Annotated in this window: 55 protein-coding genes; 21 read left to right on the top strand and 34 right to left on the bottom strand. The window is 53.5% G+C overall.

Annotation, left to right across the window (positions count from 1 at the left end):
* Window positions 1–686: 686 nt before the first annotated feature.
* From FRY97_RS22380 to FRY97_RS12780, 16 genes are all read right to left on the bottom strand, one after another.
* The gene (locus tag FRY97_RS22380) at window positions 687–839 is read right to left on the bottom strand and encodes a hypothetical protein (protein WP_170254631.1); all 153 of its coding nucleotides are present in this window, start codon (window positions 837–839) and stop codon (window positions 687–689) included.
* Window positions 840–938: 99 nt separating this feature from the next.
* Window positions 939–2,471 carry an ATP-binding protein gene (locus FRY97_RS12840; RefSeq protein WP_170254630.1) on the bottom strand — a complete coding sequence of 511 codons (1,533 nt, stop codon included), beginning with the start codon at window positions 2,469–2,471 and terminating at the stop codon, window positions 939–941.
* Window positions 2,472–2,557: 86 nt separating this feature from the next.
* A complete protein-coding gene (locus FRY97_RS23220; protein ID WP_262712241.1) occupies window positions 2,558–2,680 on the bottom strand; it encodes a hypothetical protein in 123 nt (40 codons plus the stop codon).
* A gap of 78 nt (window positions 2,681–2,758) precedes the next feature.
* Window positions 2,759–4,285: an ATP-binding protein gene (locus tag FRY97_RS12835; RefSeq protein WP_170254629.1), complete on the bottom strand. Its 1,527-nt coding sequence runs from the start codon at window positions 4,283–4,285 to the stop codon at window positions 2,759–2,761.
* Between the two features lie 86 nt (window positions 4,286–4,371).
* A complete protein-coding gene (locus FRY97_RS22375) occupies window positions 4,372–4,527 on the bottom strand; it encodes a thioredoxin domain-containing protein (RefSeq protein ID WP_170254628.1) in 156 nt (51 codons plus the stop codon).
* Window positions 4,528–4,815: 288 nt separating this feature from the next.
* Window positions 4,816–6,342, bottom strand: a complete 1,527-nt coding sequence (locus FRY97_RS12830; RefSeq protein WP_170254627.1) for an ATP-binding protein — start codon at window positions 6,340–6,342, stop codon at window positions 4,816–4,818.
* Between the two features lie 85 nt (window positions 6,343–6,427).
* Complete coding sequence (locus FRY97_RS12825) at window positions 6,428–7,891, bottom strand: peroxiredoxin family protein (protein WP_147167941.1); 1,464 nt, start codon at window positions 7,889–7,891, stop codon at window positions 6,428–6,430.
* A complete protein-coding gene (locus tag FRY97_RS12820; RefSeq protein WP_147167940.1) occupies window positions 7,860–9,602 on the bottom strand; it encodes an FISUMP domain-containing protein in 1,743 nt (580 codons plus the stop codon). Before FRY97_RS12820 ends, FRY97_RS12825 begins: the two co-directional genes overlap by 32 nt.
* Before the next feature lie 92 nt (window positions 9,603–9,694).
* Complete coding sequence (locus FRY97_RS12815; protein WP_147167939.1) at window positions 9,695–10,348, bottom strand: hypothetical protein; 654 nt, start codon at window positions 10,346–10,348, stop codon at window positions 9,695–9,697.
* A gap of 400 nt (window positions 10,349–10,748) precedes the next feature.
* Complete coding sequence (locus FRY97_RS12810) at window positions 10,749–12,197, bottom strand: T9SS type A sorting domain-containing protein (protein WP_147167938.1); 1,449 nt, start codon at window positions 12,195–12,197, stop codon at window positions 10,749–10,751.
* Between the two features lie 123 nt (window positions 12,198–12,320).
* The gene (locus FRY97_RS12805) at window positions 12,321–12,884 is read right to left on the bottom strand and encodes a fibrobacter succinogenes major paralogous domain-containing protein (RefSeq protein WP_170254626.1); all 564 of its coding nucleotides are present in this window, start codon (window positions 12,882–12,884) and stop codon (window positions 12,321–12,323) included.
* A 240-nt stretch (window positions 12,885–13,124) separates the two neighbouring features.
* Window positions 13,125–13,787, bottom strand: a complete 663-nt coding sequence (locus FRY97_RS12800) for a hypothetical protein (protein WP_147167936.1) — start codon at window positions 13,785–13,787, stop codon at window positions 13,125–13,127.
* Window positions 13,788–13,887: 100 nt separating this feature from the next.
* Window positions 13,888–14,541, bottom strand: a complete 654-nt coding sequence (locus tag FRY97_RS12795; protein WP_147167935.1) for a hypothetical protein — start codon at window positions 14,539–14,541, stop codon at window positions 13,888–13,890.
* A gap of 275 nt (window positions 14,542–14,816) precedes the next feature.
* A complete protein-coding gene (locus FRY97_RS12790; protein WP_147167934.1) occupies window positions 14,817–16,223 on the bottom strand; it encodes a TlpA family protein disulfide reductase in 1,407 nt (468 codons plus the stop codon).
* Between the two features lie 153 nt (window positions 16,224–16,376).
* Window positions 16,377–17,657 carry a fibrobacter succinogenes major paralogous domain-containing protein gene (locus tag FRY97_RS12785; RefSeq protein WP_147167933.1) on the bottom strand — a complete coding sequence of 427 codons (1,281 nt, stop codon included), beginning with the start codon at window positions 17,655–17,657 and terminating at the stop codon, window positions 16,377–16,379.
* Between the two features lie 93 nt (window positions 17,658–17,750).
* Complete coding sequence (locus tag FRY97_RS12780) at window positions 17,751–18,404, bottom strand: hypothetical protein (protein ID WP_147167932.1); 654 nt, start codon at window positions 18,402–18,404, stop codon at window positions 17,751–17,753.
* Window positions 18,405–18,940: 536 nt separating this feature from the next.
* Between FRY97_RS12780 and FRY97_RS12775 the strand changes: the two genes are divergently transcribed.
* The gene (locus FRY97_RS12775) at window positions 18,941–20,929 is read left to right on the top strand and encodes an ATP-binding protein (RefSeq protein ID WP_147167931.1); all 1,989 of its coding nucleotides are present in this window, start codon (window positions 18,941–18,943) and stop codon (window positions 20,927–20,929) included.
* An 83-nt stretch (window positions 20,930–21,012) separates the two neighbouring features.
* On the opposite strand, the gene FRY97_RS12770 is transcribed toward FRY97_RS12775, so the two are convergent.
* Window positions 21,013–22,485 (bottom strand): cytochrome c peroxidase, encoded by a 1,473-nt coding sequence (locus FRY97_RS12770; protein ID WP_147167930.1) that lies wholly within the window; start codon window positions 22,483–22,485, stop codon window positions 21,013–21,015.
* Between the two features lie 374 nt (window positions 22,486–22,859).
* Complete coding sequence (locus FRY97_RS12765) at window positions 22,860–24,347, bottom strand: cytochrome c peroxidase (protein WP_147167929.1); 1,488 nt, start codon at window positions 24,345–24,347, stop codon at window positions 22,860–22,862.
* Between the two features lie 1,316 nt (window positions 24,348–25,663).
* Between FRY97_RS12765 and FRY97_RS12760 the strand changes: the two genes are divergently transcribed.
* Complete coding sequence (locus FRY97_RS12760; protein ID WP_170254625.1) at window positions 25,664–26,440, top strand: response regulator; 777 nt, start codon at window positions 25,664–25,666, stop codon at window positions 26,438–26,440.
* Window positions 26,441–27,311: 871 nt separating this feature from the next.
* Here FRY97_RS12760 and FRY97_RS12755 read toward each other — a convergent pair.
* The 5 genes from FRY97_RS12755 to tyrS form a co-directional block, all read right to left on the bottom strand.
* Window positions 27,312–28,004 (bottom strand): SIR2 family NAD-dependent protein deacylase, encoded by a 693-nt coding sequence (locus FRY97_RS12755; RefSeq protein WP_147167927.1) that lies wholly within the window; start codon window positions 28,002–28,004, stop codon window positions 27,312–27,314.
* Between the two features lie 6 nt (window positions 28,005–28,010).
* Complete coding sequence (locus FRY97_RS12750; RefSeq protein ID WP_147167926.1) at window positions 28,011–29,177, bottom strand: trans-sulfuration enzyme family protein; 1,167 nt, start codon at window positions 29,175–29,177, stop codon at window positions 28,011–28,013.
* A gap of 27 nt (window positions 29,178–29,204) precedes the next feature.
* On the bottom strand, window positions 29,205–29,993 hold the full coding sequence (locus FRY97_RS12745; protein ID WP_147167925.1) for a PhzF family phenazine biosynthesis protein: 789 nt from the start codon (window positions 29,991–29,993) through the stop codon (window positions 29,205–29,207).
* 54 nt (window positions 29,994–30,047) lie between these two features.
* Complete coding sequence (locus FRY97_RS12740) at window positions 30,048–32,108, bottom strand: hypothetical protein (protein WP_147167924.1); 2,061 nt, start codon at window positions 32,106–32,108, stop codon at window positions 30,048–30,050.
* A gap of 90 nt (window positions 32,109–32,198) precedes the next feature.
* Complete coding sequence (gene tyrS / locus FRY97_RS12735; RefSeq protein ID WP_147167923.1) at window positions 32,199–33,473, bottom strand: tyrosine--tRNA ligase; 1,275 nt, start codon at window positions 33,471–33,473, stop codon at window positions 32,199–32,201.
* A 244-nt stretch (window positions 33,474–33,717) separates the two neighbouring features.
* Between tyrS and FRY97_RS12730 the strand changes: the two genes are divergently transcribed.
* Window positions 33,718–34,542 carry a ZIP family metal transporter gene (locus tag FRY97_RS12730; protein WP_147167922.1) on the top strand — a complete coding sequence of 275 codons (825 nt, stop codon included), beginning with the start codon at window positions 33,718–33,720 and terminating at the stop codon, window positions 34,540–34,542.
* A 390-nt stretch (window positions 34,543–34,932) separates the two neighbouring features.
* Here the strand turns inward: FRY97_RS12730 and FRY97_RS12725 are convergent, their stop codons facing one another.
* Entirely contained in the window at window positions 34,933–36,381 is a 1,449-nt protein-coding gene (locus FRY97_RS12725; protein WP_147167921.1) for a DASH family cryptochrome, read from the bottom strand.
* Window positions 36,382–36,547: 166 nt separating this feature from the next.
* Between FRY97_RS12725 and arfB the strand changes: the two genes are divergently transcribed.
* The 5 genes from arfB to FRY97_RS12700 all read left to right on the top strand — a co-directional run bounded on the left by arfB (window position 36,548) and on the right by FRY97_RS12700 (window position 43,774).
* On the top strand, window positions 36,548–36,955 hold the full coding sequence (gene arfB / locus FRY97_RS12720; RefSeq protein WP_147167920.1) for an alternative ribosome rescue aminoacyl-tRNA hydrolase ArfB: 408 nt from the start codon (window positions 36,548–36,550) through the stop codon (window positions 36,953–36,955).
* A gap of 42 nt (window positions 36,956–36,997) precedes the next feature.
* Window positions 36,998–37,864 (top strand): ChaN family lipoprotein, encoded by an 867-nt coding sequence (locus FRY97_RS12715; RefSeq protein ID WP_147167919.1) that lies wholly within the window; start codon window positions 36,998–37,000, stop codon window positions 37,862–37,864.
* Between the two features lie 10 nt (window positions 37,865–37,874).
* A complete protein-coding gene (locus tag FRY97_RS12710) occupies window positions 37,875–38,504 on the top strand; it encodes an SCO family protein (protein WP_246141716.1) in 630 nt (209 codons plus the stop codon).
* Window positions 38,473–38,880, top strand: coding sequence for a c-type cytochrome (locus FRY97_RS12705; protein ID WP_147167918.1), 408 nt, complete (start codon window positions 38,473–38,475; stop codon window positions 38,878–38,880). Before FRY97_RS12710 ends, FRY97_RS12705 begins: the two co-directional genes overlap by 32 nt.
* Window positions 38,881–39,247: 367 nt before the next feature.
* Window positions 39,248–43,774 carry a choice-of-anchor L domain-containing protein gene (locus tag FRY97_RS12700; protein WP_147167917.1) on the top strand — a complete coding sequence of 1,509 codons (4,527 nt, stop codon included), beginning with the start codon at window positions 39,248–39,250 and terminating at the stop codon, window positions 43,772–43,774.
* 478 nt (window positions 43,775–44,252) lie between these two features.
* On the opposite strand, the gene FRY97_RS12695 is transcribed toward FRY97_RS12700, so the two are convergent.
* Entirely contained in the window at window positions 44,253–45,356 is a 1,104-nt protein-coding gene (locus FRY97_RS12695) for a C1 family peptidase (protein WP_147167916.1), read from the bottom strand.
* 35 nt (window positions 45,357–45,391) lie between these two features.
* A complete protein-coding gene (locus FRY97_RS12690; protein ID WP_147167915.1) occupies window positions 45,392–49,246 on the bottom strand; it encodes a T9SS type B sorting domain-containing protein in 3,855 nt (1,284 codons plus the stop codon).
* Window positions 49,247–49,353: 107 nt separating this feature from the next.
* Between FRY97_RS12690 and FRY97_RS12685 the strand changes: the two genes are divergently transcribed.
* The 5 genes from FRY97_RS12685 (at window position 49,354) to FRY97_RS12665 (ending at window position 54,097) form a co-directional block, all read left to right on the top strand.
* Window positions 49,354–49,950: an RNA polymerase sigma factor gene (locus FRY97_RS12685; RefSeq protein WP_246141714.1), complete on the top strand. Its 597-nt coding sequence runs from the start codon at window positions 49,354–49,356 to the stop codon at window positions 49,948–49,950.
* Window positions 49,951–49,966: 16 nt separating this feature from the next.
* Entirely contained in the window at window positions 49,967–50,788 is an 822-nt protein-coding gene (locus FRY97_RS12680; RefSeq protein ID WP_147167914.1) for a hypothetical protein, read from the top strand.
* A gap of 417 nt (window positions 50,789–51,205) precedes the next feature.
* A complete protein-coding gene (locus FRY97_RS12675; RefSeq protein WP_147167913.1) occupies window positions 51,206–52,894 on the top strand; it encodes an SWIM zinc finger family protein in 1,689 nt (562 codons plus the stop codon).
* A 78-nt stretch (window positions 52,895–52,972) separates the two neighbouring features.
* Window positions 52,973–53,446, top strand: coding sequence for a 23S rRNA (pseudouridine(1915)-N(3))-methyltransferase RlmH (gene rlmH, locus FRY97_RS12670; protein ID WP_147167912.1), 474 nt, complete (start codon window positions 52,973–52,975; stop codon window positions 53,444–53,446).
* Window positions 53,447–53,449: 3 nt separating this feature from the next.
* On the top strand, window positions 53,450–54,097 hold the full coding sequence (locus FRY97_RS12665; RefSeq protein ID WP_147167911.1) for a rhomboid family intramembrane serine protease: 648 nt from the start codon (window positions 53,450–53,452) through the stop codon (window positions 54,095–54,097).
* Between the two features lie 186 nt (window positions 54,098–54,283).
* On the opposite strand, the gene FRY97_RS12660 is transcribed toward FRY97_RS12665, so the two are convergent.
* Both FRY97_RS12660 and FRY97_RS12655 read right to left on the bottom strand, forming a co-directional pair.
* Window positions 54,284–56,317, bottom strand: a complete 2,034-nt coding sequence (locus tag FRY97_RS12660; protein WP_147167910.1) for a BatA domain-containing protein — start codon at window positions 56,315–56,317, stop codon at window positions 54,284–54,286.
* Between the two features lie 92 nt (window positions 56,318–56,409).
* A complete protein-coding gene (locus tag FRY97_RS12655) occupies window positions 56,410–57,105 on the bottom strand; it encodes a heme exporter protein CcmB (protein ID WP_246141713.1) in 696 nt (231 codons plus the stop codon).
* Window positions 57,106–57,225: 120 nt separating this feature from the next.
* Here FRY97_RS12655 and FRY97_RS12650 point away from each other — a divergent pair, with 120 nt between their 5' ends.
* On the top strand, window positions 57,226–58,458 hold the full coding sequence (locus FRY97_RS12650) for an N-acetylmuramoyl-L-alanine amidase family protein (RefSeq protein WP_170254624.1): 1,233 nt from the start codon (window positions 57,226–57,228) through the stop codon (window positions 58,456–58,458).
* A 6-nt stretch (window positions 58,459–58,464) separates the two neighbouring features.
* Here FRY97_RS12650 and FRY97_RS12645 read toward each other — a convergent pair whose 3' ends face one another.
* Window positions 58,465–61,266: a serine hydrolase gene (locus FRY97_RS12645; protein WP_147167908.1), complete on the bottom strand. Its 2,802-nt coding sequence runs from the start codon at window positions 61,264–61,266 to the stop codon at window positions 58,465–58,467.
* Between the two features lie 166 nt (window positions 61,267–61,432).
* On the bottom strand, window positions 61,433–65,113 hold the full coding sequence (locus FRY97_RS12640) for an AAA family ATPase (RefSeq protein WP_147167907.1): 3,681 nt from the start codon (window positions 65,111–65,113) through the stop codon (window positions 61,433–61,435).
* Window positions 65,114–65,385: 272 nt separating this feature from the next.
* Here FRY97_RS12640 and FRY97_RS12635 point away from each other — a divergent pair, with 272 nt between their 5' ends.
* Entirely contained in the window at window positions 65,386–66,117 is a 732-nt protein-coding gene (locus FRY97_RS12635; protein WP_147167906.1) for a helix-turn-helix transcriptional regulator, read from the top strand.
* A gap of 139 nt (window positions 66,118–66,256) precedes the next feature.
* Window positions 66,257–66,457: a hypothetical protein gene (locus FRY97_RS12630; protein ID WP_147167905.1), complete on the top strand. Its 201-nt coding sequence runs from the start codon at window positions 66,257–66,259 to the stop codon at window positions 66,455–66,457.
* A 478-nt stretch (window positions 66,458–66,935) separates the two neighbouring features.
* On the opposite strand, the gene FRY97_RS12625 is transcribed toward FRY97_RS12630, so the two are convergent.
* Window positions 66,936–69,575, bottom strand: coding sequence for a carboxypeptidase-like regulatory domain-containing protein (locus tag FRY97_RS12625; protein ID WP_147167904.1), 2,640 nt, complete (start codon window positions 69,573–69,575; stop codon window positions 66,936–66,938).
* Entirely contained in the window at window positions 69,563–70,318 is a 756-nt protein-coding gene (locus tag FRY97_RS12620) for a hypothetical protein (protein ID WP_147167903.1), read from the bottom strand. Before FRY97_RS12620 ends, FRY97_RS12625 begins: the two co-directional genes overlap by 13 nt.
* A gap of 563 nt (window positions 70,319–70,881) precedes the next feature.
* Between FRY97_RS12620 and FRY97_RS12615 the strand changes: the two genes are divergently transcribed.
* From FRY97_RS12615 to wecB, 5 genes are all read left to right on the top strand, one after another.
* Window positions 70,882–76,458, top strand: a complete 5,577-nt coding sequence (locus FRY97_RS12615; protein ID WP_147167902.1) for an alpha-2-macroglobulin family protein — start codon at window positions 70,882–70,884, stop codon at window positions 76,456–76,458.
* A 227-nt stretch (window positions 76,459–76,685) separates the two neighbouring features.
* Window positions 76,686–76,982, top strand: a complete 297-nt coding sequence (locus FRY97_RS12610; protein WP_147167901.1) for a gliding motility-associated C-terminal domain-containing protein — start codon at window positions 76,686–76,688, stop codon at window positions 76,980–76,982.
* 397 nt (window positions 76,983–77,379) lie between these two features.
* Window positions 77,380–77,814: a peptidylprolyl isomerase gene (locus tag FRY97_RS12605; RefSeq protein ID WP_147167900.1), complete on the top strand. Its 435-nt coding sequence runs from the start codon at window positions 77,380–77,382 to the stop codon at window positions 77,812–77,814.
* A 78-nt stretch (window positions 77,815–77,892) separates the two neighbouring features.
* Entirely contained in the window at window positions 77,893–79,077 is a 1,185-nt protein-coding gene (locus FRY97_RS12600) for a glycosyltransferase family 4 protein (RefSeq protein ID WP_147167899.1), read from the top strand.
* Window positions 79,078–79,307: 230 nt separating this feature from the next.
* On the top strand, window positions 79,308–80,438 hold the full coding sequence (gene wecB / locus FRY97_RS12595) for a non-hydrolyzing UDP-N-acetylglucosamine 2-epimerase (RefSeq protein ID WP_147167898.1): 1,131 nt from the start codon (window positions 79,308–79,310) through the stop codon (window positions 80,436–80,438).
* A 305-nt stretch (window positions 80,439–80,743) separates the two neighbouring features.
* Here wecB and FRY97_RS12590 read toward each other — a convergent pair whose 3' ends face one another.
* Entirely contained in the window at window positions 80,744–81,445 is a 702-nt protein-coding gene (locus FRY97_RS12590) for a WbqC family protein (protein WP_147167897.1), read from the bottom strand.
* Complete coding sequence (locus FRY97_RS12585; protein ID WP_147167896.1) at window positions 81,442–82,257, bottom strand: sulfotransferase family protein; 816 nt, start codon at window positions 82,255–82,257, stop codon at window positions 81,442–81,444. The genes FRY97_RS12590 and FRY97_RS12585 overlap by 4 nt, the downstream gene beginning before the upstream one ends.
* Window positions 82,258–82,606 lie beyond the last annotated feature (349 nt).

Genomic DNA, 82,606 nt, shown 5'->3' with positions numbered 1-82,606 from the left:
GAGGATAGGATTCTCATAATGGATTTTTGAATGGAATACTAAAGCTCCATTCATCAGCGAAGAGTCGACAATGCGGAAAATAATCCTGCTTTTCAGCCTTCTGATCAGTTCTTAGTAGGCTCATCACACACCTTTACGATTACTAAAGGTTGCTTACAAGCCTAAAGAACACTTTATAAACCATCAAAAAGGAGCAGTTTTTTAAACCGCAGCAGCTCAACACATTCGAAATGACTGAGGTACTTCAATAAACCTGAATACTGTTTGACACTTGGAGCTTATTAATCTCCCAAACCATTAAGCATAGTTAAGAAGACCCGATAGCACCATTGAATACGCGGGTAAAGAACTACATCTACTTAAAAATGTGCTAGGCCATAAGCGATGAAACCCCCAAAATCGCAACTGAACGCAGCTATAGGGGCGACAAACAAAAATCATGGCCCCTCCGGTTTTCGAGCTGCTCTACCGAGATTGGCAGAATGGCCGCAGGCTACCCAACTGCACATTGCTAAAGCTTGGCTTCAAAACCCCATTCCAACCAAGCCTTTAGATGCGCTATGGATTTAAAGCTTTGCAGGATGGTGCGCTCCTTGCCGAGTATATAATAGGCAGGGGCAGCAATCACCTAATAATCAAGCGTAGCCTGCCCGTCCCACTTTGGGGCTGATGAGCCACTTGGCGGTCTAATGGTGAGAGATGATGTCATCCAAGGATATGGCCCGCAGCTCAATGCGCCCCTGAGCATCCAACAAAAACATTGTGGGAGTGCCCGTTACCCCGTACGCCGTGAAGTTGGGGCCGTTCATGCCCTGCTCATCGCATTGTTTATCAGGCATGAGGCTATGCCTGCGTTTTCCGCCTTGCGAGCAAAAAAACACCGGTGCCCACTTTGCACGACGAGCAGTAGACGCGGAACAAAACCCTGAGTTGCCGGACTATGATTTTTCTATGAAAACCTCTTCCACTTCTTTCTTCTCGCTACTAAAATTCACGCCAACTTTATATATCGACATGCCACTGTCTTTAAACTTGTCGGCATACCCCTTGTTCCCGATCTGAAAGAAAGCCTCTTCGGCTGATTTATTGAGTTTGAATTCAAAGATAAAGACCTCATTCTCGAACATCACTATTGAGTCGGTGCGCCCTTTTTGGGTTTGTACTTCACTGAAAATATAAACGCCCAAAAGCGAAAAGATCAAATGTACCAAGGCATGGTAATACTGCTCGTTTTCTTTTTGCCACAGGCTGTAGGGTATGTGCGAAAATGCCTGATTGATAGTGCCTTTGAAGAGCTCGGGGTCTTTCGCTTTGAGGAAAGCCCTGATGCCATTGAGGATCGGGCTTGAATGCAGTTGTTGAGAATCAATATATGCTTCTAGCAGATTTCTTAAATAGGATTCTTTTACTTCTTTATTCGGGAAAGACAAAATATATTCTCCAAACAACGAATCTTCTTTCACAATCGTCAAATAGCCCGTTTGAAACAAAAGGGGCTCTATCTTCAGGTTTTCAATATCAAAATTGCCCAAGTCATTTTTATTAATCGCAATTTCGTCAAATTTGTACAAATGCTGCTCCCTGCACATTTTCATCAAAAAAGTAGGGGTGCCCGTGCTGTACCAATAGTTTTCAAACTTGCCTTTGTTCTTGAAAAAAGTCAATATGGAAAAGGGGTTGTAAAGCGTGTTCCCGTTTATGTCCCATTTGTAGCCATTATACCACGCCTTGATCTTTTCTTTGTCGTACAGCTTTAATTCCTCTACAAAGTTATCTTCTAATTCTTGTTGCGATATCCCACAAATTTCATTGAAATCAGGGTCTAGCGCGATGTCCGTCAGATTGTTCAGATCCGAAAATATGCTCACCTTGCTGAACTTGCTGACGCCTGTGATCAGCAGGAATTTGATATAGGGCTCGGCATCTTTCAAGATAGAATAAAAAACCTTTAGAATGTCACGGTTTTCTTTGGCTATCCCTATTTTATCTTTTTCCAGAAAGTCGATCAGCGGCTTGTCGTATTCGTCTATCAATATGACAACGCCTTTGTTGTATTTGGTGCTTAATTTTTCTATCAAGCCTTTATGATTATTTGCTATATCTTCAGCATCATGCTCTAGTTTAATATCGTATCTCTCTGCAATACGCGACAATTCTATTGCTATAGCTTTTTGAAGGCCCAGGGTCTTATAGCCAATATTAGAAAACGACATCCTGATGATCGGATATTCCTCAAACTGCCATTTGTCATAGATGTACAAACCCTCAAACAGCTCTTTTTTGCCCAGGAAAATGCTTTCCAAAGTGCTAAGAAACAAGGATTTCCCAAATCTCCGTGGTTTGGACAGAAAATTGCTTTTGCTGGTTTCTATTAAATGAAGCGCATACATCGTTTTATCGACATATACTTTTCCTTCTTCCCGTATAGAAGGGAAGTCTTGCTCGCCTAAGGGGTATTTCCTCCTATTCATCAATACTGCCATTTACACAAAAATACTACTTTTCCAGGTAAATATCAGGCAGCGGGCTGAGACGGTCATCCCCCCTCCTTGGCGGCCTATAGATAGGAGATGATGCCTTCCAAGGATGTGGCCCGCAGCTCAATGCGCCCCTGAGCATCCAACAGGAACATCGTCGGGGTGCCCGCTACCCTGTACGCCGTGAAGTTGGGGCCGTTCATGCCCTGCTCATCCCAGTATCTATCGGGCCAGGGGTGCTGCCGCGCAGTAGACGCGGAACGAAACCCTGAGTTGCCGGACTATGATTTTTCTATGAAAACCTCTTCCACTTCTTTCTTCTCGCTACTAAAATTCACGCCAACTTTATATATCGACATGCCACTGTCTTTAAACCTGTCGGCATACCCCTTGTCCCCGATCTGAAAAAAAGCCTCTTCGGCTGATTTATTGAGTTTGAATTCAAAGATAAAGACCTCGTTCTCGAACATCACTATTGAGTCGGTGCGCCCTTTTTGGGTTTGTACTTCACTGAAAATATAAACCCCTAAAAGCGAAAAGATCAAATGTACCAAGGCATGGTAATACTGCTCGTTTTCTTTTTGCCACAGGCTGTAGGGAATGTGCGAAAATGCCTGATTGATAGTGCCTTTGAAGAGCTCGGGGTCTTTCGCTTTGAGGAAAGCCCTGATGCCATTGAGGATCGGGCTTGAATGCAGTTGTTGAGAATCAATATATGCTTCTAGCAGATTTCTTAAATAGGATTCTTTTACTTCTTTATTCGGGAAAGACAAAATATATTCTCCAAACAACGAATCTTCTTTCACAATCGTCAAGTAGCCCGTTTGAAACAAAAGGGGCTCTATCTTCAGGTTTTCAATATCAAAATTGCCCAAGTCATTTTTATTAATCGCAATTTCGTCAAATTTGTACAAATGCTGCTCCCTGCACATTTTCATCAAAAACGTAGGGGTGCCCGTACTGTACCAATAGTTTTCAAACTTGCCTTTGTTCTTGAAAAAAGTCAATATGGAAAAGGGGTTGTAAAGCGTATCCCCGTTTATGTCCCATTTGTAGCCATTATACCACGCCTTGATCTTTTCTTTGTCGTACAGCTTCAATTCCTCTACAAAGTTATCTTCTAATTCTTGTTGCGATATCCCACAAATTTCATTGAAATCAGGATCTAGCGCGATGTCCGTCAGATTGTTCAGATCCGAAAATATGCTCACCTTGCTGAACTTGCTGACGCCTGTGATCAGCAGGAATTTGATATAGGGCTCGGCATCTTTCAAGACAGAATAAAAAACCTTTAGAGTGTCACGGTTTTCTTTGGCTATCCCTATTTTATCTTTTTCCAGAAAGTCGATCAGCGGCTTGTCGTATTCGTCTATCAATATGACAACGCCTTTGCTGTAGGTTCTGAACAATTCCTTTATTAAATGTTCAAATTTTTGTGAAACCACCTTGTCATTCAGTGGCAATTGGTATAATTGATAAATCCGGTCTAATTCATTGCTGATCGCAGGCCCTAAACCCATCTCTTTATAGCCAATATTGGAAAACGAAATCCTGATAATCGGATATTCCTCAAACTGCCATTTGTCATAGATGTACAAACCCTCAAACAGCTCCTTTTTGCCCAGAAAAATGCTTTCCAAGGTGCTAAGAAACAAGGATTTCCCAAATCTCCGTGGTTTGGACAGGAAATAAGAACCCCCTATCTCTGCTAATGCCAATGCATATTTTGATTTGTCCACATAAACAAAGCCTTCGTTGCGGAGTTTTGGAAAATCCTGCTTACCTAAGGGGTATTTTCTCCTATTCATCAATACTGCCATTTACACAAAAATACTACTTTTCCAGGTAAATATCAGGCAGCGGGCTGAGACGGTCATCCCCTCTCCTTGGCGGCCTATAGATAGGAGATGATGCCTTCCAAGGATGCGGCCCGCAGCTCAATGCGCCCCTGAGCATCCAACAAAAACATTGTGGGAGTGCCCGCTGCTACCCCGTACACCGTGAAGTTGGGGCCGTTCATGCCCTGCTCATCGCATTGTTTATCAGGCATGAGGCTATGCCTGCGTTTTCCGCCTTGCGAGCAAAAAACACCGGTGCCCACTTTGCACGCCACGCAGTAGACGCGGGCGCAAACCAGATTGTCGTTTTTTTGGGGGCCTGCCCCTGCCGTGAGGGCAGGTGCCGCTATGCTCCGGGGCTCGCTATCCGCTCGGCCTTATCAGGCCTGCCGCCCCTTCGCAGCGCTAGGCCAATGCCAGGCTAGAGCCCCCAAAGCATAAACGCCTGCGACATTTTGGTTCACGCCCGTAGACGCGGAACGAAACCCTGAGTTGCCGGACTATGATTTTGTCATGAAAACCTCTTCCACTTCTTTCTTCTCGCTACTAAAATTCACGCCTATTTTATAGATGGCCATGCCACTGTCTTTAAACCTGTCGGCATAGCCTTTGTTCCCGATCTGAAAGAAAGCCTCTTCGGCTGATTTATTGAGTTTGAATTCAAAGATAAAGACCTCATTCTCGAACATCACTATTGAGTCGGTGCGCCCTTTTTGGGTTTGTACTTCACTGAAAATATAAACGCCCAAAAGCGAAAAGATCAAATGTACCAAGGCATGGTAATACTGCTCGTTTTCTTTTTGCCACAGGCTGTAGGGTATGTGCGAAAATGCCTGATTGACGGTGTCTTTGAAGAGCTCGGGGTCTTTTGATCTTAAAAACTTGAGCAATTGGCTTAACACCATACTCGACATTAAACTATTTGACTGAATATAAGCATCTGCCAGCCCTCTCAGGTAAGACTCTTTCACTTCATTGTTTGGAAATTTCAGCCGGTATGTTCTTAATATATCATCTTCTTCGGAAATGGTCAAATAGCCAGTCTGAAATAGGATCGGTATTATTTTCAAATCCTCAATATCAAAATTGCCCAAGTCATTTTTATTGATCGCAATTTCGTCAAATTTGTACAAATGCTGCTCCCTGCACATTTTCATCAAAAACGTAGGGGTGCCCGTGCTGTACCAATAGTTTTCAAACTTGCCTTTGTTCTTGAAAAAAGTCAATATGGAAAAAGGGTTGTAAAGCGTATCCCCGTTTATGTCCCATTTGTAGCCATTATACCACGCCTTGATCTTTTCTTTGTCGTACAGCTTTAATTCCTCTACAAAGTTATCTTCTAATTCTTGCTGCGATATCCCACAAATTTCATTGAAATCAGGGTCTAGCGCGATGTCCGTCAGATTATTCAGATCCGAAAATATGCTCACCTTGCTGAACTTGCTGACGCCTGTGATCAGCAGGAATTTGATATAGGGCTCGGCATCTTTCAAGACAGAATAAAAAACCTTTAGAATGTCCCGGTTTTCTTTGGCTATCCCTATTTTATCTTTTTCCAGAAAGTCGATCAGGGGCTTGTCGTATTCGTCTATCAATATGACAACGCCTTTGTTGTAGGTTCTGGACAATTCCTTTATTAAATGTTCAAATTTTTGTGAAACCACCTTGTCATTCAGTGGCAATTGGTATAATTGATAAATCCGGTCTAATTCATTGCTGATGGCAGGCCCTAAACCCATCTCTTTATAGCCAATATTGGAAAACGAAATCCTGATAATCGGATATTCCTCAAACTGCCATTTGTCATAGATGTACAAACCCTCAAACAGCTCTTTTTTGCCCAGGAAAATGCTTTCCAAAGTGCTAAGAAACAAGGATTTCCCAAATCTCCGTGGTTTGGACAGGAAATTGCTTTTGCTGGTTTCTATTAAATGATGCGCATACATCGTTTTATCGACATATACTTTTCCTTCTTCTCGTATGGAAGGGAAGTCTTGCTCGCCTAAGGGGTATTTTCTCCTATTCATACATACTGCCATTTACACAAAAATACTACTTTTCAGGTAATCAGCAGGCAGCGGGCTGAGACGGTCATCCCCTCTCCTTGGCGGCCTATAGATAGGAGATGATGTCATCCAAGGATGCAGCCCGCAGCTCAATGCGCCCCTGAGCATCCAACAAAAACATTGTGGGAGTGCCCGCTACCCCGTACGCCGTGAAGTTGGGGCCGTTCATGCCCTGCTCATCGCAGTACTTATCGGGCCAGGGGTGCTGCCGCGCTGTATTGTCGAATACTTGTATGTTTTCATCTGCTGATATGCTGATCAGGCGGATGCCTTTTTCTTTTAGCAGCTCGTAGTTGCCCGACAGTTGCGGCATGAGGTTTTCGCAGGGGCCGCAGCCGCTCTGATAGAAGATCAGCAGGGTTCCGTCGTAGCCGTCTCGGGCCAGATCGCTGCTTTGTAGTACTTTTTTCTCGTGCTCGTGGGCTGCTACATCACCAATGTGGCGGGTAAGTATCAGCGCTGGGGCTTGACTGCCCACCATGGCCGTTACATACGCCTGCATGGTTTTGCCCTCGTAGCTGGTTATTTTGCCCGAACGGATGACTTCATTGGCAATGGCTTGTACATAATCGTCTTTGCCGTATTGCGTCAGATAAAAAGTCATTTTACCTACAAAATCGGTGTATTGAGCGGGATTGGTCATCTTATCGTGCAATGCCTTAAAATCTTGAGCAAACTTGTCTTTATCATTCACCACATGGGCTTGGTACTGCACCCAACTCTGAATAATACCTTCCCAATGACCCGATACATATAAGTCTTGGATGCTCATGTGACGGGTAAAATATTCGTTGAATAGCTGTCCTTTTTCATACTCATCATCAGACAAGCGATGGGCATAACCCTGCATCAGATTGACAATAGGCAAAAAACGGGCATTGTAGTTGCTATTTTGCTTTAGGCCTTCATGAAATCGCTCATACGCTTGGGCTTGCACTGCTTTTTCTTTTTGAAAAGTAGCGTACAAAGGGTGCGTGGTATCATACAGCCGTGCTGCCCGACTCATGGTTTCATAGCGGTCTATGATTTTCTGTTGCTCGCCATTGAGCCTATTCAGCTCATTCACGGCATCAAAACCGGTGTAAACAATGTTGGTATTATCGGGCTTGTCACTCAAGCACGAAATAGCAAAATCATGTCCCGGTATGGCCATATCTATGCCGCCGCCTGTTTCGGAATTGGTGAGCAGCCACCTACACATACCCGTATAAGGGGCATATTTTTCTGGAATGGTTAAGGTAAACTTACCATTTTGGGGTATGGTATCCTGCATCACCTTCTCGGCTTTGCTGCCTTGAAAAATCACAAAATCGTAGGTCTTGCCTGCAAAGGCAGGAAACTCCATGCTGATGGACTGTGCAAAGGCACTGCTCAAGCCCAAAAAAATAAAAACAACTAGCCAATATTTCACTTTTTCTTTTGTTGGTTGATGAAAAGCAGCAGGTGTCGAGACACCTGCTGCCTTGTTTTTAATCGTTTTATTCTGCGATACAACGGATCGACATGCCATTTAAACGATTGCTGCTCATTAACGGGCTCACGTCGGTATTAGTGAAAAACAGGCGACCAGCATTAGTAAGACTCTCCGTACTCATCCAGTAAAAGCCAATAAAGCCACGGTTGGTGATCGAGCCATCAAAATTGCGGCTGCCAGCTGCAGGCAAGGTTAGGAGCTTGGGAGTACTAACTGAGCCGTAGTGTAGTGCATTACGATATTGTGTACTACTAGTACCACCCCATGGTGTTGTACGACTTACATAGTTGTTGCTGTGTACAGCAATCCACTCTGCCCTAGTAGGCACTCTCCAGCCAGCAGGGCATGGGTCGTCGGCGGTTTTAGCACCACCAGCAGTACGCCAAGCGTAGTCAGGTGCGGCTGTCGCACTCCAGCCACTTATAACCCCTGAATTAGCTGTTGCTGCTGTGCTTCCCGTAGGTGCAGCAGCAAAGTTGCTCGTGTTGCCAGCGGTTACCCAATCTGCACGGCTATCGCCTGTAATGTTTGGCCCTCTTCTACCCCATTGTACATAAGCACCGTTGAGTTTCCAAGCATCTGCTTGTGCCATGTCGTGTGGGTCTACATCGGTGTGAGCCCCTAGGTTGTGGCATAGGAATTGTTTATATTCAGTAGGTGAAACTTTTACTCCACAACCACACAAACAGTCTTTCACGTTGGCTGTTAAAGCCAATACACGGTCATCTGCAGGGTTGTTGTTGTTCGTAGCATTGATGTTATACACCGCAAAAATACGAGTGGTCATAGCGTTGCTATTGGTTAAACCTAATGCTAAAGTATTGTTGTTGGTGTTGTAATTTACCGTAGCGGTAACCGCTGTACTAATATTGTCGCCTGCATCACCACCAGAGATGGCGATCACCGCATCGCCCACATCATTGATATAATAAAAACGCACATTAGATACTGTCCCACTAGGCGTAAAGGTGTAGGTTTGTGTATGCGTAGCCGGATTGGTAAAATCAGCTTGTGTTAGTGTTCTAGATGTTAAAGGTGCACAGCCATTGGTGTTATTATTGCTCAAGGCAATATCAAAACAAGTTTTTCCACTTAAACTACCTACACCAGGCGTGATGGCAGAGGGGTCGAAGGCAGCTGCCACCGTCGCCGTCACCGTTTCGCTCGGCGTAGTATTCAGGCTATAATCATAGCTGCCCGCTGCGGTGGGCGTGCCCGTGGCCGTCAGCATGATCTCCTGACAGCCCGTAGCTGCAAAGGTGCCGCTGCCCGAGAAGGTAACCCCGTTTACCGGGCCGGCGGTGATATTATAAGAACCCACTTGTGTAACATTGGCATAAATAGTCATCGTAACGCCTGATACGGCTACGCCTTCGGTCATTGTGCCGGAGATCGAGCCCGCCGTACAGCCCGGTGTGCCGTAGCTGCTGACGATGCCCCTGCCGTTCGTAGAGGCATCTATGCCGCTGATGCAGTTCCATTCCGGAGCAGCGGGCGTGCCGTCGTTCACCTGTGGGCAGGACAAGGTAAGATTGTAAATCATAAGCCCGGTAGCCGGGCTGACGATGGCATCCCGCTGTGCCTCGGTCATGCGGGGCAGCAGGAAGCCTCCGGTGGTGGACTCCACCTCCAATACGGAAGAGGCGTCAATGGTGGTGGGGTTATCGCCCACTTTTACCTGGGCGAAGGCGGCAGTGGCGAAAAGTGCCAGGGCCAGGGTGGTGAAAAGTGATCTGAAATTTTTCATTTCCTGTATTTTGTTTTAAAGCAGGAGCCTGCTTTGGTTTTTAGAAAAAAGAAGCTGCGGCAGTAGCGGGCTGCCCTTGCCGGGCGGGCGCGCTACACCGTAGCAGGAGGACAACAGTTTATGTGCTTGGGGGGAGGCGTAGGGACGGCCCGCCCTGCTTCGCAAGGCCAGGCTATAACGAAAAACAAGGCGCTGCCCGACCGCCTTGCAGGCAGTACGGCAGGCCTTGGATAAGGGGAAATTGCTATTGTTGAAAACACCCGGCTGCCCGTAGGCGGCAGCAGCGGCAAGACCGGAAGCCAATGTGCGGCAGCCGCATCTGCTTGCAGCCACTCGCTGCCGGGCAGCACCTCTGCCCAAGCGCTGTCTGATAAGGTGAGCACCCCCGCACGGGCATCCAATACTCCTAGCGCCAAGGTCAGCCCTTTGCGGATGTGCAGCTCGCCAAAAAGGGCTACCGTGTCTGTCTGCTGTACGATCAGGCGCGGAAGGCTGCCCCCTTCGGATACGATGCGGCAGGGCACGGTATCGCTCAGCAAAATGGCGCCCTGCCCAGATACCTCCGCTTGGAACAGGTAAAGATCACCCCGCATCAGCAGCGTATCGGCTGCGTGGATGTAGAGCGCGCTGCTCCATACCGACATCCCGCTCTGCCCCTGCCCGGCCCCGTGCACACTAGGGCTGCCCCACGCTGTCATCAGACAGCTCAGCATGCACAGCAATAAAAAGTAGGGGCGCTTCTTCATGAATCGTGGTCCGCAGTGGCTATGCTTACAACGTTCCAAGGGCTCAGCCTTCAGCGGCTGAGCAGCATAGCTAAAGTATGCTGCAAAGGACCACATCTGCCTGAACACATTACAGCACTTCAGCGATGAAACCCCCTAAATCGAAACTGAACGCAGCTATAGGGGCGACCAACGAAAATTATGGCCGCCGGGCGTATGCCAAAATACCGCAGAGGTCTAAGCTTTTAAGGCTATAGCCTGGCATTGGCCTAGCGCTGCGGAGGGGTGGCAAGCCCGATAGGGCCGAGCGGATAGCGAGCCCCGTAGCATAGCGGCACCTGCCCTCAAGGCAGGGGCAGGCCCCTATCCTTGCGGAGGGGGCAAGCCCCTTCAAAATTGGTGCCCATTGAACCGGCGCCGCTTATCTCTGAATGATGATTCTCCTGATTGCCCATTGATGATCATCGGATATCACTTTTATCCAGTAAATACCCGCTGGCAGAAAAGATAGATCGTACCGTTCCTGACCTGTAGCAGGAAGAGTGGCTAATATCTGACCTGTGAGACTGATTACCTGAATTTGGTCATACTTTTGCTTATCCCCAGAGATATTAAAAACTCCATCTGTCGGGTTAGGAGAGATGGTTATATTGACCATTGGCTGTATCTCCAGGCTATTGGCCACATCAGCATCAGAATAAAACCAAACTTTGCCATTCTCATTAGGGCTATTGAAAGCGGGTGCTCCAATGATCAGCCTCTGCCCCCACACTCCTACGTCCCAGCCAAATTGAGTTTCTGAAGTGCCTGAAATCGAAGAAGTTTCGGTCATAGCCCCCCAACCTTCTTCAGGTTTATCAAAAATATAGACATCCGTTCCGCTCCAACAACCTACTGCAATCCTATTGTCGTGCAAATCGACCGACCAGCCAAAAAAGCTATCTGGTATAGGTTGTCCCGGTTGCAATTTCCCGATTTCATTAACTTCCGTCCAGTCTGCCCCTTTCTCAAATACAAATACACTGTGGTCTGCCTCGGCAGTCCCCAGGTCATCTCCAATAGCCGAGATGGCTATCGTCTCACCGTTAAATGCAAGAAACCGGCCAAACTGATTGTCGATAAAACCATTTTCAGGCTCAATAATGGTTGCTTCACTTATGAAACCGCTCCAGCCGTTGTCTGGGCGTTCAAACAGGAAGGCCTTTCCGGTTGAGCCAAAGCAAGCTGCACCTACTATGACCACTTCGCCTTTTATTGCTGCCGCCACACCAAACCAGTCCCTGTTCATTGATTCAGAGGGGATCAGCTCAGCTACTTCATTGATTTCGCCTGTCCAACCTTCCACCGGCTCTTCAAACACATAAGCTCTTCCAGGAAGGCCTTCGCTCTCAGTAGCTGCTGCCCCAACCACAATGGCCGTACCGCTGATAGCAACAGATGTGCCAAACCCACCACCTGCAACTGCTTGGGCGGGCCTCAATATGGCAGAAGGGAGCATATCTCCCCAATACGCTCCTACCCTTTCATAAACATAAACGACACCGCTTTCGTCATTGGCAGAACTCGCTCCTACCAATATTACATTCTGATCTTCATTTATGGCGATACTAGCACCAAAATTCACATATCCTGATCCTGAATGCGATAAAACTGCTTCTTCCTGCCAATTTCCCTCTACCAAACGAAAGATGACAACCTGGCCATTAAAATCACCAACCAAAGCAATGTCTTCATCAATCACTACACGCCTGCCAAATGCAGCCACCTCACTATCTCCATCTAAAAGGTGGTCTAATTGCCAATTTTGGGCATTGAGTGTACAAAAAAAACTACAGCACATTAAGAACAACCCTATCGCATGCTTTTTCATAAAATGTTTTGTGATGATGCTTCCTCAAACAGAAGCCGTTAACAATTAGCCCACAAAGACACGCAACCCTGCCATTCCGTTGGGGGGCAGGGTTGCGTGTCTATACTTCGTTTTGGCCCGGCATTAATCTTTGATGCAGCGGACGGCGGCACCTGAAGCACGAGAAATGGGGTCATTAAAAGCATCGGAATCTTGGATACCAAGCCCCCATGCTAAATTGCTTAGAACCGAACTTGACCAATAGAAACCCAATTTGCTATTGCTACCAAAGGCAAACGAACCATCTGAAGGCGAGCGGATACCCGTAGCGGTCCATCTAAGCGGGGAGGCAAAAGCACCAGCTATATTAGGAGCGCTCCAACTGTCCATTTCAGCCTGAAGCTCCACTTCTGTAGGCAGGCGGTAGCCGCTAGGGCAAGGATTGTTCACCCCGTTTACTCCTTGCCATAAATTACCGTCTTGTGGATTAAGCCAGTCCTCTTCTGGAGTAGAAGAGCCGATAATGAAGCTGCCATCCCACGGGTTACCGGCATTGGGCACTGCGGTAGTGGCATTGGCCGTAGTCGTGCCACTTGTTCTACACTGATGCCCATCGGCAAACCGGCCCCATTGGTAGAGGTCGCCGTAAGCGGCAGTATCTGTGTATGAAGTAGCGACTTGACTGCCCCCAAGTTGCGGTCCGTCCAAGTTGGGCGCAAACCAGATTGTCGTTTTTTTGCCTGCCCCTTCCGCAAGGATAGGGGGCCTGCCCCTGCCCGGTGGCAGGTGCCGCTATGCTACGGGGCTCGCTATCCGCTCGGCCTTATCAGGCCTGCCGCCCCTCCGCAGCGCTAGGCCAATGCTAGGCTATAAAGCCCCAAAAGCATAAACACCTGCGACATTTTGGTTTACGCCCTCCAAGTTTTGGCAGTGGTACCGTTGGTTACGTCATTCACCACCGTGGGCGGGGAATGAGCCAATAGGCGCAGCCACCGTCGCCGATACCGTTTCGCTCGGCGTAGTATTCAGGCTATAATCATAGTTGCCCGCTGCGGTGGGCGTGCCCGTGGCCGTGAGCGTGATCTCCTGACAGCCCGTAGCTGCAAAGGTGCCGCTGCCCGAGAAGGTAACCCCGTTTACCGGGCCGGCGGTGATATCGTAGGTGCCAGCCTGCGTCACGTTGGCGTAGATCGTCATCGTGGTGCCGCTTGCGTCCACGCCTTCGGTCAGCGTACCGGAGATCGAGCCCGCTGTACAGCCCGGTGCGCCATAGGCACTCACAATGCCTGTGCCGTTGGTGGAAGCTTCTGCCGGAGCAGCCGTGCTGCCGCTGATGCAGTTCCATTCCGGAGCAGCCGGTGTGCCGTCATTGATTTGCAGGCAATATGCAGTAAGATTGTAGATCATAAGCCCGGCTGCCGGGCTGACGATGGCATCGCGCTGTGCCTCAGTCATACGGGGCGGCAGGAAGCCCTTAGTCGTCGACTCCACCTCCAATACGGAAGAGGCGTCGATGGCAGTGGGGTTATCGCCCACTTTTACCTGGGCAAAGGCGGCAGTGGCGAAAAGCGCCAGGGCCAGGGTGGTGAAAAGTGATCTGAAATTTTTCATTTCCTGTATTTTGTTTTAAAGCAGGCGGCTGAGCCTGCTTTGGTTTTTAGAAAAAAAAGAAGCTGCGGCAGTAGCGGGCTGCCCTTGCCGGGCGGGCGCGCTACACCGTAGCAGGAGGACAACAGTTTATGTGCTTGGGGGGAGGCGTAGGGACGGCCCGGCCTACTTCGCAAGGCCAGGCTATAACGAAAAACAAGGCGCTGCCCAACCGCCTTGCAGGCAGTACGGCAGGCCTTGGATAAGGGGAAATTGCTATTGTTGAAAACGCCCGGCTGCCCGCAGGCGGCAGCAGGGGCAAGACCGGAAGCCAATGTGCGGCAGCCGCATCTGACTGCAGCCATCCGCTGCCCGGATGTGCCTCTACCCAAGCGCTGTCAGATAAGGTGAGCAGGCCCGCACGGGTATCCAATAGCCCTTCGGACAAGGTGAGCCCACAGCGGAGGTGCAGCTCGCCAAAAAGGGCGGCCGTGTCTGATTGCTGTACGATCAGGCGCGGAAGGCTGCCCCCTTCGGATACGATGCGGCAGGGCACGGTATCGCTCAGCAAAATGGCGCCCTGCCCAGATACCTCCGCTTGGAACAGGTAAAGATCCCCCCGCATCAGCAGCGTATCGGCTGCATGGATGTAGAGCGCGCTGTTCCATACCGACATCCCGCTCTGCACCTGCCCGGTCTGATGCACACTAGGGCTGCCCCACGCTGTCATCAGACAGCTCAGCATGCACAGCAATAGAAAGTAGGGGCGCTTCTTCATGAATCGTGGTCCGCAGTGGCTATACTTACAACGTTCCAAATGGCTCAGCCTTCAGCGACTGAGCAGCATAGCTAAAGTATGCTGCAAAGGACCACATCTGCCTGAACACATTACAGCACTTCAGCGATGAAACCCCCTAAATCGAAACTGAACACAGCTATAGGGGCGACCAACGAAAATTATGCCCGCTACTGATTTTGAACTGTACAGCTGAAATTGGGCTGCTGTACTGAGAAGGGCAAAATGGCTACAGGCTGCCCAATCGGGGCTGGGCCTCAACCCACCCATTCCAACCAGGCCTTCAAATGCGCTATGGATTTAAAGCTTTGCAGGATGGTGCGCTCCTTGTCCAGCATATAGTAAGTAGGGGTGGCAAACACCTGATAATCGAGCGCAGCCTGCCCGTCCCACTTTTGATAATCTGTGGTGCTGATAAAAGGGAGCGGGGCGGCAAACTGCGCAAAACCCTCCGGTGTCTCATCCAAAGAGACCATCACCACTTCAATGCCCTTGGCTTGCAGCTCGGGGTAGAGGGCAGCTACCTGAGGCAGGGCCTCCTGACAGTGGCCACACCAACCGGCCGCAAAGATGACCAGGTAGTAGTCGGCCGCCAACTCACTGAGGCGTTTTGCGGACACTCCCTCCGGGAAGTAAGTGAAGTCGGTAAACACTATATCCGGAGCCGTCGCCCCCTTGGCCATTTTCATGTACTTGTGGAGCCGTTTCTCAAAATCCGCATTGACACAACCGCAGTCATCCCCTTGCAGCAAGCGTTTGGCCAGGTACTCGCTCGAGGTGTACAGGCTGCGCTCTTCCAATACCTCAAAGAGCCGCTGCGTGATGAGGTTGAATCTTTCGTTGTCGGCTTCGAGCTGATCGATGATGAGGTCTATGAAGGTGTTCAGATGGGCATAGACGGAGTCTAAGGGCCCGCTGCTGTTCTCGATAAACCATACGTGATTTTCGACCGCCTCTTTCAACAATCCGCTTTTGTACAAGCGGTCATCTGCATAATCTATCGCCCGTAAAGCGGCTCGGGTGGCAGGGATCTCCTCCGGGCGGTATTGGGCTACCGCAGCCACGCTGCTCACCAACTGACGGATGGGCAAGAACCAGCGCATATAGCTATGGGCCGGAAGGCTGTTCAAAAAGCCGGCATCCGCTGCTTTCAGCCGCGCTATCTCATTCGCTATGCCTTGCTGTTGGCCGCTGCACTCCGCAAAAAGGGAATCTTGCGTGTAGAGCTGCTCCAAAAAACGCCAGGCGCTCAGGGCCTTTTCGTGTTGGGCATGCTGTACAGCATAGGCGGCAAAAGCCTTGTTTTCGGCACCCTCAATGATCTTTGCCGTTTCTGCAAGGCGGAATGCATCACCTGTAATCCGGGAAGCTTCGTCGGCAAGGGCTACTATCAATAGCTGCTTGCCGGCGGGCAGGATATAGCCCATGCCATAATCTTTGGCGGCAAAGCGGAGCCCAAACTCCCCGTCCGCATTGGTGGTGGTGCTGTCTATGGCATAAGCCTCAAAATCATCAAACCCATAGAGGTACACTTTCTCGTTGGGATGATTGGCGAGCCTGCCCGTGATGCTCTGACTACGGCCCTGCAACAGGGTGAAAAACAGGATCGATAGCAGCATATACCATCGGAGGGCTCTTTTTTGAGCTGTATTGGTGCATTTCATCTGTAAAAAACTTTTGTTGGCTCTAGCTATACAACAACCTACAGCCGGTACTTATCTGACGGTTGCTGATTTGCCAGCCTACAGGGGCATACAACCCTGCCCCCCCTAACGGGATGACAGGGTTGCGTGTCTATACTTCGTTTTGGCCCGGCATTAATCTTTGATGCAGCGGACGGCAGCACCTGTAGCACGAAAATCCAGATCATTAAAAGCATCGGAATCTTGGATACTAAGCCCCCATGCTAAATTGCTTAGAACCGAACTTGACCAATAGAAACCCAATTTGCTATTGCTACCAAAGGCAAACGAACCATCTGAAGGCGAGCGGATACCAGTAGCGGTCCATTTAAGCGGAGAGGCAAAAGCACCAGTGTCATTCGTCCCGGCCCAGCTTAACAGTTCAGCTTCCAATTCTGCCTCAGTAGGCAGACGGTAGCCAATAGGGCAAGGGTTGTTTACCCCGTTTACTCCTTGCCATAGGTTGTCGTTTTGTGACGTAAGCCAATCAGGGTCCGTAGCCGTTTCTAAAATAAATAGCCCATCCCATGGGTTGCCGGCATTGGGCACTGCGGTAGTGGCATTGGCCGTAGTCGTGCCACTTGTTCTACACTGATGCCCATCGGCAAACCGGCCCCATTGGTAACTGTCGCCGTAAGCGGCAGCATCTGTGTATGAAGTAGCGACTTGGCTGGCCCCCAAGTTACGGTCCATCCAGATTTCACCGGTGGCAGGGTTGGTTACGTCATTGACCACCGTAGGGTTGGCGGGGTCGCAATGAACGTATCCGGCGGGGTATGAGCCAATGGCTGCTGCCACCGTCGCCGTCACCGTTTCGCCAGGCGTGGTGTTCAGGCTGTAATCATGGTTGCCCGCTGCGGTGGGCGTGCCCGTGGCCGTCAGCGTGATCTCCTGACAGCCCGTAGCTGCGAAAGTGCCGCTGCCCGAGAAGGTAACCCCGTTTACCGGGCCGGCGGTGATATCGTAGGTGCCTACCTGCGTCACGTTGGCGTAGATCGTCATCGTGGTGCCGCTCGCGTCCTCCCCTTCGGTCATTGTGCCGGAGATCGAGCCCGCCGTACAGCCCGGTGTGCCGTAGGCACTCACAATGCCTGTGCCGTTGGTGGAAGCTTCTGCCGGAGCAGCCATGATGCCGCTGATGCAGTTCCATTCCGGAGATGCCGGTGTGCCGTCATTGACTTGCAAGCAGGGCACGGTGGTATTGTAAACCATAAGCCCGGTAGCCGGGCTGACGATGGCATCGCGCTGTGCCTCGGTCATTCGGGGCAGCAGGAAGCCTCCGGTGGTGGACTCCACCTCCAATACGGAAGAGGCGTCAATGGTGGTGGGGTTATCGCCCACTTTTACCTGGGCAGTGGCGGCAGTGGCGATGAGCGCCAGGGCCAGGGTGGTGAAAAGTGATCTGAAATTTTTCATTTCCTGTATTTTGTTTTAAAGCAGGAGCCTGCTTTGGTTTTTAGAAAAAAAGAAGCTGCGGCAGTAGCGGGCTGCTCTTGCCGGGCGGGCGCGCTACACCGTAGCAGGAGGACAACAGTTTATGTGCTTGGGGGGAGGCGTAGGGACGGCCCGCCCTGCTTCGCAAGGCCAGGCTATAACGAAAAACAAGGCGCTGCCCGACCGCCTTGCAGGCAGTACGGCAGGCCTTGGATAAGGGGAAATTGCTATTGTTGGAAACGCCCGGCTGCCCGTAGGCGGCAGCAGCGGCAAGACCGGAAGCCAATGTGCGGCAGCCGCATCTGCTTGCAGCCACTCGCTGCCGGGCAGCACCTCTGCCCAAGCGCTGTCTGATAAGGTGAGCACCCCCGCACGGGCATCCAATACCCCTAGCGCCAAGGTCAGCCCTTTGCGGATGTGCAGCTCGCCAAAAAGGGCTACCGTGTCTGTCTGCTGTACGATCAGGCGCGGAAGTCTGCCCCCTTCGGATACGATGCGGCAGGGCACGGTATCGCTCAGCAAGATAGCGCCCTGCCCTGATACCTCGGCTTGGAACAGGTAAAGATCACCCCGCATCAGCAGCGTATCGGCTGCGTGGATGTAGAGCGCGCTGTTCCATACCGACATCCCGCTCTGCACCTGCCCGGCCCCGTGCACACTAGGGCTGCCCCACGCTGTCATCAGACAGCTCAGCATGCACAGCAATAAAAAGTAGGGGCGCTTCTTCATGAATCGTGGTCCGCAGTGGCTATGCTTACAACGTTCCAAGGGCTCAGCCTTCAGCGGCTGAGCAGCATAGCTAAAGTATGCTGCAAAGGACCACATCTGCCTGAACACATTACAGCTCTTCAGCGATGAAACCCCCTAAATCGAAACTGAACGCAGCTATAGGGGCGACCAACGAAAATTATGCCCGCTCCGGATTTTGAGCTGTACAGCTGAAATTGGGCTGCCGTACTGAAAGGGGCGCACGAAGGATAAGCTTCCCTATGTGGCTCCCCTTGCCTGACGGCACGAGGGGCCCCAAATGCGGTCATTTGGCATTAAAGCCTACTTCTTCTGTAGCCTTTGATTCATTTTTCTGGCTTTCAAACGCCAAGGAAAATGAATTTGCAGTAATTTTGCCAGTGCCTACTTCATAAATGAGAAAGCTGCTTCATGCATTGCTTTTCAACATTAATTGTTGATTGTCCTCAGGTATGAGCAGCCGAGCTAAACCCGTCTGTGCAAAATCCAAAGCCTGCACAGGTCCAAAATAAAATACAATGCTCCTTATCAAACGCTTGTCCCTCATCCTTTGCGCAATTGTGTGCGCTTGGCCCAACTCCTTTGTCAACGCACAGCAGCTTGATAGCCTGTTTAACGTTTGGCAGGATAAAAACGCACCTACAGTGTCGCGCATCGATGCTCTTTATTTGTATCTAGCCAGGCGGCAAGCTAACTTACATCCTGATTCTATATTCCATTTATCAAGACAAGCGTACACCTTGAGTAAATCTTTGAACGCGGATGGAGAACAACAAAAACTGAAAGCAGCTATCGTTTTTAGCTATGCTCTGGTGTCTAAAGACTCCTCAATCCAATCTATAAGGATCATACAAGAAGCACTCTCAAACACTCGTGATTTCGAGATATTAAATATCACCTTATACAATACATTATCAGCTAATTTCCACAAATTAGGAAACTTCGAGCAAGCCATTCATTACGCTCTGAAAAGCGAGCAAAGTCTTCAAGCTTTACACCCTAGATACTTACGGACTCGGATTTTGAATAAATCTAATCTTGCCGGATTGTACTTAGAGCTTGGTGCGTTTGAAGAAGTACAATCAAAAATAGAAGAAGGGATGCAGCTGATAGAGCAGCATAATGATCACAGATCGCTATTGCTATATTTCCTGAGCAATAAAGGCGAGCTACTGAAACGTCAGGAGAAATGGCCGCAAGCCAAAGCTGTCATCATTCAGGCTCTTGAAAGCCTAATCACCGACCCTTTAAGTACTAAGCTCGAAAAAGACAGCCTTCAAATTCATGCTAGGTACCTCGAAATTATAGCGAATAACTACGCCAACCTCGTAGAGGCCCTGTTAGCGGAAGAAAAGTATGACTCAGCACAGGCTATACTGCCCAACTTAAAACTTGCGGCAGAGGTGAGTGCCTCTGCTTTCAATACCTGTAAAGCGTTGGAGTGGGAAGGGCGTCTGCTGCTACAAAAAAATGCCCCGGCAGCAGCCACCCAAGCCTGCAAAGAAGCCTTAGAGGTGTCCGAGTCGAGCGGCTTGCTCGAGCAAAAGCGCGATGCAGCAGAATGCCTTTACCTGGGGTATAAAGAGATGGGCGATTATAAACAGGCCGTAAAATACTTGGAGGTGTTCAAAACTACAGCCGACTCCCTGCTGAACAGCGAGGCCATCCGAGAAGCCGAACGGATCAAAGCCGGCTTCGAACTCCGCCTATTGGAGGCCAAACAGCAGGAACAGCAAGCATTGAGCACATTGGCGCTAAATAAAAAACAACAGCTCATCTACCTTCTAGCTGTGATACTTCTGCTCGCAATTGCGCTAGCTGTGGTATTCTACTACGAGAACAAAAAACGCAAGCGGCTCAACGAAAAGCTGTCCGTACTGAACAACCGCATTGAAAGGATGGTACGCAGTGTTTCACATGATTTAATTGGCAACCTGGACTTGGCCATAAGCAGTACGATACTCTACAGCATGGGGGATACAGGTGCAAGCCAAAAGCCCATGATGCTGATCCGTGATGCTTTGAAATCGCTCAAGGACTATGCTTTAAGGCTATTGCAGATGCCTTTCATTTCTGAGTACGTAGATCACCGTTCGACAGACCCCAACCCGGCGTTAGAAGAAACACTCCTGATGTTCAATGAAGCACTGGGGAAAAAATCATTCCGCACAAAGTCACTTCCCCTTCCCAGTCTAGACTTGCCTGATTTTATCATACGGCAGCTCTTTCACAACCTGATGACCAATACCCTGAAACATGGCGTTCCGGATTCCGAACGGCCTTCCTTATCCGTATACGCTCGAAAAAGCAGCTCAGATGCAGAAATAGTTTGGGAAAACAACGGCCCTGCGCTTACGCCGGCTCAGCATGAACAGCTCTTCAGGGAAAGAGACGACCGGCATAGTGGGCTGAACCTGCTGAAGGCCAACCTCGAACAATATGGGTACAGTATCAACGTAGACGCGCAGTATGACACGGGCGTTAGGTTTGTCATTCGCAAACTTTAGAGGGTTTATCCGCAACCCTCAACTTGCTTAAAGCGGTTTAAACAGATGGCAGGTGCTTCCTAAGCGCCTGCCATCTGTTAGAATTAGTGCTTTACAAATTGACCTGCGTAAACCTTATTTTCTGAGCGATTAAAAACCGACACACTATATACGCCCGACGGCAAATGCGCCACCCCAATTGGTGCGCGGCCCGCATCTACATCCGATTCGCACAGCATTTCCTGGCCTTGAAGATTGTGAACTTTGAGCATATAGCTACCCGTAGGCAAATCCTTTAAGCGGATATAGCCGGTTGCTGGGTTTGGGAAAATATTAAGCTCTTGGGTTGTGAGGTTTTGCGTTACGAAACTGATGCCATTGCCCACAATATTAATATTCCCATCCTCATCAAAGGGGTTTGACCACTTTTCATCCGTGTATATCGCTTGCCCGGTAAGGGTTTTCACGAATGCCGTAACCTGTGCTTTTTCTTCCTCTGTCATGTGAAATCGCGTAGGGACAATATTGCCCTGCGGATTAAAAAAGGCAAAACCCAAGCCTAGGCCATTTACGACTTCCAGGCTGTCATTGTAATGATTGAGCACATCATCAAATGTGGCCGCTTTACCATTGGCAAACATTGGCCCGTTCACCTCGCCCTGAGGGTTAAAAAGATCACGCAGTGTAGGCGATTTAGTCAACTGTAGATTAGGCGTTCCATCTATTTCTGTAATTACCCCATTGTGCAGCCCCTCTGAAGCAGAAGAGAAATTGCCAGGAACATGACAAAAAGTTGCACAGCCTAGGCCTCCCCCGATCCTGTTTGCAAAATTTTCCCCAATTTCTATCTCAGGCGCTTCAAGACAAAGAGCTTTCCCTAAGTTTTCTTCTTCTGTGAAATTAGGGAAAGGCTCCGAAATATCATCTACCAATTCCATTCCTTGATCAAACTTGGAGTCATAAGACATGATACTGCGCAAGAATTGTGCTAATGCTCTGCCTATCCTATCTCTTGTTACTTCTGAATCGCCAAAAGCAAAGGCAAATAGCTGCTGATAGTAATCCAATGCTGCCAATTCCTCCATTACATCATCAAAGTCGGGAGCTCCATTCTGCCCACTGTTACCCATTTCTATGTGATCTTCGATAGGCTTAGTAACGGCTTCCTCCAATATAGAGTCCCGCTGATCCCAAAAAAAACCGATGTCAAATGGGCCACCTGAGTTTTGGATGTTCCTGACATTTACCAGGCGCATAGCATGAAGGTTAGTGGTGCCATTCACGCCTTGGCTTGCAACCTCCGTATCCCCAAAAGCATTAGCCTGCTTATGACAACTTGCACAAGCTATCGTATTGTCCGAAGACAGTTTCTTATCGTAAAACAGCACCCTCCCTAATGTCGCTATGGTATCATTGATCCGATTGTAGTCAGGCTCGTCGTCATGAATTCCAAATGCATCGGCGTAAGCTGGTATTTCTTGGCTCGAATAATCAAAAAGGTGGTCTAGATCTATTGTGCCTGCTGTAAAGACGATAAGCATGATTAGCAGCCCTACATAGATGTGTAAATTTTTCATGGTTTTTAGTTTAATAAGATGAAGAAAAGCCTAAAAAAGACCTTCCATGGCCCGCCAATACAGCAATGCCCACTGAGCACAACTCAAAATTGTTGTTTTCTGGATCCGTCCTTGCCTTGATTAGAGTGGAATTGCGCGTAAACCAAAATGTCGCAGGCGTTTCAGTTAGCCTGGCATTGGACTAGCGCTGCGCAGGGGTATTAGAGCGCTTGTTAGGGCAGAGCGGATAGCGAGCCCCGTAGTATAGCGGCCCCTGCCGCCGGGCAGGGGCAGGCCCCTATCCTTGCGGAGGGGGCAAGCAAAAAAACGACAACCTGGTTTGCGCCCTGTAAACAGATGGCAGGCGCTTAGGAAGCGCCTGCCATCTGTTAGAATTAGTGCTTTACAAATTGACCTGCGTAAACCTTATTTTCTGAGCGATTAAAAACCGACACACTATATACGCCCGACGGCAAATGCGCCACCCCAATTGGTGCGCGGCCCGCATCTACATCCGATTCGCACAGCATTTCCTGGCCTTGAAGATTGTGAACTTTGAGCATATAGCTGCCCGTTGGCAAGTCCTTTAAGCGGATATAGCCGGTTGCTGGGTTTGGGAAAATATTAAGCTCTTGGGTTGTGAGGTTTTGCGTTACGAAGCTGATGCCATTGCCCACAATATTAATATTCCCATCCTCATCAAAGGGGTTTGACCACTTTTCATCCGTGTATACCGCTTGCCCGGTAAGGGTTTTCAAGAATGCCGTAACCTGTGCTTTTTCTTCCTCTGTCATGTGGAATCGCGTAGGGACAAGATTGCCCTGCGGATTAAAAAAGCTAAAACCCAAGCCAATGCCATTTACGACCTCCAAGCTGTCATTGTAATGATTGAGCACATCCTCGAATGTGGCCGCTTTACCATTGGCAAACATTGGCCCGTTCACCTCGCCCTGAGGGTTAAAAAGGTCGCGCAGTGTGGGCGATTTAGTGAACTGTAGATTAGGCGTTCCATCTATTTCTGTAATTACCCCATTGTGCAGCCCCTCAGACGAAGAAGAGAAATTACCGGGAAAATGACAACCATTCGTACAGCCCAATCCTCCTCCGATCCTGTTTGCAAAATTTTCCCCAATTTCTATCTCAGGCACTTCAAGACAAAGAGCTTTCCCTAAGTTTTCTTCTTCTGTGAAATTGGGGAAAGGCTCCAAAATATCATCTACCAATTCCATTCCTTGATCAAACTTGGAGTCATAAGACATGATACTGCGCAAGAATTGTGCTAATGCTCTGCCTATCCTATCTTTTGTCACTTCTGAATCGCCAAAAGCAAAGGCAAATAGCTGCTGATAGTAATCCAATGCTGCCAATTCTTCGATCACATCGTCAAAGTCGGGAGCTCCATTCTGCCCACTGTTACCCATTTCTATGTGATCTTCGATGGGCATAGTGACGGCTTCCTCCAGCATAGATACCCGCTGATCCCAAAAAAAACCGAGACCAAAGGGGTTTTCTGGGCGTAAGATATTCCTGACATTCACCAGGCGCATAGCATGACGGTTAGTCGTTCCATTCACGCCTTGGCTTGCAACCTCCGTATCCCCAAAAGCATTGGCCTGCTTATGACAACTTGCACAAGATACTGTATTGTCCGAAGACAGTTTCTTATCGTAAAAAAGTACCCTGCCTAATGTCGCTATGGCATCATTAATCCGATTGTAGTCAGGCTCGTTGTCAAAAATCTCGTCGTCAAAAATTTCAATTCCACTGGCGTAATCTGGTATTTCTTGGCTCGAATAATCAAAAAGGTGGTCTAGATCTATTGTGCCTGCTGTAAAGACGATAAGCATGATTAGCAGCCCTACATAGATGTGTAAATTTTTCATGGTTGTTTAGTTTATAAGATGAAGAAAAGCCTAAGAAAAGACCTTTCATGGCCCGGCAACACGACAATGCCCACTGAGCACAACCCAAAATTGTTGTTTTCTGGATCCCCCCTTGTCCTTAGGATTGGGGCCGCCTCTGCCTGACAGCAGTGGCCGCTATGCTGCGGGGCTCGCTCCTCGCTCGGCCCTATCGGGCTTCCCACCCCTCCGCAGCGCTCGTCCGGTCTCATCCTATGGCCAACAAAGCCCTGAATAGCCTCGGATTTTCAGCCTGCGCTCTGCCCTCTTTGCCCAATACCAAGTTTGTTATGGCCACCTAAGTCAGGATGCTGCTCCGCGCCTGCTGCATAGTATAAAGACATGGGGCCGCTATTTTCCGGCTATCGAGACAAAAGACGTAGGTACAACCTACACAAAGCGTGGGTAATAGGGCGCTAGGAGGAATTCAGCGAGGCGTTCGGCGAAGAGAGGCAAAAGAGAGCAAGTCATTACTGACTAATGTTGGATTATCAAGCTACAAATACAGAACTGCAACTTTACGAAAACGCTTGCTCTTCTAAAATTGGCTTTGCCAACAGGGAGCTACACCTGCGGCAAAGCCAAGAAATAAATAAGCATTACTACACTTAAGTAAGTTCAACACACTGAACTTGTCCTAACTACTTGTAAAGAAAAGGTTATTGAACAGGGTCAAGAAGAACCTTTCAGACAAACGCACGTATAAGCAGATGAACGGGTCAAAAAAGGGGATGAAAGCATATTAAGGGGCTGACTGAGACGTGAGGGCCGAGCCCAAAACGCCCTACAGGATTGGGGCTGAACCGCCTTTGCGCAGGCGGCAATGCAATGCCCTGTGCTCCCCATCAACAAAGCCGAGGCAATGAAAAGACTTGCAATTACCCTGTCAAATCAGGTGTCCGATTGCGCACAGTTGAGTTTCTTGCGTAAATTAGCGTACCTGATGCCCTGAAAGTTAAAGCCTGCCAAAGCCTGATAGAGCAGGGGCTGTCTTCACCACCTGCTTTATAGGGGCCTTAGCATTAAAAAGGTTACTATCCCGGCTTTGCTGCGTCACAAAGCCGCTCCCTGATTTTCATGTAAAAGCAGGGCTTCGAGCTGCGCTGAACGCCGGTTTCACACCTCAGATCGCCCAAAACCCGCTGTCCCAAGCTAAAAAACACAAACACTAATCCTATAAGGCTAATATTAGTGCACACGCTGCGTTGCTAAACCTAAGGGTTGCCCCATTTGATATGTGCCAACAGTGGGCGCTCTCAGGTATCTGGGCACGCGCAAAAACTCCTTACGTTAACAAAATGCATAATGTCATCTTTCCAAACATCAAGCTCCTGATTGTTGAAGATTCCGTTTCCTTTCGCTCATTATTGCAGCTCCTGCTCGACGAGCTCCACATCCAACAGCCTATTTTCGCAGACAATGCACGCGATGCGTTTGCCCTTTTTGAGCAGGAACAGCCTCATGTCTGCATACTCGATATTGATTTGGGCGAAGGCCAGACCAATGGCATCGAGCTTGCAGAACAGATCAGGGAGGCCGATCAGGAGGTCCCCATCATTTTCCTGACTTCCTTCTTCACCGAAGAATTCTACTTCAAAGCCAGGCATGTCAACCCCACCAACTTTATGAGCAAAGAGATCTCCCGCTTCAAGCTGATCCAAGCATTAGATATAGCCATCAATCAGCATATCGAGTTCAGGGAGAAAAATGAGGCCCGCCCACAGCCCCCGGCTGTGCCGCCCCTCATCACTGATGATAAAGCTTATTTCAGGGTTGGCGACTCCTTCAAAGGGATAGACTTGTGTGATATCTCTTATTTCTACTCTAAAGACAAACTGACCTACGCGCGGGTGGGCAGGCGCAACTTCCCGACCAATGTACAGCTCAAAATGATTGAACAAGAGCTCTACCCCTTGTTTTTGCGTGCACACAAAGCTTATGCCGTCAACCGGAAGCATATCAAAAGCCTTAACATCAAAGAGGGCAATCTAATTTTAGAGAAGGGCGATGAAACCCTCCCTATTGGATATGCCTACCGGAAGCACCTCTTGGCTGAGCTGAAAATACTGAAATGACCTGTGGGGCGCCCTTTCTGCCCCACAGCCTGCCTACCTGTACGGGGCCTAAACCAAAATATTGCAGGCGTTTATGCTTTTCAGGTTCTAGCCTGGCATTGGCCTAGTGCCTCAAGCCATAAATCCTTGACACCCCAAGTTTCGTTATTTTCCGTCTACTCTTCGTTAAAGAACCGCTCCTTTAGCTCGGGCTAAAGTCGCGAACCTTAGCCTTGATTAGCCGGAAAATAACTTCAACTTAAGTATCAGAGATTTATGACTTAAGGCACTAGCGCTGCGAAGGGGTGGCAAGCCCGACAGGGCCGAGCGGATAGCGAGCCCCGTAGCATAGCGGCACCTGCCCTCAAGGCAGGGGCAGGCCCCTATCCTTGCGGAGGGGGCAGGCAAAAAAAGGGCAATCTGATTTGCGCCCCCTGCTCTTTATCCGAGCCCTATGACGCGCGCTGATAGCAATTTTCGGTTTATCTGCCCTATACACCCGTTCAGATGCATATAGGGGCTTTTATCTGCTTTGAGCTTTAAAACGGGCTAAAATCTCGATTACTTTGTACCTAAGGTTCTCAAAAGAGTAGAAGCAATAATTACATACCTTTTATGAAATGTACTTTTTCGGTGTTAAAGAGCTAAACCGCCCTTAAGAGTATTGTGCATTTTTGTCAGGAGTTTAATTAGGGGCTCTCTCAAAGCCCCTTCTTGAAACACAAGCAGCTGTTTTCAATTACTGGTGCTAATTGGGTTGAAAATACAAGCTGAAACGATTAAGCTCCCTATGGTCCCGCTAACACTTTAGCGGGACTTTTTTATTGTGCAAAGCACCCTCGCCCCTTCCCTGCCTCCCCGCTGATATACACAATGTGCCCTCCCAAAACCGCTACCCGCCCAACAGGTCGTTGACAATCCTCGGCACTCCGCTCGTGGCGGCCTCCGGCACCACTTCGAGGAAAGGGATGCGGCTGAGCTCATAATTGATGGACGGGCGGGGGTCGATGTAAAAAATCTGATGGGCTTTGTGGGCCAGCCCGACCAAGCCTGCAGCCGGATAGACCTGCATAGAGCTCCCAATGACCAGTACCATATCTGCTTCATAAACGGCAGCGGCGGCAGGCTCTAGCATAGGCACTTCCTCTCCGAACCATACGATATGGGGCCTGAGCTGATGCCCTTTTTCGCAAAGGTCGCCCAAGCGCAGGTCGCCCTCCCACTCATATACCAGCTCCTCAAAACGGGTGCTCCTGGCTTTGCGGAGCTCTCCATGCAGGTGCAGGACGTGCCCCTGCCCGGCCCGCTCGTGCAGGTCGTCTACATTTTGGGTGATGACCGTCACTTCGTAATCCCTTTCCAATGCTTTTAGGGCCAGGTGGCCCGCATTCGGCTCCACTTCTTTCAGTTGCCGCCGCCGTTGGTTGTAAAACTCCAGGACCAGCTCGCGGTTTGCCGCCCAGCCCTCTGGAGAAGCGACTTCCATCACATCGTGCCCTTCCCAGAGCCCGTCTGCGTCCCTGAATGTCCGGATCCCGCTCTCTGCGCTTATCCCTGCGCCGGTCAGGATAACAATTTTTTCCATAACTGATCAGTGTTGAACGGCATCCAATGCCTGTTTCAAATCGGCCCAAAGCCATTCTGTATCTTCCAAGCCCAGGTACAAGCGCACAAGGGCCCAAGGCACCGGCGGATCTTCCCGGCCGGGCACTTTATAAAAAGCTGCCGAAGGCAGTACCAGGGACTCATGCCCGCCCCAGGATACCGCTAGCAGGAAATGCTCTAGCCGGTCAAAAAAAGCCTCTGCCTCAGCAAAGTCGGTCGTTTTTAAATAGAAAGACAACAGCCCGCCAGCACCGGACATCTGCCGCCGGGCCAGCTCGTGCTGCCCGAAGGAAGGCAGCCAGGGGTAATTGACGGAAGCCACAGCAGGGTGGGCCTCCAAACGCGCTGCAATATCGCAGGCCGTACGGTGGCTCCGCTCCATGCGCAGCTCCAGCGTCCTTAGCCCCCTCAGGGCAAGGGCTGCATCGTGGGGGGAAAGCACCCCGCCCAACGTCATGTACTCCCCCTTGAATATCTTGCTGATCTGCTCCCGGGTACTGCAGACTGCACCAAAGACGACGTCGCTGTGGCCGTTGAGGTATTTGGTGCCGGAGTGTACCACCAGGTCAATGCCCAAAGCTGCCGGGTTTTGGAAAACCGGGGAAGCATAGCTGTTGTCTATGCAGGTGACGATGCCCCTCCTCTTGGCCAATGCAGCACAGGCAGCTAGGTCCTGCAGCTCGAAAGTCAGAGAATTGGGGCTTTCGAGGTAGAGCAGCGTGGTCTCCTCCCGGATAGCGCCCTCCACTGCCGCAAGGTCCTGCCCGTCCACGAAGGTACAGCTCACCCCAAAACGCGGCAGATAAGTGCCCATCAGGGAACGCGCCCAGGAATAGGGCGCATTCACACAGGCCACGTGGGCACCGGCGTGCACGTTGGCCAGCACCGCTGCGGAAATGGCGGCCATCCCACTGCCAAAGACCAGAGCATCCTCCGTTTTCTCAAGCGCTGCCAATTTCTCCCTCAAAATGTGGACCGTGGGGTTGTCGCCACGGGTGTAGACGGGCCGGTCTGCCTCCGAAGCCAGAGCGTGCCTGAACGCATCCAGGGTCGGGAACGCAAAATTGCTGCTCTGTACCACAGGGGGCGTGACCGCATTGAAGTAATCTTCCCGGTTTTCACCAAGGTGCATCAGAATTTCGCTCAGGTGCATAGCCATATCAATGTGCCCTCAGGCGGGTTAGTCGATTTCGATCCATCCTTCCAAGTAAGTTACGGCTTGGCCAGAAAGCGCTACCCGGTCGCCCAGCATCGTACACCGGATGGCGCCGCCCCTTGCGGAAAGCTGACGCGCCTGCATTTCCTGCTTGCCCAGCCGCTCTGCCCAATAGGGGGTCATAGTGGTGTGGGCCGAACCCGTGACCGGGTCTTCATCCACCCCGGCGTTGGGGTAAAAACAGCGGGAGACAAAGTCTACTTCATTGCCCGGAGCCGAAACGATCACGCCACGGCTGCGCACTTCCCGCAGCTTCCGCAAATCGGGGGCAAGGGCAGCTACAGCCTCCTCCTTGTCCAGGATGACGAGGTAATCATCCCTACCCATCCAAACGCTGTCCGGTTGTAGCCCAAGAGCTGCTGACAGCACCTTCGGGGGCAGGGCCTCTTCAATATTGTCCACGGGAAAATCCATAATGTACCCCTCCCCTTCCCGGCCGACGGAGAGCAGCCCGCTCTTGGAATGGAAAGAGAGGCTGTTGCCTTTTTCGCCAAAGTGGCGGAAAAGGCAATGCGCAGCGGCAAGGGTAGCATGCCCGCACAAGTCTACCTCTACCGTAGGGGTAAACCACCGCAGCTGATACTCCTGCGGCCCCTGCTGCACGTAAAAGGCAGTCTCCGAGAGGTTGTTCTCCGCAGCGATCGCCTGCATAACGGCATCGGGCAGCCAAGCCTCCAACGGGCAGACCGCCGCCGGGTTGCCGCTGAACCGCTTGCTGGTGAAAGCATCAATTTGATAAATGGGTAATTTCATATTGGGAGTTAATTTTTATTCAATCAACAAGCCTGAGGGGCCACCTTGTCATGCCTACCGCTGCCCCTCATCGGCCAGTCCGTAGATGCGCCCTTCCCCCGGCTGCAGCCCGGGCAGGTGCCAATGGCCCTGAGTTTGCAACAGGGACTTTTTGTCGAGGTTGGCGGTATGTGTAGAAAAAGCCTGCTGCACCGCCATTGGGGCCAGCCCAAGGGCAGAGCGTGGTATTTTCAGATTTTGGGCCGGACCCTCCCCAAAATTCACTACGGCCAGCAGGCGAGCCTGCCCGCCCAGCCACCAGGCCAGGACACGGGTAGCCCCGGTTGGGTCGGGGGGCAACAGCCATAGCGGCTGCAGGTCTTCAAGCTGCCTGTTGTAGTGGTCCCTAAGCAGGCGCAAGCGGGACAGCCGGCCGAACAGGGCTTTGTTCTGCCCCCAAACATAGGGGCCGTGCGTAGCTTTGGGCCCTGAGCCTATGCGGAAAACATACAGCTTGGTATAATGCTCGTTGGGCGCGGGCGCGGGGTGGCCATCCCGGCATTCAAAACCGTTGCCCATATAGCCGGGCATATCGGGCAGGAAAGCCATGGCGAAGTAGCGGGCTTCGTTGCCGTGGAGGTAAAATTTATCGAAGCGGGGGTCATCCTTATCGCCTGTCATAATGGTAAAGGCAGGGGCAAAGGCACGAGTAGCCTTCAAATCCAGGTACCGGCGGAAATGCTGTAGGAAAACCGGGCTGCCGGGCACCATGCTCTGCAGGTCGCCCAAGGTGGCATCAGCCAGGGAAAGCTCCAGGTGGTCATTTTCATCTCCGTAGGCCATAAAGCCCGGCCCGGCCAGGAATGTCTCTGCAAAATATCCAAAGTAAGGCTTGACCTTTTGCACGGCCTCCTTCACTGCCCGGTGGAGGTCGTAATAGGCACCGCCCTCCACCGGCACCCCATCTGGCCTCATTTGCACATGCGACATATCCCCGCGCATAAAGTCAAAATTGAAAGTTTCCTGTAAGGCCAAAAAGTGCTGGCAGACATAATCCCAGGTTGCCGTTCTGGGCTTGCTGAAATCGATGGCCCAGTCCTTATTATCGTCCAGGCGGCCGTAAAGCTTGTAGCGGGTCAGCGGCCCAAACACCCTCGACATTTCGGTAGGGGCGGTGATGCGGTATTCGTACCAGGTGCGGCCTTCGCCATCGGTAGACTGGGTTTCGGGTCGGGGGTCTACCTCCAGCCCCCGATAAGGGGGGGCCATGGTAGCGGGCACCGGCTCATAACCTTGCCCATAAAGGAATTGCACAAGCTGCCCCCTCCTTTTGCCCCGCTTTTCGTACTCCTCTTTTTGCCCAAAAAGCAACTGCAGGCGGGTAGGCTCCGAACAGGATGGGCCGAACAAATCAGCGGCAGAGGCTGGCACAGGCAAGCCTTCCACTGCAGGGCCCACCTCTTGGAGGAAACGCAAGACCTGCCCTTCCACCTCCTCGTGCAGCTCTGCGCGGTGGCTTACGATCTGATCGCCTTCCCTTTTCAGCCACTCAAAGTGCTGGGGGTTGGCCAAAACCATCTCAGCGTACCGGTCGGTATGCGGGATGACGTCCATCCCCACAAGCCGCCCATCGGCATGCAGGAGGCCGACAACGGCTCGGAGCTGCTTGTCCACGGTATCCAAAGCGGGGATCGCGCTTTGGAGCTCGGCGCTGAAAAACTCGGGATTGATGTGCCAGCTGGCCATACCGTAGAGGCTGGCTACCACGCCCGGCTCCCAAATGGGCAGCAAGTGTATGGCGCGCTGATGGGCGGGGAGGGTGAGGGCATATTTGACCAAGCTCCAGAAGCTGCCCAGCGTACGGATGTTAACCCCTACCATGTCGGTGTGCTTTACCCAGCTGCTGCTGCCGCTGCCCGCGAGCGGGCTCGGGAATGCCTCTTGCCCATGTAGGCACCGCTCCAGTACGGCCTCCCCAAGGCGGCGCCGGAGGAGGGCCAGCACTTCCTCGGCTGGCAGAGCAACCGCTTCCTCAGGGAGGAGCCCCGGGAGGAAGCCCACCTCCCCAGAAACGTATGCCGGAAGGTATTCGCGCCAATTGTCAGATATTGCAATATTTGCTGTACTCCCTGCCATCGTTCCGTGCCATTTTGGTTTAGGCAAATGTAAAAACAAAAGCCGGAAGCGATATCACTTCCGGCTTTGCCTTGCTGTTATGTTTTCCGGCTACCTGGCCAGCAACATAAACTTGTTCTTCTTGCCGTTCTCCACCATGATGAACTGCCCGTGCAGCAAGGCCTCCGCCCCGATGATAGCCTCATGGCTGGACACTTTCTCCTTGTTCACGCTTACGGCGTTGCCCTGTACCGCCCGCCGGGCTTCCCCTTTGGAGCCAACTACTTTGGTATGCTCCGCTATCAGGTCTATGATATTGACCCCTGCAGCAACAGCCGCTTTAGGCAGCTCGAAGGAGGGGATCTCAGCTGCTACAGTAGACAGCTCAGCTTCTGTGAGGCCCAAAAGCTGTTCCCGGCTGGCTTTGCGGTCAAACAACAGCTCCGACACTTTGAGCACCGAATCATAAGCTTCCTGGCCGTGGATGCGGACCGTCAGCTCCTCTGCCAACAGGCGCTTCAGCTCTTGGGGGTTGCCCTGCAGCTCAGCTTCCCGGCGCTCGATCTCCTCCTTCGAATGGAAGGTGAAGTAACGGGTGAACTTGGAGATGTCCGCATCTGCAGCGTTGATCCAGAACTGGTAAAATGCGTAGGGGGAAGTCAGGTTGGGGTCGAGCCAAATATTGCCTTCAGTCGATTTGCCGAACTTGCTGCCGTCTGCCTTGGTCAGTAGCGGGGTCGTCACGGCATAGGCTTTTTCATTGAGGTTGCGGCGGATGAACTCCGTACCGCTCGTGATATTGCCCCATTGGTCAGAGCCCCCCATCTGCAGGGTGCAGCCATACTGATTGAACAGCACCTGAAAATCGTAGCCCTGCAGCAGCTGATAGCTGAACTCGGTAAAAGAAAGCCCGGTGTCCAACCGTTTTTTCACCGACTCTTTGGAAGTCATATAGTTGATGGTAAGCGTCTTGCCCACATCCCTGAGGAAATCAAGAACATTCATATCCTTGTAAAAATCCAGGTTGTTCACCATGATGGCCTTATTAGGGCCCTCTTCAAAATTGAGCAGGCGCTTCATCTGCTCCACCTGGAAAGACAGGTTGCTGTCCAGCTCCTCGTAAGTCTTCAGCTGCCGCTCCTCATCCTTAAAAGAAGGGTCGCCTATGCGGCCTGTGGCCCCGCCCATCAAGACGATAGGCTGATGCCCAGAACGCTGGAACAGGGTAAGGAGCATCAACTGCACATAATTGCCGATGGTGAGCGAGGGCGCTGTGGGGTCAAAACCGATATAGCCAGCCACTTTGCCATTTTTGAGCACTTCTTCGACACCGGGAGTAGCGTTGTGCAGCATCCCCCTCCATTCCAGTTCTTTCAGAAAATCCATGGTTGTAATTTTGGAAGCCGGGCAGCATATTTTCCTGCCCCAAATCAGTAATATGCATTGACAAAGGAGGGAACAAGGCGAGGCCTCAAAGCGTTCCCGTCTTCAAAAATAGCGCCCAAATATAGGGAATGAGGCGGAGTAATTGCGTGCAGAAACCGGAAATACAGCGACTTAGAAAAGCAAAATTAATTTTTTAGACGGCCTTAGAAATTATTGCTTAGCTTTGTGAAAACAACAACAGCTTATGGAAGCGATAACAACTTGGATCAGCGGTTTCAGCCCAGCCATACAAGCCTTAGTTGCCACCTTGTTCACTTGGGGCGTAACCGCATTGGGCGCAGGCCTGGTTTTCTTCTTCCGCAAAATCCACCAAAAAGCACTGGACAGCATGCTGGGCATGGCAGCAGGCGTCATGATCGCCGCGAGTTTCTGGTCTTTGCTGGCCCCGGCCATTGCGATGACGCCGGAGGTCACCAACCTTCCCGAATGGCTGCCTGCCCTGATAGGCTTTGTTAGCGGGGCGCTCTTTATTGCAGCCCTAGACCGTGTCCTTCCCCACCTGCACATAGGCGGGACCCTACAGGAGGCAGAAGGCATACCGACCAACTGGCGGCGCAGCATCCTGCTGGTGCTGGCCATCACCCTGCACAATATACCGGAGGGGCTGGCTGTTGGCGTGGCCTTCGGCGCAGTCGTGCACGGCCTGCCTTCGGCGACCATAGGGGCTGCAGTAGCGCTGGCCATCGGCATCGGGCTGCAGAATTTCCCGGAAGGGGCTTCGGTCTCTGTACCGCTAAGACGGGAGGGCATGTCACGCAGGAAAGCTTTCTTTTACGGCCAGGCCTCTGGGGTTGTAGAGCCCATCTTTGGCGTGCTCGGGGCGGTCGCGGTGCTGACCCTGCGCCCGGTCCTGCCCTTTGCGCTAAGCTTCGCAGCAGGCGCCATGATCTTTGTGGTCGTGGAAGAGCTTATCCCGGAAGCCCACCGGAACGGGAACCAAGACCTCGTTTCCATTTCCGTCATCGGCGGGTTCTCGATTATGATGGTCTTGGACGTAGCGCTGGGCTAAGCGCTTTACCGGAGCAGATACAGCCTTAAAAATCAAGTACTTGCCCAATCAGATTGTCGTTTTTCAGCCTGCCCCCTCCGCAAGGATAGGGGCCTGCCCCTGCCTTGAGGGCAGGTGCCGCTATGCTACGGGGCTCGCTATCCGCTCGGCCCTGTCGGGCCTGCCGCCCCTTCGCAGCGCTAGGCCAATGCCAGGCTAAACCCGAGAAGCATGCCCCCCGCGGCATTGGGGTTCACGCCCACCCTACCTACTGTAACAGCATAGCCAGTAGGATACTGGCGAAGCCACTACCTTTGCGTTCAGCGGGCTAAATGGCCATTCATTGAGGAAACCAAGCCCCTAAGGCGTTGATTTTGCGATAGGAACAAGTTACAAACCTAGGTTTAGGGCCTACCTGGCCCGCCACCGCTCGGTGCCTATCATAGATTGGGGGTAATCTGCTCCGATGTGCAGCCCAATCTGCTGCTGCTCTTCGGGGGTGAGCAGGTCAGGCTGATGGATTTTATCTGCTGGCACGCCAGCCAGCTCCGGCAGCCAAGTTTTCACGTACTCCCCGCTAGGGTCATATTTGACTGCTTGCGCGATGGTGTTGTAGGCCTTGTCTTCGCGGGAGTCGAAGGTCAGGCCAGCCGCAGCATTCCAGTTCATCCAATTGCTCGCTACATCGTAATCCACCAAGACCGACTCAAAGTACTCTGCGCCCATCTGCCAGCTGACGCCCATGTCGTTGACCAGGAAGCCTGCTACGTTTTGCCGGCAGCGGTTGGAAAGGTACCCGGTGGCAGCCAGCTCCCTCATGCCTGCATCGATAAATGGTACGCCGGTGCGCCCTGCGGTCCACTTCCTCAACAGCTCCATATCCTCTTTGAGATGAGGCTTAGGCTCTTGGGCCAGCCCCCCGCGCCCAAAAACCACGGGCCCGTGTTTTTTCACCATCAGCCGGAGGAAGTCCCTGTAAATCAGGCTGTGCTTCAGCTCCGTCACAGAACCTTCTGCCCCCCGCTCTTCCGCATAAGCGGACAATTGGTGGAACACCATTTTGGGAGAGACACAGCCCTGTGCCAGCCAAGGGGACAACAAGCTGCTGACGCACTGCCCCACCACGCCATCTTGCTCGTCTGCATAAGCATAAACATCATCAGTGCCCCAAAGGAATTGGTTGAGCCGCTGCAGCCCAGCAGCTTCACCGCCCTCAAATCGGACCCCGGGAGAATGATCCGAGTGCTCCGGCAAAGGCCTTAGCCCGAGGCCATCCAAAGTTGGGATCTCCCCTTCTTCTATGCGCACCATAATGGGCTGCATCTGTCCTGGGGCAGGCAGGGGCGCCCTCACCGGCACATAGCGTTCTACTTCCTTACGGAATTGAGAAAAAGTATCCGGTGTGTGGGTAATGGGGAAAGGCAAATCTGCTGTATAGTAAAGCATTTTCCCTCTGGCATACCGTATTTCCTGCCCAATGGTCCAAAGGCGCTGCTCCAGCTCGTCCTGTACATACACTTCGTTGGGCGTGCGCTCCCGGTTGCAGAACACCCAATTGGACTTTACCTTCCCCGCCAGTTCGAACAAAATCTCCTCTGGCCTGCCAACCCTGACGATGAGGTTGCTCCCGATGGCTTTCAAGGCTTTCCGGAGGTGCTGCACACTGTCGATGATAAACTGAGCGCGGTGTGCGCCGGTTTTCGGGAACCCGAACTGATGCGTCTGCCCAAGGAATGCCCGTTCGTCAAAAATATAGACGGGAAGGACTTCATCCGTTGAGGAAATGGCATCACAGAGCGCTTCATTGTCATGTAAACGCAGGTCTTGCCGGAACCACATAATACCGCGCTTGGTGTACATATCGAGTTGAGGCTTAAATCTTGATTGAAATGGTGTGGAAGCAAAACACAGGATACCCTATTTAGTTTGTGGCAGAAGGGAAAATCGGCCTGCTTGCGCAGCCTGAACTATAAAGTGCTCCTGGCCGTTCACAAAGCAGGACTGTAGAAAAGAAACCACTGTTTTTATGCAAAAGGAAATCGTAAACCGAGAACTCAATTACCGGACTTCGCGCAGCTCTGGCAGCGGCGGGCAGCATGTCAACAAGACAGAAACCCGCGTTGAGCTGTTGTTCGACGTTCAGGCGTCGGCGGGGCTGAGCCCGGTGGAGAAGCGTCGGGCGGCCAAAGCCCTGGCCAACCGCATCAACAGCGATGGCATTTTGCAGGTGGACAGCAGCAACAGCCGGTCTCAGCTCCTCAACCGGAAAGCCGCCACGCGCAAGTTTTTCCGGCTCTTGGAAAAGGCCTTGCAGCCGCCAAAACCAAGAAAAGGCCCTTCCCCCCTGCGGGCCGACAACCGCAAGCGGCTGCAGAACAAGAAGCGGCGTTCAGACAAGAAAGCCCTGCGCGGGAAAGTCCAATTCCCGGATTAAACCTATCTTCGGCACTCTTTTTCATCCTGTCAAACTCCCACTATGCGCACCTTACTTTTCTGTATTAGCCTATTGCTGAGCGTTCATGCCAATGCTCAAGACCTCAAAGCTTATCAGCTGCTCAATGCCGAGGGCGGAGCGGCTACTTTTGCCGACATCGTCAAGAAAAGCAAAAAATCAGATGTGGTTTTCTTTGGCGAGCTGCACAACAACCCGATCGCCCATTGGATGCAGTATGAGCTCACGAAAGCCCTGCACGAGGAGGCCAAAGGGAGCCTTGTCCTTGGTGCAGAAATGTTCGAATCGGACAATCAGCTGCTGCTCACCGAGTACCTCAATGGGACCATCCCTGCCAAAACCTTTGAAGACGAGGCAAGGGTATGGAACAACTACAAAACGGATTACAAGCCGCTGGTAGATTTTGCGCTGGAAAAACAGCTCCCTTTTATCGCGACCAACATCCCGCGCCGGTATGCCAGCCTGGTGTTCAAAGGCGGGTTTGAAGCCCTTGAGGGCTTGGCCCCGGAAGCACAGCAGTATATCGCCCCTTCCCCTGTGCCCTACGACCCCAACCTGCCCGGGTACGTCAAGATGGTGGAAATGATGGGCGGCCACGGCAGCGGATCGGCAAACTTCCCCAAAGCCCAGGCGATAAAAGATGCGACCATGGCGTATTTCATCAGTCAGCACCTGCCCGAAAAAGGCGTCTTCCTCCACTTCAACGGGAGCTACCATTCCGACCATTACGAGGGCATTGTCTGGTACCTTAAGGAAGCCTATGCCCCTAAAGCAAAGGTATTGACCATCACTACACTAGAGACGGACGACTTGTCTGCCATCCCAGAAGGAGAGCAAGGGAAAGCCGACTTCTACCTGCTTGTGCCCTCTAGCATGACCAAAACGTATTAACCATTAATCCATGATGCGCCCTTTTTCAAAACTGGGTTTAGCCCTAAGCCTGCTGCTCCTTTTTTCAACTGCCTGCCAACAACAGGCGGAGCTGCCCATACTCAGCCCTAAGGATGACAGGGGGAGCTTCCTCCCTGTACCGGATTTCAGCTTTGTCAATCAGGACAGCATGCCGGTCAGCCGCGCTACCTTTGCGGGCAAGGCTTATGTGGCGGACTTCTTTTTCACCTCCTGCCCGACCATCTGCCCGGTCATGGCACAACAGATGCTGCGGATACAGCGCCATTTCAGTGGCGACAGCCGGCTGCTCCTCCTCTCACACACCATAGACCCTGGGCGGGATACCGTGCCCCGCCTCAAAACTTATGCAGAAAACCTGGGGGCTATCCCCGGGAAGTGGCATTTCGTGACCGGGGACAAAGACAGCCTTTACGATATGGCTGATGACTACTACAATCTTGTGGTAGAAGACCAAAACCTGCCCGATGGGTTTGACCACAGCGGCCGTTTCACGCTCGTGGGGCCAAAGGGCTACATCAGGAGTTACTGCAACGGCACTTCCCCCGAAGAGGTCGGGCAATTTATCAAAGACATAGAAACCTTGCTTCATGAAATGGAAGACGCTACTGCTCAGCATTAGTTTCGGCACACTATTCATCCTGGCCAGCTGCAGGGACGACCCCTACAAGCAGGGGCGCATCCTTTACCAGAACTTTTGCGCCAGCTGCCATATGGACGATGGCAGCGGGCTGGCCGGCAACATCCCGCCCCTGGCAGGTGCCGACTATGTTGCCCAGCACCAGGAGGCCCTGGCTTGTATTATCCGCTACGGCATGGAGGGCGAAGTAGTCGTCAATGGCACCACTTACAACAACCCGATGGAGGGGATTGGCGCGCTGTCGGACTTTGAGATCACCAACGTCATCAACTACATCAACCACTCTTGGGGGAACGACTATGGCTACATGACATACGGTGAGGTCAAAAAAGCCTTGGCCAACTGCTCGGAGGATTAGTGCCTCAAGCCATGAATCCTTGACACCCCAAGTTTCGTTCTTTTCCGCCTACTCTTCGTTAAAGAACCGCTCCTTTAGCTCGGGCTAAAGTCGCGAACCTTCGCCTTGATTAGCCGGAAAATAACTCCAGCTTAAGTATCAGAGATTTATGACTTAAGGCACTAGCCTAAAAAAAATGGGCAGTATGCGTCAAATACGGAACAAAATAACATCAACCTGCCGCAATTACGCTCGTATTCCCTACTTTAGTTGCTGAAAATAAAAACTACACGCTGTAGGCAAAAGGGCTCGCAATGCCCGGCTGTGCCAGCATTACAGCTCCCTTTCAGTACATATACTTTCGCAACACGCACATCACACTAGACTTATGATGAAGAAGTACGCTTTCCTGGCATTTTTCGTACTCCCATTTGCCTTGCTCGCCCAACCTGTAAATGACGACTGTGCAGGTGTAATCGATTTAGGCGTAGCGCCAGCCTGCCCAGACACTACATTTTTCACGAATGTGGGCGCAACACCAAGCGACATCGGCTTTGGCAACATCCCGGATTGCTTCAATGGGGGCATTGTCGGCAATGATGTGTGGTTTGCTTTTACGACCTCTGATACCATCTTTGACTACACCATAACCGTGACCGGCCTGGCTGATGGCATGGGCGCAGCGGGCATGACCAACCCACAGGTAGCCATCTACCGGGGCCTGTGCGCCTTTGACAACTTGGCAGAACTGGACTGTGAGAGCGCAGAAGAAGGGAGCGATTTTGTGGAGCTAGACATCATGGGCTTAACGCCGAACGTAACTTACTACCTACGTATTTCTGACTATAGCGCTACCGCAACACCCAACTGGGGCACTTTCCAGGTTTGTGTAGACGAAATGGAGCCGGCCAGCAATATCGACGAGGGGGGCTCTACGGCTTGTACCGGCATCCTTTTTGACAGCGGCGGGCCAGACGGGGACTATGGCAACAACGAGAACTTCGAGTTCAACATCTGCCCAGACCAGCCCAATGAATGTATCATCTTCACCCTCGATTATTACAATATTGAGCAGGGCGGCTTCATCCCTACCGATGTCCTTACTTTTTATGACGGGCCGAGCGCTGATCAGGGGGTATTCATCGCTGATATAGGCGGCAGCGACTTTGTAACCGACGAAGGCGGAGGGGCCGTCTGCTACGAGGTGCGCGCCTCAAGCGGTTGCCTGACCGTCGTTTTTACCTCTGATGCACAAACTTCTTTCGAAGGCTTTCAGGGGTCTTGGCAGTGCAGCCAAGAATGTGACCCCTACACGCCTGTCGTCATCAACGATAACGCTACCGAAGAGGATATCGTGGAGTTTGTCTCTACCCCAAGTGTTACCGCGACCATCACAGACATCAACTGCCCGGATGTCTCTTACGGCACCTTTGAAGCCGGGGATAATACCGACCTTGGGCTGGAGCGGGGGCTCCTCCTCACTACCGGAACGACGAGCTGGGCCATCGGGCCTAACAACGACGGGGGCGGCGGCAATTTCAATTCCAACAACCAAGCCCCTGGAGATGACGACCTGGATTACCTATCCGGTGTCTTTGGCGACGCTACCCTTTCGGAAAATGCCTGCGTGGTAGAACTCGACGTTTTTGTCACGACCGATGAGCTCTCCTTTGAGTACGTTTTTGGCTCGGAAGAGTACCCGGAATTCGTAGGCGATGGCTTCAACGATATCTTTGCCTTCCTGGTCTCCGGCCCAGGCATTGTAGGAGACCCCAACATGAACAACCAACAAAATATCGCAGTGCTGCCGAACGGCATTCAGACGCCCGTACAGATCAACAGCGTGAACAACCTGGAAAACTGGGAGTTCTACCGCAACAACACCGATGGGCTCAGCCTACAGTACGATGGCCTGACCTCTGATTTCCTAGGAGTCAAAAAGAGCCTGACGGCCTCTACCCCCGTACAGCCTTGCAATACCTACCACCTGAAGCTGGCTATTGCCGACCGGGGCGATTCCTCCTACGACTCCGGCGTGTTTGTCTCTGAACTCAAAGGGGGCACTCCTAACCTGGGCGTTCAGTTCTCTTCTGGGATTGACTACCTTGTAGAAAACTGCACAGACCAAGAAGACTTTGTCGTCATCTCCCTGAACCAGCCCGTAGAAGACAGTACGACCTTTAAAGTGACCATCAGCGGTACTGCCGACAATGGAGAAGACTACATCCTGGATATCCCCGACGAAGTCCTTTTCGAGCCCGGGCAGTCCGAAATCTCATTCCCGTTGACGACCCTCACGGATATGGAAATGGAGGAAACAGAGACCCTCATCATCGTGCTGAGCAATGACTTTGGGTGCGGCGAAGTCGTCTATACCACCCTGGTTGTGGAAATCCGTGATGAAATCTCCGTAAATATCGATATACCGCAGGATACCGCGCTCGTCTGTGCAGACAGTTCGCTTGTGCTGTCCGTCAATGGAGCAAGCTCCTACTTCTGGTCTCCGGTAAGCGTATTCGATGAGCCGACAGGCGCCTCCCCTTCTGCTTCTCCGCAAATGTCGCAGTGGGTGTACGTAGAAGGCATCGTAGGCCCTTGTGTCGCCAATGACTCCATCTTCCTCCAATTGGTAGACCCCAACATTGCCGCAACACCCGTTGATACTGTCTTCATTTGCCAGGGCGATCAGGTACAGCTTTCGTCGACCAACAACGTCGGCGACCAAAACCTACAGTGGGCGCCTGCCATCGGGCTGAACGACCCCAACGCCCCCAACCCTATCGCTACACCGGAAGTCAGCACGGACTATATCGTCTCGGTAGACGTCGCGGGCTGCGTAGTGCAGGACACGGTCAACATTGACGTATCCCCCTTCGACTTCCCTGACGTGGCAGCGGATACCATCATCTGCCAAAATTATAGCGTACAGCTGGCTAGCTTCATCGACCCACAGCTAACGACAACGACCTTTGAGTGGACTCCGGCCACAGGCTTGGATGATGCTTCGATCGCACACGCCACGGCCACCCCGGATGTCACCACTACCTACCAGCTATTTGCGGAAAGCGGCAACGGTGCCTGCTCCCAAATCGGCGAAGTAACGGTGACTGTCGTACCGGCTGATATTGATATTGTCGCACCGGCCAGAGACAGCGTGGAGATCTGCTTGGGCGATGTGGTCAACCTACAAGCAGATATTTTGAATGGTGCGGCAACTGATATTACCTGGAGCCCCAACAACGGGACCCTAAGCGATACTACCGGCCTGACAGTCTCTGCCAGCCCTGAGGTCTCCGGCTGGTACTTTGGCTCATTCAACGCAGGCGACTGTCAAGTTTTCGACTCCATCTATATCCGCGTAGATTCTATACCGGATAGCGAAATTATCGCTGACCCCGCGAAGGACAAATACTGCGCAGGGGAGATTGTCACCCTGCGCTCTAACACTTACGAGCCGTCCTTCTTCCCCGACCTCAGCGCTGAGTGGCAAGCCGGCCCGGGGCAAGAGACCCCGGACAGCCTTTGGAACTTGGTGCTCACCGTGATCGACACCTTCGAGTATGTGCGCATCACGACCAACCGGGGCTGTACAGATACCGCTTCCATCCTCTTGTTGGTACAGGAACCTCCTGTGGCCAGCATAACCCCTGCGGATACCCTGGTCTGTGTGGGGCAAGCCGTCAGTTTTCAGCTGGAGATCACCGGAGAGTACGAGTCTTTTGAATGGACGGGCAGCAACCTGAGCTGCAACGATTGCTTTGCGCCTACTGCTTCCCCTGCAAGCGGCCGGTATGAGGTCTTGATAGAACAGGAAGGCTGCGACTTCAATGCCATTGCCAACGTGAATGTCATCCCCGATCCTGTGCTGCAGCTGAACACCATCAGCATCATTTGCCTGGGCGAAAGCGTCGAGCTGAACACCGCTTCTGATGGCAACAGCACTTACACTTGGACCGCCTCTGACCCAGCTTACACCTCCACCGATCCGCAGCCGGTGGTAACACCTGCTGAAACGACTACCTACTATGTGATAGCTGACAATGGCTCCTGTACCCCTGTTCAAGACAGCATTACCATCAATGTGATCGGCGAGGTCATGCTCGACCTTTTCCCGGACGAGTTCGACCTCTGCTTTGGCGAGTCCACTAACCTCAATGTCGAGGTGTTTGGCGGCAGCCCGGAAGATGAATTCTTCTGGAGCGGCAGCGATGGAACGACTTACGAGGGCGCCCCCGTTACCGTCAGCCCGACAGATACTACGACCTATACCCTCACCTACGTGAGCGGCGGCGGCTGCACCACCATCACGGATTCGTTACAGATAGCGGTGGAGCCTGTCTTCCAGCTCGATGGCATCGACATTTCCCAAGATTCCATCGGTGCTACTTTCTTCGAAGGGGACGAAGTCGTCCTGACTGCAATTTATGAGTCGGATTTCAACCCGGAGGAGCTCACCTTCACTTGGATGGCTGTAACGGCTGATTCCAACCTGGTCATCGGAAGCGGCTTAGGGCTGGAACAGATCAGCTACCAGTTGCTTGAGGCTGGCACTCAAACCTTTATGCTGCAGGTGACTACGCCCGAGGGTTGCGTTTATATCGTACAGCTGGAAATTGATGTGGATGAGATCAATGTCAATGTGCCCAATGCCTTTACGCCTAATGGGGATATGCAGAACGACTTCTTCAACTTCTTGGCAGAGGCCAATGCAGATCAGATCCAGGTCTTGGAGTTCAAGGTGTACAACCGCTGGGGGCAGCTGGTTTACGATAACGACACTCCAGAAACCGGCTGGGACGGCCAGTTCAACGATAAGCCGCAGCCATCTGAGGTCTATTACTACCGCATCCGCGTTGCCCGCCCTAATGGGTTCGAGCTTGATCCTTTCCAAGGAGATGTGACTTTGGCGAGATAGCGCCTGCTTTTGGAAACAGCAGATCAAAAGCCGCTCCCCTTTGTTGGGGAGCGGCTTTTGTTTTCCCTTTGCGAATTATAGCCTATCTGAGCCTTGCGCTGCAAGCCCTTTTCAGCTGGCCGACCAACTCTTAACAGCCGGGTGTGAACTCAAATATCGCAAGCGTTTAGGAGCGTGTTGGGACTTTAGTAATCGGTCTGCAAACTGCAATTTCCCGACTAGAAGGCCAAAATCCCAACACGCTCTCAGCTTTTCGGGCTCTAGCCAGGCATTGGCCTAGCGCTGCGAAGGGGTGGCAAGCCCGACAGGGCCGAGCGGATAGCGAGCCCCGTAGCATAGCGGCACCTGCCCTCAAGGCAGGGGCAGGCCCCCTCCCGCGAAGCAGGCTAGGCAGGCCCATCCTTGCGGCAAAAACTGCCACCATACAGGCAGAGCCCCCCAGCAAGTATCTTGTAAATTGCCGCCGGGGGCATCAACTTTACCAGCCCAGCTTCTCCCTGAGCTCCTTCGGCACCGCATCCTTGTGCACCATGAGACCTACCGTTTTCATGCGGAAATAAGGGGCCGACATATAAAGAAAACCTCGGTACTCGCTGATCTCGCCCCAAGAGTTTTTGGTGAGGTAATACGTGGTGCCTTTTTGGTCCTTGGCAATACCTGTGAGGTGCATGAGGTGGTCATCCGTGGTAGCAAAAGACTCAAATGCAGCCTGACGGTTGGCCTGTGTCACCTTTACTTCCTTCTGTGGGGCATCGAACAGCCCTTCCGCCCGCTCATTGGCCGGGAGGATGGCCAGGCCATGCCCTGCACTAAAGCCTTTCTCGCTCACATCTCCATCCCAAGCTACGGTATAGCCACTGCTCAGCGCATGATCCACCAAAGCCTGCAGCTCGTCTAGGGGCAAATTGTAGTAGCTGCCGTTTGAATAGTTATCCGGCACTTCAACTATGAACGTGCTGTAAAACGGATGATGGGAAAAAGAAGAGAAGCTTACATAATCATCTGGGCTGACCGGCAGAGAAGCAGCATAAGACTGAGGCGTGTACGCCTGGCCTCCCACTTCAAACTCCTGTGGGGCTGCCCCCAAATAAACATCCATGACGGCATCAACCGCTGCTGGCCATTTGGGGCTTGGGCGCTCGGTGCTCAGCACCCCGTCCAGCAGGCCTTTCAGCGCAGCCTCCATCTCGCTGTGGTCGTGCACCTGCTCCCCTTCCAATAGGCCGGAATAAACCAGCTCGGGCACAGCTCCTGCCATGCGGAATGCCCGCATCACATCATGGTTGAGGCTCCCCTGGCTAAAATTGGCTTTCCCTTGGCGCAAGATGTAATTCCGGGCCTTGTCCTTATAAATATTCCGGACCATATACATTTCCGAAAGGTCAGCCTCTTCGGCTCCCATACGCAGCAGTTCGGCCTCAATGAAAGAGATGGTGGAAAAACTCCAGCATGTCCCTGTCCGCTGCTGATTCTTGACTGGGGTACATGCAATCTCGTGCTGAGTAGTGAATTCGTACTGTGCCTGCAAGGGCACAGCCAGCGCAATCGTGAGCAGTACACCTGTAATTGTTTGCTTTAACATCCGTTCCATATTTGTTGATGAATAGTTTGCCATTTTCAGCGCAGCAAGGTGATATTCCCCTTGTCCTGGAACAGATCGCCATTAAAGCAGCGCACCTCCAGGTAATAGCCATAGACATCGGGGGGCAGGGGCTGCCCGCGGAAGGCCCCGTCCCAGCCATAGGCGGGGTTGTCCGAATAGAAAACCTCTTCCCCCCAGCGGTTATAAACCCTGAACTCCATTTCGTCAATGGCACCGCCCAATACTTTCAGCTCATCGTTCAGCCCGTCCCCGTCAGGGGTGAAAGCATTCGGCACAAAGATATAAGGCGGCAGGCATTCCGTCAGCACCCGTACCCATACCGCTGCTGTGCCCCGGCAACCGTTTTGCCCCTCAACCGTAACGGTAAACAAGGTGGTCGTATCTATAAAAGCCACAGGAGCCGCAGCGGAAGGGTTGTCCAATAGCCCGGGGGGCTGCCAAGAATACGTGAGCCCGGGCCCTTCATTGGCCTGCAGCTGCACTGTGCCAGCTTCGAAAAGCTCAATGGGCTGGGCAGAAGCCATTGCCGCTACCCCTTCTTCGGAAAACCGGATGCGGGCCAGCCGCTCTATCCAACACCCCAGCTGATCCATGATCTCCACCCTTAGGTCTACATCTTCAGCGCCAGCGAGGACAGCCACAGGCGTGCCCTGCCCCGAAAGCAGCGCCCCTTCCGGCTCCCAATGGTATACCAACTCCTGCCCTGGAATGAGGGGCACGACCTCTACCCTGGCCGTGTCCCCTGCACAAGCTTGGACCAGATCTGGGACAAACACTTGCACACTGCTCCCGGTTACCTGCACGCTGTCTAACTGCACGCACCCAAAGGGGTCCGTCAGGCGGAAATAAAAAGTATTCTCCCCTGCAGCAGGCACCTCGACTACCGGCTGATCGGAGAGCAGGGGCGTAAAAAACGGGCTGTAGGACCAAGCCAGGCTATTGCCAGAAGAGGCCGCCACTGAAAGGGTAACAGAAGGGCTGCATACAGCGGTGTCCGGGCTTAGCACATAAGCTGGCTGTGGGGGCACTTGGAGCAAAATGTCCCGTTCCAGCCGGCATATCCCCTGCTCTTCCTCCAGCACCACCTGAATGTGCTGCGTGCTATCGGCCTCCACCACCGGCGAGGGGGCGGTGGGGTCGGAAAACAAGGCCGATGGCGACCAAGTGTAAGCAAAGCCGGGCACAGGGCTGGGGTTCAACGATATTGGTGTACCGGGGCAGGCCAAAAGGGTATCAGGCAAGGCGGGGTCTGGTATTGCGATAGGGATCAGCCCGGTGTGCTCATCTATGCAGCCATCGGCCGAAGTGATGCGCAGCCGGGCTAAGATATCCCCGGATTCGTAGATGACGAAAGCCGGGTTGGGGCCCGTGGCCTCCAAGCCATTGCTCAGGGCCCATTCCCACATTACAATCTCGCTTTGCAGGTTTTGGGAAGCATCGTTCAGCTGCAGCACGATAGAATCGCTACAGGCTGTCACCTCAAAGTCGAAAGCAGGGAAAACCTGGGGCTTCCCTACCACTACCTCCTGGTACAGGGTATCCGGGCAGGACAAGTAGCCGGGCAGGGTCACCCTGACGGTATAAGTGCCTGGGCCAGGATAAGTGTAAGCAGTGGAAGCTCCTGCGCCAAAAGCATTCGGGTTGGACGGATCGCCAAACTGCCAAAGGAACAAAGGTGCATTAGTGCTGGCGCTGGCAAACTGCACATTGTACCCACTGCACTGTTGTGCCGTCTGAAAACCGGCTTGGCTGGCCGTATCTACCTGCACAAAGGTGACACTGTCGGTACGGGTGCACCCGTATTGATTTTGCGTAAGCACGGTATAGGTGTAGCTGCCCGGCGATGGCAGCGCAGCATACAAAATGGCATTCTGCGTCCCAAAAACCGTATGCTCTTCGGGGCTCCACTGGTAGCTGAGCGTATCGCCCTCCTGCTGATTGATGAGGACAGCGGTAGCCAGCTCGCCCGGGCAAACTGCCGGCACCGTAGTCAAGACAGCCCGTACGGCCCGCCCGTCTACCAACACTGAGTCTAGCCCGGTACAGCCGGCTTCGTCCCGGCCTTGCAGATAGTACACCTGCGGGCCGATCGGATACACCGTTACCCCACTCCCCTCCCCAATAAGCTGTGCCAGCTCGGGGTCCTTATACCAAGAAAGGCTTACGCCATTTTCTGCTTCGCCCAAAAGGGTAAAGGAAGCTGTACAGGCCAGCGTATCGGCTGGCGCCAATGGCATCACTTGCGGCCGGACCACCACCTCCACTGCCCCGGCAAAGGAGCAGGTGCCCGCTGCATTGGTAATGGTCACCGCGTAGCTCCCACTCCCGGTGGGCAAAACTTGTGGGTTGGGGCTGGACGGAGCAGCGATGCCTGGCCCTTCCCAGCTGTATGCCAAAGACGGATTGAACGCTGGGTTCAGAAAGAGGCTGTCTCCGGGGCAGGCCTGCAGGGTATCCCGCCCTAGGGCATCCCCCAACAGCTCCACTTCAAACGAGCGCGTCACAGCGGCAGAACACCCATTGGCCGCAGTCAGAAAAAGGGTCAAGTTGTATTCGCCTGATGCCGTAATGGCAAAGGAGGGCGAAGAGCCGAAGGCCGTTTGCCCCTGAGGCTCCAAAAGCCACTCCCGCTCTATAATAGAAGAAAACAGGGCTGTGCTTTGGTCCGAAGCCTGAGCCAGGGCCGTATCGGCACACCCCGTGATGGCCAAGTCAAAATCGGGCAGCAGTGTTTCCGGCTGCAATAGGACTTCCTGAACAAAGGTATCTTCACAGACCTCTCCGGGGGCCGCGATCAGCAACACCTCATAACGCCCGGTGTCCGAAAAGGTGTAAACCGGATTGGGCAGAGAAGAAACTGAGCCGGGGTTGCCAGGGTCATTAAACTGCCATTCAAAGCCTGTCGCCCCGGTGCTCTGGTTTTCAAAACTGACGGTCAGGCTACCGCACTGAACTTCAGGGGCGGCAAATGCGGCCTCCGCCACCCCACAAAGGCCAACGTTGTACTGAAAATCGCGACGGATGGTGGACAACAGCACCCCATCCCGGTACTCTTCAGCACATACCCCCACTACAAACTGCCCAATCGTATTCGGCAGCCCGGTGAGCAGCCCCGTCTGCCCGTTGATCTGCAGGGGCACTCCCCCAGGAAAGCCATTGAGCATGTTCTGCTCTCCATAGGTTGGCGCTACCCAAACGATCTCATCGTAAGGAGGAGCATTCGGGGGCTGGGGCTGAGGCACTTCCGGATCTGCCCCGGTGAGCGGGGTGCACAAACGGTAAACGATGGAATCCCCGTCTGAATCTGTAGCAGACTGATCGAAAACGATAGGCTCATTGGCACAGATATAGATCGGGGGCCATTCTTGAAAACGCGGGCTGCTGTTGCAGGCGTTCAGGGCCTCCTCCGTGAGCGTCACGCCGAAGGTCGCACCGGTATCGAGGGGATCGACAATATTGACGATGGTCTGATTGCGGCAGCAGCGCTGATAAGCCAACTGATAGCCGCCAGGTATTGGCGGCAGCTCCACTACCGTCCGGTAAGTGGTCGTGTGCACACAAACATTGGGGGGCACTACCAAGCAAGGGCTGTTGAGCACTGGGCTGAGGGTATCGTTGTTCATCAATGGGACAAGCACCTGCTCCAGCAGCTCATTATCCGCATTGAAGATGCCAATGGAAGCCGGATTGTCAAACCAGGCATTGGGGTTGCCGTTGAAGCAATCCCGAAAGACAGTGAGGACAATTTCATAGCTGTCGCCACCAAGGCAGGTATAGGTCATTTCACCACCTACAATATGAGTAGCCCGCAAAGGAGCTGACAGCCCGAGCAGCAGAGCAATCAACAAAGGAAGGCGGCGGATCAGCATAAATCCAGTAAATTGTTAGTACATTAAACAGGTATTCAGCAAAGAGGTAAATTAAGAAAAATGCCCCACTTGCCCACCAAAAAACCCGTTTTGGGCATCTGACAGGCATGATGAGAGTTATTCACACCAAATACCGCGATGTGACCGAGGAAGACCTCATAGCCGCCTGCCGGAAAGAAGACCGGCGCGCTCAGCAGCAGCTTTACGAGCGCTTTGCCCCGGTGATGTTCGGGGTGTGCCGCAGATATATCAAAACAGAGGCTGACGCAGAGGACGTCCTCGCAGAAGCGTTCTTCAAGGTCTTCACCAACCTGCAACAATACCGTGGGCAAGGCAGCTTCGAAGGTTGGGTGCGCCGGATTGTGGTCAACGAAGCACTGATGTTCCTCCGTAAGCGGCACAATTTCCGGCTGACGGCAGAACTTTCGGAAGCCGACCGGCCAGCACCTGCTCATTTTGCGCAGCAGATTGCCGCCAATGACATCCTCGGCCTGCTTGCCTTCCTCCCTACCGGGTACCGGACCGTATTCAACCTTTACATTCTAGAAGGGTATAAACACCGGGAGATTGCCGACATCCTCGGCATCAGCATCAACACCTCCAAGTCACAGCTCATTTTAGCCCGCAAACGGATGCAGGAGCTCCTGCAGGCCGCCGGCTACCCCGGGCTGGAAAATTATGGCTCGCCCGGGAAAGGCGCCTAACCCAAAAACAGACAAAATGAAAGAACAAGATTTTGACCAGCTCTTCCAGGACCGTAAGCACCAATTGGACCGCATGCCCTCGCCCCGGGCCTGGCATCAATTGGAGCGCAGGCTCGACAGCCACCGGAAACGCAACAAATTCCATTTTGCACGGTCCCTGAGCATGGCCGCTGCCCTGCTCTTGCTCATCGTGCTCAGTATAGGGATAGCCCTGTCTGTCCCTGGAGAGCAATCCAGATTGCTGAACCAAAGCCCGCTGCCCCTGGCCAGCGAACAGCTGGAAGCAGACGATGTTGAAGCAGCCGAGGAGCTTAGGCTCGCAATCAGCGCCCAACAGGCTGAAGCAAAGCGCAACCGCCTGATTGAAGACAACAAGGAGAGGGGCAAACGGCTTTTGGCCAGCCATGCCAGAACAGAGCCGGGAAAACCCTCCATCTGGCAAACCTTGCTGAATGGCACTTGGAGCCTGCCCCATGGCCAGGAAGGGGCCCTAAGGCTGACGCAGGGGCCTGATGCAACGGCCAAAGGTGCCTCTAGCATTGCCGGCCTGCCGGATTTCAAACTCACGCCAGGCAGCAAGAGCAAGATAGATATGGTGCTCGAACTCGCCTCAAATGGTGCCGATGAAACTTATGCGCTGGTTTACCAAAGCCCTCAGCTGGCGGTATTTGAACAGGCATCAGGGCAAGGCCGCGGCAGGATATCCTTTGAACTGCTCGAACAAAACCGCCTTGCCATCATTTGGGAAAAAGCGGATAGGAAAGCCTTGCACCCTGTACCCCGGCAACTGACCCCCAAACCACAGCAATGGATGCTACATCAATTGCAGCTGCAGTAAACCCGCTGCTCAAGGCGTAAGGGCGCAAAACCAATTGTCATTTTTTGCCCGCCCCCTCCGAAAGGATAGGGGCCTGCCCCTGCCATAGGGCAGGTGCCGCTATGCTGCGGGGCTCGCTGTCCGCTCGGCCCTGTCGGGCCTGCCGCCCCTTCGCAGCGCTAGGCCAATGCCAGGCTAGCTTAAACGCCTGCGACATTTGGGTTCACGCCCAGGCGTCAACCATCGGCAGCCCCGCTCTCTTTTCTAGGAAAGGCGGGGCTACCGCTTTTTCAGCCCCTGCCTCAGGTACTTACTGCCCACATCGAACCAAATGCCCCGGGATCGCTTTTACTATAAAACCATCGAGGCCCTGAAAACGTCGTCGTTACTAAGAGGGCACGTTTGGAGCTCTAAGCCTTTCTTTAAAGAAGCCCCGTCATGAAATTGACACTCCGAAAACTCGAAAGTGAAGCGCCCGAGGACCTGCTTGCCGCAGCAGAAGCCCTGCTTGACCATGAAGGGGTACAGGGCCTGACCGAAGTTGAACCCAACCTGTGGACCGCACAGGCCGATGGCTATGAAATAGAAGTACAGGCCAATAGCAGAAGGGCTACCGCTGCAACCTGCGAGTGCGGTCTATACCAAGAGCAGGGGCTGTGCGAACACATCATTGCAGCTCTGCTGTCTCTAAGAGCCCGGCAGCAGGAGGCCCAGGAAGCCAAAAAACAAAACGAAGCCCGGCCTTCGGCCCCCACCCGGCTGACGACAGGAACCGTCCTCGATCATGCTAGCCACGAGGAGCTGGCCAGCTTTGTGCGGGACTACGCCCGCTCCAACCGCAACTTCGCCATTGCACTAAAAGCCAGGTTTGCCTCAGCAGTGCCCGATATGCGCTCGGAAGATAAATACCTGCAGGTGCTGCAAACTACCCTGAGCGCAGTACGGAAGCCCGACCGCAGGATTACCATACGTGGGGCACAGCGGCTGCTGAAGGTGTTGAACGAACTGCAAGCACAAGGGCAGCTGGCCCTTTCCCAAAAAGCTTTCTTGGATGCCCTTCACATCAGCCAGGCTATCATCACCGAAATCAGCCCAGCCATCGGAAAAACCAAAGGCCGGCAAAAAGAACTGCTGGCCGCCGTCCGCGATGCGTTCCAACAGCTGCAAGCGCTGCTCGGCGCTGCCCCCTCCCCTTCAATTGTACGCCAGATTTGGAGCTTTGCCCGGGCCGAACATGCCAAACGCCTCTACCGCAGCTTCGAGCTCGATACTTCCTTTTTGCAGCTCATGCTCGAAGCCGCCCAAGAGGCAGAAGACTACGAGGACATATCGGGGCTCCTCTCTGCTCAGCAGAACCGCTACGAGGAAGCGGGGCTGAACCCTGCCCCGCTGCTCCTGCTACAAGTGACCGCCCTGGAAAAACAAGGCAAAGAGACAGCAGCCCGTCAGCTGATGGAACAAAACCTGGCACAGCCTGATGTGATTGCTTATGCCGTCCGGCAAGCACGCAGCAAGCAGCAGTGGCCAAGGGTGAAAGCACTGGCACAAACCGGGCTGCGGCTGAGCCTCCCCCCCGGCACCCAAAGCTGGCTTTACCAACAATTACTAGAGCTGGCCCAGCAAGAGGGCGACAAAAAAAGCCTTTACACTTACGCACGGCTGCGGTTTCTGGATACCCTTCAGCCCGAATTGTTTCAGCTCATGAAAAAGGCCTCCTCAAAAACGGAGTGGCCACAGCGGTTTGAAACGACGCTTGCCCAGTTACAACAAAAAGCCTACTCCCCTGCCCTGCGGGATGCCATCGCATTTTGCCTGGCAGAGGAAGGGGCTTGGCCTGTACTGATGCACTATGCCACTGAAGTACAATCGCTCGACCTGCTCGAAGCTTACTCCGCACCTTTGAGGGCTCATTTCCCAGAGGAGGCCGCCCAGCTTTTCCGGGCCCTCATCAACGAATATGCCAAGCATCACTTGGGCAGAAAAACGGCTCAACGTATCCGTCAGGCCCTTGCTCACCTGATGGCTGCAGGCGAAAAAGCGCTCGCGCTTGATATCCGGAAGGAACTGCTGGAAGCATTTGGCGAACGGCATGCCCTGGCAGAAGAGCTAGCCCTCCTTTCTGGCTAAATAACAAAAGGCTGCTGCAGGGGCAGCGTTTCCGCCGGCATGCTCCTGAAAATACAGAAATGATAGTATCTTTCCCCAATGAAAGTAGAACTCTGGGCAATTGGGAAAACCAGCGAGCGCTACCTCGAAGAGGGCATTGGCATCTTTGAAAAAAGGCTGAAGCATTACCTCCGCTTTGAGCAGGCCATCCTCCCCGATATCCGCAAGGGCGGCAAAATGAGCCCCACTCAGCTCAAAGCCAAAGAAGCAGAAATGGTTTTGCAAAAGCTGGAAAACACCGACTTCCTGGTCCTCCTAGATGAACGCGGCAAAACCTACACCTCTGAAGCCTTTGCCGAATTCCTCAACCACAAACTGCAGCTCAGCTACCGGCGTATCGTATTTTTGATCGGAGGGGCTTTCGGCTTCGATGATGCCCTTTATCAGCGGGCCAATACCAAGTGGTCACTTTCTGCTTTGACCTTCTCCCACCAAATGATACGGCTGTTTGCTATAGAACAGATTTACCGTGGCATGACCATATTAAACAACGAGCCTTACCACAACGCATAACTTATGACTACTATAAGCCTGACCATCATACTCATTGGGATGACCGTCCTGATTTCCTATCAGGCATTCAACCGGCCTGACATGAAATACAAGCTGGCCTTCCACCCTACGTCCATCAATGAGTTTGGCGAGTGGTACCGATTTCTGAGCAGCGGGTTTGTACATGGCGACTGGCAGCACCTCATCCTCAATATGTATGTTTTTTACCTGTTCGGGGATATCCTGGAAGACATCTTCACCCAAATGCTATTCTCGCCGATGATCGGTCGGCTGGTTTTCCTGGGCTTCTACCTCAGCGCCATAATCGTCTCGGACATCCCGTCCTTCATCAAGCACCGGCACAACAGTGCTTATTCAGCAGTAGGCGCTTCCGGGGCCACTTCTGCCCTTATGACCGCCTACATCATGTTCAACCCCTGGGGATGGTTTATTTTCCCACCTCTGCCCGGTATCGTTTTCGCTATTGGTTACCTTTGGTACTCTTCCTATATGAGCCGGCGCGGCAATGACCTGATCGCACATGATGCCCACCTGTGGGGGGCCGTCTATGGCATAGTTTTTATGGTAGTGCTCGGCCTTACTGCACGCCCTGAACTGCTGGACTTGTTCCTCAATGCCTTGCTTGCTGGCCCGCGTTCTCCCAATTTTTAGAGCGTGCTGGGATTTTGGCCTTCTAGTCGAAAACCGGAGCTTAGCCAAGTCCCGCTTTTTATGCACAAAAGCGGGAAGAGTTTTCGGGGCGAAGCATAAGCGCAAAAGTGTCCCGCTGTCTAGCGGGATAGACCGGTTACTAAAGTCCCAACACGCGCTTAGCCCTTTGGGGGATAAAAGGCGGCATTATACTTTCCAGAACCGCAGGAGCAGCACTTCTGCCAACAGGAAAGCCAAAGCGAGGATGAGGCACCAACGCCATAGTGCAACCCCCTGGCTGCGCTCAGCGATCGTCGCGGTAAGCACCGCGTTCGGGGCAATGTCGATGATGCTCGCCAAGGGCCCTACCTGCTCGCTCAGCTCAGAAGGGCTGAGGTAATTCAGCGCGGATTCTCTGCGGTCGTAATTAAAGGCATAGGTCGCAAGCGGCTCGTTGGCCCGCAGGTACAGGTCGTAATACCCGGCTTCGGACATTTGGCCGCGCACCGTGAGGAACACCTTTGTACCGGCAATGCGCTGGCCAGGGATGAACTCTTGGCGCTCCGCCCCAAGCTTGTACACCTCATCACCGCTCAGTGCCTCATGCGGAGCAGTGAGCGTAGCGTCTTGCCCGATGGTATAAGCCAGCTCCTGCCCTTGGCGGGAAGAGATTGCCATCCGGTAAAGCATAGGGATGAACACCTCGCCGCTTGCCACCAAGTTGCTAAAGTCGGTAGACAAAGGGGCGGCGCTCACATAGAGGTTGCCCCCACCATAAGCATATTTAGAGACCATGCTGCTGCCGTCCCGGTAAGTGAGCAGCGCCTCTTCGGTGCGGGCCGCATAATCCGAAAACACAAAATTGCCCTGTGTGGCGGGCAGGCGCAAGTCAGCAGACTGGTTTTCGTAAACATCTCTGAAAATAAACTCGTCCGTATTCAGCCGGCTGGCCTGCCGGGGCTGTTCTTCAAAACGCAGCAGCTCATTGGCGCCCAGCCCATTGAGAAAAGAGCGGTACTGAGGCAGGTCGGCATTGCGCGGGGGGAAGACAGCCACGTTGCCCCCATCCTCAACATACTGCCGCAGCTCTGCGCTCAGGCCAGAAGAAATCCCTGCCAGCTCATTGAGCACGATGAGGTCGTAGCTGCGCAGCCCAGCGTAGTCCAGGGCCAGGCTGTTCGCCTCCTCCACCACAAAATTGGGCGCACCACTGAATGCGGCCTTGACAAAAGGGCTTGGGCTGCCACTTCCGATGGACAAGACGCGGACCTGCTCCTTAACGTAAAAGGCCATGAAATAATCATCATCAAACTGCACCGGGAAATCGGTTATGTTCAGCTTTGCCCGGTGCCAGCCCGTACGCTGAACGCCAATGTTCACCGTATCATTGATGGCTGAGCGGGATGGCACCGTCAGGGTGCCCACGGGTTTGGCTTGCCCATCGTAGCGCAAAGAAAGACGGATATTCTCGGCATCCTCCTCTGTATGGTTGCGCACACGGACAACCAAGGGGTTGGGCTGCCCAGGCATGGGCATGGGGTTGAGGAGCCATGCCGAATCGATACTGATGTTTTTTTCCTGCACCGCTTGCAGAGGGATGAGGTTTAAAGCCGCTGTGGTGTCAGCATAGTTGCGGATATCCGAAATGCTTTCCTGAAAATCAGAAATATGGTAGAGCACCATCTGCTCTCCTGCTGCCGCTGATAAAGCCTGCCGCTGACGCTCGAGCACTTCGCTTAGGGTATGCACAGCAGGGCCCGCTTCTATCTCTTCAATGCGGCTCAACGCATCTTCCTGGCTGAGCACCCGCTGATCGCGCCCCTCGAAGTCGTTGGTCAGTACCTGAAATTCATCCGAAGGGCCATACGCTTCCACGATTTCACGGGCACGCTGCTTAGCTTTTTCCACTAGAGGGACATCTTCGCTCATAGCCTCCATGCTGAAGGAGTTGTCTATGTAAACGCTGACGGCCTTGGCGCCCTTTTTTACCGCTGCCCCCTCCTGTGGGATGAACGGCTGAGCAAAGCCCAAGACTAGGAAAACCAGTGCCAGTGCCCGCATGAGCAACACCAGTAGGTTCCGCAGCCGGGAACGGGTGCTCGTCTCCTCCTTGACCGTCCGCAAAAAACGGACATTGGTGAAGTAAACCTTCTTAAACCGGCGGAAGTGAAACAAGTGGATAATGATGGGCACTGCAATGGCAGTAAGGGCAATCAGAAAGGCCGGGAAGAGGAACTGCATAAATAGGATCGGGTTACCTGTTTATCAAAGTAGAGAAAGTGGAACACATTCGTAAAAAACGCGAAAATGAACAGAAAGTTATAGCATCCTTATTAATCCCGCCAAAGAAAAGGGAACAACACGATCGCGATGCCCAACAACAGCAGATCAATCGAAAGCAATATCATGATGTCCTTGTCTACGCCAGTGTCCTGCATCAGCCGGAGGGCATTGGCAGAAAGCTTGATGAGCGTCAACAAGACCGGGATGACCAAAGGGAAGCCCAAGATGGCCATAAGTGTAGCATTGTTGTCTGCTTTAGCAGATATGGCAGATACAAAAGTAAACGTAATGGAGAAGCCCATCGCTCCGAGCAGGATGACCAGCATGAACTGGGCCGTGTCTTTGACCGGGTTGCCCGCCACAAAACTGAAGCCCAGCCAGGTCAGCACGCTCAACAGGCACAACAACAGGATGTTATAAAGGATTTTCGACAACAGAATGGCGAGGGGGTTCGCTAGGCTGTAGTAATACAGCTCGCGGGTGCCCTGCTCCTGCACAAAGCTTTTGACCACTGCACTGATAGATGCAAAAAGGACAATAACCCAGAATAAGGCATTCCAAACCTGGGGCTGCACCTGCTGGAAAGAGCTGTACACAATAAACACCGTCGAAAAAACGTAAAGCAGGATACCACTGATGGCATAGCTCGACCGAAGCTCCAGCCGGATATCCTTTCGGAGCAAGAAGTAGATTTCCCGGATCAATTCCATGCCTGCGAATATAGAAGGTTCTGCCGGGATAATCACACAAAAACAGATTTTCGGCCCGGCTCGATAGGCGCAACCGGGATGCCTATGTTGTTGTTCTCCACAGAAAAAACTATCTTTTGCGCCGCGAGCGCATTGGCGGTCAAGCGAGATTGTAAAATGGCGAAACAACTTTCCCTACTGTCCATCTGGGCGGTCCTCCTGATTGGGCTACCCCCTCAGGCTGCTGCTCAGCTCCCAAAAGCTGAACTCGGCGTGTACTACCATAAAGTGAGTGCACGCCCCGGGGATGGTGTCTATGCCCTGATGCGCCGCTTTGGGCTTGAAGCGTACTCCTGCAATTTTGATAAATTCTACGAGCTCAACCGCCTGCCCCGCAATGCCCACCTGATCGTAGGCCGGGAGTATGAGCTCCCCATCCAAATCTACCCGTTCAACGGCCGGACCATACGCTCTACTATTGGTGTAGACGATTGGGACCTGGCCGTCCGCATTCAGGATTACAATGAGCGTATGCTCGCCGCAGAAGCCCGGGCCGCTTCCTTTAAAGAAGATAAAATCCTTTGGGTGCCCCACCACGAAGTCTACTGCCCGCGCCCAGACCTCAAAATCCCTGAACCCGAGCCCCACTTGCCAGAAGAAGCCGTGGACGCAGCGGGCAACGGCAACCGGCAGTTCCCCATTTTTGGGCCTAAGTACGCCTATACCCCTCTGGCCAGCAACAAACTGAAGGGCCAAGTCTTTTACGTCGTCAGCGGGCATGGCGGGCCAGACCCCGGCGCTATGGGAAAACGCAGTGGCCATACCCTTTGCGAAGACGAGTATGCTTACGATGTAGCCCTCAGGCTGTGCCGCAACCTGGTCTCACATGGGGCTACCGCTTACATGATCACCCGCGACCCCAACGATGGCATACGGGATGAACAGTTCTTAGACTGTGATTACGACGAGGTCCTTTGGGGCAACCTCAAAATGATGAGGCAGCAAAAACCAAGGCTTTTCCAACGCTCCAATGCCATCAATGAGCTTTACGAAAGCAATAAAAAAGCCGGGGTGACGGAACAGGCGACCATCATCGTACATGTAGATTCACGCAATAAGGGGGAGCGCAAAGATGTGTTCTTTTACTATCAGCACGAAAGTACAGAAAGCAAGCAAATTGCCCTCAACATGCAACGGGCCCTCCGCAAAAAGTACCAGAAATACCGGGCGAACGGGCAGTACCACGGCACCGTTTCCTCCCGTGACCTGCACATGCTTCGGGAGACTAGCCCTCCGGCTGTTTACATTGAGCTCGCCAATATCAGGAATGCGGCAGACCAGCAAAGGATCATACTGGAGAGCAACCGGCAGGCACTGGCTGACTGGCTGTTGGAAGGGATACTCAAGTGAAAAGCATTATTGCAGCGCTGGCCAGTAAGGGGCGGCACTGCCTAAAGCATCGTATACCACTTCATGCACCCGCTCCCTAACCCGCAGATCAAACAGCTTGCGGTTGTTGCGGTCGGGGTAAATCCGGTTAGACAGGAAAATGTAAATCAAGCCTTCCTGTGGGTCGGCCCAAGCACAAGTACCCGTGAAGCCCGTATGCCCAAACAGCTGTTTGCCCGCTGCTTTTGGAAAATCACCGGCTTCCAGCTCCTCTTCTTCCGGCTTGTCAAAGCCCAGCCCCCGGTGATTGCCATAGCGCGCCGTGGTAAACTGTGCTACCGCTTCAGCGGAAAAATACCGCTCCCCCCCATAAGTGCCCTCATTTAGCAGCAGCTGAAAGAGCACAGCCAGTTCTCGTGCATTGCTGAAAAGCCCAGCATGACCTGCCACCCCGCCCAGCAAGGCTGCAGTTTCATCGTGCACATAGCCATGCACCAGCTGATGCCGCCAAACTTTATCCTCCTCCGTAGGCACTACATTGGAAAGCGGGACTGACCTCCAAGGGTTGAAGCCGGTAGCGCGCAAGCCCAAGCGCTGGTAAAAACGCTCCTCAGCCAGCACATCAAGCGGAGCCCCAGCCTGCCTTTCCAAAACCTGCTGCACCAGATAAAAGTTGGCATCGCTATAGCGGTAGCGGGTACGCCTACTGCGCAGCTGCTGCACATCGTCCCAGATGCGCTCCCGGTATTCGTTGGCAAAGAAAAACCCCGGAGCTACTGGCCAGGGGAAATCCTTTGAGCCTTCCCGGCAAAAGTACAGGTGGCAGTCGTTGTTGTCTTCCTCCCGCGCGAGCAAATAAGGGATTACAGGAAGGTGAGGCTGCAGCCCGCTTTGATGAGTCATCAGGCGCTCCAGCTTGAGGTTGCGCAGCTTTGAGCCCGAAGGCAGGTCCAGTACATCCCGGAGCCTGCTCTTTGGCTCAAGCCAGGCACTATCGTAGGCTTGCATGGCCAACAGCGTAGTAGCAGCTACCTTGGTAATGCTGGCCAAGTCAAAAATATCCGTAGGCTGTACGGCTGCTTTGCCTTCGTAGGTGTGAGCGCCAAAAGCTTTTTCGTAAATCACCTGCCCGTCTTTTGCGACTAGCACCTGAGCCCCGGGGAAGGCGCCTTCATCGATAGCGGTCTGTACAATCGCATCGATGCCGACAAGCCGCTCAGGCGCAATGCCCATTGCAGCAGGCGGCAACTTGCCCAACCGCTCCGCTGCGGTCTGCTCCCCCTGCCCTATCAGGAAATCAGCACTGTAAGTGAAAGGCAGGCGGCCTTCTGCACCCAAGCCGCCGAACAAAATCTGTGCAGATGCCCTACGGTCGGTATCGGTGCTGCCAAAGGTTTGGAGCACCGCCATATCCTTGCCGAGCTGTTGGAGGTTGGCGGGCAGCCCAAGGTTGACGACCACAGGCGGCACGCCAGCCTCTTGGCTCCATCCCCTTATACGCCGGGCGTCCTCTGCAGACAATAGGTAGCCATCAAGCAGAATGATAAGCCGCTTGGCCTGAGCAACTTCAGCCCAAGTCCTGACGGTCTGTACAGGAACATAATGGCTCAGTGCGTCCTCAAAGGCGAAATCGAATGTGCTTCCAGGCAAATGCAGGATCTGCCATTCTTCCCGCCCGGGCTCCAAAGGCACAGCCTGCCCGGGGTTGGCAGCCAGAACGATGGACTTCACCCGCGCCCAATACCGCCAGTAGTCCCATACGGGCGCTTTCAGGAATTCCGCCTTGGGCAAGGCCACTTCTTTTTCCGCTTTTTCCTCCTTGCTGCTGATAAACCCCGCTTCCAAAACCTGCTTGCCATCAGAGCCCGCCCGGGTCAACCGCTGATGGCCTGACCAGTGCATAGCGCGGAGCACCCTCCCGGCACGGCGGTCGAGCTCGGCTATGCTTAGCCCTCCTTTCTCCACAGCCCTAGAAAACAGTGTTATGCTCTGCCCAGCTTCTCCATACGGCAACACAGCAATGTCCCCACCTGCTTTCCAGAACGCTAAGGCATCTTCTGCCGTGCCTGCACTGCTGATGACAAGCCCGTCAAACTGAAGCTGCTGCCGGAACAGCGGCAAGATCAAGTTTGCAGGAGCGGCCCTGTCCAGCCAAATCCCGGCCAGCCCGGCCTCCATCAGTTGGCCATGATAGTGGAGCGAGCGCTGATTGGCCAGGCTAGAATCCATAGCGAACAAAGCTTCGTCCTTGCAATAAGCAGCCAAAGGCAGCAGCCCTTGCTCATTGATCCGATTGACCCACCGCAGCTGATCCTCCACCTTGGACGCGGGGGGGATAATGGCTGAACCGTCGCCCAGGTACCCTGGCAGCGCAAGCCAAGAGGCTCCCATGGCTGCGCTTTCCCTGAGATAAGCTCGGCTAATGCGCTGCTGAAGGCTGTCGTCGCTGATGGCGAGTATGCCTTCCCATGATGGGAACCTCATTTTCCCAGACCACTCATCAACAGGCATGAGGCCAGGCTTCAGGCCACTAAGGGAACGGGAGGCCCCAATGCTCAATTGTGCTGCGCTGTGCACCACTTGCCCACCGCAGTCAGCGGGGTGCAGGGTACCATCAGGGCGGCCTTCCTCCCAAACCAGCAGGGCCGCTTTCTCCTGAATGCTCAATGACGCAAGCTCTACATCGATCAGCTCTTGGGGCACATTCAGAAAAGGGGCATAACCGGGCAGGGCTGCAGCTTCGGGGGCTGCGGCTGTCTCAGCAGCACAGCCCCACATCCCCAAAAGGGCCAAACATACCGCTCCTGCAGCGCTTATGATCCACCTCATTGTATTGCACTTGTTTGGGAAAATAACACCTGTTGTAAAGACAGGAGGCCAGGTAAAAAGCCCGGATAGCTTTTTGGCGACAGCCTCATGCCTTACCTAATAGGTTACGCAAAGCCCGGGCGTTTCGTTTCAGCCCGCCCTCACCTTAATCCGACTTTAACACGCTCTAAACGGTGTTGAGCGCTTCTGTTTCAGAAAGCCCTGCGCCGTCCTCCTTCAGTATAGCCCCTGCTAGGGAACGCGCTGCACGCTCCGGATTGCGCCACCATTCTGCTGATAGGAGGTGGTGCAGGACTACCCCCTGATCTTGAAGCGCCTTCGCTGCACCACTTTCCCAAGCAAGAGCCGGCGCCAGCGCATAACTGATGAACCCGTCCACCAGCAGGGCGTGCCGTTTTTGCCCTTCTTTTACAGGCTCTACCCAAATCTGTGGCTGCCCGTAAACTGCCACCTCAGGCAGGTGGACCCTGCCGGGGTCAAGGAAAGGCTTTAGCCAGTCTTGTACCTGCTGCAACAGGGAAAAAGGCAGCCCCGCACCTGCCCCTCCGCTGTCATACGAATTGGCCAGGGCTGCCTCCGTGGCAGCTGTGCTGCGGGAAGCACAGGAGCGTACCCAATACAAGAGATAGGGCAACAAGTTGTCGCCCGGAATAGGCGACAACAGCGTAGTAGGCAGAGAAGATAACGCCCAAAACTCTTCCTTAGCACACCCCATCAGCGCTTGAAGCTGCTGCTGCATCTCAGGGTTGTCCAGCCTGTGATAGTGGCCGGGCAGCTCGTCCTCTTGCCCGGCAGGCCCAAATGTAGCAGAAAGGATGACCACTTCAAAGTGGTGCCCCGGCACTTCATCGAGCGTGAGGACAGACAAACCATTGCGCTCCAGCTGCTGTATCAGTTCAACTCCGGCTGTGCGCTGCTGCTTTATCCCCAGCAACAGCCTTGACAAATGCTGACGCTGCCCTTCCGTCAGGCAGACAATCCCTACAGAAGGGTAGGTCCGCTGTGGGGTAGGCTTGATACGGGTAAGCAGCGCAAGTACTTGCCGGGCTTCCGCCTCGTTCACTTCCTCAAACTCGTCATAACGGCCGCCTACTTGCTCAAACCAGTAAGCCTCAGGCGAAGGGGCAGCCGTTTTCACCTTGGCGAACGCCCGGGGGTCGCCAGGGCTGTAACGGTAAAAGTGCTGCAACTTGCAGACGGGGACTTCGCCTTTCCACTCAGGGGGGAGCAAGCTGCCGCCAAAAGCGCCCGTTGGGCTCAGCCACAATTGATAGTCTGACAAAGACTGCAAGTGCTGAAGGGCTAGCCCATCTAAGGTGTGGCTCTCTTCAGCAATGACAAGGTCGAAACTCGGCCCTGTGCCAAACAGCGAGCGGGCCTGCTGTGCCGTCATCAACAAAATGGGGTAAGTATTGCTGATGAGCGGCCAGAGCAATTGAAAGTGCGCCCCGAAATCCAGAGGCCCTACAGGCCCTTTCTCCTGAAGCCATGCCCATACCTTTGGGCTCTTTTTCCGAATGGCAGAAAGGGCAGCAGCGCGTTGGCGGGCCCAATGCGAAAGCGCTTGGGCGGCCAAGCCGGAAGCCAAGGGGGCATAATGGCTGCTCAGCTCATCAATATCTTTGCGCTCTGCCGGCAAGGCGGATTCATAGTTCGTCAGCAGCAGGTTGTCCAGAAACCAAGTATGCAAAGCGGGCTCCCAAAGGGCAGAAGGGGTCTTCAACAGCGCTTTGACCAAGCGGCGGCTGCGCTCGTCCAATTGCAGCCAATTGCGCTGCCAACGGTAGAAGTTGTCAAGGTCTTGAAGGGACCGCTGCGTCTCTTCAAGCTGTACGGCTACCTCCTCCAGATAGCGCTGCCGTTTGGGGATGGTCAGGGCTTTGTTGTGCAGCGGCAGATGGTAGAGCCCACTGTCATTGATGTCGTCCAGCAGCCGGTCCAAGCTCTCCTCCATTTCGATAATCTGCTGTTCAAAGCCGACCCTGGGATTGGCTGATTTCCGGCTCAGCCTGCTGCCCTCCTCCTGCACCTGTTCGCGCAAGCTGATGCGCCATTGCTGCAGCGCCTCTTCAAACCGGCCGACTTCGCTAGGCACCCGGCCTATATCGCCCTGCGCCAAAGGCGGCAATTTGAAGCCGAAATAGGCGTGACGGCCAAGATCGGCGGACAGCTCCCGGTACTCCTCCAGGAGTTTGCCCCGTGCAGCAAGGATTGCCCCCGCCTCTGAAGAAAGGAGCCTACGGATCTTCAGGCTCCCTGTTGAAGCTTCAGCGAAGGCTGGCCCGAACTTGGCCAATTGTTCCGCCATTTGATCTTTCAGTGCAGTAGCTTTGCGGGCAAAACGCTGATAGGCTTGTTCGTAGTGGGCAGAAAGCTGATCGGCATAAGCATTTTGCCGGTTGATGTACCAGTACTGCAAGCGGTTGGCCTTATCGAGGAAAGCAGCAACGCGCTCGCTTATGAAGGCCCTTGCCTCCTCCAAGCCCATTTTCAGAAAAACAGAAGGGCTCAGGGCCGACAAAGGGCTGTGCAGGGTGTTCGTCTCTTCGTATAAGCGGCAACAGCGCGCTACAACAGCGGTTAGGGCTTGTAAAGTGGCACTGTCGAAAGTGTAATCCTGAGCATTGAGCTGTGTGGACAAGACCTCCTTGCCTGCCCGGGCCGCGCTTTCCAGGTAAACGCCCACTGCTTCTGGCCACTGTTGCCCGGTGGGCAGGGCAGCCCGGTAGGCCTTATAGCTGTGGGCCAGCTTAGCAGACAACCTTCCGTACTTGTTGAATGGCTGATGGGCAGGCGAAGCTCTGCTGTTCTTTTTGGGAGGGTGCTGCGCCCCAGCACGGAGCAGGTCCAAGAGGAGCATTTTATCGGGCGGGGTATCCCGCAGCAAAAAGGTGAGCGGCCCCAAGCCCATGGCTTCCAGTAGTTGCTCATATTCGCGCAAAGCAGCAGCGTGGCGAGATACCATGAGCACGGTGCCGCCCCGGGCAACCGCCCCGGCTGCCAGCTGCGCCCCAAGCATGGTTTTCCCAGTCCCGGCTGCCCCTTCTGCCCATACCTGCTGCTCTCGGGCGAGGGCATCGGCAACGGTGGCCTGCTCAGGGTTGAGCACACCCGGGACAACCAGGTGCGCCAAATCCAGGCGGTTGCCCCGCCTGGCCCGCCCGTTTGTTCTCGCCAGCTGGGCAAGCGGTGGAAGGTCAAAATACCCAAGGACTGCGTACTGCCCTATTTGAGGGGCGGAGCGCTCCTGCCTCGCCTCAGGGTCGGGCCAGTCTGGCAATAAGGACAGCCGCTGAGACAAGTCTGCTTCGGGAGCCTGCAGCAGGCTGGCCCACTCCCTAAGTACTGCTTTGAGCCAGCCCGCTGAAACAGGTCGGTTGCTGACCAAGCGCATGAGGCGCTCTGACTGCTCCGGGCTGATGCCCTTATGCTCCAACAAACTGCTGTTCACCCTGATCTGATGAGTGGCGGTCTGAGATAAGGCCCAAGGGCTGTGCGGCTGCGGGCCAGGCGCAAGGCTGGCTTCCCAAAAAAGCAGCGGGGCAGCAAGGTCTCCGCCGGCATCCCGGCCTGGCGACCAAAACACAGGGTACCCTATCCAACAGCTGCCGCTGCCGCTGCTCCGCTCTTGAGCACGGCTGCGGAAGTATATCTGTTCCAAGGCTGCCTGCCCAGCCACCCCCGGCTCTATTTCCAGGCGGAAGCCCCCGCCCAGCTCCAGCTCGCTGAGCAAAGAAAGCGAAAGGGCTTCAGGCCAGGCCCCAATGTCTTCCAGATAGCCCTTTGCCGGGAATGCCTGTAAAACGAGAGGCCGGGCAGAGTCCGGAAATGGTTGCAGGCTGCTCATAGGTGGTTTGGTCTTGGTGGTGAAAAAACAAGGGCTCCCCCTTTTCTCCAAATATATCAATTCCTAATAACTGAAATGCCAGACAGCACAATTTTTGAACGTACAAGCGGCCTAATTCCGCCAATTGCCACGCCCGTGTAAAAGGCGCCAACAAGCTTGTCTTTAGCCCTTAGAACCCTTACCTTGATGAAGTAAGCGAGAATTTTCCGCTTTGTTCAACCCTGACACTACTCTAGCGTCAAAAGGTTAAACAAAACCTAGTACTGAATTTTATGGTCCCCAACATTGCCGTCATTTTAACCAACGCTGAAAAGCGGATTATGTGGGTTAACGACGATTTTACTCAGATTACGGGCTACTCCCTCGAGGAAGCCCTCGGCCAAAGCCCCGGGCAACTGTTGCAGGGGCCGGCCACCGAGCCCGATGCGATTGAAAACATCCGGAAAGGGCTGCAGCAAAAGGTCCCTTTCCGCAGCGAGCTCACCAATTACCGCAAAAATGGGGAGGCCTACCTTTGCCGCCTTGTCATCCACCCTGTTTTCGACCACCAACAACAGCTGACCAACTACATCGCTTTCGAAGTGGATGGGAACTTCGTGACCGAGGAAGTCCCTCTACCGCTGCTCGACCTGCGGGAAAAGTACAGCTCGAGCAGCCTTAAAGGCATTGAAGAGCTAAGGCTTTACGTGAAGATGCGGCAGCTTGTAGAGCAGGAAAAGCTCTACCTCTCCCCCAGCCTTTCCCTCAGGGAAGTCGCCAGCCAGCTCGACACCAACACCAAGTACCTCTCTCAGGTCGTCAACCACCACGCCGGGTGCAATTTCCAGCACTTTATCAACCGTTACCGGATCGAGGAAGTCAAAGAGAAAATCAAAGACGGCCAATTTGCCAACCTCACTCTTTTTGGCATAGCCAGGCAATGCGGCTTTCAGAACAAAAGCACTTTCTACAAAGTGTTTAAAGAGATTACCGATCAGACGCCTAAGGAGTACCTCAAAGGGTAAATGGGCAAACGGTTCCACATTCGCGAATGCATACCCCCCGCCCCACCGAATACTTGCCTCTTCCGCTGAATAACAGCAACTTGTTTGTAGCAAAATTGCCTGGCCGGTAAAGACTGGCCTACAAACAAAAAGCATTATCATGAGCGGTATCAGAGAAGTATTGGGGTTTGCCTTTTGGGTAGACAATGGCAAGCCTGCCCCCATTCAGGCACTGCTCAACGGCCACGCAGGCTATTCCAAAGAAAGAACAGCAATTATGCATGACCTTGAGGAGGAACGCAAATCGGCAAAATCAAAAAACGGGCGGAAAAAGCTTGGCGGAACAGCGCCAAACCCGTGAAGCTACTTACCATTCCCCAAGCTTTCAGGGCGATGGGAAATAATCATCATACTTAGCCAGAGCAACTCCTGCTCTGGTTTTTTTGTGCCTGCCAAAAGCTCACCTAGAGCGGTTTCGACACGAAAATCAAAGGCTTATGCCCTCTTGCGGTACCAGCATGGCCGGCAGCCCCCCAGAGAAGCCGCTACATTTGAGCCTAGCGGGCTAAGAGTGTAAACCATGATGCCGCAGGCCTTTAAGCTTTCAGGGCTTTAGCCTGGCATTGGCCTAGCGCTGCGAAGGGGTGTAAGCCCGTCAGGGCCGAGCGGACAGCGAGCCCCGCAGCATAGCGGCACCTGCCACCCGGCAGGGAGGCCCCTATCCTTGCGGAGGGGGCAAGCAAAAAAACGGCAATTGGGTTTGCGCCCATGAAAATTTAGTAAAGAAGCCAGGTTCATCAAGCGTTGATTCGCAACCGAAAAGCGCTCCAAACCTGTGCTCAGAAGTAATAGCCAGCTCCTGCCGTCACCTGGCCAGGGAACACCTCAAAAATGCGGGCCTGCTCCACATGCGGCTGGCTGAAAGCCTCTGTTTGTATAGCTGGGCGAAGGTTGAGCAGGTTGTGCCCCCTGAAGAAAAGCTTCCAAGGTGCATCCAAGCTGTAGGCCACCGCTACATCTAACAAGCCTACCCTGCTGCTAGCCCCGCCGCCGCGCTGCCAGCCCTGACGGTACCCCAGCCTGACATGCCAATCGCCCATAGAACGGGCCGCCTCTGCCTCCAGCCAAAACTGGTCAAAAGAGAAATGCCGGCCTTCCACCTTTTGCCAGCCCCCAGTATGCCGGGCCTCGGCTTTTACTTGCCATTCCTTCAAACGCACTGAAGCCAGGCTGAACTGAATGTTGCGGGCAGCCCGCTGCAAAGGCTCCAATGTGCCTCCCAAGCTGGCGAAGCCTCGTTCGCGCAGGCAGTAAGCGGTGCCTTGCAGTTTCCACCGGGGGAGGGAATGCAAAAAGAAGGCGCTCATGCTGAACTGCTGAGATTTGGGGGCAAAAAGCCAACGCCCATATACCGTTTGGCCTTCCAAACTGTTTCCTTGCACAAAGGGGGCGCTGACTGCTGTGATGCTCAAGGACAAGTTGTACAGCGCCCCACCGCTCGTAGGCCGCTTCAGCAGCGAAAAGGTGCCCTCCGTGCGCTGTTGGATGCCCGGCGGGGCCAATGACTGTACCTGTACCCATTGCGGGCGCTCCACCAAGGCGCTGCCGCTTTGGTACCAAAGCCCTGCGTATTCGATAGCGCGCCTCCCCGAAACAGAAAACGCATGGCCCTTGAAGTATTCTACATAGCACAACACACTCGGCAGCCAAAACCGCCGGGCGGTTGCCTGCCTGCCCATAGCTTGTGCAACCGACGCTTGCGCAAGCCCTCCCATCAGCCTGACCTTTCTGCCCCAATCTTTTACGACTTTGAAGCGCTGCTGCCAAACCTGCGTGGCCATGCGAGCATCTATGGGCTCAAAAAAACCGCTGCTCTGGTTACGGGCCTGCTCCCAGTCTCTGGAAGCTTCCAGAATGTAGCTGATATAACTGCGGCCCCAGCTCTTCGTCAGTTCTGCCTGCCCGCCTGCCCGCGCTGACTCGAAGCGGTGCAACTGTTGGAAAAAATATGAAGGCGCTGCAGCCCCTTGCTCAAAACCCAAAAATGGCAGGCTCGACCGGATTTCCAAGTTTTGTTCTTCGCCTTGCAGCCACCAATGAGCTGCCGCTTTCAATAGCCATGCACGGCCCCACTTTACAGTATGGGACACCTCCGGGCGGAAAGTATAGCGCGGCTGCCGCCGGTACAAGCTTTGCTCAAATTGGCTGCCGCCCAAAGTACCGTGCTGAGCTTCCTGTTGCGCCCGGCGATAGTAGCCCACTGGCAAATGCAGCCCGGCTGCGTGCCTCCCCTTTTCCCACCTCAACCGATAATCAAGGTCGAAGAACGCCAACAACGGGCGGCTCTCTTTTTCCAGCAATTCTTCAATGCCAGTGCCTATATAACTGTTGAGCATTTGCTGACGGACACTGCGAGAGGCCCCCGCTGCCGAGAAGTAGAGCGTTTGATGGAGCGCAGGGCTCAGCTCGCTATCGCCGTGGAGCGATAAATGCCAATCGTGGTTGCGCACAGTACCAGGCTCGAGGCCCATCTCCCCTGCAGCTGCCCAAGGGTTCAGCTTTCTGACCAGGCCTTCCCCAAACTCATGCTCTCGCAATAAAGCCTGCAAACGCTGCCCAATAGGCCGTTCCCGAGGGCCCTCCCCTGTAGTTTGCTGCCGCATAAAAACCGCCCAACCAGAAGATGCACCGCTCCTAAAGCCACTTGCTTCTGTGCGCACTGCACGCCGATACCCTCCGAGCACTTGGGCATTGCCCTGCCACTTGCCACTGCCTTGCTCCGCAGTGATCAAGTTGACCGCAACCTGCCCCTCCCCATCCCGGCCTTCAAACTGCGCTTCGGCATCACGGTAATTGAAGATGAGCTCTACCGCTTCTAACGCCTGCGCCTGAAGGCCCTGAGTTGCTAAATGATGCTGCCCCTTGAGCAGGTCTTTTCCATCGAGGAGCAGTGCATCGGCTTTTTCTGTACCTACGCGCACCTGCCCGTCTTCGTCTACCGTCAGCCCGGGCAATGTAGCGAGTACATCACCAAAGGTCTGCTCCGCCCCAGAGGCGTAAGCCCTCAAATTGTAAGACAAGGTGTCGCCCCGGCGCCTGAGCCCTATGATTTTGTCTACAATAGAGATATTGGGCAAGTCATAGGCAATTGGGGCAAGGCGCACGTGTACATTGGCCTCAGCCCGGGGCTGCAGTGCTACCCGGAGCAAGGTGTCCCGATAGCCAAAGTATCTGATCCTCACAAGATAGCCCCCAGCTTTCTCTGCCTTTACTGCACACTGCCCATCTGCTTCCGCAAAAGCGAAGTCGATCAAATTGCTGCCCGTCTCATCCAGGAGCTGTACCGAGGCACCTTCCGCTGCACCTTCCCCTTGCAACTCGACGGCCACCCGGAGCGATTGCCCATGCAGTAGGGTTATGCACCCCAATCCGCCCAACAGTACAGCCCACCTCCTCCACGCTGTTCTCATCGCGCCCACGCAGAATACCATTTGCCAATCTCGATCTCCGGGCCGCTCAGCTTTATTCCCGATTGTTTACGGTCTTCGAAGTGCCCCATTTTGTCAAAGGCAGCAATATCCTTAGCCCGGTCGCAAGCATCCGGAAGCTCGGCTACAGGCAGTATCGCAATGCGCTTAGCTTCAATGTGAGAGCCCGTTGACAGGTCAGTAAGGGAAAGTACCAGCCCCGGCAACAATGGCGGTTGTACCCCCCGCCCGGGCCACAGCCCAAATGGGCCATCAGGATAGGGCAGCTCTTCCGTAAACCAAACCTCATAGGAATGCCCGCCTGCCTCATAACTCGCCCGATAACAGCTGAAGCCCAGCAGCTTGCGCAAACGGCTGCGGTCTATCTCTACTTGGGCTAAATACTGAATTTGCCCAGTGTAGCAGCTCCCATCTGCTTGTGTTGCACAGGTCTCGTACACAAACGCTTTCTGATTGTACCGCTTGTGCGTTCGCTCCCAACAAAGGTACTTTTGGTAATAAGCCTCCTCCATTTCGTCAAACCGGATAGAGTCAAGCTGAAACCACGACTGCCCGCCTACGATGTGGAGGCTGTATGCATCTACCGAAATAACAGGCGTGTACCCGGATGCCCGGATCGCCTCAGATGCTGCCCGCGACAACTGCCGCTGCCCAGTGTATGTGACGACGATCTCTTCCTGTGAGCGGGCGGTGACTGCTAATACCGCCAAGCACAGGGCCATAATTGTTTTCATGTCTGCAATTTTAGGTGTGCAGGAGAATTTGCGCTCCTGACTATGGAAAAACTACATGCTGTAATGCCTTACACAGGCGGCCCTCCTATCCCTTTTGAGGCTTGCCTCTGCCGGAAAGAGGGGCCTACCCCTGCCTGCGGGCAGGGGTCGCTATGCTCCGGGGCTCGCTGTCCGCTCGGCCCTAGCGGGCTTGCCACCCCTGCGCAGCGCTAGTCCGATGCCAGCCTAAAGCCCGGAAAGCATAAACGCCTGCGACAATTTGGTTCACGCCCCTTTTTGGTGAAGGAAAACAGAATAGACAAGCCACTTCCGGCAAGCCCACAAAACAAGACATCGCAATAAATTCATTTTGCAATACAAATACACCCCCCCATTCAAACATGCAAGTTAATATTGTTTTTTAACACTTCAATGAGTTGTCCAAGGTTTGCATACTCCTGCCTATTGCCCATGAGCAGCGCCGGGACAAAAAGGGCCACAGGCAGCCGGAGGCTATTGGATAAGAAGCGTAAAGCAGCTATATTAGATTTTATTCCAGCCAACATTCACAATCCTCAAAAACCATGGCCAAGCACACCGCCTTTCCCCTATTAGCCGCCTTCCACCTGATCGCCATCCTTACTGCCCTGAGCTCCTGTGGACAAAAAGAACAGCGCGCAGCGCCAATGCCAGAAAGCGTACATGCCTACATTTACGGCTACACCTCAGGCATCATTTCCAAAACCAGCCCAGTCCGGATACGTTTGGCCAGCCAGGTAGCTAAAGCAGAGCAGATCGGCCAGGCTGCGCCTGCCCTGCTCTCCTTTTCCCCGGCGGTCGACGGAGCATTGATCTGGGAAAGCCCCAGCACATTGCGGTTTGAGCCCGCCGCCCATTTTCAATCGGGCACTGCCTACCTGGCCCGGATGGACCTTGGCGCGCTTTTCCCCGGCGCGCCAAAAGATGCGCAGTCTTTCGAGTTCGATTTCCGCACCCGCGATCAGTGGCTGCAGCTGGACCTATCCGGTTTCCAAAGCCCCGACCCCTCCGACCTATCGCAGCAGCAAATCACAGGCACGGCCTACGCTGCCGATGAAGCCAGCTTGGAATCGGTAGAGGAAGCCGTCTCCGCAAAGCAGGGCAGGCAGAGCCTTCCAATATCGTGGACAGCCGGGGCAGTGCCCAACTCCTACCAGTTTACGGTACAGGGGGTAGTGCGCACCGCACAGCGCAGCGAGGTCATCCTGGCTTGGGACGGGCAGCCACTGGGTGCTGAGGGCTCAGGCCGCACCCAGATCGAAGTGCCGCCCCTTGGCGAATTCCGTTTGGCCCAAGCACGGGCACAAGCCCAGGAAGAGCAGGCCATCGTCCTCAATTTTTCTGACCCCCTCAATACAGCGCAGGACTTCACTGGCATGATCAGCCTCAGCGGCTACAATGGCAGTTTCCGGTTCCTGGCTCAAGGGAACGAGCTCAGGGTTTACCCCAGCCGCCCGCTCAGCGGCCAATTCCGCCTGACCGCTGAGAAGGCCATACAAAACAGCATGGGCAAGCCGATGAGCGCTGCAGCTACCTGGGACCTGCAGATCGAACAGCCGCGCCCAGAAGTCCGCCTCGTGGGCCAGGGGGTCATCCTCCCCAGCTCAGACGGGCTGGCCTTCCCTTTCGAAGCCAAAGGGCTGGATGCCGTAGAAGTAGAGATTTTCAAGATCTACCACAACAACATTTTGCAGTTCTTACAGGACAATACCCTCAGCGGGCAATACGACCTTAGGCAGGTAGGCCGGGTCATACATCAGGGCAAAGTGCCCCTGCAACAGCTTGCCCCTATGGGCGGCAGTGGGAGCTGGACCCGCTATGCACTCGACCTTTCCAACCTCGTAGCGCAAGACCCACAAGCCATTTATCAAGTCCGCATCGGGTTCCGCCCAGGCTATGCCAGCCAGCCCTGCGCAACGGCTGCCCCTACAGAGAAGGACGCCCTCGCGCTCCCTGCCTCCTCTACAAGGGAGATACAGAGCATCATGGACAACTGGTACGGCTTCGACGGGTATTACGAAGGCTTCAGCTGGGATGACCGCGACGACCCCTGCAAACCAGCTTATTACAACGCCGACCGCTTTGTGGCCCGGAATGTGCTGGCCTCCAACATAGGCTTGATCGCCAAAATAAACGATGCGGGGGCTTGTATAGCCATCGCCTCAGATTTGCGCACTGCCGCGCCCTTGCCCGGCACAGCCATAGAGATTTATGATTATCAGCAACAGCTGCTGAGCAGTGGCACCACCGACTCGGAGGGGGTTTTCCGCACGCAAGTGCCCCGCACCCCTCATGTGATGGTAGCCCGCTCCGGGGAAGAGCGCGGTTTCCTCCGCCTGGAAGATGGCGATGCTTTATCGATGAGCCGTTTTGATGTAGACGGGGCCACCGCACAGCAAGGGCTGAAAGGCTTCCTCTACGGCGACCGGGGCGTATGGCGGCCAGGCGATTCTGTTTTCCTGCACTTCATTTTGGAAGACCCACAAGGGCAGCTGCCGCCCCGCTACCCCATCACTTTTGAGCTCTACGGCCCCCGCGGGCAGCTGCAGCTCAAACGTACGGAGCATGAAAGCCTACAGCAGCTTTACCCGCTCCACTTCCAGACTCCTGCGGATGCGCCTACAGGGATATGGCGGGCAGTCGTTAAAGCAGGAGGCGCGCAATTCCAGAAGAACCTGCGCATCGAGACCGTCAAGCCCAACCGGCTCAAGATCGAGCTCGATTTTGGCGGCAGCCGGCTGCAAGCACAGCCCGGCGGTTTTGCTCCGGCCCTTACCGCCAGTTGGCTGCATGGCGCACCGGCCGGCAACCTGAAAGCCGTTATCGAAGGGGAGCTGCAGCCCGGGCGCAGCGATTTCGACGGTTTCAATGGCTTTGCCTTCGAAGATCCTGCCAGGAAGGTCTCCTCTGCCCCCGCCACTCTGTTCGAAGGCCAACTCGATGGCAACGGCAAAGCGACCCCGCGTTTGCAGCTCAACAGCAACCAAGCGCTGCCGGGCAGGCTTCAGGCTGTTTTCAAGACCCGCGTATTTGAAAACGGGGGCGGCTTCAGCTCGGACAACTTCAGCATCTCCTATGACCCCTTCCCCGCTTATGCCGGAGTACGCATCCCGCATAACGATGCCGGCAGCCCACAGGTAGAAGTCGGGGCAGCGGCGCCCCTTACCTTTGCTGCAGTATCAGCACAGGGGCAACCCTTGCCCAACCGCAGGCTAGAGGTAGGGCTTTACCGTATAGAATGGCGGTGGTGGTGGGACAACGGGCAGGACAATGTCTCCCGCTACAACTCTGGCACCCACTACGGTGCGCTGGAAAAGGCCACACTGACCACTGGAAAAGATGGCAAGGCGGTTTGGGAAACGAATGTAGATCAATGGGGGCGCTACCTCGTGCGGGTATGCGACCCAGAGACCGGGCACTGTGCAGGCGATTTCTTCTATGCCGGCTACCCTTGGTACGGTGATGAAGGGGAAGGCTACCGGGAAGAGGCGGCCATGATCTCTTTCACTTCGGACAAAAAGCAGTACGAAGTGGGCCAAACCATTACCCTCAACTTGCCGGATGTCAAAGCGGGCCGGATTTTACTGAGCCTTGAGACCGGCAGCCAGGTCTTGGAGACCCGTTGGCTCGATGCTAGAGGCGGGCAGCAGCAGCTTACCTTTGAAGCCACTCCGGAAATGGCACCTACCGTTTACGCCCACGTCACGCTTTTGCAGCCCCATCAGTCTGCAGCGAACGACCTCCCGATAAGGCTGTACGGAGTCCTGCCCATAAGGGTGGAAGACCCTGCCACCCGCTTGCAGCCGGTGTTAGCTGTTGATGAGGTGCTACGCCCTCAGCAGCCCTTCACGGTCAAGGTGAGCAACACAGACAAGCGCCCGATGGCCTACACCGTTGCTGTTGTTGACGAAGGGCTGCTGAGCCTGACCCGTTTTGGGACGCCCGACCCCTGGAGCCACTTCTTTGCGCCGGAAGCCTTAGGCATACGGACTTGGGATGTATACAATGAAGTACTGGGCGCGTACGGGGGGCAGCTCGGGCAGATGCTGGGCATTGGCGGCGATGCGGCCATCAACCCTGCGGCAGCCCGTAAGGCCAACCGTTTCAAGCCGGTAGTGCTGCACGCTGGCCCCTTCGAGCTGGGGAAAGGCGAGCGGAGGAGCCACGAGTTTGTCATGCCCAATTATACTGGCGCAGTACGGGTAATGGTAGTCGCTACGGCACCGGGGGCTTATGGCAACGCCCAAAAAGCGGTAACCGTCAAGCAGCCGCTTATGGTTTTGCCCACAGCGCCCCGTGTTTTGGCGCCCAACGAATCCTTCACTCTGCCGGTGCAGGTTTTTGCTACAGAGGAAAAGCTCAAGGAGGTACAGCTAAAACTGGAACTGCTCAGCCCTCTGCTGGAAGCGGCTGACCGTCAGCAGGACCTGGCCTTCGAGAAGCCCGGCGACCAACTGGCTACCTTTCAGCTGAAGGCGAAAGCACGGGCAGGCTTAGCCCGGCTTCGAGTGACCGCCACATCCGGGCAGGAAAAAGCCAGCCAGGAAATTGAGCTGGATATCCGCAACCCCAACCCCTACAGCACCGTAGTGCAGGCCCAATCGGTCCCCCCGGGCAAAAGCTTCACCTTCAGCTATGAGGAGCTAGGGGTTGCAGGGACCAATGAGCTTTCGCTGGAAGTATCGAGCATCCCGCCGATCGACCTCGAGCGGCGGCTCAGCTACCTCCTCCGCTATCCGTATGGCTGCCTGGAGCAAACAGTTTCCGGGGCCTACCCGCAGCTCTATGCCGGGCAGCTCCTTGATCTGAGCACTGCACAGCAAGAAACAGCCAAAACCAACGTCCAAGCAGCACTGGAGCGCGTGAAGAAATTTCAGACCGGCAGCGGCGGCCTGGCATACTGGCCGGGCAACAACGCCGTTTCCCCTTGGGCTTCCACCTATGCAGGCGACTTCATGCTGGAAGCTCAGGAAGCCGGCTACCCTTTGCCGGCGGGAGTGCTCGACAGCTGGGTGCAATACCAGGCTAAAGCCGCCCGGCTCTGGTCGCCAGAAAGCCAGGAAATGGGCTTATATGCCAATGGCAATGGCTACCTCGAACAAGCTTACCGGCTTTATACCCTTGCTAAGGCTGGCGCGCCCGACCTGGCTTCCATGAACCGGCTGAAAGCGGCTAAACAGCTGCCCGCTACTGCTCAATGGCAGCTCGCCCTGGCTTATCAGCTGGCCGGGCAACAGCGCGTAGCCCTTGCCCTTGCCGATGGAGCTGCCACCAATGTGCAGCCATACCGGGAGCTCAGCGGCACTTTTGGGTCGTCTCTCAGAGATAAAGCCCTGATAGCAGAATGCCAGCTCCGCCTGGGGAAAGAAGAAGCCGCTGCTGCGCTGATCCGGGAGATCGCAGAACAACTAAGCAGCCAACAGTGGCTGAGCACTCAGGAGATCAGCTTTGCGCTGTCTGCAGTAGCCCGCTTCGCAAAATCCCAACAGGTAGGCGCTCCCCTTGCCTTCCGCTACCAACAAGATGGGCAGCCAACGGATGCCGGCAGCAGCAAACCTATTATGCTCATTCAGCTCAAACCTGCTTCGGGCCCAGTAAAGGTCAGCAATGCTGGGACAGGCATTTTGTTCGCCCGCCTGATCAGCAAAGGGCAGCCGGCACAGGGGGCTGAGGAAAATAGCGCATCTGGGCTGACAGCGGAAGTCCGTTATACCGACAAACAGGGCAACCGCCTGCAGCCGGGCGCCTTGCCTCAAGGCACTGATTTTATTGCGGAGGTGAAGCTGTCCCACCCGGCAAAAGGGGGGAGGGCTTACAAGGAGCTTGCGCTCGACCAGATTTTCCCATCGGGTTGGGAGATCGTCAATACTCGTATGGACGGGCTCTCAGGCGCAGCCAACAGCAACTACGATTATCAGGATATCCGTGATGACCGCGTTTCTACCTTCTTCAGCCTTGCCCCCGGCAGCAGTGCTACGTTCCGTGTACAATTGAACGCTGCTTACCAAGGGCGGTTTTACCTGCCCGCAGTGAGCTGCAAGGCGATGTACGATGAGGGCATATACGCTCAAAAAGCCGGGCAGTGGGTAGAAGTGACGGCCCCTGCTATGCCTTACCAGTAACTTAGAGGATTGAGCCGTAAATTTTTGACCATAAAAAGGCCACTTATCAGAGAAGGCTTAAGCGTGAAAATACTATCCAATCATTCGGTCTAGCCGCACTAGCCCGATGTGCTGTGGGCAGGCTGGGCTTGGCGCACGCTAAGCCCTCTGCATACATTCATCTACTGGGCGGAGCGTTTACTCGAGGAGGCTCGTACAGCTGCACCCGCGTACCGTACAAGAGCTGTGTGGCAGGCGGCAGCGTAGAAGTGGCCGTGCTGCCACGGGGCAGGGCTTACGCCCCAATGGCATTCGGCCCTAATGGTGATGGCCGCAATGATATTTTTGTGCTGTCTCTGTGCCCGGAGTTCGAAGGGCTGCTAAGCCTGCGCGTGTACAACCGATGGAGCGGCCTGCTGCAAAGTGCACCCAATGGATGGGATGGTGAGGGCGCGCTGACCGGGCTCTACCTCTGGCAGGCACAAGCGGCCCTGATCAATGGAGAAGTAGTGGAGCTGAAAGGGGAAGTCCTGCTGGCACGCTGAGCAGGCTGGTGCAGTACCTGCAGGGAACCACAGCGGACTAGCGCTGCGAAGGGGTGGCAAGCCCGTCAGGGCCGAGCGGATAGCGAGCCCCGCAGCATAGCGACGCCTGCCGCTAGGCAGGGGTAGGCCCATCTTCTCCAAAAACGGATGGCTGGTGCACCCCTAACGTGACGGGTGTGCCTACAGAACAGTTTGCAAATGCCGCTAAAGGGCTTTAAAGGCCCCTCAAGACCCTACCTTTGAAGGCGGCAATTTTCATCAAGTTGATTACCTTTGCGAGCGCTCAGGCCAAGTGCCAAATTTTTCAACCCAGACTTTGCCCATAGCCTTTTCCACAAACGCGGGGCTACAACCCCTGGAAATAGCCCCTAGGGCAAGTTTTAAAATACCTGCTAACTTGACTACAGGAGAAATTCAAACAGAAAAAGGGACCCTGAAAATCGAATTTTACGACCAAGACGCCCCCAATACCGTGGCCAACTTTGTAAAACTCGCCAAATCGGGCTATTACGACGGGCTGGCTTTCCACCGTGTCATACCCAACTTCGTCGTACAAGGCGGCTGCCCCAACGGTGATGGCCGTGGCGGCCCCGGATATACCATCGATTGTGAGCTGGATGGGGAGAACCAATACCACGACCGTGGGGTGCTCTCTATGGCACATGCAGGCCGCAACACCGGCGGCTCCCAGTTTTTCATCTGCCACAGCCGTGACAATACGGCCCACCTCGACCGCAATCATACTTGCTTTGGCAGGGTGGTAGAGGGGCTAGACGTCATCGATGATATCCGTCAGGGCGACAAAATGTTGAAAGTGGTCATCAACGATTAATCCAGTAAGCGGCCAGTTGACGTTGCGCCAACTGGCCGTTTATGCTCCACCCCTTCCCTTTGACACCAAGCCTGGACCATGAAGAAAATCTTAATGCTTCTGGAGAAGCACTTCCCTGAAGACGAACGCGTAGAGAAAGAAGCCTTGGCCCTCATCAAGGCGGGCTATGAGGTACATATCGCAAGCATGTGCGATGCGTTGGATGTAACTTCTGGCCCCCACAAAGGCATTCAGGTGCACCGGCGGGGTATAGGGAAGTGGCACAAGAAGACCAGTGTGGGGGCGCTTAAATTCCCTTTCTACTTCAACTTCTGGCGCAAATTTGTAGGCGATCTTTGCCGGGCCGAGCAGTACGACGCCCTTCATGTGCACGATTTGCCGTTGGCACAGGTCGGCCATGAAATCAGCCAGGCTTTTGGGCTGAAATATGTCTTGGACCTGCACGAGCACTGGCCGGCCCTGCTTGTAGAGTCTCCACATACGCACACCTTCCTCGGGCGGCTGCTCAGCGACAATGATCAATGGGAGGCGTACGAAAAGCGGATGGTTGGGCTGGCAGACGAAGTGATTGTCGTGATAGAAGAAGCCGCGGAGCGCCTCGCAGCAGACGGGCTTTCGCCGGAAAGGCTCACGGTGGTCTCCAATACCATCTCTCTGGAGGAGCTCACCCTGCAATCTAGGGCGGCTCGAGATGCCGGCGCCCCCTTTGTCCTTGGCTACGCCGGCGGCATTCAGTACTTGCGCGGCATACAATGGGCGGTAGAAGCGATGCCGTACATTCTGGAAGCCCTGCCCAATACAGAGCTGTGGCTCATAGGCGGGGGGAGGCATGTGCCGGTGCTGCAGGAAATGTGCAAAGGCAACCCGCAATTGGAAGAAAAAGTCCGTTTTTTTGGCCACCTCCCCTACCAAGAGATGATGGCCAAGGTCAATCAGTTCGATATCGGGCTGATCCCCCACCTTCGCAACCCACTGACCGACGCGACGATACCCAACAAGCTGTTCCAGTATATGTACCTGCAGAAGCCGATAATAGCTTCCGACTGCCTGCCGATCAAGCGCATTGTGGAGGAAGTAGGCTCGGGCCTGATCCACAGGGATGGCGATGCCCGGCAGTTGGCAGCTTGTGCAGTGCACATCCTCACCCACCCTGAGGAGAGCCAAGCTATGGGGGAGCGCGGCCGCAGGTCGGTCGAAGAGCGCTACAATTGGGCTCACGACGCACAGTCGCTGGTAGATACTTACGCTCGATTGTGGGGCTAGTGGTCTGTCAAGGCTAAAACTAGGGGTTGCCTGCGGCGACTTTTGAGGCTACTCTTCGTTGGACAACCCCTTACGTAGCGCTGCTATGCGCGGGGACATCCGCCTTGATTTAGCCTCAAAATTCGCTCCCACTCAACCCATAAATTAACACTTGACAGACCACTAGCCGCAACCTTCTATCCTGTTTCAGGAGAGCATTGGCTCGCAAGAGCGCATCCAAAACAACAACCATGAAAATCTTTAGCATTGTAGGTGCCCGCCCCAATTTCATGAAGGTAGCCCCTTTGCACCGGGCTTTCGCCCGAACCGCAGGGATGGAGTCTGTCATTGTCCACACTGGGCAGCATTACGATGAGCGGATGAGCGACATCTTCTTCCGGCAGCTCGGCCTGCCGGAGCCCGATTTTTACCTGGGGGCTGGCGGGGGCACGCATACACAGCAGACCGCTAAGGTCATGCTCGCTCTGGAGGAGCTTGCAGCCCGCGAAAAACCTGACCTTATGCTGGTGGTGGGCGACGTGAACTCTACCCTCGCCGCCTCCCTCGTTGCGAAGAAAGAAGGCATCCCCTTGGCACATGTAGAAGCAGGGCTGCGCTCGGGCGACCGGGCTATGCCGGAAGAGCTCAACCGGATACTGACAGACAGCGTGAGCGACCTGCTTTTTGTCTCCGAGATGGCGGGCATGATCAATCTGGCCAAAGAAGGTGTGCCTGATGAAAGGGTACACTTTGTAGGCAATGTGATGATCGACTCCCTGGTCTACTTCCGCGAAAAAGCCGCAGCCCTGCAGCTTTCGGATATCCTCGAGCAGCGGCTATCCGGGCAGCCCCAAGGAGTAGCCCCCGGAGCGTATGCCCTGATGACGATGCACCGCCCTTCTAATGTTGACCATCAGGCGGGGCTGGAGCAAATCCTTCAAATCATAAGGGATACCGCCAAGCGGCTGCCGGTGCTTTTTGCCATCCACCCGCGCACACAAAAGAATATGGAGCGCTTTGGGCTGTGGGGCGCCCTCGTACAACTCCCTGGCCTCTGCCTGCTGCCCCCTCAGGGCTACCTGCAGTTTTTACACCTGATGGACAACAGCCAAGTGATCATAACCGACTCTGGGGGGATACAGGAAGAGACGACCTACCTGAAAAAGCCCTGCCTTACTTTCCGGGGCTCTACAGAGCGCCCTTCCACGGTAGAGCTCGGCACCAACTTCCTGATGCAGGACTTATCGCCCGCCAAGGTGATTGCGCAGCTTGATGCCATTTTGGGCGGGCAGGCCAAAGCAGGGGTATTGCCGCCATTTTGGGACGGGCGCACAGCAGAACGGGTAGCGGCGATACTGGCAGGCACCTTCTTACAAAAGTAGGGGCAGCTCAGCTCGCCGGATAGCCCAGTTTTTTCATAGGGGATTCGCAGATTTCCAGAATGGCAGCATAGTTCTCTGGCCCAAAAAAGGATTTGAGGTTGACTTGGGCATTGCCCCGAGGCTGGTAGCTGTGGTCCAACCTGGCAGAAATGTCTTTTTGGGGCTGAAGGCCAAGCGACAGGGCCAGCTCATCAATGACCGCAACCTTGTCTTTTTGAAAATCCTCGTACTTGATAAGCTTGCATTGGGGGCTGAATATCCATTTGTATTGGGCGTTGGCTTGGCACCAGCAGAAAACTGAATTTCTAAATAATCTCGTAAGCTTCGAAGTGCTGTTGCAACGCAGCTTTATCATTGAACATCAATACATCGATGATTGACAACCAAGGAACGAAATCGTTTTCAAACTGCTTGTAATTCACATCTTGAGGCCGAATAAAACCTAAGTTAATCCCATTAGCTTTAAAATAGTCTTTACTATACAAACTCATTCCTCCTATAGCATTTATATAGTCTTCACAATTCATTTTTTTGCTGATTTGGATAAGACGGTCTGCCTTATCCATTCCTTTAGTCTCTGGCGACAGAAGGGATGACTTCACCCATTTTATTTCTTTCCCTAAATAATCGTAAATTGCCAAAATCGAGCTAATTGACAAGTCTGCAATATTATCATAATGTTCTGAAAAAACTGTTTCTAAAATCTCAATTACCTCTTTATAATAAGGAGCTTTTCGATATGCAGACTTAACCTGAGAAAAAAGCTTACCTCTAAATTTAGGATCAACTATCGGCTTTATTTCAAGTATCAACTTATTTTGACTGATCTTTTCAACAGGGACAGTAAAAAGAAAAGCATCGCCATTCATAAGAATCCGATTCCTATTTATCCATCCTCTTTTTATATAATTCACATCGTCATAAAACACTATAGTGTCGGTAGCTTCAATCAATTGAAAATAGCCTATATATGGGAAAACATACGGCTGCATAATTGACAATCTCATATCATTAAATATTTTTCCAGCTTAGTACCATTTAAGTCTTTCTCTATTTCTGTAATAATTCGTTGATTAAGATTACTTTTCCATTTATCATCTTTTTTCTTCGTCCTATAAACAGAGTAAGTTGTTTCTTTTCCCATCTTTCTTGAAGTAGACAGAAACTCAGTAGTTTGCGGACTAAGGCTCAATCCACAAAACATATAAATCTGAGTAACTTGATTTTGTGTGTCTCTAAGAAGATTATCATAATTAACCAATAAAAATCTATCAGGGAATAGCATTTCTAATTCGTGAAATAGATATGCTACTTGTTTCCATTTTTCAAACCCATAGAACTCCTCGGTTCGGTTACAATTTTTTTTCTCAGCAAAGCGCCACTCCTCCTCTTCCGACCATCCTAAATCTTTTCTAAACTCCCTAGGCGATTCCAACCAAGAATTCATAACTGCAAGGGGATTTCTAACCACCCCTAGTATTTTGACCCCAGAGTCTTTTAGCAAAAGATTTTTTAAAATATGATGATATCGGACTTCCTTATAAGCAATATGCGTTATCTCTGCTTTGGCAAAAACTGGAATTATGCCATCTGCCTTTGCTTGCAGCTGATCTAGGAACGGTGACTTTAGCGTTAGTAACTTTTCAAAAAAGCTGTTTATATCGATCAAACTAGATGCCTCATTGAGAAACCCTTTCAACTCATAGGAAAATAATGGCTGATACTTATAAACTACGTTAGGAGAGCTATTGATAATCTCTCCCAACCAAGTCGTACCAGATCTTGGAACACCGTGTATTGCTATTCTTGTAAAATTCATATTACTCACTCATACATCATTAACAACCAAAATACTAAGATAAACAATTGTTACCAAAAATCAGGTTTGGGATTAGCTTCTCTTTTGAAGCCATTCTTCAGGGCTTGTTTGGAGTAGTTTAGTCTTGAAAATCACAAATCTATTGCCTCCTGCTGTACAGGCATGGGTTGCAGCCTCCTGGCGAAGCCGCTACATTTGAGCTAGCGGGTCGAATGAAAACACAGTGAAGGTCTTCACTCATAAAGCATTGATTGTCAAAACAATAAATAAAAAACTCCAAATATACTCTTGGTTCAATATCTATACCCATAATAGTCAATTAAGTCGCCACAAACGTTACTAATAATAT

This window comes from Phaeodactylibacter luteus, from assembly GCF_007993045.1.
In the GTDB taxonomy this organism is placed as follows: domain Bacteria; phylum Bacteroidota; class Bacteroidia; order Chitinophagales; family Saprospiraceae; genus Phaeodactylibacter; species Phaeodactylibacter luteus.
This window is presented reverse-complemented; position numbering and strand designations above follow the sequence as displayed.

Excerpts from the sequence above, each read along its gene's own strand:
- FRY97_RS22375 (WP_170254628.1), bottom strand. The coding sequence starts at position 4,527 with ATGCCTGATAAACAATGCGATGAGCAGGGCATGAACGGCCCCAACTTC.
- FRY97_RS12750 (WP_147167926.1), bottom strand. The coding sequence starts at position 29,177 with ATGCACCTGAGCGAAATTCTGATGCACCTTGGTGAAAACCGGGAAGAT.
- FRY97_RS12810 (WP_147167938.1), bottom strand. The coding sequence starts at position 12,197 with ATGAAAAAGCATGCGATAGGGTTGTTCTTAATGTGCTGTAGTTTTTTT.
- FRY97_RS12740 (WP_147167924.1), bottom strand. The coding sequence starts at position 32,108 with ATGGCAGGGAGTACAGCAAATATTGCAATATCTGACAATTGGCGCGAA.
- wecB (WP_147167898.1), top strand. The coding sequence starts at position 79,308 with ATGAAAATCTTTAGCATTGTAGGTGCCCGCCCCAATTTCATGAAGGTA.
- FRY97_RS12765 (WP_147167929.1), bottom strand. The coding sequence starts at position 24,347 with ATGAAAAATTTACACATCTATGTAGGGCTGCTAATCATGCTTATCGTC.
- FRY97_RS12630 (WP_147167905.1), top strand. The coding sequence starts at position 66,257 with ATGAGCGGTATCAGAGAAGTATTGGGGTTTGCCTTTTGGGTAGACAAT.
- FRY97_RS12650 (WP_170254624.1), top strand. The coding sequence starts at position 57,226 with ATGGCGAAACAACTTTCCCTACTGTCCATCTGGGCGGTCCTCCTGATT.
- FRY97_RS22380 (WP_170254631.1), bottom strand. The coding sequence starts at position 839 with ATGCCTGATAAACAATGCGATGAGCAGGGCATGAACGGCCCCAACTTC.
- FRY97_RS12770 (WP_147167930.1), bottom strand. The coding sequence starts at position 22,485 with ATGAAAAATTTACACATCTATGTAGGGCTGCTAATCATGCTTATCGTC.
- FRY97_RS12600 (WP_147167899.1), top strand. The coding sequence starts at position 77,893 with ATGAAGAAAATCTTAATGCTTCTGGAGAAGCACTTCCCTGAAGACGAA.
- arfB (WP_147167920.1), top strand. The coding sequence starts at position 36,548 with ATGCAAAAGGAAATCGTAAACCGAGAACTCAATTACCGGACTTCGCGC.
- FRY97_RS12700 (WP_147167917.1), top strand. The coding sequence starts at position 39,248 with ATGATGAAGAAGTACGCTTTCCTGGCATTTTTCGTACTCCCATTTGCC.
- FRY97_RS12685 (WP_246141714.1), top strand. The coding sequence starts at position 49,354 with ATGATGAGAGTTATTCACACCAAATACCGCGATGTGACCGAGGAAGAC.
- FRY97_RS12585 (WP_147167896.1), bottom strand. The coding sequence starts at position 82,257 with ATGAATTTTACAAGAATAGCAATACACGGTGTTCCAAGATCTGGTACG.
- FRY97_RS12710 (WP_246141716.1), top strand. The coding sequence starts at position 37,875 with ATGATGCGCCCTTTTTCAAAACTGGGTTTAGCCCTAAGCCTGCTGCTC.
- FRY97_RS12800 (WP_147167936.1), bottom strand. The coding sequence starts at position 13,787 with ATGAAAAATTTCAGATCACTTTTCACCACCCTGGCCCTGGCGCTTTTC.
- FRY97_RS12660 (WP_147167910.1), bottom strand. The coding sequence starts at position 56,317 with ATGCAGTTCCTCTTCCCGGCCTTTCTGATTGCCCTTACTGCCATTGCA.
- FRY97_RS12725 (WP_147167921.1), bottom strand. The coding sequence starts at position 36,381 with ATGTACACCAAGCGCGGTATTATGTGGTTCCGGCAAGACCTGCGTTTA.
- FRY97_RS12745 (WP_147167925.1), bottom strand. The coding sequence starts at position 29,993 with ATGAAATTACCCATTTATCAAATTGATGCTTTCACCAGCAAGCGGTTC.
- FRY97_RS12640 (WP_147167907.1), bottom strand. The coding sequence starts at position 65,113 with ATGAGCAGCCTGCAACCATTTCCGGACTCTGCCCGGCCTCTCGTTTTA.
- FRY97_RS12615 (WP_147167902.1), top strand. The coding sequence starts at position 70,882 with ATGGCCAAGCACACCGCCTTTCCCCTATTAGCCGCCTTCCACCTGATC.
- FRY97_RS12665 (WP_147167911.1), top strand. The coding sequence starts at position 53,450 with ATGACTACTATAAGCCTGACCATCATACTCATTGGGATGACCGTCCTG.
- FRY97_RS12840 (WP_170254630.1), bottom strand. The coding sequence starts at position 2,471 with ATGAATAGGAGGAAATACCCCTTAGGCGAGCAAGACTTCCCTTCTATA.
- tyrS (WP_147167923.1), bottom strand. The coding sequence starts at position 33,473 with ATGGATTTTCTGAAAGAACTGGAATGGAGGGGGATGCTGCACAACGCT.
- FRY97_RS12775 (WP_147167931.1), top strand. The coding sequence starts at position 18,941 with ATGCTCCTTATCAAACGCTTGTCCCTCATCCTTTGCGCAATTGTGTGC.
- FRY97_RS12620 (WP_147167903.1), bottom strand. The coding sequence starts at position 70,318 with ATGAAAACAATTATGGCCCTGTGCTTGGCGGTATTAGCAGTCACCGCC.
- FRY97_RS12785 (WP_147167933.1), bottom strand. The coding sequence starts at position 17,657 with ATGAAAAATTTCAGATCACTTTTCACCACCCTGGCCCTGGCGCTCATC.
- FRY97_RS12675 (WP_147167913.1), top strand. The coding sequence starts at position 51,206 with ATGAAATTGACACTCCGAAAACTCGAAAGTGAAGCGCCCGAGGACCTG.
- FRY97_RS12645 (WP_147167908.1), bottom strand. The coding sequence starts at position 61,266 with ATGAGGTGGATCATAAGCGCTGCAGGAGCGGTATGTTTGGCCCTTTTG.
- FRY97_RS23220 (WP_262712241.1), bottom strand. The coding sequence starts at position 2,680 with ATGAACGGCCCCAACTTCACGGCGTACAGGGTAGCGGGCACCCCGACG.
- FRY97_RS12835 (WP_170254629.1), bottom strand. The coding sequence starts at position 4,285 with ATGAATAGGAGAAAATACCCCTTAGGTAAGCAGGATTTTCCAAAACTC.
- FRY97_RS12695 (WP_147167916.1), bottom strand. The coding sequence starts at position 45,356 with ATGTTAAAGCAAACAATTACAGGTGTACTGCTCACGATTGCGCTGGCT.
- FRY97_RS12760 (WP_170254625.1), top strand. The coding sequence starts at position 25,664 with ATGCATAATGTCATCTTTCCAAACATCAAGCTCCTGATTGTTGAAGAT.
- FRY97_RS12730 (WP_147167922.1), top strand. The coding sequence starts at position 33,718 with ATGGAAGCGATAACAACTTGGATCAGCGGTTTCAGCCCAGCCATACAA.
- FRY97_RS12715 (WP_147167919.1), top strand. The coding sequence starts at position 36,998 with ATGCGCACCTTACTTTTCTGTATTAGCCTATTGCTGAGCGTTCATGCC.
- FRY97_RS12590 (WP_147167897.1), bottom strand. The coding sequence starts at position 81,445 with ATGAGATTGTCAATTATGCAGCCGTATGTTTTCCCATATATAGGCTAT.
- FRY97_RS12825 (WP_147167941.1), bottom strand. The coding sequence starts at position 7,891 with ATGGCATGTCGATCCGTTGTATCGCAGAATAAAACGATTAAAAACAAG.
- rlmH (WP_147167912.1), top strand. The coding sequence starts at position 52,973 with ATGAAAGTAGAACTCTGGGCAATTGGGAAAACCAGCGAGCGCTACCTC.
- FRY97_RS12780 (WP_147167932.1), bottom strand. The coding sequence starts at position 18,404 with ATGAAGAAGCGCCCCTACTTTTTATTGCTGTGCATGCTGAGCTGTCTG.
- FRY97_RS12705 (WP_147167918.1), top strand. The coding sequence starts at position 38,473 with ATGAAATGGAAGACGCTACTGCTCAGCATTAGTTTCGGCACACTATTC.
- FRY97_RS12790 (WP_147167934.1), bottom strand. The coding sequence starts at position 16,223 with ATGAAATGCACCAATACAGCTCAAAAAAGAGCCCTCCGATGGTATATG.
- FRY97_RS12815 (WP_147167939.1), bottom strand. The coding sequence starts at position 10,348 with ATGAAGAAGCGCCCCTACTTTTTATTGCTGTGCATGCTGAGCTGTCTG.
- FRY97_RS12820 (WP_147167940.1), bottom strand. The coding sequence starts at position 9,602 with ATGAAAAATTTCAGATCACTTTTCACCACCCTGGCCCTGGCACTTTTC.
- FRY97_RS12795 (WP_147167935.1), bottom strand. The coding sequence starts at position 14,541 with ATGAAGAAGCGCCCCTACTTTCTATTGCTGTGCATGCTGAGCTGTCTG.
- FRY97_RS12680 (WP_147167914.1), top strand. The coding sequence starts at position 49,967 with ATGAAAGAACAAGATTTTGACCAGCTCTTCCAGGACCGTAAGCACCAA.
- FRY97_RS12755 (WP_147167927.1), bottom strand. The coding sequence starts at position 28,004 with ATGGAAAAAATTGTTATCCTGACCGGCGCAGGGATAAGCGCAGAGAGC.
- FRY97_RS12690 (WP_147167915.1), bottom strand. The coding sequence starts at position 49,246 with ATGCTGATCCGCCGCCTTCCTTTGTTGATTGCTCTGCTGCTCGGGCTG.
- FRY97_RS12635 (WP_147167906.1), top strand. The coding sequence starts at position 65,386 with ATGGTCCCCAACATTGCCGTCATTTTAACCAACGCTGAAAAGCGGATT.
- FRY97_RS12830 (WP_170254627.1), bottom strand. The coding sequence starts at position 6,342 with ATGAATAGGAGAAAATACCCCTTAGGCGAGCAAGACTTCCCTTCCATA.